Genomic DNA, 110,795 nt, shown 5'->3' with positions numbered 1-110,795 from the left:
TTGACCAGCGCTGCGCGGCCTGCATTGGTAAGCGTGAGGGTCAGGGCGGTCATGGTGCGGATCCATCGATGAAGCCGGTATCGCCGAACTCGAGCGGCTCGCCGTTCTGATCCTGCAGCAGGTCAGCCCAGGGCGTGCCGGCGTCGCCATCGGTCGCGGCAAGGTGCAGCCGGCGATAATTGGTGGCCTGCAGCGCGGCGATCGGCGCGGGCATCCCGGCGAGGCGGAGCTGCTGGACCAGCTGGAAGTGCGCGCGCGCAGGTTTGGTGCGCGATACTTCGGTAACGATCGCGCGAGCGACCGCGGCCGAGGTGCGACCGCCGCCGGCGACGCCGGCAGCATCGATCACCGGCAAGCGGACCTCGAAGGTGTAGGGCGCGGCGTTCGGCGTAACTTCGAACCATTCGACCAGCTCGAGCAGCGCATCGAACGATGCGAGAACACGCTCGATGCTGTAGCGCGTGCCCTTCAGCCGCTGATCCTCGATCGCGCTGGCGACCGCGGCGCGCTTTTCATCCTCGCTCCACTCGGGATCCCAGCGGTCGATCGACAGCCCCCAGGCCAGCCAGGGCAGCAACGCGATCGGGCAGGTCTCGGGGTTCCAGAGCGCGAGCAGATCCGGCACGTCGCTATCGCGCGCCGTGGCATCGACCAGCGCGCGCTCGAGCGGCGTGGCGTTGGGGGGCAGCAGGCTATTCGCCATAGCCGGCGATCGCGACATCGAGGCCGACGCAGTTGGACGCCTGCGTGTCGTCGCACAGGACGTCCGCCGGCGGCGCGGTGAGCACGACGTTCTGCACGCCCTCGACCATCAGCGCGCCGGTGATGCCGGCGCGCGTGACGTCGCGACCGAGCTTGCGGCAGGATAGCAGATAGGCCGCAAGGGAAGCCTGCGCGGCCGCGAGCATCAGCGTTTCGTCGGGGCCGTAAAACAGCACGAGCCGGGCCTGCACGAGATAGTCGACGATCGAGGCCGATGCGACGACGACGTTATCGGTCAGCGGGCGCTTGCGATTGCCGCGGACGGTCGCAAGCGCGTCATCGACCGCGTCGAGCTGGTCGGGCGTGGCCTGGCCATTGCCACTGCGCGACAGGATCGAGACAAGGACGGTGCCGGGTGCCGGGCTGGTCGCGCTGGCGTCGAGGATTGAGGCAGCGGCCGACAGCGCATGATAGATATAAGCCGCCTCGGGACCGGCAACGCTGTAACTTTCGGGCGCCAGCACGATGCGGCGACGATTGGAATCGTCATCCTCGTAGACCGCCGCGGTGCCGGCGACCGGATCGGCCGGCGCGACCTGCAGCCGTGCGACGCCGAACAGCGCGCCGAGCTGATCGAGATTACCGTCCGTCGCATAGGCAACGAACAGCTGCCGTGCGCGATCGTTGAAGTTCTGCCGATCGAGCAGCCGGAAATAGGCCGCGACCTGCAGCACTTTGACGGCCGGATCGCTGTCGACGGTCGCGTCGAAGCTGGGCAGGATCTGCTGCAGCTTGGTAACCATTTCATCGAACAGCTGCTCGTAAGACAGCGGCTCGACGACGTCGGGCGCCGGCAGGCGCGACAAGTCGACCGAGTTGGTGCTGGCGGGATTGACGGACATGGTGGCCATGTCGCCACGCGTTGGGCGGGATAGCTATCGTGCGGTCTTGTAGAGAAGCTCTCTACAAGACCGGGTAGACCTGACCGCATGCTTCTTGTCGCAAGCAGACCGGGATCAATTTACCAACTGCATATCCATCAGGCGCCCCAAGCTTCAATAATTTGGCCGAGCGGGAAGGCCGACGCCTCCTTGCGCCATTCGTGATATGGCGCAGCAGTCTGGCTGTAGGGGCCGGGGTCCGGCCGGTCGAATTGCACGCGCGCCGGGATGTGGAAAGCGCTACCGAATACAATTGCCTCACCCGATGCCAGGATCGTCACTTGATCGAGCAGCCGCCGCGCCTGCATCGGGATAATGCGTCTGAAATGGTCAATGTCATCCGGGTTCTGCAGCCGGTGGCTTATGAAATTAGCGCATTGGCTAATAATAGTCTGGCTAATCTCACTCGGCCTCTGGCTGGCGATGATCAGCGATAACCCGAACTTGCGACCTTCCTTGGCGATCCGCTCATAAGCTAGCCGCGCCAGACGATGGCCGCGGTCCTCATCGGAACGCGCCGGACGCGCATAATTGTGCGCTTCTTCGAGCACCAGAACCCAAGGGTGCTTGTAGCGCAAAGCTGCCGGTAATCGCTCGCGTGCCTCAAGTAAGATTCGGCCGATGACTGCGCAGGCGTAGGGCAATACTTCGTTGCTCAACATCGACAGGTCGAGCACCGATACCTTTGGCCCGGTATCGGCGCCTAGGCCAAACCGAGTGAACCATGACGATAGCGTCTCGACCTTGGTTGCTTCGTCCTCATAGTTGAGGAAAGCACGCCACCGCTTATCGTCGAGTCGGGTTTTCAGGCGCAGCTTCAGAGTTGTCAAATGCGCATCGACCCTGAACGTATCCTCCTTAGATACTGCGCGATTGATCAGTGAGGGGTCGGTCAATGTCGCGCGCGATATGGGTAACGGGGAATCGGCCGTGCGCGCGCCAGCCTCTGCAGCGCTACTACCGCCGACAATCTTCTCTCGGATCGCGTCCTTGAGCGCCTCTGCTTCAGCCGCGATCGCAGCCTGATTGTTCATCACTTCCGTGTTGTAGTCATTGGCCAAGCGGTGCGCGACGAACAGCGCAGCGAAAGCCGCTGTGTCGATGCCGCTACCAGAAAGGTGCCCGGTAATGGCGTCACAATAAGACCCCGCTGCCTTCTTCTTGATCTTGGTCAGTTCGGTTAAGAGTTGATCGAGCGCGCTCATCGAATTTTGAAACGCTCCCATGCTGGCGGCTACGGTAGCATTGCCGCCCTTGGCGATCGCCCACCAGTCCTTGAGAACCGGCTCCTGCGTCTGTTCCGAAGCACTCAACCAAGCGCAGATTTCCTCGGCGTTAAGAAACCAAAGCGGTAAGGAAAATTCCTTGCCGTTAAGATAGATGCGATCGGGCACGCGCTGTTCAGGTTCCTCGGCGGGAAAGGCATTCGCGTATTCGCCGTTGATATCAAGAATGAAGACGTGCGGCTCTTCGCGAGCGCCGTCGAGCGCCTTCATCGCCTTCTGAATCAGGCTTGAGACTGAAAAAGATTTGCCCGACCCCGTGTTGCCGACGATCGCTAGCGGTCGGGAGAAAAGATCGTTGTAGGAGGCGCGCACTACGTTCCGCGCTTGCCCAGTCGGGAAACCGATCTTGAGATTGTAATCAAAGTCTTTCTCGTCATACCCTTCGGGCTTATTGCGCCGCGGAGGGATCTCGAAGACAGCTTTCAGGATCTCTGGTGAACCAATCTCGGCCGGCGTGTCCAGGGTTGGCAAGACCGAGATGCCCGGGCTGAAGGCGGGCTCATCGTCATTATGTTCGATCGTGCCAAGCAGTTGCACGCTTGCGGTTCGGCGCGGCTTCATCAATTCAAGACTGAGTTCGTCGCCGCTACCCGGGTCGAAGGTCTCGCGCGCCTCAAGATCGGTAATAATACCGATCACGGTTTCCCCTGCGCCAAGTGCGAAAGTCAGATAGGCATTGATTGCGATTGCAGTCTGGACACCGTCGAGGGTGGCACGCATCGCCGAGCGAGTTTCTGGCAGCAGTTCGACTTTCACACGAAAGCCCTGGACCGAAACGATGTGACCGATAAGGCGCGGATTATCCATCCTTGTCATCCGTGTTGGTACCGGAATTTGCTGATGATGCGATCTGCTTTTCGAAGCGGCGAAGGCGCAGGAAATCGTCGAGCCACTGTACATCGGGCATCACCGTGCGCGCGAAATCATCGAACGTAGCGTAGGCGAATGGGTTGGCAGCGAAGCCGGCCTCTGTCGGGCAGAGCACAAAAGCGCGCTTGCCAAGATCCTTGTAGCGACGGATGCGGGCGATCACCGGGCTATTCGGATTTGGCTCGACTACTAGCATCACCAACGATGGGTTCATCAGCGCGCTTTCGATGATCCGCGAGACATGTTCGTCGCCGAACCCGTAGCCGAGGACGAGAAGGAACGTCTGGGGAACACCCAACCGAACCTGAAACGAGCGAAAGAGGTGTGCATAAGGCATGGCCAAAGTTTGCGCGAACTTGTTGGCGGTGGGCAGGATGCCGACCGAGCGCGCACTCTGCGCCAAGGGGACAAGAGCTTCGGCCTTCTCCGCCGCCGTCATACCGGCATACGTGCGATACGGCTCGAGGTCAGGATGGCGCGCGCGCATTTCGAGCCCCTGCTCAAACCAGTGGATTGAGCCGTGCAGCTTGTAGAAATGGAGAAACTTGTCGAAGCGGCGCACGCGCCCCTCAGCAACCTCGCCGGGATAATAGATGTCGAGGCCATAAACCGACGGGTCGAAGCGCGCGGCCGCGCGCCCTGTAAAGCCGTCGAAGTATTGTATACCGAGAAGCTCTAACGCCTGTTCGAACAGGGTGTCGTAGTTGAGCGTGAAAAGGTGCGTGCGCCCGAGGTTGCTATCACGCGCGACAAGCTTGGAGAGAAAGGCCATCTGCGGGGCCACCTTGTCAGCGGTCGTCGCTAGCGCACTATCAGGTAACGAAAGCGCGCATTCGGCAAAGATCGCCATGCGCAATCGATCAACGAACCATTTGAGTTCAACCTTGGTCGGCGCTGGTGTGCTTGGCCAAACGACGGCGTGGAAGGGGCCTCCTGCTTGGTCAGCAACAACTAAAGCGTTGGCGATGAACGACAACCAAGTCTCGAACCCTATCAGATCCCCTAAAATATTTGCATACTGGACGTTGAGGCTACGGCTTTCGAGGATCTGTGCGATCGACGGGGGCAGATCGGCCATCGCCCGAATCGCGTCGAATACTGCCGTCTCCAGGTTGGCCATGGTCTTGCCGCCAGCCGAAACCGAAGTGCCTGACCCCGTCAGAACGACCAAATTTTCCATTCGAAGCCACTCGGAAATCAGCGATTGAAGGCGAATGCGGCCCTGCTTTGGGTCGAGGCCCTCAAGCAGATCTCCTATCCCGCCATCTTCAGCCAAGCCGATAAGCTGATAAACAATGGCATCCGGCGTCGTTGCCGTCATAAGCCTCCCCCGTCCTTCCGGCATTTCTCGGGACGGTTAAGCCACCCGGTACCGGCTGTTGCCGCTTTCACTTGATTGCCGTGCGGAACGTCGGCCATCGACACCGTTAGAGGTGTTACAACGAACGACAGCTTTCCACTACCTTTTGCAAACAGCGACGCGAGCGTTGTTATTATACCAAGGGAAGTCGGAATTGCGGCAAGCCCAAAACTTCCCGAGTGACTATGCGTTCGTCAAATATGTTCCGCTATACGTCCGTCACGTGATCTAGCAGCATGTCCAGTGCGCGCGACCGTTCGCCTTGCGTAAGGCCGAGCAAGCCGCGTTTGGCATAGCGCACTGCCCGCCTCTTCGCGGACGGCTTATCGCCCAACCCGTCCTGGTGGACCCGGGCGATCTCCGCGGCGCGACCAGCAAAACCGATCCACGCTTCGATATCAGTAGCGCCGGCGCGAAGATTGCGAGCGTTTCGAAGCTTGCGAAACATGGCCTTCTGCCGCACCGCGCCCTTACGACGGAACCTGCCGGCGCAGGCATTCCGTTCGCTCGGCTCGACGGGCAGATACCGATCGACCTTGTCGTAGAAGAAGCTGCGGATGCCGCCCGCCTCGATATCGAAGCCGGTCATCATCGGGCCATCATGCACCCAGCTTTTCAGGAACACGGTGCGCGGTTCGACCGCCCCCTTTGGGTAGAGAAACTTGACCGCATAGGCGCCAGGCTTCAGCTCAGGCCGCTTACGGCGCGCGGCGAAGGCGCTGCCATCCGGTTGGCGTTGCCGCGCGATCCGTTCCGCCTGGCTCTTTTGGATCCCGCGCGCCATCTTGCGCAGCAGCGATCGGCGCTCCGCGCTGCCCAGTTGGCGCAGCAGCGCGCCGGCGAGCGCCTGGATATCGGCGAAGTCGTCTTTCACGCGTCGGGAGCGAGGAAAATCGTGCCGCCGGTGACGTCGTCGATGATCGCGGCCCAGAATCTGGCGCCATCAGCGTTGGCGAATTCGTCCTCACGACTGGGCTCGTCGAGATGCGTTACGACCAGGCCGCCGTCAGTGCGCGCGACCTTCACCCGTTCGGTCAGCTCGAGATCGACCGACACGTCGGCAAGATCGCCATCGAGGATCTCCGATTCAAAGCTGAAGGGCTCCTGCTGATCGCGCTCGAGCAGATCGGGCTGCCGTTCCGCCACCCAAGAGAGCAAGGGCACGAACAGCGCGTCGACGTCGCCGGCATAATCCTGCACGACGACGTTGACGGTGTAGCGATACTCGAAGCTCAGCGAGCCGGTGTTGCGCGCGGCGATCCGCCCCTTGTCGATAAACATCGACAGGTTCTCGGGCTTGTCCTTCAGCCCCGGTACCGACGCCAGCAGCAGCGCTTTCAGGCTCTCGGGCTTCTTCACTTGACCTTGCCCGGGCAGGATCCCGGTGCATTCCAGTTGATCAGGCGATCGAGCTGAGCGGCGTTGACCGCGAAGGCCTTGGCGATGCGAATGAAGCCCAGGCGGGCAGCCGTGGGGATCTGCGCGAGCAGCGCCGGATCCTCGGGCAGGCCGGCCGGGCGATCTGCGCACCGCGTCAGCTCGGCAGGTGGGGCATCTTTGATCTCGACCGCAACCGGGACTGGCTTAGGGATTTCCACTTCCGCCCGGTCCGCGCATCCCGGCAACGCCGTTGACAGCAGCAAACCACTCGTGATCGACAATGTTCGTGCGTTCAGCCTGGGCATCGGCCATCTCCATTCTAAGCGCAGCATCGCGCGCGCTTTCCGCTGCCAGTCGGGCAGCCGCGGTGTCGGTGTTGTTCTTGGCGTCGTGATCGCTCATGGCCTTGGCGAGCGCCTCGGCCGATGCCTGCACGGTCGCGGCTTTGAAGCCGGCGAGCTGCGCAACGTAGCGCTGGCAGATGGCGCCGCGGGCGTGCGCCACGGTGACCGGCTTGCCCTTCGCATCCTTCTCGACGGTGACCGAGGGCGCGAAGTCGGCGCCGGCGCCGGCACAGATCACCTCGGCCGAGTGCAGCGCGGCATCGCGATCGGCGCTGACCTGGGCGAACTGGACGTAGAGGAACGCGCCGACCGCGCCGACCGCGACCAGCACCAGCCAGCCGGTCTGTTCGCCGATCCAGCCTGCCGCCAGCGAGAAAAGCTTCCTGGTCATGCCGCCACCCCCGTCGCCATCATCGCCTCGAGGCGCACGGCGCGGTCGCCGACCTGGTTGTGCCAGCGCGACGCCTTCATGCCGCGCGCCGCGGCGACGTAATCGCCCCGCTGGATCATGCCGAGCGTGTTGCGGAAGCCGAGCATGCCCTTCAGCCCAAGGTTGAACGTCATGTTGAGCAGGACGCGCTGGCGAACGTCGTCCAGCTTGCGCCACCAGGGAAGATCGTGATCGAGATGCGCCTCGACGGTGTCGATGTCGCTGTCGAGCAGGAACATGGCCTGGGCGCGGGTCACCCCGCGCGCGATCACACCCGACTTCGTGATCCCCAGCGCGCGTGCCTCATGCGCCCGGATGCCGACATCGTCGAGGTTGCGGCCGACCGCGATGCTCAGCTTGCCGGCCGTGCAATGATAGACCTTCAGGCGCAGGGCTTCGTCCCGGATCAGCTCGCTACGGAGCCGGGCGCGATCATAGGTCATTGTCCGTCCTTCTTCTTGGGCAGCCAGGAGACGATGCGGTCACCGATTTCACGCGGCAGGGCGCCGACCGCGTCGACCGCGCTACCGATGAACTTGGGCGCCGCCTTGAAAGCGATCATGCCGAGGGTGAAGCTGATGCCCTGCAGCACGAAAGGATCGAGCGTCACCAGCGCGCCGATCGCGCGCGACACGAAGAAGCTGACACAGGTGCCGACCGCGAACTGGATGAAGCGCTCGCCCCAGGTGAGGCCCTTTTCGTAGGCAAGGCTGACCGCGGCGCCGAGCGCGGCTGGCGACAGGCCGGCGAGCAGCCCAAGGAAGGCGGCGAGAAGATCGGGGATCGTATGCTTGTCCATGATCAATCCCACAGCTGGATGATGTCGCGCACGACGGGCGCAGGCGGCGTTTCGGGCAGGACGACCCGCTTGCCGGCCGGCAGGATCGTGCCCAGCTCGGCCAAACCGGGATTGGCCTCGAGCACCGGGCCGAGATCGCTGGGCCCCAGACCGCGCGTTCGCCAGATCAGTGCGTCCAGCGTCTCGTCCTGTCGTGCGGCGACGGCGTCGGCCATCAGATCAACTCCACACGCACGCGACCGCGGCCGAGCATGTCACGCACGGCGTGCAGCGCATCGCGCCGCAGCTCGACGATCGAAGGTTCGAGCTCGTCCGCCTGGCGCTGCCCGGCCGTTGCAGTGTCGATATCGCGATAGGTCTCGACCAGCTCGGCCTTCGCATAGGCGCCGATCGCGCGGGCATAGAGCAGGACCAGCCGGCTCCTGCCGTCGAGGATCGTCGTTGGCACGCTGCCCAAGGTCGGGCGCCCGGCGAGCAGGTGGGCGGCCTGCCAGATGGCGAGCTGATTGCCGGCGGTCAGCATCGCGCCGAGGATCGCCTTGCGGAGCCGCTCGGGCGTGACGTTGTCGCGGATGCGATATGCCTCGCGCAGGCTTGTAGGATCGATATCCGGGAACCAGCCGTCATTGATCACGACCGCTTCGATCGCGGCCGGCGTGCCGGACACGACGGCGGTCTTCACGACAAGGCCGCTCACGCCATCAGCCTTGCGCTGCCCGCCGCGCCGGCCGCGAACACGACCAGGCCGACGAGGATCATGGTGATGGCGCAACGGATGAAGAGCGCTTCGCCGATCGCTTTGCGAAGTGGTTCGAACTCACCCATGGCGAGCGCGATCACGCCGGCGAACGTCAGCCAGGCGCCGAGCGCGAAGGCCGCAAGCGTCGCCGCAAGGTTGATGGTGGTGGCGAGTGTCACAAGCGAGCCTCAAAATTCCCGGGGGTGGGGATCAGGACGGTCGATGGCCCTCAGCGCCGAAGCGCCCTCCCATCCCGCGTGATCCGTCCCCGAGCGCCGGGGGCGAGCGTGTCAGCCGGCTGAGCCGGTATTCTTGTCGGCAGCTTTCGCGGCCTTGGTGTCCGCGGGCTTGGTGATGGCCTTTTCGAGCCGCTTGATCTGGCCGGCGACGCCGACGCGATCGTGCAGCCGCACCGCTTCCCGCAACGGGGCGAGCGCGCGGACTGCCGCCACGACGAATTCCGGCCTGGCCGGGTCGATCGTGTCGGCAGCGCGCGCCAGCTCGATCCCGATCGCTTTGTTGAGCTTGGCGCGGATCTGGTCGTGCATGTCCGCATCGGCCGTCAGCTCTTCGACATGCTCGAGCACGGAAAGCGGGAACGGCTGATTGGCGGTCTGCGCCTTGATCGCGGCGTCCGAGATCTCCTCGACGATCAGGGCGGGCGCGGTGCGCTCGTAGCGCGAAGGCAGCGGCACCTCGTACCGCACGACATGATCGGCCAGCTCGAGCGCGCGATCATAGTCGCCGGTATCGATCAGCCAGACCATGATGGTCGGCAGCACGTCCTCGGCAACACCGGCGCCGGCATCGCGACCGCCGGCGAGCAGGCCAGCCACCCAATCGGCATAGTTGGGCAGCATTTCGCGCTTGGCGTCGATCTTGCGCTGGATCGACTGGATTTCCTTCAGCCGGCGCAGATCGTGCTGGAGGCGCATGGCGACCTGCGCCGCGGCGCGCTCGGCCGGCGTGCCGGTATCGGAAGCGGGGGTGGCTAACCCGCTCTCCAGCGCAGGAGCGGATGCCATCTGGGATGCAAGGATACGATCCCGATGTTTGCGAGCGAGGCTCATGGCATGTCCTGTGGAGAGCGGGCTATCTGGTGGGTCGAGCGGCCGATCAGGCCGGCTTCCTCCCCATGACGATGTTCTCGACGAGCGCGGCCTTGCCCATGTCCTCGACGACATAGGCCTGGTTGACGCTCTCGTAATTTTCGATCTGGTCGCGCCTGGCGTTGTCCTCGATCTTCCGGCGCTCCGAGCTGATCTGCTCGTAGACAGACAGGTTCGCGAGCGTGGTGATGAGCATCGCGTTCTTCGGGAACTTCGGCACGCGCACGGCCGTCAGGCCGCCCAGCTTCTTGTCGGAGAGCAGGACATCGCGGGCGAGCTGCTCGGTCGCCTTGTCGCCGGCCGCGTTGACGATCGAGAAGTATTTGTCGTGGACCAGGTCGCGGCCGACGATCACGACGAGGTCGGTATCCTCGCGGTAATTCTCGTCGAGCAACTCGATCGCGTCATAGACCAGCGCATCGACGTTGACGAAATCCACCTCCGTCCCAACATCGCCAGCACCGATGTAGATCGCCTTCGTCGCGGTCTCGACGCCCTCAGTGGTGACGGTGAGCCCACCATCGCTAAGCACGCGCGCCGGCGCATCGTTGCGAAGGTGCTGCAGCCAGCCGATGTTGACGTCCTGCAGCAGCGGATAGGCGACCGGATCGGTTTCGACGGCGACGTGCGTGCCATTGAAGCCGATCGTGATGATGTCGAGCGCCTTCGCCTTCACGATCGCGTCACGGATCAAGACCTGGAAGTTCGGCTGGTGGGCCCAGGCGTCTAGCGTCTCATAGCGGATCAGCGTGTCGAAGTCGGTCTTCTCGCAGCGGTAGCGCGTCTCGTCCAGATCGCCGGGATAGCGCGGCTGGCGATCGTGGATGCGCGTGTCGGTGCGGCTGGCGATCGTTCCCTTCACACCGACGCCGACCTTGTCGCCTTCCTGCGCCACCACCGGAATGATGTTGATCCGGCTCAGGAAATCGCTGGTCGTCTGGATCTTGGCGCGCAGCGTCTGCGCGACGGCCGGGGCGACGGTGAACGAACGGCTGGGATCGCCGACGCCGTTCAACTTGCCGATCTGGACGGTGTATTTGTCGAACTTCAGGCGGGTGGTGTTGAGCATGGGACGCGGCTCCTGGAGGAAATCAGTGGGTGGCGCTGACGCGATCAGCAGTCGGTTTCGGGTTCGCCGTCGCCGCCCGATGCCGGGGCCCGGCTGAAGCCCGCTTGTTCGGTCGTGGCGAGCTTGCCTTCGAGCACAGCGAAACGTGCTTCGATCGCGGCCAGGCCGTCATTGGCCGGCTTTGTCGCCGTCGCGATCGCGGTTGCGACCTGCTCGCCGATCGCCGTGGCGAACGCGGCCATGTCATTATCGTTGGCGGCCTTGGGTTTCGGCTCTTCCTTCGGCTTTTCGGGCTCGCCGCGGCCGAACTTGGCGGCGACGATCGCAAACCCGCTGGCGATAGCCGCGGCGATGCCCGTGGCATCGGCTGGCTTCGGATCGAATTCCAGCGCGACGGCATCGGGCGACGCCGCGAAGACCGTGCCCGGCGCAGTACGCGAGAATTGCAGGCGTTGTGTGCCGATCGAGGCCGGCGTGTCGGTGAAGGCCAGGCCGATCAGGCCGATCTTGTCCGTGCCGGCATAGCTCGGCGTCAGCTCGACCGAGGGGAACGGCTTCTGATCGGCCTTGTACAGCGCGACCAACTGGTCATTTGCATCGACCTGGCAATAGAGCGCCTTGCGCTTCTCGACCTTGCCGTCGATCGTGAAGTCATCGGTCTGCGCCTTGACCGCGACGACGTCGCCATAGCCATTGAAGGGCGGTTCGGGGCTGAAGCCCGACAGATGCTCGATGTTGATGCGCGGGCTGTACGTCTCGGCATTGAAGGTGGTGACCACCTGATCGATCATCTCGTCGGTAATGACGCGCCCGTCGCTGATCGTGGCCCCGGCAACGAACGCGCGGAAGAACTTGCTTTTGGCCATGACGTGCGGTCCCTCGGTGTGGCGAAAGCACCGCTTCGGGCGATGCGTGATGCCGCTAAAGGGACCGAACCCGCCTCCATTCTCAAGCGAGCGGTCTTGTAGAGAGCGTCTCTACAAGACCGGGTACTGCGAGATGGTGCGCGCGCGTGGCTAGGTTCGCCGCGCGATGGACAAGCTTCCCCCAGATACCGGCATGCCGCTGCCTGCCGCGACGATGCCGATCGACATCGACGCGCAGCGCCAGGCGCGGAGCCTGTATTGGCGCGGCTGGGGCATCACGCAGATCGCCGGCGAACTGGGTCTCAACCGCGCAACCGTCGAGGCGTGGAAGCAGCGCAAGAAGTGGGACGAAGCGCCCTCGCTCTCGAAGATCGAGGACGCGCTTGAATGTCGGCTCAACACCCTGATCGCCAAGGATGGCAAGACCGGGGGCGACTTCAAGGAGATCGATCTGCTGATGCGCGCCGTCGTCGCCGGCGCGCGGGTGCGCCGTTATGAAGCGCCGGGCGGGCATGAAGGCGATCTGAGCGAGAAGATCGCCAACCGAAATGCCGGCGATCGCAAGGGCAAGAAGCCCAAGAACCACTTCACCACCGCGCAGGTCGAGCAGCTCGAGCAGATCTTTCGCGACGAGCTGTTCGGCTATCAGGAGGATTGGTGGGCGGCGAAGGACCAGCGCACCCGCATGATCCTCAAATCGCGCCAGATCGGCGCGACGTGGTATTTCGCGCGCGAGGCGTTGCTCGACGCGCTTCGCGGGGGCGGCAACCAGATCTTCCTCTCCGCCTCCAAGAACCAGGCGCATATCTTCCGCGGCTATATCATCCAGTTCGCCGAGCGCGTGGGGGTCAAGCTCACCGGCGACCCGATCGTCATCACCGCCGACACGATGCCGGAGGGCGAGCCCGCAGCCGAGCTGATCTTCCTCGGCACCAATGCGCGCACCGCGCAGGGCTATCACGGCAATTTCTACTTCGACGAGTTCTTCTGGACCTACGGTTTCGAGGAGCTGAACAAGGTCGCCAGCGCCATGGCGATGCACAAGCGCTGGCGCCGCACCTATTTTTCGACGCCGTCGACCATTGCGCACCAGGCACACCCCTATTGGACTGGCGAGCGCCGCAACCGGCGCGTCAAGAAGGCGGACCGGATCGAGATCGACGTCACGCACGCCCGGCTGCAGACCGGCGTGCTGTGCGAGGATAATATCTGGCGGCAGATCGTCACGATCGAGGATGCCGCGTCGCGCGGTTGCGACCTGTTCGACATCGACGAGCTGCGCATCGAATATGCGCCCGACGAATTCGCCAACCTGCTCATGTGCCAGTTCGTCGACGACAGCCTGTCGGCGTTCAAGTTCAATGAGCTGCAGCGCTGTACGGTCGACGCGATGGTTGATTGGCCCGACGTCGACATGCTGGCCAACCGGCCGGTCGGCAATCGCGAGATCTGGGCCGGCTTCGATCCGCAGGAGAGCGAGGACGGCGACAATGCCGGATTCGTGATCGCGCTGCCCCCGGCCGGACCGGGCGGCAAGTTTCGGTTGCTTGAGCGCCACCAGATCAAGGGCGACTTTCAGGCGCAGGCAGAATTCATTCTCGCCAGGCTTGCGCGGTACAACTGCACCTATCTCGGCATCGACAAGAAGGGCGTAGGCGCCGCGGTCTACCAGCTGCTGCGCGACAAGATGCGCGGCGTGGTGGCGATCGAATATTCGCTCGAGGTGAAGACCGGCCTGGTCATGAAGGCCCAGCACACCTTCGCGCGGCAACGCATCGAATACGATGCCGGATGGATCGATCTGCAATCCGCCTTCCTGTCGATCAAGAAAGCGCTGACGCAGAGCGGCAAGAGCGTGACGTTCAAGACGAGCCGCACCGAGGCCGTCGGGCACGGCGATCTTGCCTGGGCCGCGATGCACATCTTCATCAACGAACCCCTCGACGGCCAGGCGCGGCCGAAAACGCGCATGGAGATATTCTGATGGATCAATTGCCGCCCTTCGGCGCCACCAGCGCTCCTGCGCGTTCCGGCGAGGCGCTGGCCTTCTCGTTCGGGGATCCGGAACCGGTGCTCAATCGGCGCGAGATCATGGATCTGGTGGAATGCTACCGGACCGATCGCTGGTACGAGCCGCCGCTGTCGCTCGACGGGCTGGCCCGCGCGTTCCGCGTGTCGCCGCACCACAGCTCGGCGATCATGCTGAAGCGCAACCTACTGGTCGCGTCGTTCGATCCGGTGACGCGCGGCAGTTCGACGGTGCCGGTCCTGTCCCGCTCAGCGTTCGGCCGGGCGGTGCAAGACTATCTCGTTTTTGGCAACGCCTATGTCGAGCGCCGTGACAATGTCGTCGGGACAGCCATGCGTCTGGATCATTGTTTGGCGAAATACACCCGGCGCGGCCTGGTCATGGGCGAGTTCTTCTGGTCGCCGGGGATGGCCGCGGCGACGCCGTTCAAGCCGGGTAGCGTGATCCAGATCATGCAGCCCGACATCAACCAAGAAATCTACGGCGTGCCGGAATATCTAAGCGCGCTGCAGTCGGCGCTGCTCAACGAGGCGGCCACGCTATTCCGGCGCCGCTACTATCTCAACGGTAGTCACGCCGGGTATATCCTCTATGCGACCGGCGATATCGACGAGAACGACACCGACGCGCTGCGCGACGCGCTGAAGAACTCGAAGGGGCCGGGCAACTTCAAGAATTTGTTCGTGCACGCGCCCGGCGGCAAGGAAGGCAGCATCAAGATCCTGCCGATCGCCGAGGTGGGCGCCAAAGATGAGTTCCTTGGCATCAAGAATGCGACGCGCGATGACGTGCTGGCGGCGCATCGCACGCCGCCCTCGGTTCTTGGCATCGTGCCAGCGCAGGGATCGCAGCTCGGCAAGATCAGCGAGGCGGTCGACATGTTCTTCGAGCTCGAGATCCTGCCGCTGCAGATGGCGTTTCTCGAGATCAACGACCGGATCGGCTTCGAGGCCGTCCGCTTCAAGCCGCGCGTGATCGCGCCGGCCGGATAGTTTCGCGCCTGGCGCGCAGCCAGGCGGGGGATGCCAGGGGCCAGCCCGGCAAACCGACGAGGATGAATCTCGCCACGACCATCGGCCAACGGCCGTCCCGCACCCCGCATGCCGCGGGGCCTCGCGCCTGGTCGCGATGATCGAGCGCGTCGACCATGACGGCTATGCGGAGCCCTTCGTCGGCATGGGCGGCATCTTCCTGCGTCGCCGATCAAGGCCGAAGGTCGAAGTGATCAACGACGTGTCGGGCGACGTCGCGACCTTCTTCCGCGTGCTGCAGCGGCACTATCCCTACATGCTCGACATGATGCGCTTTCGCGTCGCCAGCCGGGCCGAGTTCGAGCGGCTGAAGGCGATGCCGCCCGAGAGCCTGACGGACCTCGAACGTGCGGTGAGATTCCTGTATCTTCAACGCCTGGCGTTTGGCGGGAAGGTCAGTGGCCGGCACTTTGGCGTCGACAAGACACAAGGTGCGCGGTTCTCGTGAGCAAGCTCGAGCCGATCCTGGCGGATATCCACGAACGCCTAGCCGGCGTCGTGATCGAGCAACTCGGCTATGCAGATTTCATTCGGCGCTATGATCGCGCCGGAATGCTGTTCTATCTTGATCCGCCCTATTGGGGCTGCGAGACGGACTATGGCCAAGCCGTGTTCGACCGCGACGACTTTGCGCGCCTGGCGGACCAGCTTGGTGCGATTAAAGGAAAATTCGTGCTTTCGATTAACGATACGCCCGGCGCCCGCGATACGTTTTCTCGATTTAACATCGCCGACGTCGAGCTGACTTACTAAATAGGCGCTGGTGCGCCGAAGAAAGCGCACGAGTTAATCGTCAGCAATTCTCAAATTGGATAAATTAGGCGGCGGCGGCGCCGGTAATCGAAGGATTGCCGGCGTCTTGTACATTGTGCGCTGCGATTGACTTCCTTAAAGTTAAATTTACGCAAAGTAAATTCCGTACTCATGATCCTCGAATTTAGGATCTGCTTTCTGAAGTTGATTTCTGGAATAAGAATCTAGCAATATATCGCGATATTTTTCCACCGCGGACAAAAATTCATCATCATATTTACCTGACATATCATCGCGTAGCGACAATTTCTCAAGGAGAACTTTTGCGGTATGGATAGACACATCCTCGTCACCGAACGTTTTTTCTATGGCGTCCCCGGCCTCAAAATCGCTTAGGGGTTCACTTTTTTGTGTATAAACTTGCAGGCGCGCTTCCCGTGCTTCCATACGTCGCATTTCAGCCTCTTTGTCTGCTAGATCAGCTAGGCGGTGAAGGCCTAAGGCCGCGTACATCGCCGGTATCAGCTTGCGAAGTTTTGGATCGCTGTGATCCCATCGTGCAGCTACCTTAGTGGCGAAAATCTCACGCCTATTTCTTTTTCTCCTGATAATTAAGTCCGTAACTGAGACCCATATAAAAATAACAGCAGCAATGATCGCCACCGCGATAAAAGGATAAGTTATTGTTCTCAGCATCTGCGGGACAAACCCTCCAGTCCACGCGACTGAAGCAGCATTTGATTCCTGCTTGGCTATATCCGAGCGTCCAACGTCGATCGACTTTAATCCCTCTACCTTACCTACTGTAGAGAATGACAAGCCCTTATTAACCGGCCTAACAATTAGGAGATTGAATTGGACGAAATCGCCGGGGTCAAAAATTATGCCCGGGGGAAGAATGAACGAGTTTCCAATCTTTTTAGGAATTGCCAATTTTCGAAGGTGTTCAGATGTGGCGCCCAGTTCATAAAGTCTAACAATCTGGCCACCTCTCACGTAAAACCCTAAAGGGTCTCGCGGTGTCGTATTCCTCGCGTTTATACTTACTTCCCCGTTATTTCTAAGGCGTAAGCGTACTGCGACTAAGTCACGTCGCGTTTGCGTGAGATCTTGAGAGTTCAACTGAACAGACAGGCCCGGAACAGGTTGGCGTACAGTAAACACCGGGATTTGATTAACAACTTCGAGTGTGAGCGATACGCGCTTTCCAAAAGCCATATCGGCCACGGGCGGCAGGCCGATAACAAACCCGATTATGCCGAGTATCACGCCTAAGGCTGAGGCCGCCTGGAACCATTTATTGCGGATGAGACCGCCTAGTGTGGAGCCATCCTCCTTCAAATCTGCCATAGAGCTTTTTTCACTTTCTGATCGGCAAGACCATGCGTTCTAAAGCCGTGCCCCGCTATAAGATAGTTAGCAATCGAGCAGCCTGACGGACTCCCCTGTCGGCGAAGGCGAACTTTTGCTGGAGGGGTGGGGTATAGGACAGACGGACGAGGATTGGATGCTTTAGGTACGTGCCCACGACGGCGGCCTAGCGGCGGTCTGGATTAAGCCATCAGAGAAAAGATCGGAGCTGACTTGAGCCACTTATATAGCGAGGCGCCCGATCAAAAGGCCGCAGCTACGCATTTGTGCATGCGGCCCGCATGCCCCGAATACACCGCAAGAACCCCCGCCTCGCCCGCGAGCTTTTTGTGTGGCTTTCGATGCAGTGCGCAAATTTGATGCGGCCCGGCGGAAAGCTCGGGTTCTATAGCCGTTAATGGCACCCCGCGGCGTTGCGGATTGATGCACCTGGGCGCCTTCCGCGAGCGCAATGGTGCATTGGCTGAATGGCACAGGATTTGCGCATCCCCCACGGATGCACCGGGCCGGCCATAGCCGGGCCGTCCCCCGCAGTCGCTGGGTGGCGATCCTGTTTCGGTCGGGGCCTCGAGGGCTTGGTGAAGCAGCAAATTTACGCACGCCGTAGGCGTTCCTCTTATTCTTAATCCCTACAGGGCCTCTGTCTGACCGCTCGGCGGATTTGCACTATCAACGCCTATGCGCAGGGCGTCGAGAAGAGCGCGCAGCTCAGGATCCTTCACCTCGGCGATCACTTCATCGACGGTCGACGTGGCCAGCTTGCGCTCACGTGCCAGCTTCTCCGCGACGGCGCGGACAAACTCGCTGGGACGACGAAGCATGCGCCGCACGCGCTCGGAAGCGCTGGCGGGCAGCGGCAAGATGTAGGCGTTCGCGATCTGCTCAGTCTGCTGCTCGTCGGGCTCCGCGCCTTCGATCGGCTGGCAGCGCCTGATCCAGTCCAAGAAGCCGTGATCCTTGAGCCGCTTTAGAGCTGTGGCAACGGCGCTGCGTGAATGATGGATCTGATCGGCAATCCACCGGATGGTCGGATCGAGCCGGCCGGTCTTCTTCCCACGCAGGCGCATGAGATAGCGGTAAACCTTGAGGCCGATCGCACCGAGCGCGCCGTTGCGGCGGCCGGCCAGCTTCGTCTCATGCTCGAATTCCTCGGCCGCCCGCATACGGGCGTTATGTTCCTCTCGCGGAAACATGTTGTGCGCGCGCCACAACGCCAGCTCGGCGCCGCCGGCATTGTGGCTATTGCGGCGTACGGGCTGACCAGTGCGCTCGCGCGCTGGCCTGCCGCTGAGGACCTGGTGGAGAGATGCCGCGGTCATGCGACGCCTCCCACGCGGATCAGCTGTGCCGTGGCCCCTTCAGCAGCTCTGCCGGCGGGACCAGGTCCTGCACCAACATGTCCGCCCATTCCTGCGCCAGCTCGCGCCGACGCGGCATGTAGCCAGATCGATTGTAAGCCGCTTCGACGCCGGCCGGAATGTGCGCCAGCGTCAGATCGATAATCGCGCGATCGCCCACACGGTTCTCCACCTGCGCCAGCTCGTTCATGATGGTGGAATATGTTGTACGCCAGCCATGCGGGACGTGGACGCCGGAGAAGCCGGCATCGCGATAGGCCTTGCCGATCGTATTGTCGCTGATCGGCTTCCGTGGGTGCCGGATGCTCCTGAAGATAAGCGGCGCCCCGCGCGAAAACTCGATCGCCACCTTCACCGTCTCCACCGCCTGCCGCGACAGCGTTACGATAAATTCGAAGGCGGCATCTTCCTTTCGCTCCTTGAGCAGCTTCATCTTGGCCGCCGGGATACGCCAAATTGGCGATGCGCCGTCCAGATCCTCGAACTCCGAGGCCTCCGCCCAACGCACCACGCCCGATCGCACCGCGGTCAGCGCCAGCAAGCGCGATGCGAGCTTCGTTAGCGGGTAACCCGGTTGTTGCTCCACCTTGCGCAAGATGGCTCGCGCCGCTTCGACGGATACCACGGCTGGAAACCGCCCCCTCTTTACGGGCGATAGAGCGCGGGCTGCAATCGCCGCGGGGTCCGACGTTGCAACCCCGCTGGCAATTGCCCTGGCGAACACTTCCGAGATGCGCTGTCGAACGCGATGCGCCGTCTCGATCGCTCCTCGCGATTCGATCACGCGCAGCACTGCAAGCACCTGCGGTGTCGTGATCGTATCGATCGGTAAGCTGCCCAGCTTCGGATACACGTCGTGCGTGAACCGGTACAAAACGAGCCGGGCGTACCGCGGCGACCAGGTTGGTTCCTGGCTGGCAATCCAATCGTCCGCGATCGCCTTGAACGTCAGGTCCGCCTGCGTGACACGCGCGGCCGCGCGCTGCTTCTTGTCTATCGCCGGATCGGTCCCGCCACGCAGTTGACGCAGCGCCGCGTCCCGCAACTCGCGGGCCTCGATCAGCGAGACCTCGGGAAACGTCCCGAACGTCAGCAGCTTTTCCTTGCCCCCGAAGCGGTACTTCAGGCGCCAGCCCTTGAAACCCTTGGCTGTGACGTACAGAAATAACCCATGCGCGTCGGAGAGCTTGTAAGGCCGTTCGGCGGGCTTCGCGTTCTTGCAGGCTGTAGCGGTCAGCATTCGATACCCCCGCCCCTGCGAATGGATACCCCGAAAATACCCCCGAATCGTCCGCGCTGCATTGAGGAACAATGAGCGAACATGAGACAAACGGCAACCCGCCCGCACGAGACAAAACCGCCCCTTGCGAGGCGGTCTGAGACAACATGAAATTGAAGGTTGGTGGACAGGGCTGGATTCGAACCAGCGTACGCTTGCACGGGCAGATTTACAGTCTGCTGCCTTTAACCACTCGGCCACCTGTCCAGTTGGGCCGCTAAAAAGCGAGGCGGTCCCCTGCCAAGCGCAGCCCCCCCTGTCAACGCCTGTGCGCCCGATCGACACGAATAGTGCACAATAGCGTGCTGCGGCCGGAAAGGCGGTGGCGACGATGGATTGCACCGGGGCGAGCGGCCGGGCGAGCCGGCGGGACACGCGAGGCTGGCGTCGGCGCGAGGCGCGCGCTAGGCCCCCGCGACAGAGACCGCAGCGCCACGCTGCGGTGACGAGATTGAGAACGCCCATGGCCCGTCGCGGACATCGCCCCTCCCAGGCCCCTGCCGGCCGCCCGCGTTTCTGGGGCCGCCACGCCGTGACTGCGGCGCTGGAAAATCCCGAGCGTGTCGTGCGCAAGGTCTGGGCGACGCGCGAAGCGCTGACCGGTTTCTCGATCCCCTCGACCATTCCCGTGGTGTTCGCCGACGTGACCGATCTGGCGCGGCTCGTGCCGGGCGACGCGCCGCATCAGGGGCTGGTGATCGAGGTCGATCCGCTCGAGGATATCTGGCTCGGCGATCTGCTGCAGCAGGGCGAGGGCGATCAGCGGCCGCTGGTGATTCTCGATCAGGTCACCGATCCGCACAATGTCGGCGCGATCATGCGCTCGGCGGCGGCGTTCAACGCGCTTGGCATCGTCACGCCCGATCGCCATGCGCCGCCCGAATCGGGCACGATCGCGCGCGCCGCCTCGGGCGCGCTCGAAGTCGTGCCGTGGGTGCGCGTGGTCAATCTCGCGCGCGCGCTGGAGGAAATCGCCGAGGCCGGCTTCTGGCGCGTCGGCATGACCGGCGAGGCGACGCAGACGCTGACCGAGGCGATGGGCCAGCAGCGCGTGGCGCTGGTGCTCGGCGCCGAGGGCGAAGGCATGCGGCAGAATACCGCAGCGCATTGCGACGAGCTCGCCAAGCTGCCGATCTCGGACCAGGTCGAGAGCCTCAACGTGTCGAACGCGGCGGCGATCGCGCTGTACGCGATCGCCACGCGCTCGGGCTGAGGCGGCAGAGCGCGGGGGAGCTCAGTCCTCCGCGGCGATCGTCACGCGCAGCCCGTCGAGCGCGTCGGTCATGTCGATCTGGCACGACAGGCGCGAATTGGCGTCGCGCTCGCTCGACGATTCGAGCAGGTCGTTCTCGTCCTCGCTCATCGCCGGCAGTTTGGCGGCAAATTCCGGGTCGACATGGACGTGGCAGGTGGCGCAGCTGCAGCAGCCGCCGCACAGCGCCAGGATCTCGTCGATCCCGGCGTCGCGGATCACTTCCATGACCGAAAGGCCCGCCTCGCCATTGATCTCGCGTTCTTCCCCTTCGCGCGTCACGACGATAAGCTTCGGCATCTCAGTCTCCTTCTGTGCGTTGCGTCGCCATGCCGCGACCGGCGGCCCGTATCAAGAGTATCCCGCATGGGCCTGAGCGCCGAACAGCTTCGTACCGCGATCGACGCCCTCATCGCGATCGAGCCGGCCTTCGCGGCGGCGATCGCCCGCGTCGGCCATCCCGCCCCGCGGATCAACCCGCGCGGCCACGGCACGCTGCTGCGCACGATCATCGGCCAGCAGGTCAGCACGCAGAGCGCGCAGGCGGTGTGGAACAAGCTGGAAGGGCTGATCGGCGACCTGAACGACCCCGACACGATCATGCGCGCTGACGACGAGCAGTTGCGCGCGGCCGGCCTGTCGCGCCAGAAGCTGAGCTATGCCCGCAGCCTGGCCGACGAGGTCAGTAGCGGGCGGCTCGATCTCGATCGCCTGCCGCAGGACGACGAGGCGGCGATCGCCGCCCTCATCGCGGTAAAGGGCATCGGGCGCTGGTCGGCGGAAGTCTATCTGCTGTTCGCCGAAGGGCGCGGCGATATCTGGCCGGCGGGCGATCTCGCGGTGCAGATCGAGATCGGGCGGATTCTCGGCCACGAAACGCGGCCGTCGGAAAAGCGCACGCGCGAACTGGCCGAGGCGTGGCGGCCGCATCGCGGCGCCGCGGCGATCTTCACCTGGCACCATTATGGCAGCGAGATGAAGGTGATCTGAGGCTTAGCGCAGCGCCGGCCATTTCTGCGTCTTGCAGATGAAGAAGAAGCAGCCGCGCACCTTCAGCGCGCCATCGGGATAGCGGCCAAGCGTCGCGGTATAGGTGTCGCCGGCCTGCGGATCGTACAATTTGCCGTGCCAATTATCGCCGCGCTCCTCGAAGTCGAGCAGGATCGGCAGCCCGACCAGCGGCCGGCCGCGCAGCGCCGCATCCTTGTTGCGCTCGTCCACCGTCTTGCCGACATCGGAGGCGGGCAGCAGCCGGACGATCCGGCCGCACATGCGACGCCCGCACGCTTCGATCGCCACGACCGCCTTCTTGTTCTGCGTGATCCAATGGCCGGCCACCGGCTCGGCGGCCTGGGCCGCGGCCGGCAGGAGGCACGACAGCGTCGCAACAAGGCAGGCAATCCGGTGCATCTCATCCCTCGCAAGTGACTGATCCGACTGCCCTGCCCGCCTTTCATGGCAGAAAAGCGACATCGCGAAACGCCGCCGCCGATGCGCGACTCGATTGACGGCGCGGGCGGCATGCGGAAAGGACGATGGCGATGTCGCCGCCGCCCTCCTCCGCCGCCATCGGCCTGTCGCCCGCCGAGGAGCGCAGCCCGTCGCTTGCCGAAAGCTACCGCACCATCCAGGTGCCGGTCGGCAAGGGACGGTTCTGGGGCAAGATCGGCGCGTTCGCCGGACCCGGCTACATGGTCGCAGTCGGCTATATGGATCCCGGCAATTGGGCGACCGATCTCGCCGGCGGATCGGCGTTCGGATACACCCTGCTGTCGGTCATCCTGATCTCGAACATCATGGCGATGGTGCTGCAATCGCTCTCGGCCAAGCTCGGCATCGTCACCGGGCTCGATCTCGCCCAGGCCTGCCGCGCCCATTACGGGCGCACGGTCAATTTCAGCCTGTGGGTGCTGTGCGAGCTGGCAATCATCGCCTGCGATCTGGCCGAGGTGCTGGGCACGGCGATCGCGCTGCAATTGCTGTTCGGCATGCCGCTGGTGGCCGGCGTGTGCCTCACCGCGTTCGACGTGATGCTGATCCTCGCGCTGCAGCGCTTCGGCTTCCGCAAGCTCGAGGCGTTCATCGTCGCATTGCTAGTGGTGATCGCCGGCTGCTTCGCGTTCGAGCTCGCCATCGCCCAGCCGAGCATCGCGGCGATCGCCGGCGGGCTCATCCCCCGCGCGGAGATCATCACCAATCCGGCGATGCTGTATATCGCGATCGGCATTCTCGGCGCGACGGTGATGCCGCACAACCTCTACCTGCACAGCTCGATCGTGCAGACCCGCGCGTTCGATCAGGACGAGGCGGGCAAGCGCGATGCGGTGCGCCACGCGACGATCGACAGCACGGTGGCGCTGTTCCTGGCTTTGTTCATCAACGCCTCGATCCTGATCCTCGCCGCCGCCGCCTTCCACGTCAACGGGCGCACCGATGTGGCGGAGATCGATCAGGCCTATCGCCTGCTCTCGCCGACCCTGGGCGCGGGCGCGGCGAGCGTGGTGTTCGCCGTGGCGCTGCTCGCCTCGGGGCAGAATTCGACGATCACCGGCACGCTCGCCGGCCAGATCGTGGCGGAGGGCTTCCTCAACCTGAAACTGCCCTTGTGGCTGCGCCGCAGCGTCACCCGGCTGCTGGCGATCGTGCCCGCGGTGATCGTCGTGGCGCTGTATGGCGGCCAGGGCGCAACGCAATTGCTGGTGCTGAGCCAGGTCGTACTGAGCCTGCAACTGCCGTTCGCGATCGTGCCGCTGGTGCGCTTTACCGGCGACAAGACGCAGATGGGCGTGTTCGCCAATCCGCTGTGGCTCAAGCTCGCCGCCTGGGCGATCGCCGCGGTGGTGATCGTGCTCAACGTAAAACTGCTGATCGGCTTCTTCTTCTCTTGATCCTCCCCGGAACGGGGAGGTGGCACGCGCAGCGTGACGGAGGGGGTGGGCCGGCCGCTCAGCGCTCGGGGAAGCCCCCCTCCACCATTCGCTGAAAAGCGAATGGTCCCCCTCCCCGTTCCGGGGAGGATCAGCCGAGCAGCCGCTCCGCTTCGGCGAGATGCAGCCGTTCGATCATCTCGCCATCGACGCGGATTGCGCCCTTGTCGGCGTTCTCGGGTCGCGCGAACGCCGCCACGACCGCCTTCGCCCAGGCGATCCGCGCGGCACCGGCATCGAACGCGCGGTTGGCGGCGGCGATCTGCGCAGGGTGGACCAGCGACTTGCCGTCGAACCCGAACATCGCGCCCTGCGCGCATTCCGCGGCCAGCAGCGGCCCGTCTTCCAGCACGTTGCACACGGCATCGAGCGCCGTGATGCCCGCCGCGCGCGCCGCCGTGACGATCTGCGCCAGCGCCGGCAGCAAGGGCGTGCGCGCCGCATCGGGGCGGCAGCGCATCTCCTTGGCAAGATCGTTGGTGCCCGCGATCAGGCAGGTCAGGCCGTGCGCGCCGGCCGCCGCGGACAAAGCGGGGAGGTTGAGGATCGCGGCGCAGGTTTCGATCATCGCCCAGAGCGGGACAGCGGTGCCGATCGCCGCACGCGCGGCGGCGAGATCGGCGGGGGTGGCGATCTTGGGGAGCAGGATCGCATCGGGCCGGGCAGCGGCGAGCGCGGCGCAATCGGCCGCGCGCCACGGCGTGTCCAGCCCATTGGCGCGGACCACCAGTTCGCGGGGGCCGAAGCCGCCCTGCCCGATCGCCGCGACGGCGGCGTCGCGCGCGGCCGCCTTGCGCTCGGGAGCGACCGAATCCTCGAGATCGAGGATCACCACGTCGCAATCGAGCGTCCGCGCCTTCTCGATCGCGCGCGCGTTGGCGGCGGGCATGAAGAGCGCGCTGCGGCGCTGGCGATGGGTCATCCTTGGCTCCTGCCCCCTTCGTCACCCCGGACTTGTTCCGGGGTCCACCGTGCGGCAAACGCCGCGCAGGAGCTTCCGCGTCATCCTTTGCGGCCTAGTGGAGCCCGGAACAAGTCCGGGGTGACGATTATGGGCTTACGGAGCGGTAGCTACCGGATCGCGCCGCGTCGGTGCCGGCGCCTCTTCCCAGCCGCCGCCCAGCGCCTTGAACAGGCTGACCTGCGCGTCCGCCACCGCAGCATCAGACTGTGCCAGCGCGGCGCGGGCGCTGGCGCGGTCGCGTTCGGCATCGATCAGCAGCAGGAAACTGTCCGCACCATAATCGAAGCGCAGCCGCGACAGCTTGGCGGCCGCATTGCTCGATCGCTCGGCGCGCACCAGGGCGGCATTGCGATCGAGCGCGCCGGCATAACGCGCCAGCGCCTGTTCGACTTCGCGCAGTGCGCCCAGCACGACACCGTCGAACCGCGCGAGGCTGCCATCCGCGCCGGCCTCGGCCTGACGCACGCGGGCGCGCGCCGCGGTCATGTTGGGGAAACTCCACGAAATGAGCGGGCCGACCGAGTAGGAAAAGCCTTTCGACGACAGGGCATCGCCGGGCGACGTGCCGCCGAAGCCGATGCTGCCGAGCAGGCGGATCGACGGATACAGCGCGGCGGTGGCGACGCCGACGCGCGCGGTGTCCGCCGCCAGCGTGCGTTCCGCCGCGCGCACATCGGGGCGGCGGGCGAGCAGGGCCGCGCCATCGCCGGTCGGAATGATCGTGCGGACGCGCGGCGGCGTCTTGCACAGATCGGCCTGTGCATCGATCTCCGCCGGCGCACGGCCGGTCATCGTCGCCAGCGCATAGAGCGAGGCGCGGCGCTCGGCCTCGAAGCCCGGGATCGTCGCCTGCGTCTGGGCGAGCAGCACGTCGGCGCGCTCGACATCGCGGCGCGTGCCGCGCCCGGCGTCGAACAGGGTGGTGGTCAGTTGCAGCGTGCGCTGCTGCAGGCCAACCGTCTCGGCCGCGACGGCGCGTTGCGCGGCGTTGCTGCATGCGGTTGCATAAGCGCGCGCGGTTTCCGCGGCGACCGACACGCGCGCGGCATCGAGCTGCGCCGCGGCGGCGGCGGTATCGCCCCGCGCCGCCTGGATCGCGCGCGTGATCCCGCCGAACAGATCGACTTCATAGCCGGCGTCGAAGCCGAGCGAATAGAAGTCGCTGGTCACCGCATCGGCGCCCGACGCCCCTGCCCCGCCGGCAGCGCCGCCCGCCGCGCCGAGCGACCCCAGGCCGGTGCGGCCATAGGTTCCCTGCGCGCTGAGATCGGTGGTCGGCAGGCGGGCGCCGCGCTGTTCGGACAAGACCGCCCGCGCCCGCGCCAGGTTGGCCGCGGCGACGCGGATATCGGTATTGTGTGCCAGCGCTTCCGTCACCAGCCGGTCGAGCACCGGATCCTGGTACAGCCGCCACCAATTGGCCGGCAGCGCCGCCGCGCTGACCGCGCTGGTCCGCGCCGCCTCGGCGAACGCCGCCGTATCCGGCGTGCTCGCCGGCGTCGTCGGCTTCACATAGTTCGGGCCGACGACGCAGGCGGACAGCGCGAGCGCCGAGGCCAGGGTCGGGATCAGGGAGAGGAGCTTGGTCATACCGGCACTACCTGGTGATCGGCCGCGATCGGCGGCGGCGCATGGGGATCGATCGGCGCATCCTGCTTCGTCCGGCGCAGCTTGCTGGCCGTCCAGTCGCCGAACCGGCGGCTGATGATGTAGAAGCTCGGCGTGAACAGCAGGCCGAAGGTGGTCACCCCGATCATGCCGAAGAACACCGCAACGCCCAGCGCCTTGCGCATTTCCGAGCCCGGCCCGCCACTGATGACCAGCGGCAGCACGCCCAGAATGAAGGCGATCGAGGTCATTACGATCGGGCGCAGGCGCTGTTCGGCGGCGTGTTCGGCCGCCTTGTACATGTCCATGCCGTTGAGCTCGTTCTGGCGGGCGAACTCCACGATCAGGATCGCGTTCTTCGCTGCGAGCGCAATCAGCACGATCAGCCCGATCTGCGTCAGGATATTGTTGTCCATCCCCATCAGGTTCACGCCGAGAATGGCAGCGAGCAGGCACATCGGCACGATCAGGATAACCGCCAGCGGCAGCACGAGGCTTTCATAGTTCGCCGCGAGCAGCAGGAAGACGAACAGGACGGCCAGCGCGAAGGCCACGGCCGCGGTGTTGCCCGCCTGCTCCTGCTGGAACGCCAGCTCGGTCCATTCGAAACTCATCCCCTTGGGCAGCACCTTGGTGGCCAGCGCGGCCATCGTCTTCAGGCTCTGCCCGGTCGAGAAGCCGGGCAGCGTATCGCCCTGCAGTTCGGCCGAGGGATAGAGATTGTAGCGCACCACGCGGTACGGCCCGCTATCGTTCTTCAGCGTCATCACCGCATCCAGCGGCACCATCGCGCCGGTGGCGGAGCGGGTGCGCAGATGGCCGACATCACTCGGCTGATCGCGATACGGCGCATCCGCCTGCGCGGTGACGCGGTACGTACGGCCGAGGAAGTTGAAGTCGTTGATATAGGACGAGCCGAGATAGGTGCCGAGCGTGGCGAACACGTTCGAGACGGGCACGCCGAGCTGTTCGGCGCGTTCGCGGTCGATATCGGCGAACAGCCGCGGCGTCTGCGTGTTGAAGGTGGTGAACACGCTGGTCAGGCCCGGTGCCTGGTTGGCCTGCATCATCATCGCGAACGCCGCGCCTTCCAGCGCCTTGTAGCCGAGATTCTGCCGGTCCTCGATCATCATCTTGAACCCGCCGCCGGTGCCGATGCCGGCCACCGGGGGTGGCGGGATGACCAGCAGGTTGCCGCCGGGCAGTGAGGCGAACGCCTCCCGCAGCTTGCCGGCAATCTCGACATCGGTGGCGCGGTCGCCATGCGGCTTCAATGTCACGAACATCGCGGCGGCGTTGGGCGCGGTCGAGAAGGTCGCGCCGTCCAGCCCGGCAAAGGCGACCGTGTTGAGCACGCCCTCCATCGGCAGCACCTTCTTGGTCGCTTCATCCATCAGCGCGGTGGTGCGCGCCAGCGACGAGCCCGGCGGCAGCTGCGCGACGACGATCAGATAGCCCTGATCCTGCGCCGGGATGAACCCGCTCGGCGTCTCGTTGAAGCGCCAGCCGGCCAGCGCGATCAGCGCGACATAGGCGATGCCGACGATCGCCAGCATGCGCATCGCACGCGCGGTGAACTTGCCGTAGCGATTGCCGACCCGGTCGAACCCACGATTGAAACTACGCGCAAAACGCGTCGGCCAACCCCGCACGCCACGCCGTGGTTCAGCATCGGCATGTTTCGGCTTAAGGATCATCGCCGACAAAGCCGGCGACAGCGTGAGCGACACGAAGGCCGAGATCGCCGAGGCGGCGACGATGGTCAGCGCGAACTGCTTGTAGAACTGGCCGGAAATGCCCGGGATGAACGCGGTCGGGATGAACACCCCGCACAGCACCAGCGCAATGGCGATGAGCGCGCCGGACACTTCGTCCATCGTCTCGTGCGCGGCATCGCGCGGGCTGAGCCCCTTCTCCTCCATCAGGCGCTCGATATTCTCGACCACGACGATCGCGTCATCGACGACGATGCCGACCGCGAGCACCAACCCGAACAGCGACAGGTTGTTGAGCGAGAAGCCGAACGCGGCGAGGAAGGCCATGCTGCCGACCAAAGCGACCGGAATGGCGACGATCGGCACCAGCGCCGCCCGCCAGCTCTGGATGAACAGCAGCACGACCAGCGCGACGAGGACGATCGCCTCGACCAGCGTATGCTCGACCGCGGAGATCGACGCATCGATATATTCGGTCGGGTTGTACGGGATTTCGAACTTCATCCCCGGGGGGAAGCTCTTCGACGCCTCGGCAATCTCCTTGCTGACGGCCTCGGCCGTGCTCAGCGCGTTCGAGCCGGGCAGCTGCGTGATGCCGAGCAACGTCGCCGGCTTGCCGTGCAGCCGCGCATTGATGCTGTAATCCTGCGCGCCGAGCTCGATCCGCGCGACGTCACGAAGGCGCGTCAGGCGTCCCTGATCGTCGCGCTTGATGATGATCTCGCCAAATTCGTCCGGGTTGGTCAGGCGGCCCTGTGTCTGCACGCCGAGCTGGAACGCGCTGCCCCCGGTGTTGAACGGCGGCTGGCCGACCGAGCCGGCGGCGACCTGCGCATTTTGCGCGCGGATCGCGGTAGTGATCTCGTCGACCGTCAGGTTGCGCGACGCGGCGAGATCGGGATCGATCCACACGCGCATGTTGTAATCGCGCCCGCCGAACGAGCGCACGCCGCCGACGCCGGGAATACGCGCGAGCCGATCGATGACCTGCGTCGTCGCGTAATTGGAGACATATTGCTCGCTCAGCGAGCCGTCCGGCGAGGTCAGTGCGATGACCAGCAGGATGTCGGGCGAGTTCTTGAGCACCGTCACGCCGATCTGGCGCGTCTGATCAGGCAGGCGCGGTTCGGCCTGGGCGACGCGGTTCTGCACCAGCACCTGCGCCTGATCGACATCGACGCCCTGGCGGAACGTGACGGTGATCTGCAGGCTGCCGTCGCCGGTCGCCGAGGACGACATGTAGATCATGTCCTCGACGCCGTTGATCGCGGATTCGAGCGGCGCGGCGACGGTTTCCGACAGCGTCTCGGCGGTCGCGCCGGGATAGCTGGCGGTGACCACCACGGTGGGCGGCGCGATCTCGGGATATTGTGCGACCGGCAGGGTCGGATAGGCGACGATCCCGAACACCACGATCAGGATCGACAGGACCGCCGCGAAGATCGGGCGCTCGATGAAGAAATGGGGAAATTTCATCGCTGTTAACGCACCGTTGCTTCGGAGGAGGGCGGCGCGCTGTCGGGCTGCGCGCTGGGCGAGACGGCACCGGGCCGTGCGGCGATCTTGGTCAGCTTGGGCGTCACGACGGCGCCCGGCTGCAGGTTGGTGATGCCGGCGATGATCACGCGCTCATTGGGCTTCACGCCCGATTTGATCACGCGCAGGCCATCGACCAACGGCCCGGTCTCGACCGGGCGCGGGGCGGCCTTGTTGTCCTTGCCCACGACATAGACGAGCTTGCGCGTCTGATCGGTGGTGATCGCTTCGTCCGGCACCAGCATCGCGCGGTAGGTGCCCGATCCGAGCAGGCGCGCCCGGCCGAACATGCCGGGCGTCAGGAACCCCTGCGGGTTGGGGATCAGCGCATGCGCGCGGATCGTGCCCGAATTCTGGTCGATCGCGTTATCCAGGAAATCCATCTTGCCGCGCCAGCGATAGGTCGGCTCGTCGGCCAGCTTGACCTCGACCGGATTGGCCGTGCCGCGCGATGAGCCGCGCTCGCCGGTGCGATCCTGACGCAGATATTTCAGGTAAAAGCTCTCGGCGCCTTCGAAGGCGAACCAGATCGGATCGGTCGAGACGACGCGGGTCAGCACCGTCGTGCCTTCGGTGGCGAAATTGCCCTTCGACACGCGGCGGTTGGATACCCGCCCGGCGACCGGCGCACGCACCGTGGTGAAGCTGAGATTGAGCTGGGCGGTGTTCACGCCCGCGCGGCCGGCGGCGAGATCGGCACTGGCGGTGCCGACCGCGGCCTGCTTCTGCTCGAATTCCTCGCGCGAAATTGCCTGCGCCTCGAGCAATTTACCGGCGCGCGCACTTTCGCTGCGCGCATTGACCAATGTCGCCTGCGCCTTGGCCTGCGTCGCCTGCGCCTGCAGCAGCGCGGCGCGATACGGGCGCGGGTCGATCACGAACAGCGGCTGGCCGCTGCGGACATACTGGCCGTCGGTAAACAGCACCCGATCGATCGTGCCCGAGACGCGCGGGCGGATTTCCGCATCCTGCAGCGCCTCGAACCGGCCGACATATTCGTCCCAATCGTTGATCTCGCGCTGCAATGGCAGCGCCACCGACACGCCCGGCGGCGGCGGCGCGGGCGGCGCTTCCTTGGCGCACGCCGCCAGCGTCATCAGCGCGACTCCGGCGCTCACGGTGCGCAACCAACCAGCCTGTTCGATCATGTTGTAAGTCCCCACGGAACGTATCCCCGCACTTGCGGGTCCGCCGCCACGCGCCTAGAAAGCCGTGTCGGGCGGGTCGTCCGCGCCACCAAGTGTTGATCCCCAACCGCCTTCGCAAGGGTCGGGAGCGATTAATATACCGACCGGTACCAATATTGTTGCTGCATTGCAACAGGCGTGATCGACTTGGCGTCGATTGCCGCGCATTTCATGGCGCCGCAGTGACGGGAACGGCGCCATGACCGGCAACGAGCGCCACGGGACGGCGCACGCCGCGGCCGAATTCCTCAGGACATTTGCCGATTATGCGGGCTGGCGGGGCGTCGGCGCGGCGGTGCTGGTCGGCGCCAGCGCGATCGTCGAGGGCATCAGTGTCGTGATGTTGATCCCGATCCTCGGCGTGGTCGTGCCGGGCGGCGCGGACGCAACGTGGCGTGGCTGGCTGAGCGCACCGCTCGTGCGGATTGGGGCGACCACGCCACTGCAACAGCTGGGCGTGCTGCTGGCCGCATTCCTGGGCGTCGCGCTGCTGCGCGCCGGCCTTCTCTATGCGCGCGACATCATGCTGGCCCGCCTGCAGGCCGGCTTTATCGAGACGCTGCGCAATCGCGCGCTCGGCACCTTGGCCGAGGCACCGTGGAGCCGCATCGTCGCACTACGCCACGCCCGCATCACCAACCTGCTCGGCACCGAGATGCAGCGCGTCGCCGGCAGCGCACAGTTCATGATCCAGGCCACCGTGTCTGCGGTGCTGCTGATCGTGCAGGCCGCGCTTGCCTTCAGCCTCGCGCCCGGCTTCGCGCTCGTGGCGATGCTGCCGCTGGCGATCGGCGCGGTCGCGATGGTGCGCGGCAGCGGCCGCTCGCGCGATCTCGGCGGCGATGTGGTGCGGCACAGCCAGGCGATGATGGGCAGCGCAAGCGGCTTGCTCGGCGGCCTTAAGGCCGCGGCCGCGCAGAACGGGCAAGGTCATTTCATCCGCGAATTCGCCGCGATCCAGACGGCGCTGCGCCTGCGGACGCTGCAATTCCAACGCCGCCAGGCGCGCACCCGCGGCGCGTTCGGCCTCGGATCGGCGATCGCCGGCGCGGCGGTGGTGTTCGGCGGTGTCGCCTATGGCATCGCGCCGCCGGTGCTGATCGCGCTGATCCTGATCTTCGCGCGGATGAGTGGCCCAGCGCAGCAGATCCAGGCGGCGCTGCAGAATTTCTACTTCGGCCTGCCGAGCTTCGAGGGCATCCAGCAGCTCGAGCACGAACTGCGCCGGGATACCGCGCCGGTCGCGGCCCCCGTGACGCCACCGCCCGGCGCGATCGAGCTGCGCGCGGTGCGCTATCTCCACCCCGGCGGCGGCGGCGTGAAACAAGCGACGCTGAGGATCGCGCCGGGCAGCTTCGTCGGCATCGCCGGTCCTTCAGGCGCCGGCAAGACGACGCTGATCGATCTGCTGATCGGCCTGCTCCAGCCGCAAGCGGGCGAGATGCGGATCGGCGGCGCGGCGCTCGATGCGGCGATGCTCGCCGGCTGGCGCGAGGGCATCGCCTATGTGCCGCAGGACGGCTTTCTGTTTCACGATAGCGTGCGTCGCAACCTTTCCTGGGACGGCAGCGCCGAACCGGCGGCGATCGAGCGTGCGCTGGCGCTGGCCGGGGCGGATGCGGTGGTCGCCAGGCTGCCACAGGGTCTCGACACGGTGATCGGCGAGCGCGGTGCGATGCTCTCGGGCGGCGAGCGCCAGCGCATCGCACTGGCGCGGGCGCTGGTCCGCCCGCTCAGGCTGCTGGTACTGGACGAGGCGACCAATGCGATCGACGCCGCCGGCGAAGCGGCACTCCTCGCGCGGCTCGCCGCACTGTCACCACGGCCGACGATCGTGATGGTATCGCATCGCGCCGAAAGCATGGCGCTGTGCGATCGCGTCATCCAGGTCCATTCAGGCGTGGTCGACGCTACGGGCTGAACGCCGCCGCTGCGCCAAATTGCGCGACGCCGGGCGGCACACACCTATACAGCAAGCGTCTATTTTCCTCTAGAACCGCACCACCGAGCGGATGCTTTCGCCGGCATGCATCAGATCGAAGCCCTTGTTGATCTCCTCGAGGCTCAGCACGTGCGTGATCATCGGATCGATCTCGATCTTGCCGTTCATGTACCAGTCGACGATCTTTGGCACATCGGTGCGGCCCTTGGCGCCGCCGAACGCCGTGCCACGCCAGCTGCGCCCGGTGACAAGTTGGAATGGACGCGTGGCGATCTCCTTGCCCGCTTCCGCCACGCCGATGATGATGCTCGTTCCCCAGCCGCGATGGCACGCCTCCAGCGCGGTGCGCATCACTTCGGTGTTGCCGGTGCAGTCGAACGTGAAGTCCGCACCGCCGTCGGTCAGCGCGAGAATCGCGGCGATCGTCTCGTCGCGCGACTGGCCGCGCGCGTCGATAAAGTCGGTCATGCCGAAGCGGCGGCCCCATTCCTCGCGGTCGGGGTTGATATCGACGCCGATGATCCTGTTCGCGCCGGCCATCCGCGCGCCCTGCAGCACGTTGAGGCCGATCCCGCCGAGGCCGAACACGACGATATTGTCGCCGACCTGGACCTTGGCGGTGTTGACGACGGCGCCGACGCCAGTGGTCACACCGCAGCCGATATAGCAGCTGGTCTTGAACGGCGCGTCCGCGCGGATCTTGGCGACGGCGATCTCGGGCAGCACGGTGAAGTTCGAGAACGTCGAACAGCCCATGTAATGGAAGATCGGCTGGCCGTCATACGAGAAGCGCGTCGTGCCGTCGGGCATCAGCCCCTTGCCTTGCGTCGCGCGGATCGCGGTGCACAGGTTGGTCTTGCCGCTGAGGCACGATTTACACTGGCGGCATTCCGGCGTGTAGAGCGGGATGACATGGTCGCCCGGCTTCACCGAGGCGACCCCGGCCCCGACCTCGCGCACGATCCCAGCGCCCTCATGCCCAAGCACGCTCGGGAAGATGCCCTCCGAATCGAGCCCGTCGAGCGTATAGGCGTCGGTATGGCAGATGCCGGTGGCCATGATCTCGACCAGCACTTCGCCGGCCTTGGGGCCTTCCAGATCGAGCTCGACGATCTCGAGCGGCTTCTTGGCTTCGAACGCAACGGCGGCGCGGGTCTTCATCGGGTATCTCCTTGTGCGCCGCCCGCTTACCGCCGATGCGGCCTGCGGGACAAGCTCAGTGCGCGGCGCTGGTATCGACCTTGCCCTTGGGCTTGGGCGCCAGCCAGACAATCGCGGCGGCGAACACGAAGATCACGAACGCCATTATGAACACATGCGTCGCGCCGACGGTCGAGGATTGCGCCTCGACCAGCCGATCGACCGCGCCGCGCGCCTGTTCGGTGCTCAGCCCGCCAGCCTCCATCTTCGCCATCGTCTCGCCCACGCCGTTGAGCGCGGGCACCATATCCGAACGGCTGACGCGGCTGGCGCTGTCCCATGCGGTGGTCGCCATCGCCGTGCCGATCGCACCGCACAGCGTGCGCACGAAGCTCATGATGCCCGCCGCCGAAGTCGTCTCGGACGGTTTGACCGCCGACAAGGCCAGCGCGGTCAGCCCGACGAAGAAGAACGGCATGCCGATCCCCTGGAGCAGTTGCGGCAAGGCGAGATGCCAGAAATCGGAATCGGTGCTCCAACCGGCGCGGAGCAGCGAGATGACGCCGAGCCACAGGATGCCGAGGCTGACGGTGACGCGCAGATCGACCTTGCCGACCAGACTGGCGGCGATCGGCGACATCAGCACCGCGAACACGCCGACGAACGCCGTCGTATAACCTGCCTCGGTCGCGGTATAGCCGACCACCGATTGCAGCCACAAAGGCGTCAGCACGACCGAGGCGAAGAAGGCGCCGAAGCCGAGCGCTACCGCCACCGTGCCGACCGAGAAGCCGCGATGGCGGAACACCTTGATGTCGACGATCGGATTCTTCTCGCCCAGTTCCCAGATCACGAACGCCGGGAAGCCGACTGCCGCGATCACCGCCATGGCGACGACAAACGGCGACGAGAACCAGTCATTCTCGCGTCCCGTATCGAGCATCAGCTGGAACGCGCCGACCCAGATGACCAGCAGCACCAGCCCGATCACGTCGATGCCGACCTTGGCCTTCTTCGTCTCGTACGGCGTGACGAAGCGCAGCGCCGAGAACACGCAGATGCCGACGACCGGCAGGTTGATGAAGAAGATCCACGGCCAGGTCCAATTGTCGCTGATCGTGCCGCCCAGGATCGGCCCGGCGATCGGCGCGCACACCGTGGTCATCGCCCACAGGCCCATCGCCGCGCCGGATCTCTTCTGGCCGAAGATGCGCAGCAGCAGGGTCTGGGTGAGCGGCATCAGCGGCCCCCCCGACAGTCCCTGGCAGATGCGGAAGAAGACCAGCATCGACAGGCTGTTGGACAGGCCGCACATCATCGAGAAGAAGCCGAAGCCGATCAGCGAGATGACGAACCAGCGCACCGTGCCGAAGCGCGCCGCCAGCCAGCCGGTCAGCGGCACGCTGATCGCATCCGCCACCGAATAAGAGGTGATCACCCAGGTGCCCTGTGTCGGCGAGATGGCCAGGCCCCCGGCGATATGCGGCACCGAGACGTTGGCGATCGTCGTATCGAGGACGACGACGAAATTGGCCAGCGCCAGCGCGATCCCGGCGGACAGCAATTTGCCGCCGGTCAGTGGCGCCGGGCCCGCTTCGGTGTCGCCCATGTTATTTGCCGCGCGTATCGATGACGGCGTCCATCGTCAGCCCGACGCGCAACGGATGGGCGCGCAATTCCCGGGGATCGAGCGTGACGCGCACCGGCAGGCGCTGCACCACCTTGACCCAATTGCCCGTCGCGTTCTGCGCCGGAATCAGCGAGAAGGCGGCCCCCGTGCCGCCGGCAAAGCCGGTGACGCGGCCATGGAACACCACGTCGTCGCCGTAGAAATCGGACGTCAGCTCGACCGGCTGGCCGATCTTCACGTGGCGCAGCTGGCTCTCCTTGAAGTTCGCATCGACATAGGCGTTGGCGATCGGCACGATCGTCATGATCGGCGCGCCGGCAGCGATGCGCTGGCCGATCTGCACCTGGCGGTTGGTGACGACGCCATCGACCGGCGCGCGGATCACCGTGCGGGCATAATCGAGCCGTGCCTTGTCGAGCCGCGCGCGCGCGGTGGCGACGTCGGGGGCGGTGTCGACGGTCGTGCCGCGCACCAAGGCCTCGCTCGCCACGGCATCCTCGCCGGCGGCATTCTGCGTGGCGATCGCCGCGGTGACGCCGGCCTGCGCCAGCCCGCGCGCCGCGACCGCACTGTCATAGGCAGCGCGCGCATTGCTCAGTTCCTCGGCCGAGGCGGCACCGCTGCCGACCAGCCTCTGGCGGCGATCGAGATCGATCCGCGTGCGCGCGACGGTGGCATTGGCATCGGTCAGCCGCGCCCGCGCCTGGGCGATCTCCGCCCCGCGAGACATGACCTTAGCGCGCGCCGAGCCCGCCTGCGCCGCGGTCTGGCCGAATTTCTGCTGTGCCTGCTTCAGCGCCGCTTCGGCGGTAGCGAGATCGATCCTGGCATCCGCGCCGTCGATCACTACCAGGATATCGCCCTTCTTGACCATCTGCGTGCCGCCGACGCGCACTTGCGTAACGGCGCCCGACACGAGCGAGGTGACCTGCGCCGAATCCGCGCCGACATAGGCATTGTCGGTGCTGACCCGCCCGGACTGGGTGATGAAATACCACGCCGCCCACAGCACGCCGATCACCATCACGACGATCGCCAGGATCAGGAACAGTTTCTTGCGCTTGCCCGCGGTGGGCGGCGCGGGATGGTCGTCCGCCGCGGCGGCCGTCGGTTCGGATTGCGGCGCGTCGGCCATCACTTGGTCTCCGTGTTCATGGCGTACCCGCCGCCGAGCGCGCGGATCAGCGCGATATCGAGCGCGATGCGGCGCGCTTCGAGATCGGCGACGGCGCGCCTGGCGGTGAGTTCGAAATCGTCCGCGGTGAGCACCGGCAATTGCGTCGACAGCCCGCCCTCATAGCGCAGCGCTGCGATGCGGCTGGCGTCCGCCGCGGTCGCGAGCGCTTCGCGCTGGTCGGCGAGGCGCGCATCCAGCGCGTGCTGGCTGGCGACCGCGTCGGCGACTTCGCGCAGCGCGGTGATCAGCACGCCGTTATAGCGTGCGACCGCCGCGTCATAATCCGCCCGCGCACCGACATAGCGACCACTGAGCGTGCCATTGTCAAAGATCGGCAAGCTGAACGCCGGCCCGGCATTGCCGTAGCTCGAACCGCCGTCGATCAGCTTGCCGAGCCCGAGCGATTGCAGCCCGACGATCGCGGCGAGATTGATATTGGGGTAGAAATCGGCGCGCGCCACCCTGATGCGCTTCGCCGCCGCCTCGGCGCGCAGCCGCGCGGCGACGATATCCGGGCGCCGCCCGACCAGATCGATGCCGACCGTGTCCGGCAGCCCGGCGGGCGGCGCGGCGAGCATCGGCCGGGTGATCGCCAGGCCACGATCAGGCCCTGCCCCGGCCAGCGCCGCCAGCCGGTTGCGGGTCAGCGCGATCGCCTCGTCGAGCGCGCCGATCTCGGCGCGGGCGGCGGGCACCCGCGATTCGGCCTGGCGCTGGCTGCCGCGTGCATCGACGCCGACCGCGACGCGCTCGGCAGTCAGTCGTGCGGTCGCGGTGCGCGAGTTCAGCGTCGCTACTGCGACATCGCGTTCGGCATGATATTGCGCGAGTTCGGCATAGGCCGCGGCGATGCTCGTGCTGAGCATCAGCACCGCCTGGTCAGCATCGACGCGCGCCGCGGCGGCCTCCGACGTCGCGGCGGCGAGCGCGGCACGGTTTTTCCCCCACAGATCGAGGTTGAACGACGCGGTCGCGGTAATCCGCCCCGTATCCTGGATGCCCTTGGGCACGAACGCCGGCGGAATGCCGAGATTCTCGCTCTGCTTGTTGCCGCCGACCTGACCGTCGAGCGTCAGGCTGGGGCGCAGCGCCGCGCCGCTCTGCTGCGCCAATGCCTCGGCCGAGGCGATCCGCGCGGTCGCCGCGGCGACATCGGGCGAGGCCGTGAGCGCTTCTGCGATCAGCCCGGTCAACTGCGGATCGCCGAACGCGGTCCACCAGTCCGCCGCCGGCCAGGCGCGCGTTGCGCCCGCGGGTGCGGCAAGCGAGCGGGTCGATTCGAGCGAGGCGGCATCGCGCAGTTCCGGCGCGGCGCCGAGCCGGGGCACAGTCGCGCACCCGGCGAGCAGCACCGCAATCGAACTCGCGAAGAGGGAAGGAGATCGCCGCATGGTCAGGCCTGATACTATCTGGTATCATGCGCCCCTGATCTTGTTGGCGGGGACTGTCAATCGCAAATGATACCGGTTGGTACGCAAACTGAACCGATGACCGCGCCGGAGCCTGCGGGCCGCGCGCAGCGCCGCCACGCGTTCGTCGATGCCGCGCGCGATGCCTTTTTCACGCGGGGTTATGGCACCACCACCATGTCGTCGATCGCGGCTACGGTCGGCGGTTCGAAGACGACCTTATGGGCGTATTTTCCGTCCAAGGAGGATCTGTTCGCCGCCGTGATCGACGACATCGTCGAACGCTACAGTCTGGCGCTGACGGTCGACATCGAAGAGGCGGAGCCGGTGGAGACGGTGCTGCGCCGCTTCGGGCGCGCGATGATGTCCACGATCCTGTCGGACCCGATCATCGCCTTGCACCGCTTGGTGATCGGCGAGGCGCTGCGCTTCCCCGAACTCGGCAAGATCTTCTACGAACGTGGGCCGAAACGCGGCAAGGCGCGGCTCGCGCAGTTCATTGCGGCGGCGATGGCCGACGGGCGGCTGCGCCACGGCGATGCCATGCTGGCGACGCGGCAATTTTCCAGCATGTGCCAATCGGGCCGCATGCAGGAAGTGCTGCTCGGCATCGAGGGGTTCCGCGATCTGACGCTGAGCGACCGCGACGTGGATACCGCAGTGGAAACGTTCATGCGCGCGTGGGGGGCGGACTGACCGCCCGCCTGGCCATCATCCCGGCTTCCGCCGGGATGATGGGGTGAGTGCGTTCAGAAAGCCGCGCTGACCGAGAACACCACCTGTGCGCCGGCGATCGTGCTGCCATCCTTGGTGGAGGAGAAGTTCGGCAACAGATAGGCCGACTCGCGCCGGCCGATATCGGTATCGGTATAGGCGACACCCACCGTCAGCGGCGTGCCCTTGATCGCCATGTCGGCGCCGAGCATCCAGTCACAATATTTGCCGGTCGGCGCGACGCTGGTGCCGTTGGGGCCCAGCCCGGGATTGCCGTCCGAATAGCCGATATGCGCCTTGAGCGTGAGCGGGGTGCCCGGCATCCCGGCATTGGCGTCGCCCCACAGGTACAGATTGTCTTCCTTGTCGCCGGCATTGTCATAGGCGCCGCCGGCCAGCACGGCCTGCGCGTTGGCGCCGGTGAACGACCAGTTACCCAGCGCTTCCTGCTTCGGCGCATAGGCCACGCCGGCGAGCAGCGAGACCGGGCCGATCGTGCCGCTCAGCTTGACATAAGGTTCGGCGAAATCGGTTTTATCCGAGCCGCCCGGGTACATGTACCAGGTCAGGCCGACGTCGATCGCGCCGCCGCCCACGGGCACCTTGTACCCGGCGTAAAGATCGAGCTCGGTGTTGGAGCCGCCGAACGTACCCCAGCCGGCTAGGTTGGACGCCCAGGTGCCGGCGTAGACGCCGCTGCTGTGCGTGACGGTCAGGCCGCCCTGCACCGCAATCTCCTCATCCGACTGGGAGACGCCGCGGAAGCGATAATCCGATACCAGCGCGACCGATCCGGTCACGGTGATTTCCTTGGGCGGATCCGTCTCGCCCTGAGCGAAGGCTGGCTGGGTAGCAAGAAGCAGGGCCGCACCTGCGACCGTGAACGACAATTTCATGGAAACCTCCGAAAACACTTGTGAGGTCCCAGCCCGCGTGCCGGGCCGCCACCGCCTCTTCCCAGCAACTGGGTGGGCCACGATCGGCACGACGTTTCCCAGATACGCCTGGAATATTGCCGGTAGGTCGACGGTTCGTAACGAAACATTTCTGGCGGTCGATCGCCGGCAGGGTGCGGCAAGAAGGCTACACCTTGCCCGGCGGCGGCACGGCGGCAAGCCTGATCGTCGCGCACAAGCCGCCGCCATCGCGCGTGGAGAGCGCGAGCGTGCCGCCCTGCGCCTCCACCGTGCGGGCGACGATCGCGAGCCCGAGCCCGAAGCCGACCGTATCGCGCTGCCGCGCGTCGTCGAGCCGGACGAACGGCTCGAGCACGCGGGCGAAATCCTCTTCTGGGATACCCGGCCCGTCATCCTCGACGACGATCTTCACCCCGTCGGCGTCCTGCGACAGCCGAAGCCAGACATGGTCGCCATAGCGCGCGGCATTGTCGGTGAGGTTGTTGATCGCCCGGCGCAGCGCCATCGGCCGCAGCACCAGATCGAGATGATCGGGGCCGACATAGGTGGCGTCGTGCCCGGCATCGCTGAGATGATCGACGATCGTCGCGCACAGCACGGCAAGGTCGCTGCGCACCGGCTGCTCCGGCTCCTCGTCGCCGCCCAGAAAGGCCAGCAGCGAGGCGATCATCGCTTCCATCTCGGCGACGTCCTGCGCCACCGACTGGCGCAGCTCCGGCTCCCGTATCGCATCGGAGCGCAGCTTGAGCCGGGCGAGCGGCGTGCGCATGTCGTGGCCCACCGCGGCAAGCGCCTGCGCCTGTTCGGCGATCAGCCGCGTGATCCGTTCCTGCATGCGATTGAACGCACCGGTCATCCGCCGCACTTCCCCCGGCCCCGATTCGGGCACTGCGCCACCGGCACCGCTATGGCCGAATTCTTCCGCCGCAGCGGCGAGACGGCGCAATGGAAACAGCATGCGCCGCACCAGCAGGATGCCGAGCCCCATCAGGCCCATCGCCGGGATCAGCGTGAGCAGAATGCGTTCGACGGCGAGATTGACGGTGACGAGCGGCTCGATCGTGCGAAAATAGAGCCAGCTGCCATCGGGCAGGCGCAGCCCGCCGGTGACGAACGGGTTGCGCCCCGGCGAGGTCAGCTGGAGCCGCAGATCGGCGGCAGCGAGCGAGGGCTCCCAGGCGACCACCTGCTCGCGCATCTCGTCCAGCGCCGGCGCGATCGGCGGTGGCGGCGGCAGCGCCTGCTGCCAACGCAACGCATACCGATCGGTGGTCAGTTCGGCCGCCATCTCGGCGCGGCCCCGCGGCTCCTCGTCCGCCACGAGTTTGCGGCTGATTACCAGATGTTCGGCCAGCCGGTGCGCCTCGTCCTCGCGCACGGCGAAGCGGCTCGCGCGTTCGTAAAGCAGGGTACTGACGCCGAATTCGAGCAGCAGCGTGATCAGCAGGATCGCGACGATACGGCCGACGATGCCGATCGACGGCGCGACCAGCCCCTTCAACTGCGCGTCACCGCCGCCGTCATCATATAGCCGATGCCGCGCACGGTCACGATCGGCGCGGGCTTGTCGTCATGGCTCAGCTTGCGGCGCAGGCGGCTGACCAGCACATCAACGCTGCGATCCGAACTGTCGCCCAGCCGGCTGCGCGAAAGCTCGATCAGCCGATCGCGCGCGATGACGCGGCCGGCATGATCGATCAGGCTGACCAGCAGGTCGAATTCCGCGCCGGTCAGATCGACCAGCGAGCCCGAGGGGGACAGCAGTTCGCGCCGCGACAGGTTCGCCTGCCAGCCGTCGAACGTCAGCAGTCCCTGTTCCGGGCGGCCATGGCGGCGATCGAGCGCGCCGCGCCGCAGCACGGCACGCACGCGGGCGACCAGTTCGGAGGTGCCGAACGGCTTGGCGATATAATCGTCCGCGCCGAGTTCCAGCCCGACGACGCGATCGGTTTCGCTGCCCTTGGCGCTGACGAAGATGATCGGCACGTCGCTCTTCTGGCGCAACGCGCGGCACAGATCGATTCCGCTGGTCCCGGGCAGCATTACGTCGAGCAGCACGAGATCGACCGGCCCTGCCTCCAGCGCGCGCCACATTTCGGGTGCCGATCCCGCGGGCCGTACGACATAGCCGTTCTGCTGCAAAGCGCGCGTGGTGAGCGTGCGGATCGCGGGATCGTCCTCGACCAGTACGATGGCCGGCGCGGGAGAGAGCAGCTCTGGTTCGGTTGTCATTGTTGCTGAGAAATAGGGACGACGCCCGACCGGGTCAACGCGAGCCCCTCCGCGGCGCCGCTACGGAAACACTTTGTCACAGCACCGGCAACGGTGAGCAACCACGGCTTCGTATATTTCTTCGACCTCCGATTCGACAGGAAATCAGCATGCGTCTCCTTGCCCTGGCGGCCATCAGTGTCGTCGTATCCCTCCCCGCCCCGGCCATGGCCGGTACCGAAAGCGCACAGTCGCTGAAAGCGCGTGGCTGCACCGTGCAGCCGATGAACCTGCCGATCGGCAAGTTGCAGACCTATGGCCCGATCGTCCGCTGCCCGTCGGGCCAGGCGCTTGCCCGCAACGATTGCAACACCCAGCGCTATCACACCCCGAGCGGCAAGATCTCGACCGTGCGGCGTTGCGCGGCGATCGCGCCGGGCGGCTCGGCGACCAACTGACCGCGTCGTAAAGACTGACCTGAGATAGGCATTTAACCCCCGCCCGGCGTCTTCGCGCTGGCGGGACGGCGCCCGGCCGCATATCACGCCGGGGTGAGTCTGTTCCCCGGCCCTGCCCCGATGCGTTGCGTATGGCTGGCCGCCGCCCTCGCGCTGACCGGATGCGCCGGCGGCGTGCTGGATCCGCAGGGACCGGTCGGCGCCGGCGAACGACAGGTGCTGCTCAACGCTTTGGTGATCATGCTGGGCATCGTCGTGCCGACGATCCTCGCCACTTTTGCCTTCGCTTGGTGGTTCCGCGCCGGCAACGCCCGCGCCGAGCACAAGCCGGACTGGTCCTATTCCGGGCGGCTCGAGTTGCTCGTCTGGTCGGTGCCGGCCCTGGTCGTGATCTTCCTCGGCGGGATCGCCTGGATCGGCAGCCACGACCTCGATCCCTACAAGCCCTTGCCCGCCAGCACCGCACCGCTCCGCGTACAGGTAGTCGCGCTCGACTGGAAATGGCTGTTTATCTATCCCGATCAGGGCGTCGCCAGCGTCAATCGGCTGGTCGTTCCGGCCGGAACGCCCGTCGCATTCAGCATCACCTCGGCGACGGTCATGAACTCCTTCTTCGTCCCGCAACTCGGGGGGCAGATCTATGCCATGGCCGGGATGGAAACCAGGTTGCACCTGCAGGCCGACCGGCCGGGGCGCTATCGCGGCCTATCGGCGCACTATAGCGGCAAAGGCTTTCCGGGAATGCGCTTCATGGTCGATGCGGTGCCGCCGCGGCAATTCGCCGGCTGGCTTGCCGCCACCAGGCAGCAGGGCATGGCGCTCGATCGCAGCGCCTATCTCGCGCTGACGCGCGACAGCGAGAATGTCGCGCCATACGGCTACCGCGCGGTCGCGCCGGGCCTGTTCGCCGCCGTGGTCAGGGATAGCGGCACGACCACCGCCAAGCGCGCGATCCAAGGACGGGGGCCGTGAGCATGCTGTTCGGTAAACTGGGCTGGGAGTCGATCCCGCTGAACGAGCCGATTCCGATCATCGCCTCGGGCGTGGTGGCGTTGGCGATCCTCGGCCTGCTCGGCTGGGTGTGGCGCGCCGGGCACTTCCCCTATCTGTGGCGCGAATGGATCACCAGCGTCGACCACAAGCGGATCGGCGTGATGTATTGCCTGCTCGCCGCGGTGATGCTGCTGCGCGGTTTTTCCGACGCGATCCTGATGCGCTCGCAACAGGCGATCGCTTACGGCAATCCCGGCTACCTGCCGCCCGACCATTACGATCAGGTATTCAGCGCGCACGGCACGATCATGATCTTCTTCGTGGCCATGCCGTTCATGATCGGGCTGATGAATTTCGCCGTGCCGCTGCAGCTCGGCATCCGCGACGTCGCCTTCCCGACGCTCAACTCGGTGAGCTTCTGGCTGACCGCGAGCGGCGCGCTGCTGATCAATATCAGCCTGCTGGTCGGCGAATTCGCGAAGACCGGCTGGGTCGTCTATCCGCCGCTCAGCGAACTGCGCTTCTCCCCCGGCGTGGGTGTCGATTACTATCTCTGGGCGATCCAGATTTCCGGGGCGGGCACGCTGCTGACCGGGGTCAATTTCGTCACCACGATCCTGAAGATACGTGCGGCCGGCATGGGCTATTCGCGCATGCCGATGTTCTGCTGGACTGCGCTTGCCACCAACCTGCTGATCGTCGCCGCCTTCCCGATCCTCACCGCGACGCTCGGCATGCTGACGCTCGATCGCTATCTCGGCTTCCATTTCTTCACCAACGAACTCGGCGGCAACGCGATGATGTTCGTCAACATGTTCTGGGCCTGGGGCCATCCGGAGGTCTATATCCTGATCCTGCCGGCGTTCGGCATCTTCAGCGAAGTGGCCTCGACCTTTTCGGGCAAGCCGCTGTTCGGCTATCGCTCGATGATCATCGCGACGATGGCGATCTGCCTGCTCAGCTTCATCGTCTGGCTGCACCACTTCTTCACGATGGGCGCGGGCGCCGACGTCAACGGCTTTTTCGGCGTGACGACGATGATCATCGCCGTGCCAACGGGCGTGAAGGTCTTCAACTGGCTGTTCACCATCTATGGCGGGCGGGTCCGCTTCGCCACGCCGATGCTATGGGCGATCGGCTTCATGGTGACGTTCGTGATCGGCGGGATGACCGGGGTGCTGCTGGCCGTGCCGCCGGCCGATTTCCTGCTGCACAATTCCTTGTTCCTGGTTGCGCATTTCCACAATGTGATCATCGGCGGCGTGCTGTTCGGCGCCTTTGCCGGCCTGACCTATTGGTGGCCGAAGGCGTTCGGCTTCACGCTCGACGAGACCTGGGGCAAGCGCGCCTTCTGGCTGTGGATCAGCGGCTTCTACGTCGCGTTCATGCCGCTCTACATCCTCGGGCTGATGGGCATGACGCGGCGGCTGTCGCACTATGACGTGCCGGGCTGGCAGCCATGGCTGATCGCCGCGGCGGTGGGCGTGGTGCTGATCGCCGGCGGGATCGCCTGCCAGATCGTCATGATCACGGTCAGCATCCGCCGGCGGCACGATCTGCGCGATGCGGGCGGCGATCCGTGGGACGGGCGCACGCTGGAATGGATCACCACGTCGCCGCCCCCGCCGTACAATTTCGCGGTGCTGCCCGATGTCACCGGGCAGGAGGCCTATTGGGGCGTCAAGGCGGCGGCGCGCGACGATCAGAAATTGAGCGCTCTGCCCGATTATGCCGCGATCGCGATGCCGCGGAACACGCCGACCGGGGTGGTCAGCGCCTTCTTCGCCAGCCTGATGGGCTTTGCCCTGATCTGGCATATCTGGTGGCTGGTGCTGCTCGGCTTCGTCGGTGCCTGGGCGACGTTCGTCCTGTTCGCGTGGCGCGACGACGACGCCTACGAGGTCGCGGCCGACGATCTGGCGGCGCACGATCGCGACCGTCGCGCCGGAAAGGCGGCATTGCTCGGGCTCGATGACGGGGTGCCGGCATGAGCGCCACGGCCGGCGAGCGCGGCGGCGATCCGCACGAGCTTGGCCATGACGACACGGTGCCGATCAGCGAGCGCGGGCCGGCGCCGAAGCGGATCGTGGTGGCCTACGGCTTCTGGATCTTCCTGCTGTCCGATTTCATCCTCTTTTCCGGCTTCTTCGCTGCCTATTTCGTCCTGTCGGGTGCGACCGCCGGGGGGCCGGGCGGGCGCGACCTGTTCGACCTGCCGCTGGTCGCCACCGAGACCATATTCCTGCTGCTGTCGAGCTTCGCCTGCGGCATGGCCGGTATCGCGACGATGGCGCGCAACAAATTATGGTTCCAGGTCGCGATGGGGGCGACCGGCCTGCTCGGTGCCGGGTTCCTGGCGCTGGAACTGTCGGAGTTCGCCCAGCTGATCAGCGCGGGCCACGGGCCACAGCGCAGTGCATTCCTCTCCGCCTTCTTCGCCCTGGTCGGCTGCCACGGGCTACACGTCTTGCTCGGCTTGGTGTGGCTGACCACGATGATGGCGCAGGTCTGGGCCAAGGGATTTCGCGACGACATCCTGCGGCGCATCACCTGTTTCGCCTTGTTCTGGCATGCGCTGGACATCATCTGGGTGGCGCTGTTCACCAGCGTCTATCTGCTGGGGACGGTGCGATGAGCGAAGCGCCCAAGGATAATGGCGATCTCGCGCCGGGCGAGGACGACAGCGCCGACCCGCGGGCGTTATGGCGCGGCGTGCGCGGCTATGTCGTGGGGCTGGTGCTCGCCGGCCTGCTCACCATCGCGTCATTCTCGGCAGTGCATAGCGGGCTGATCTACGGGCCGGCGATCCCGGTGGCGCTGATCGCGCTGGCCGTGGCGCAGATGGGCGTGCACCTGGTATTCTTCCTGCACATCACGACCGGGCCGGACGATGCCAACAACATGCTGGCGCTGGCCTTCGGCGTGCTGATCGTGGCGCTGGTACTGGTCGGATCGCTGTTGATCATGGCCAATCTGAACCATCAGATGATGCCGCCGGACATGATGCGGCAGATGCAGCGCTAGCCGCAGTGTCACCCCGGACTTGTTCCGGGGTCCTCGCTGCCGGTAGGGCGATGCGCGCCGACGGTCCGGGGCGATGGTCGAGGGCGCAGGACGCCGAAGCAGAGGATAGGATGACGGTACAGGACGACAAACGCGCCGCGGCCTGGGCCGCTGCGGAAGAAGTCACCGACGGCATGGTCGTCGGGCTCGGTACCGGATCGACTGCGGCCTTCCTGATCGCGCGACTCGCGGACCGCGTGAGTGGCGGCTTGCGGATCACCGCGGTGGCGACGTCGCTGGCGACCGAGCGCGCCGCGCGCGACGCCGGCATCATGGTGGTCGCGTTCGACGATCTCGCCGAGATCGACCTGGCGATCGACGGGGTGGACGAGATCGACCCGCAACTACGCGCGGTCAAGGGCGCGGGCGGCGCGATGCTTCGCGAGAAGATCATCGCGGCAGCGGCACGACGGATGATCGCGATCGCCGACGGCTCGAAACGCGTCGCGGTGCTGGGCGCCGCGCCCGTGCCGATCGAGGTGTTGCCGCTGGCCCGCGCCTTCGTCGCGGCGCAGCTGGAGTCGCTCGGCGGATCGGCGCGGCTGCGCGTGATCGAGGGGCGATCCTATCGTACCGATCAGGACAATGCGGTGCTCGACTGCGTTTTTCCCGACCGCCCCGATCTCGCCGCGCTGGCCACGCAACTCTCTCAGATTCCGGGCGTTCTTGGTCACGGACTGTTTCTCAGCGAGATCGATTGCGCCTATATCTCGGCTGCCGGGGTTGTAACCCGGCTTGACCGGACCAGTTAAGCTTGCAGAAGCAATCGCGCCGCGCTCCTCACGTCGAGGGTGCCTTAAGCCCCAAGGAACTAGATCATGAGCGACGCCCCAGCGACCGACACGCCAGCCGGCCTGCATGAGGATGGCTCGCTCGATCGGCTGACGATCGACACGATCCGCACGCTCTCGATGGACGCGGTGGCGAAGGCCAAGTCCGGCCATATCGGCACCCCGATGGCGCTCGCGCCGGTCGGCCACACACTCTGGTCGCAATTCCTGCGCACCGATCCCGATCGCCCGGACTGGCCCAACCGCGACCGTTTCGTGCTGTCGGTCGGCCATGCCTCGATGCTGCTCTATTCGCTGATCCACCTCGCCGGGATCAAGGAGATCGACAAGGACGGCAAGCCGAGCGGTCAGCCGGCGGTGAGCCTGGAAGACATCCGCCAGTTCCGCCAGCTTTCGTCCAAGACGCCGGGCCATCCCGAATATCGTCACACGACGGGCGTCGAGACGACCACCGGGCCGCTGGGCGCCGGTTGCGGCAATTCGGTCGGCATGGCGATCGCCGAGCGCTGGCTCGCGGCGCGCTACAACAAGCCGGGCTACACGCTGTTCGATCACAATATCTACACGCTGGCCGGTGACGGCGACATGATGGAAGGCGTGGCCAGCGAAGCGGCCAGCCTGGCCGGCCATCTCAAGCTGTCCAACCTGTGCTGGGTGTACGATTCGAACCATGTGTCGATCGAGGGCGGCACCGATCTGGCGTTCGACGAGGATGTCGGCAAGCGCTTCGAGGCGTATGGATGGCACGTGATCCATGTCGACGACGCCAACGACACCAAGGCATTCGCCGCGGCGATCCAGGAGTTCCAGGCGACCGACGACAAGCCGACCTTCATCGTGGTGAAGAGCATCATCGGCTATGGCAGCTCGATCCAGGGCACCGCCAAGGCGCATGGCGAGGCGATGACCGCCGACGACATCCGCGGCACCAAGAAGGTGTACGGCTGGCCGGAAGACGCACAGTTCCTGGTGCCCGAGGGCGTCGCCGAGGCATTCAACAAGGCGATCGCGACACGCGGGCACAAGCTGCGCGTGGAATGGGAAGCGACGCTGGCGCGCTATCGCGATGCCGAACCGGAGCTCGCCAAGGAGCTCGATGCGTTGCTCTCCGACCAGCTGCCCGAGGGCTGGGATGCCGACATCCCGACCTTCGACGCGGACGAAAAGGGCATGGCGTCGCGCGATGCCGGCGGCAAGGTTTTGAACGCGATCGCGCCGAAGCTGCCGTGGCTGATCGGTGGTTCCGCGGATCTCGGGCCATCGACCAAGACGATGATCGACGATGGCAACTCGTTCCAGGCGGCGAGCTATGACGGGCGCAACCTGCATTTCGGTGTGCGCGAACACGGCATGGGCGCGGTGGTCAACGGCATGGCACTGTCGCACCTGCGCTCGTACGGCGCGACCTTCCTGGTCTTTTCCGATTACATGCGCCCGCCGGTGCGTCTGGCGGCGATCATGGAGCTGGGCGCGATCTTTGTCTTCACGCACGATTCGATCGGCGTTGGCGAAGATGGGCCGACGCACCAGCCGATCGAGCATCTCGCGACGCTGCGTGCGATCCCGGGGCTCGACACGATCCGGCCGTGCGACGCCAATGAAACGGCCTGGGCATGGAAGGCCGCGCTGAGCGAAGGCAATCGTCCGGCCGCGCTGATCTTCTCGCGCCAGGCGCTGCCGACGCTCGATCGCACTAAATACGCCTCGGCCGAAGGTCTGCTGAAGGGCGGTTACGTGCTGGCCGACAGCGAGCAACCCGAAGTGATCCTGATCGCCACGGGCAGCGAAGTCTCGCTCGCGGTGAAGGCCTACGAGCAGCTCAAGGCGGACGGCGTGCAGGCACGGGTCGTCTCGCTGCCGAGCTGGAGCCGCTACGAGATGCAGGATGCGGCCTATAAGGAATCGGTCTTGCCCAAGGGTATCACCGCGCGGCTCGCGATCGAGCAGGGCGGCGAGATCGGCTGGGATCGCTATGTCGGGCTCGAGGGCCGCACGATCACCATGTCGACCTTCGGTGCCTCCGCGCCGATCGCCAAGCTGCAGGACAAGTTCGGCTTCACCGTGGCGAATATAGTCGAAACGGCAAAGAGCCTCATTGCCTGATATTCCGTCACCCCGGCCTTGAGCCGGGGTCCCGCTTCTTCTCGCGGCGGGTCATAAAAGCGGGACCCCGGCTCAAGGCCGGGGTGACGAAGGAGCAGTAGAATGGGTAGACTCAACGATCTCGCCGGCGCGGGCCAGGCACTCTGGCTCGACTTTGTCGATCGCAAGTTCCTCGCTGCGGGCGGCCTGCAGAAGATGGTCGACGAGGACGGGCTGACCGGCGTCACCTCCAACCCGTCGATCTTCGAGAAGGCGATGGGACATGGCGACGCCTATGACGAAGAGCTCGCCGCCTATGACAAGACCCATCCCGGCGCGGCGACGATCGACCGCTACGAGCATCTCGCGATCCTCGACATCCAGGCGGCGGCGGATACGCTGCGCCCGGTCTACGACCGGCTCGACGGCAAGGACGGCTATGTCAGCCTGGAAGTCTCCCCCTATCTCGCCAACGATACCGATGCGACGATCGCCGAGGCGCAGAAATTGTGGGCGGCGGTCGATCGCCCCAATCTGATGGTCAAGATCCCCGGCACCCCGGCGGGCGTGCCGGCGATCGCCGCGACGATCGCCGCCGGGATCAACGTCAACGTGACGTTGCTGTTCTCGATCGACGCCTACAAGGCCGTCGCCGAGGCCTATGCCACGGGGCTCGAGGAGCGCTTGCGGCAGGGCCAGCCGATCGACCGGATCGCCAGCGTGGCGAGCTTCTTCGTCAGCCGGATCGATTCCAAGATCGACGACAAGATCGATGCCGGTGTCGGCGGCGACGAGGCCAAGGCGCTCAAGGGCAAGGTGGCGATCGCCAATGCCAAGCTGGCCTATGCCTGGTACGAGGAATTCATCGCGACCGAGCGCTGGCAGGCGCTCGCCGCCAAGGGCGCGCAGGTGCAGCGCCTGCTCTGGGCGTCGACCGGCACCAAGAACCCGGACTATCCGGACACGCTGTATCTCGACACGCTGATCGGCAAGGATACGGTCAACACCGTACCGCCCAAGACGATCGACGCGTTCCGCGAGCGCGGCACGGTGGGCCAGACGCTTGGCGCGGATGTGGATGATGCGCGTCAGGTTATGGAAGCGCAGGAACGGCTCGGACTGGACCTGAAGGGCGTGACGGACACGCTGGTCGAGGAAGGCGTGGCGAGCTTTTCCAAGGCGTTCGACGATCTGCTCGGCGCGATCGCCGCGAAACATCCGGCCAACGCGGACGCCTGATCCGCTGGGCGCGATTTCCGTTCGTGTTGCAGCGCAATACGAACGGAATGGTCGGTCGTGCGTTGACCGGCAAATCCCTGCACGGAGACGAACATGAAGATCGGTATCATCGGCCTCGGCCGCATGGGCGGTAATATCGCGCGCAGACTGATGCGTGCGGGGCACGAGACGGTGGTGTTCGATCGCAACCAGCCGGCGATCGACGCGCTCGCCGCCGATGGCGCTATTTCGGCATCCTCACTGGAGGACATGAAAAGCAAGCTCGATAGCCCGGCGATCTTCTGGGTGATGCTGCCGGCCGGCGCGCCGACCGAGCAGACCGTCTCCACGATCGGCGATCTATGCGACGCGGGCGACATCGTCATCGATGGCGGCAACAGCTTCTACAAGGACGATGTGCGCCGCGCCAAGACGCTGGCCGAAGAGGGCATCCGCTATGTCGATGTCGGCACGTCGGGCGGCGTGTGGGGGCTGGAGCGCGGCTATTGCATGATGATCGGCGGCGAGAAGGACGCGGTCGATCATATCGATCCGATGCTCGCGGCGCTCGCACCGGGCCTCGGCACGATCCCGCGCACGCCGGGCCGCATGACCAACGAAGGCGAGGACAATCGCGCCGAGCAGGGCTATATCCATGCCGGACCGCCGGGTGCCGGCCACTTCGTCAAGATGGTGCATAACGGCATCGAATACGGCCTGATGCAGGCCTATGCCGAGGGCTTCGACATCCTCAAGGGCAAGGCCTCCGAGCATCTCGCCGAGGATCAGCGCTTCGATCTCAACCTCACCGATATCGCCGAAGTATGGCGTCGCGGCAGCGTGATCTCGTCCTGGCTGCTTGATCTGTCAGCGATCGCGCTGGCCAAGGACATGAAGCTCGAGGAGTTCACCGGCAGCGTGGCGGATTCGGGTGAAGGCCAGTGGACGATCGACGCGGCGATGGAGGAGAAGGTGCCGGCTAACGTGCTGACCGCCGCCTTGTTCGCGCGCTATCGCAGCCGGGTGGACCATACGTTCGGCGACAAATTGCTCTCGGCGATGCGCTTCGGCTTTGGCGGCCATGTCGAGATGCCACAATGAGCAAGGCCATCCGGCTGGTCGTATCGGATGTCGACGGGACGCTGGTCGACAAGCAGAAGCAGGTGACCGACAGCACGGCAGCGGCAGTGGCACGGCTTGCAGCAGCCGGTGTCGGCTTCACGATCATCAGCGCGCGGCCACGCTCGGGCATGATGCCGATCGCCGAAAAGCTCGGCATCGATGCACCCATGGGTGCGTTCAATGGCGGCACGGTGTTCAAGCGCGACGGCACGATCCTGTGCCAGCACCGCGTCGATCCCGCGGTGGTACGCGCCATGCTTGATCTCGCCCGGGGCACGACGGCGGATATCTGGGTGTTCGCCGACGACCTTTGGTATGCCAGCACCGACCAGGGGCCGCATGTCGGCAGCGAACGCAAGGCATCCAATCAGGCGCCGGTGATCACGCAGGCGTTCGACGATTTCGTCGAGCGCACCGACAAGATCACGGTCGTCAGCGACGATCCCCAGTTGCTGAAAGACCTGCACGCCCGCGCCGAGCATCTGAGCGACCGCGCGACGATCATGCAGAGCCAGACCTATTATCTCGACGTCACTGCTTTGCCCGCCAACAAGGGCGATGGCATCACGCTGCTCGCCGACGCGATGGGCACACCGCTCTCGGCCGTCGCGGCGATCGGCGATCAGGCCAACGATCTGCCGATGTTCGCCCGCGCCGGCCTGTCGATCGCGATGGGCCAGGGGCCGGCCGAGGTGCGCGAAAAAGCGGATCTGGTGACGGCGGGCAATGATGATGACGGCGTGGCGCAGGCGATCGACGGGATGATCCTGCAGCGCAGATAGCGCTCCCCTTCCCCGGCTCCCGGGGAAGGACGTCAGGGTTTAGGCGTTTTCTCGATCAGCCCACGCACCAGATCGAGGTCGCTCGGCTTGTCGACATCGACCGCCGCCAGCCCGAACGGGCTTCCCACCATGCGCGCCGTCACCCCGGCCAGCTTGCCGACATGGCCAAGCCCCTCCGCCAGCGTCAGACGGCCGATCAGATAGCGCCACAGCAATTTCGGCCCCAACCGCCCGACGATCCGCCATGGCCGCTTGCGATCGGCCTCGACCCGCTGCCATAGGTCGATCGCCGCCGCCGCCTTTGGCGTGGCGAGATGAAAGAGATTGCAGCCCGACCAGGCACCGTCGGCGAAGCGCAGATAGGTCCGTTTGGTCTCCGGCACCGCCTGCTCGATCACATCGCGCCGCGCCAGCAGCACCGCGACATCCGCGTCGGCGGGCACGTCGGCCAGGAAGCGGGTGATCCAGTCGGGTTCGAGCAACGCGTGATCCGCCGTCGTCACCAGCAACGGCGCCCCCAGTTGAGCAAAACCGCGCGCGGCGCTGGCGCTGGGCCCCGCCGCGGCAGCGATCACTTCGGCGCCGAGCGCTTCGGCATGCGCGCGCACCGTATCCGAGGAAAAGACGACCGCAATCCGCCCTGCCCCCGCCGCGCGCAATGCCGCGATCACGCGCGCGAGCATCGTATGGCCGCCAATCTCGATCATCGCCTTGTCGGTCACGCCGGCATAGGCGGTGAGCGGATCCGCGCCACCGCGCGATCCGGCCAGCACCAGCGCGTTGAACGTCACGAGGCGCGCGCGCGCATCACCCGCCACAACACCGCCGGCGCAGCCATCACCGGGTGCGCCTCGCGCCACGGCGTCAGTTCGACGCTGATCCCGGTATGGCGCTGCACCTTCCACAGCCCGTAGCGCGCGGCGCCATCGAACGTGAAGGCAGCCTTGATCAGCCGGGCGATGTTGAGCGCCTTGCCGGCGCGGACGCGCACCAGCCAGGCCTGGCTGAGCGCGCGATACGTCGCGAAGGGCAATTGCGGCGCGACGATGCCCGCCTCGGCGCTGTGCGCGACCTCGCCTGCGTCCCAGGCGATCGGCAGCAGCGTCTCGTAGCGCGCCGGATCGTAGACCAGGATCTGCTGCTCGCGGCCCGGCGCTTCGACGCGCATCTCGGCACGATAGGTTTCGCGGAACAGTGCCTGCCAATATTCCCGAGGCGCGCCGCGCTCGGGCCCGAGCACCGCGGCAAAGCGCGCCGCGGTGATCGCGGCATCGCCGATCGCGCCGACCACGCGCGACTCCGTCGCCTCGTCCGCGCACCATACGAGTGCCGACGGCTGCACGAACCGGGTCCAGATCGTCGTATCGATGAAAGAGCCGCGCGTGGCCTTTTCGAATGTCGCCAGCGGCATCGTCGCGACCTTGGCGCGCAGCGTCACTCCATCGATGATCACTTCGTGGAAGCTGACGTCAGGCCACAGCCAGCGCATGCCGAGCCGGCGCAGCGGCGAGCCGCGCGCGCGATCGGTCAGCACGTAGAAATCCAGCACGCCGTCCATGTCGCCGGTGCGCAACGCAGAACCGTAGAACAACACGGCGCGGCCGCCGAGCGTGGCGGCAAGCTGTGCGGCCATGCCCGCGATCGGCGCGCTCACCGGCGTCGCCAGTTCGCGTTCGACAAACGATCGCAGCCGCGCGTTCACGGCACGACAAAGCGCATCGGCATGCCCTGCCGCAGCGTCATGGTGCCGCCCGGGAAGGTCTCGCCATCGAGAATGAAATCGCCCGCCAGTGTAAGCTCGACCTGCTCGGCATCCAGGCGGTGATAGCCGTTTTGCGCCAGGAACGGCTCGTCACGGCCGCTCAGCAACGCCGGCAAGGCCGACAATATGTGGCGCGGCTGGGCATCGATGCGCAGCAGCTTCAGGCCGCCCCGCGATCGCCCGAACGGCTTGATGCGCAGCGGCATCCGCGTCAGCGTCGAGCCGAGCAGCAGATATTGCGCGGCATCGATCGCGCCCTCGCCGAGCGGTGCGATGCGCATGCGCTCGCCCTGCCGCCAGGAATTATCGCGCCCGCCGAACACGGTCTGCGCCACCGCGCCGAAGATCGACAGGCCGACGGCAAGACCGTTGAACGCACCGAAGCGGTGCGTCGTCTGGGCAAGGCCGGTGGCGCGGACGAAGGCACCGGCGCCGAAGATGAAACCGCGCAGTCCCGTCTCCGTGTCGCCGGGCCGCCACACTTCCAGCGGTGCCCGCTCCTTGATTCCGCCAAGCCGGATCGCCTCGACCGCTTCACCGACCGTCCAGTTGAGCGGCAGGCCGAGATCGACGGCAAGCGCGTTGGTCTTGCCTGAAGGGATCACCGCGACGCGGGGGAACACACCGGTGAAGTGGCGCAACGCCGCGGACATCACATCGCGAATCGTGCCGTCGCCGCCGTCGATGACCAGTGCATTGACGCCGTTTGCGGCAAACGTCTCCAGCGCACGATCGAGTTCCGCGTGCGAGCCCGGCATGGCATGCTCGCAGCCGTCGATCCCTGCCGGTAGGGGGCGCAGGACGTTCAGGCGCGCGCGTGCATTGTGGATGATGCCGATGCGCACGTCGCCATCGGCGGGCGTGGCGATACGCAGCGGCGCCGGGCGGTGGCGCGACGGGGCATGGTGCGGCGCCTCCGCGGTCGGCACATACCGAGCGTAGGCGCCGATCAGGCCGGACGCCTCAAGCGGCAAACTACTCTTAATCAAGGACTTCGCCCTTCCCGGCTGCAACAACGATATAACGGGCCAGCTTGGCAACTGGTTGCATAAGCGACGACGGGAGTCGGCCGTTACGTGAAAGTTATGCGACACATTCGTGTCAGTATTTGGGCAGCCGAACGGACTTTCGCAAGGCGATGCAATCCCGCTAAGGACGGCGCATGAGATATGAGGCGTCCGACCTTTCCGGCCAACCGGCGCGCGCCGGCGCGTGGCAGAGACGAATCTGGCTGGTGGCGGCGGCGCTGATCGTCGCGCTGGCTGCCGGGCGGCTGGCCTGGCTGCCGGTGCACGCGCCGCTCAGTGTGAACGAGGGATGGAACGCGGCGCATGTGGTGCGCACGTTCAACCCGGACACGCTGTATCCCGATCCCGAGGCGCTGATCGCCAACAATTATCCGCCGCTTTCCTTCCTGATCGTCGGGCTGCTCAGCAAGCTGACGGGCGACGCGATCATCGCCGGCCGGCTCGTCGCGTTGTTGGCGCAGATCGCCTGCGGCCTCGGCGTTGCCGCGATCGTCGGGCGGCTGGCGCCGGGCCGGCAATGGAAAGTGGCCGGATGCTGCCTGTTCGGAGCGTATTGCGTCACGCTGCTGCGGTCCTATGTCGCGATCAACGATCCGCAATGGCTTGGCGATGCGGCGATGGTATGGGGCGTGTTCTTCCTAGTGCCGCGCCGCGCCGGGCAACCGCCGAGTCTGCGCAGCATTGCCATCGCCGCCGCGCTGATGGTCGCCGGCGAACTGATCAAGCACAACCTCGTCGCCTTTCCGATTGCGGTTACCGTATGGCTGGCGCTGTTCGAGCGCCGCGCGCTCGTTGCATGGATCGCGTTCGGCGCGGCCTTTGCGGCGATCGCCTGCGCCGGCGTGTTCGCGATCTGGGGCGCGATCGCCTTCATCGACGTGCTGGCCCCGGCACGTAGCTATTCGCTGGCGCGCATGCTAGCCAAGGGCGGCCCGCTGCTGCTGGCTATGCTGCCAGTGCTGATCGCCAGCCGCCCGCTGCTGGCGCAGTGGCGCGGCGACCGTCGCCTCGCATTACCGATCGTGCTGCTGGCAGTGGCGATCCCGCTCGGCGTGGTTCAGCGCGCCGGTAGCGGCGTCGACGTCAACGCCTTTTTCGAAACGGTGATCGCGCTATCGATCGCGGTGCCGGTGGCGACCGCACTGCGCCCGCAGCCGTCCTGGCGGTGGATCGCGATCAGCCTGCTGCCCGCTCTGTGTCTGGTGCCGCGCGCCGCCGCCGCCAATTGGCGCGAGCTGCGCCAGCGCGACGCCGCGGTGCGCCACGCCGCGCCGTTGATTGCCTCGCTGCGCCAGGCCCGGGGCCCGGTGGCATGCGACGACCAGGCCTATTGCTACTGGGCCGGGCGGGAGAGCGGGCTCGATTTCTTCTCGGTCAAGCAGCGTCTGCTGGAAGATCGCGCCCAGGCGCTGACCCCGGCGCTGGCCGAGGGCCGCTTCGCGCTGATCGTGATGCGCGGGCATAATCCCGGCTGGCAGGAAAATCGGCTGATCCCGGCGATCCGCGCGCATTATCGAACGGTCCACGCCAGGAATGGGATCGAAATGCTGGTGCCGAAGCAGGGCAGCGATCCCCGCTCCGTGCAGCCGAACTAAATCGGGTAGCGCTCGACCAGGCTGGTGAGCCGCTGACGGATATCGGCCGGAAAGGCGAAGGTCTCGCGCGCATAATCGAGGTCGCCGCTGGCCTTGCGCAGCACCAGGCCGTCGTGAAACTGCCCCATCAGCCCGTTGATCGCGCTCAGATAGCGCGACATCGTGACATGCTCGTCCGCCGGATGGATGGTGCGCATGTCGTCGTGAAACGACACCTGCCGGCTGATGATTTTCCGCGCCACGTGGAATGTGTGGCCGGTAACCGTATCGGTGCCGAGCATGGTGCGCAGCTCGGCAATCTGCCCCAGTGTGAAACGGCGGAAATCGCCGCTGTCGCTGGGCTTCATCCGGACGATCTCGCGGCCGAGCACGGCCAGCGGCACGCGCGCCAGCAACAGCCGCAGCACCGCCGCCTGCCGCGCCACCGCGCCGCGCCGGCCACCGCGAAACGCATCCTGCAAATGGCCCATCGCGGTGGTCACCGCCTTGAACGTGGCCGGGCAGCGATGCTCGGCACCGTAGAGCACGAAGGCGAAGCGCAGATGCTTGAACTTGGCGCGGACGTGCTTGAACCACAATTGCTCGGTGGCATCGATCGTGCCCTCGCGGCCGAGCTTGGTCGCCATGGCGATCAGCGCCGCGCGATCGAATCCCTCCTCCCACAATTGCCGCGACAGCGCGAACCCGTCCGCCAGATGCCCGCTGGGATAATCGACGCGGATCGCAGGCGGCAAATCGACCGACGGATCGACCACGTCGTTGACCAGGATCGCCGCGAACAGCCGGTCGAGCTGCGCGTCGGAAAAGCCGCTCATGCTGCCGCCACCTTGACCGGCGGCCAGGGCAGGCGTCCGCGCTGCCGGTAGGCGATCAGCGTCGGCACCAGCATGCACAGCGCCACCGCGACGCTGCCGAGCAGATAGGCGATCCCTGCCCCGGTCAGCCCGAAGCGGTGAGTGAGCAGCGCGAGCAGGGTGAGATAGGCGGCGACCGCGACGAGCTGCGCGACCAACGCGGCGCCCTGCCGCCCGGCCATGTAGAGCAACGATTCGAGCGGGAAGGTCGCCATCTGGATGGCGAGCGAGAAGACCATCAGCTTGAGCAGATCGAACGCCGGCAGGTATTTCTGCCCGAAGGCGAGCGCGATCAGCGGCTTGCCCCCGAGCAGCACGACCGCGACGACGAGCAGCCCGAGCCCGCCCGCGAGCAGCCCGGTGCGGATGCCGAGCAACCACGGGCGCGGCTCGCGCGGATCGAGCCGCATGATCTCGGGGTAATAGCCTTTGCGCAGCAGATCGGCGGGCTTGGTCGCCGAATCGAGCAAGGTGCTGGCGATCTTGTAGAGCCCGGCGGCGACCGGCCCCAGGATCGTCGCGACGACCAGGTTGGAGAGCGGCCCCCAGGCGGCATAGACCGAATGCGCGGCATTGGTGGTCCACACGAACTTCCACGCCTCGGGCAGCCGCCGCGCGACGCCGAACATGCCGGGGCGCAGCGCCGCCAGCATGTTGCGGCGCTTGAGCTCGCGCACCGCAAAGCCCCACAGCGCCAGATCGCCGAGCAGATCGGCGACATACCAGGCGAGCACGAAGCCCGGCAGGCCGAAGCCGCAAAAATAGGCGATCGCCGCGCCGCCGCCGCGCAGGAACGGCGTGACGACCTGCTGCTGCGCGATCAGATCGAAGCGATCGAGCACCCGCAGCGATCCCGTGGCGGTCGCCTCGGTCATCGTCGGGATCAGCGTGCAATAAGCGATGGCGATCCACAGATAGTCGCCGCCGATGCCGAAATAGCCGGCGAGCCAGGGCAGCAGCGCCATCGCCCCGATCATGCCGACCAGGCCGCTGGCCAGATCGAGCCCGAAGGCAAAGCGGATCACGTCGCGCGCCTGGCGCTCGTCGCCGTGGTGTAGCGCCGGCGTCGCGTAGCGTACGATATATTGCCAGGTCTGAAACTTGACCAGGCCGCCTGCGCCGCTGGCGTACGTGTGGATGATCATCAGCACGCCGAACTGCGTGAGCGACAGGCCGCGCCCGGCGCACGCCAGCGCGACCAGCCCAAGCAAGGCACCGACCAATTTGCCCGACGCCAGATAGCCCGCGTTGCGCAGCACCGTGCGGAACACGCCATCGGCAAACCAGTGCTTCACCAGCCAAGCGCCTTGCTGATCGCCGCCTTGGCCTGCTCGATCACCCGGTCGAGCGGCTGGGTCGAATCAAGGTCGACGATCGGCGCGCCGTTGAAGGTCAGCCGCGGCACGTCGGCGATCTTGGTGGCGAGCGACGACGGGCGGTGATCGGGCTTGCGCGCCAGCGCCGTCGGCAGATCGACGTTGAGCCGGATGACGAGATCGGGGCGGTACTGCTCCATCCATTCATATTGCGCGCGTTCGCGCCGGGCGAGCCGGCCGGGAAAGCCGGCAGCGGCCTTGGCCAGGCCCAGCCCGTCCATCGGGCCCGGTACGCCCGTCTGCGGGAAGCGATCCGCGAGGATTGCGATGCCGCGCGCCCGCGCCGCGAGCATCTTCTTGAACCGGCGCACGCGGCGCATCGAGAAGGTGTAGATGATCGCCGCGGTGAACGCGCTCGGCGCCCCGCTTTGCTTGGCGCCCGCCGACTGCTTGACGATGGTCTTGTCGAGCCGGCCGCCGATCAGCGGCCAGCGCGCGATGGCGCGGCCGATATTGCCGGTCTGCTTGCCGAGATGATGCAATTCGGTCGGCTGGCGTTCATTCATCCAGGCGAGCAACGCTTCGCCGACGGTCGACTTGCCCGATCCGTCCGAGCCCACGATCGCGATGAGCGGCGCCATGCTTATTCTTCCGTATCGCGGGTGAGGCCGCGGGTCAGCCGATGGCGGCGCGAATTGCATCCAGCGCGCGCTGCCGGACCTGCGCATAGGGCGCGCGCGAGTCGAGATCAACGATCGCAGCACCGTTGAAGCGGAGCAACGGCGTCGCCGCGACCTTCTGGCGCAGCAGCGCGAGATCGTGTTCGGGCTTGCGCGCGTGCGCGGTCTCCGCGTCGATGTTGAGGCGCAGCACGAGCGTTGGCGTGTGGCTGGCCATCCAGTCGTATAGCCGGCGTTCGCGCGCGGCGAGCCAGGCGACGGGGGCGCTGCTGGCGGCGGCGGCGGACAGGCCGGGGCCGTCGTAGAAACCGGGCACGTCGGTCTGCGGATAGCGATCCGTGACCACGGTCACGCCCTGCCGGCGCAAAGCGAGCACCTGGCGAAAGCGGCGGCGGCGCAGCAGCGAGAAGCCGTAGATCACCAAAGCGGTGGCGAGGCCGGGAATGCGCGCCCCCGTGGTGCGCGTCTGCTTGCCCTTGCGCGCCAGACGGGCTTCGACCGCGGGGCCGATCAGCGGCCAGCGCTTGATCCGTTCGCCGATCGCGCCCGAGCCGAGCCCGAGATAGCGTGTCGCGACCGGACGTTCGCCGGCCAGCGCCGCGACCATATCCGCCGTCAGCGTGGACTTGCCCGAGCCATCACAGCCGATGATCGCGATCAGGGGCGCCATGCCGCCGGCCCTGCCGCCTCGCTGCGCAACCGTCAATCAGCGCTGACCGGCTTGAACGAACCGCCCTGCAGATATTTGAGCTGGATCGGCACGATCGTCGGGCCATTGCCGACGCGGACCTGCGTGATCGACGGGCTCGGCTTGCGTTTGAAGATCACGTCCATCAGCCCGATATCCGGATTGCCCGAGGTGCCGCCGCCATCGGCACGATCGGTCTTGCCGTTGCCGTTGACGTCATGGCGCACATCGACGGCATAGACGCCGGCCCGCGGCGCCGCGACGCACATCGTCACTGCGCCGCCCCGCGGCGTGGCGATCTCGGTGCGCACCAGCACCTGCTTCTTGTCGAAATAGGTCGAGGTCGCGCCACCGAACAGGCGCACGCGCACCTGGCCGGCGCGATTCTTGAAGCCGGTGATCTTGACCAGCACGGGGTGCTGGGTGCCGGGAGCGCATTGTGCAGTGGCAGGTCCGGACTGGACGGCGAGCAGGGCCAATAAAGTATAGATCATCCGCTATTCCCTACCAGATCGCAGGTTGCGCCAGCCTTAACCGACCGGTTTGCGAAACAGAAGCGCGCTGCGCAGGCACTGGCAGACGATCTGGTCGCACTGGTTGATCAGCCGGTGCGTGAAGGTGACGATGCCGGCATTGGGGCGCGACTTGCTGTCCTTGAGATCGGTCACTTCGGTTTCGGCGCGCATCGTATCGCCGATGAACACCGGGTTCGGATGGACGAGCTTGTCATAGCCGAGATTGGCGACGAGCGTGCCCAGGGTGGTGTCGCCGACCGACAGGCCGACCATCAGCGCGAAGGTGAAGGTACCGTTGACGAGGATCCGGCCGAACTCACTGGCCTTGGCGGCTTCCGCGTCGAGGTGCAGCGGCTGCGGATTGTGCGTCATGGTCGAGAAGAGCAGATTGTCGGTCTCGGTGACGGTGCGGCGGATCTCGTGCGTGAGCGTGTCGCCGATGGTCCATTGGTCGTAAAAGCGGCCGGCCATGGTCTTCTCCTCTTGCCCGGGCGGAGCCGGGTTTTGCGGGGCTGCCCCTCCCCATTCGTCACCCCGGACTTGTTCCGGGGTCCACCGCGCCACCCACGCACACATCGTTTGCGGCACAGTGGCCCCCGGAACAAGTCCGGGGTGACGGGTGGGATGTTAGGTCCGCTTCCAACAAAGCTACGCGCTGGCGTCGATCTTCACCAGCATCGCCCCTTCGGACACCTGCCCGCCGATCTCCGCCGCCAGCGTCTCGACCATGCCGTCAAACGGCGCGACGAGGCTATGCTCCATCTTCATCGCTTCCAGCGTGACGAGCTTCTGGCCCTTGGTGACGGCATCGCCGGCGGCGACATCGACCGCGATGATGCGGCCGGGCATGGGGGAGAGAATCGCGCCGTCGGCGGCAGACCCTAACGCAGTCGCGCCTGGCCTTGCCTTGTTGATAACAAAGGAACTGCCGATGTCGTTGACGAGCCACCCCTCCGCAACGCGCTCGATCCATCGCGAAGCGAACACGGGCTCCTCGTGAGCAACTATCGAGGCAGTGTGTTCTCCGTCAGTGAGGCGAACTACCGGCACCGCGGGATCCGTATTGAGCCGAAGGCCAACCATCGCACGCCATGGATCTCGAGGCGGCGAAACACCGAGATCGTAGCGATCGCCAATGCTCTCGCCGCGACTCTCGGCGAGCATCATGGAAGCCACCCATTCCCAAGCGGCTTGGCTTGGCTCACCGCTTGGCACTAGCGACTCTGCTTCCCGCGCGATAAAACCGGTGTCGATTGCGCCTTCGACAAAAGCTGGATGTCCAAGCGCGTTGACCAAAAACTCAGCATTGGTGCGGACTGGCCAGCAAATCACCTCGGCACATTTATGCGACAACGACAGCGCCGCTTCTTGCCGGCTGGGACGATGGACGATCAGCTTCGCCAGCATGGGATCGTAGAACGGCGTCACCGCATCGTCTTGCTGGTAGCCGGTCTCAACCCGCACAGGATGGCGCTTGGAGCGTGACGGCAAACAGAAATGGGTGAGTTGCCCGGTCGACGGCAAGAACCCTTTCGCTGGGTTTTCGGCATACAGCCGCGCCTCGATCGCCCAGCCGTCGATCGCGAGTTCGTCCTGCCGCTTGGGTAACACCTCCCCGCTCGCCACGCGGAGCTGCCATTCGACCAGATCCTGCCCGGTGATCTCCTCGGTCACCGGGTGCTCGACCTGCAGCCGCGTGTTCATTTCCATGAACCAGATGCGATCGGCGCGCAGGCCTTCGCTCGCGTCGGCGATGAACTCGATCGTGCCGGCGCCGACATAGTCGACCGCGCGTGCCGCCTTGACCGCGGCGTCGCAGATCGCCGCGCGCGTGATCTCGTCCATGCCGGGCGCGGGGGCTTCCTCGATCACCTTCTGGTGGCGGCGCTGCAGGCTGCAATCGCGCTCGAACAGATGGACGACGTTGCCGTGCGTGTCGCCGAACACCTGCACTTCGATGTGGCGCGGCGAGAGGATGTATTTCTCGATCAGCACATCCGTATTGCCGAAGCTCGACGCGGCCTCGCGCTGGCACGAGACGAGCGCGTCGGCGAAATCGGCGGAATCGTCGACGCGGCGCATGCCCTTGCCGCCGCCGCCGGCGACCGCCTTGATCAGCACCGGATACCCGATCGCGTCCGCTTCCGCGGCAAGCCGCTCGGGCGACTGGTCGGCCCCCAGATAGCCCGGCGTAACGGGCACGCCGGCCGCGATCATCCGCGCCTTCGCCGCATCCTTCAGGCCCATGGCGCGGATGCTGTCGGGACTGGGGCCGACCCAGATCAGCCCGGCATCGATCACCGCCTGCGCGAAATCGGCGTTTTCGGAGAGGAAGCCGTAGCCCGGGTGGATCGCCTCGGCCCCGGTCTGCAGCGCGACGGCAATGATCTTCTCGCCGACCAGATAGCTTTCGCGCGCCGGGCTCGGGCCGATATGCACCGCCTCATCCGCCTGGCGCACGTGCAGCGCCTTGGCGTCAGCGTCCGAATAGACCGCGATCGTGCGGATGCCCATCGACCGGGCAGTGCGGATGATGCGGCAGGCGATCTCGCCGCGATTGGCGATCAGCAGGGACTGGATCATCGTCACATCCGGAACACGCCGAACGCGGGGCGTTCGGGGATGGGGGCGTTGAGGGTCGCGGCGAAGGCCAGGCCGAGCACGTCGCGGGTCTGCGCGGGATCGATGATGCCGTCGTCCCACAGGCGCGCGGTCGCGTACCAGGGATTGCCTTCGTCCTCGTATTTCTGGCGGACGGGGGCCTTGAACGCTTCTGCCTCCTGATCCGACCAGTTGTCCGCATCGCGATGCACCGTGGCGAGCACGCTGGCCGCCTGCTCGCCGCCCATCACGCTGATCCGGCTGTTGGGCCAGCTGAACAGGAAGCGCGGCGAATATGCCCGCCCGCACATGCCGTAATTGCCCGCCCCGAAGCTGCCGCCGATCAGCACGGTGATCTTGGGCACGGTGGCGGTGGCAACTGCGGTGACCAGCTTGGCGCCATGCTTGGCGATACCCTCCGCCTCGTATTTGCCGCCGACCATGAAGCCCGAGATGTTCTGCAGGAACAGCAAGGGGATCCGCCGCTGGCAGGCCAGCTCGATGAAATGCGCCCCCTTCTGCGCGCTCTCGCTGAACAACACGCCGTTATTGGCCAGGATCGCGACCGGGATGCCCCAGATATGCGCGAAGCCGCAGACCAGGCTGGTGCCGTACAATGCCTTGAACTCGTGGAACTCGGAGCCGTCGACGAGGCGCGCGATGATCTCGTGCACGTCGTACGGCGCACGGACGTCCTGCGGCACGATGCCGTACAAATCCTCGGCGTCGAACTTCGGCGGGCGCGGGTCCTTCAGATTGAGGTCACCGCCCTTTTGCGGCTGCAGCGTCGAGACGATGTCGCGGACAATGGTCAGCGCGTGTTCGTCATTCTCGGCGACATGATCGACCACGCCCGAGCGACGCCCGTGCGTGTCCGCGCCGCCCAGTTCCTCGGCCGAGATCACTTCGCCGGTCGCGGCCTTCACCAGCGGCGGGCCGGCGAGAAAGATCGTTCCCTGGCCGCGGACGATGATCGTCTCGTCGGACATCGCGGGCACGTACGCGCCACCGGCGGTACAGCTGCCCATCACGCAGGCGATTTGCGGGATGCCCTTGGCCGACATATTGGCCTGGTTGAAGAAGATGCGGCCGAAATGATCGCGATCGGGGAACACCTCGGCCTGGTGCGGCAGGTTCGCGCCGCCCGAATCGACCAGGTAGATGCATGGCAGCATGTTCTGCTCGGCGATCTCCTGCGCGCGCAAATGCTTCTTGACCGTCAGCGGGTAATAGGTGCCGCCCTTCACCGTCGCGTCGTTGCACAGGATCATGACCTGGCGGCCGGAGACGCGACCGATCCCGGCGATCACGCCGGCGCCGGGCACCTCGTCATCATACAGGCCATTGGCGGCGAGCTGGCCGATTTCGAGGAACGGGCTGCCGGGATCGAGCAGGCGTTCGACACGGTCGCGCGGGAGCAGCTTGCCGCGCGCCGTGTGGCGCTCGCGGGCTTTTTCCGTGCCGCCGAGCGCGGCCTGGGCGACGTCGGAGCGGAGGCGTTCGGCGAGCGCGCGATTGTGCCGCGCGTTGGCATGGAACTGCTCGCTGTCGGGGGATAGGGTTGTCGTGAGCGTCGGGGCAGTCACGACGCATATCCTCCCCGGCACGGGGAGGTGGCATGCGCAGCATGACGGAGGGGGTGGGCCGGCGTCGGTGCGCTTGGGGAGGTCCCCCTCCACCATTCGCGTGAAGAACGCGAACGGTCCCCCTCCCCGTGCCGGGGAGGATGTGCGATGATCATCACTGCGCCACCTTTTCGCTCGCGCCGATCAGCTCCCGCCCGATCAGCATGCGCCGGATCTCGTTCGTCCCCGCGCCGATATCGAGCAGCTTGGCGTCGCGGAAATAGCGTTCGACCGGCCAGTCCTTGGTATAGCCCGCCCCGCCCAGCGCCTGCACCGCCTCGTTGGCGACCTTCACCGCATTCTCGCTCGCCAGCAGGATCGCGCCGGCCGCGTCGAAGCGCGTCGTCTTGCCCGCATCGCACGATTTGGCGACGGCATAGACATAGGCGCGCGCGGAATTGAGCGCGACATACATATCGGCGATCTTGCCCTGCATCAGCTGGAAGCTGCCGATCGGCTGGCCGAACTGGCGGCGCTCGCGCACATAGGGCACGACCACGTCGAGGCATGCCTGCATGATGCCGAGCTGGATCCCGGCCAGCACCGTGCGCTCGTAATCGAGCCCGCTCATCAGCACGCCGACGCCGCCGTTCATCGGCCCCATGACGTTCTCGTCGGGCACCTCGCAATCGTCGAACACCAGTTCGGCGGTGGGGCTCCCACGCATGCCCATCTTGTCGATCTTCTGCCCGATCGAGAAGCCGGGCATATCCTTCTCGATCAGGAAGGTCGTGATGCCGCGCGATCCCTCACCGGTCTTGGCATAGACGACCAAAGTGTCGGCATAGGCGGCGTTGGTGATCCAGAACTTGGTCCCGTTGAGCACATAGCCCGTATCGGTCTTCTCGGCCTTGAGCTTCATCGACACGACGTCGGATCCCGCCCCGGCCTCGGACATCGCCAGGCTGCCGACATGCTCGCCCGAGATCAGCTTGGGGAGATATTTCGCCTTCTGCTCGGCGTTGGCCCAGCGCGCGATCTGGTTGACGCACAGATTGCTGTGCGCGCCGTAACTGAGACCGACCGAGGCCGAGGCGCGGCTCACTTCCTCGCACGCGATGACATGTTCGAGATAGCCCAGGCCCAGCCCGCCATCCTCTTCCGCCACGGTAATCCCGTGCAGCCCGAGGTCGCCCATCGCCGGCCACAGTTCGTCGCGCGGGAACCAGTCCTCCGCATCGATGCGCTGGGCAAGCGGCATGATCCGGTCGGTGGCAAAGCGCTGCGTGGTGTCGCGGATCATGTCCGCGGTCTCGCCGAGCGCAAAATCGAAATCGGGCGTCATCGTCTCTCCAGCCGCATCGATCGTGCGGTCGCCCCGCCCTACCGCGCGCGGGCAGGGAAATGAAGTGGTTGCGTGCGTTACCAGTCGGCGGGGCGCGGAACCTATTGTCGGGCGCAACATTAAGTGTTTCACATCACACAGGAATGGAGCGCGGCATGGCCGGCGGTTGGGCCCCCGACGGGGCGGTGCAGGATCAGATCGACGACACGATCGCCGATGCCGTGCTCAGCGCGCGGTTGCGCATGCCGGCGGGCGAGAGCGAAACGCATTGCGAGGAATGCGGCGAGCCGATTCCCGAACGGCGGCGCGCAGCCGTGCCCGGCGTGCGGACCTGCGTCGCGTGCCAATCGGGGCGCGATGCCAAGCCGGTCAATGCCGGCTTCAACCGGCGCGGCAGCAAGGACAGCCAGTTGCGCTAAGGCGCGCCGCGTCGTCGATCGCCCCGCCCACCGATGCGATTTGCCCGCCGGCGATGAACTATCGCCTCGGTGCGGCATTAAACGATCCTAGGGCGATACCGCCAAACGATCGGAATGGTCGCGTGCAACGGTTGCAATCGGGGGGTGACGATACAGGATGGCCGTGCAGCTAACCCCAATAACGGTGGCGATCTGCGTGCCAGTGCGCAACGAAGCGCTCCTGCTCCCGCGTCTGCTCGAGGCGATCGCCGCGCAGGCGCAGGCCGATGCCCTCACCCTGCGCCTGTTCTTCGACGATTGCCGTGACGACAGCGCGGACATCGTCGCCCAACACGCAGCGTCGATGCCGTTTCGCATCGTCAGCAAAACCGGCGGCGCAACGGCCGAGCCGAATGCCGGCCGGGCGCGGGCGCAGGCGATGACGATCGGCTTGGACGCGTGCGGCGACGCGGCAGTGCTGCTCTCCACCGACGCGGATTCCATCCCGGCGCCGGACTGGGTGGCGCGCAATCTCGCCGCGCTCGATTTGGCCGACCTGGTATGCGGCCGGATCGTGCGCGGGGGGGAATTGCCCAGCGCGATCCAGGACCGCGTCGAGGCCTATTATGACGGCCTGTTCGCGCTGCGCCGGGCGATCGACCCGGTGCCGTGGGAAGCGCCGCACACGCATCATTATACCAGCGGCGCCAGCCTCGCCGTGCGCGCCGGCACCTATCGCGCGCTTGGCGGGTTCGAGCCGCGCGCGTCTGCGGAAGATGCACGGTTCGTCGATGCCGCCCACGCCGCGGGACTGCGCGTGCGTCGCGATGCCGCGGTATGCGTCGAAACCTCGTCGCGCCGACATGGCCGGGCGGCGGCGGGGCTGGCGGATCATCTGCGCGGCCTGGACGGCGGCGCAACCGGGCCGACCATGGCGCATCCGGCCGACGAAGCATGGCGCTATCGCGGGCAGGCCCGCGCGCGGGCGGCCTGGGGCGATGCGGCGGCAGTCGACCGGCTGGCGGTGGCATTGGGTCGTGATGCTGCACACATCCGCGCGGTGGCACGCACCTCGGCCAATGCCGAGGCGTTCGCAATGCGCGTGATTGGCGAGGTACCGGGTGGCGCGCGTCTTGCGACGCTGGATGAGGCGGAACGCGCCTTGGCCAATCTGACCTTCGAGCGGAGTGCTGCGGCATGAGCGATCCGCTCGACAGGATCCTGGCGCGCCCCAAGCCGGATCAGGACGGCATGCGCGGCACGATCGCCGCGCTGCACGCGCTGTTGCCGGTGCGCGGCGATCCGACGACGGCGGACGAGATGCTGGCGCTGCTGCGTATGCTGTACGGCGTCGCGCGGCACGATCTGCCGCTCGCGCGCCTGTTCGAGGGGCATGTCGATGCGCTGCAGATCGTCGCGCGCTATGCCGATCCCGACATCGCCGCCACGGCGGCGGCAGCGGCCGACCGGGGCGCCGCGTTCGGGGTGTGGAACGCGGCGCTGCCGGACGAGCCGTTGCGGGTCAAAAAGGGCCTGTTGCACGGTGGCAAGAGTTTCGCCTCGGGTGCCGGCATTCTCGGCCACGCGCTGGTCGGCGCGGATACCGAGGACGGGCAGCGGCTGTTGCTAGTCGATCTCGCCGCCTCGGCACCGGTGATCGATCGCGACTGGTGGCGCGTGGTCGGCATGCAGCGCTCGCAGACGCATGTCGTGCGCTGGAAGGGCGCGCCGGCCGCCAGCTTCGCGGTCGTCGGCGCGCCCGGCGATTATCCGCGCGAGCCGTGGTTCAGCGGCGGTGCGCTGCGCTTCGTTGCCTGCCATGCCGGCGGCGTGGCGGCGCTGTTCGATCAGGTGCGCGATCATCTCGTGCGCTCGGGCAGGGCGGACGATCCGCATCAGGCGGGGCGACTGGCGGACCTGTACGTCGCCGCCGATGCCGCGGCGGGCGCGGTGCGGCACGCGGCGCGCGCCTGGTTCGACAGCGAGACGCCCGAGAAGATCGCGCATGTCGCCGCGGCGCGCGTCGCGGTGGCCGCGATCGCCGATCGCGCGATCACGATCGCCGAACAGGCGGTCGGCGCGCAGGGCATGTTCGTCGCGCATCCGCTGTCGGCAATGCTCACCGATCTGATGGTCTATCTGCGCCAGCCCGCGCCCGATGCGCAGCGCATGCGCGTCGGCAAGGCAGCGGCAGAGGCCGTGCTGGTGCCGCGGCTGTGATGCCGCTCGGGCTGGATCGGGTGCGCGATGCACTGGTCATCGCGCCGCATCCCGACGACGAGACGATCGGCGCCTACGGGCTGATCCGCCGGCTGGTGCGGCAGAGCGCGCGCGTGCGCGTGGTGATCGTCACCGATGGCGCGGGATCGCACCGGAACAGCGCGCTTTGGCCGGCCGCGCGGCTGATCGCCGAGCGGCAGCGCGAGACGCGCCGCGCGATGGCCCGGATCGGTGTACCGGCGGGTGCCGTGCAATTTGTCGGCTTGCCCGATGGCAGGACGAGCGCCCTGCCCGATCGTGCCCTGCGGCCATTGCGGAGGGCGATCGCGCAAGCCCGCGGCGTGGATCTGCTGCTCAGCCCGGCGCGCGACGACGATCATCCCGATCACCGCATCACGGCGCAGGCGGCGCAGGCGTTCGGCCGGTCGACGCGGCATCTCGAATATCTCGTCTGGCCCAACCGGCACAGCCGCTCGCGCCCCGCGACCCATGCGCTCCGGCTCGGCGTGACGACCGCGGCGAAGCGCGGCACGATCCGCCGCTACTTCACGCAGATGGGCCGGATTCACGACGATCCGGCGGGCTTCACCATTTCCCGGTCCGAGCTCGCCGCCTTCTCGCACCCGGTCGAACGCTATCGACAGGTGTCGCGATGAGGCCGATCACGATGCAGGGCTTCGAAGGCAAGTTCGCCGGCGATGCAGATCCGTGGAAGACGTTCAGCGACCGGGACGAGGCGCACAAAAGGAACGCGATCCTGCACGGGCTGGGCGCGGGTCCGATCGGGCGCGTGCTGGAACTGGCCGCCGGCAATGGCTCGAACAGCGTGAAGCTCGCCGAGCGTGCACTGTGGCTCGATGCGACGGAGGGGACGGAAAGCGGTACGGCACTGGTGCGCAAGGCGGTCGGCGAGCGGCGCGGGGTGCGCGTTGCGCAGGTTCTGCTGCCGGCGCGCTTCCCGTCCACAACCTATGATGCGGCGGTGGTGGCGGAAATCCTCTATTATCTGACGCCGCGCGCCATGGCGCAGGTCGCGCGCGACACGGCCGCGGCGCTGCGCCCGGGCGGGCGGCTGGTGCTCGCGCACCACCGCGTCGATTATCCCGATTTCGCGCAACATGCCGCGCACATCCATGCGCGTTTCCTGAGCGATTCGGGCGTCCGCTGGAGCCCGGCCGGCGACGTGCGCACCGGGCGCTGGCGCGTGCAATCCTATGTGCGGGGCGCAGCATGAGCCGTCCGTTGCGCATCGCGATGCTCGCGCCGATCGCCTGGCGCACCCCGCCGCGTCATTACGGGCCGTGGGAACTGGCCACCAGCCTGCTGACCGAGGCGCTGGTTGCGCGCGGCATCGACGTTACCTTGTTCGCCACGCAGGACAGCGTAACCGGCGCTACGCTCGCCGGCGTGGTGCCCAGCCCGTACAATGACGGGCCCGGCATCGACGCCAAGGTGTGGGAGATGCGCCACGTCGCGCATGTCATGGAGCAAGCCGGCGCGTTCGACCTCATCCACAACCAGGCCGATTTCGTGCCGCTCGCGTTCAGCCGGCTGATCGCCACGCCGATCGTCACCACGCTGCACGGCATGCCCTCCGACCGTATCCTGCCGATGCTCGCGGAATATCAGCACGACGTGCATTATGTCGCGATCAGCGAGACTGATCGCAGCCCCGACCTGCGCTACGCCGCGACGATCCCGCACGGCATCGTTGTCGAGGACTTCGCGTTCGTGGCGGATGGCGGCGCGGACCTGCTCTATTTCGGGCGGATCCATCCCGACAAGGGCACGGCGACGGCGATCCAGGTGGCGCGTGCCGCCGGGCGCCGGCTGCTGATCGCCGGGATCGTGCAGGATCAGGACTATTTCGACCGCGAGGTTGCGCCGTGGATCGACGGCGATCGGGTGCGGTATGCCGGGCCGCTCGGCGGGGTCGATCGGCTGCAGGCGCTTGGCCACGCCGCCGCGCTGCTCCACCTGATCGATTTCGAGGAGCCGTTCGGCCTGTCGGTGGTTGAGGCGCTCGCCTGCGGCACGCCGGTGATCGCGTTCCGCCGCGGATCGATGCCCGATCTCGTGCGCGACGGCGAAACCGGGTTCGTCGTCGATACCGCGGAACAGGCAGTGGCGGCGATCGGTCGGCTCGGTGAGGTCGACCGCGTCGCCTGCCGCACGGATGTCGCGGCGCGCTTTTCAGCCGATCGGATGGCCGCGCGCTATCACGATCTGTACCTGTCTCTGCTGGCCGCGCGTGCGGCGCCGCGCTTAGCCGCCGCGCGCCATTAGCAGCACCGCGCCGTGCCCCGGCACGGCGAAGTCGGTCGTCTCGGGGGCAAGCGTGCGTCCCTGCCACACGTCGCGCAGCGCCGTGATCGGCATGCCGGCATCCGCCGCGGACAGCGTGACGCGCGCGGCGCCCGTGCCGCGGTTGAACAACGCCAGCGCGACCGAGCCGTCGGCGAGCGTCTTGCGCCAGATCTCGATCTCGCCCTGCTTGCGCACCGCCTTGCCCTGCTGCCCCAATTTCTCCTGATCGATCGCGATCACCGCGCGATTCTTGAGCAAAGCCAGCGCATGGTCGGAGGTGCGGCGCAGATCGTGCCCCATCACCAGCGGCGCGGCGGACATCGCCCACAGCGTCATGTGCGACCGATATTCGTCGTCGCTCATGCCGCCATTGCCGATTTCCAGCATATCGGGATCGTTCCAGCCGCCCGGCCCGGCATGGTCGGCATTGCCGTTTTTATCGAAGCCGATCTTCGCCATGGTGGGATAATCGTCGGTGATGTCGCCCGTCGTGCGCCACAGATGCCCGCCGACCGAGCGGCCCCAGGCGCCGACGTCGAAGCGGCCATATTCGCACAGCGAGAAGACGATCCGCCGCCCCGTCGCGCGCAGCGCAGCGCCCATTTCGTAATAGCTGCGCTTCACCGTGTCGGCATCGGCATAGAACCACTCGCCCGAGCACAGATCGTATTTGAGGTAATCCATGCCCCAGCCGGCGAAGGTCTTGGCATCCTGCGCGACATGGCCGTAGCTCCCCTCATAGCCGGCGCAGGTCTTTGGCCCTTGCGAGCTGTAAATGCCGAGCTTGAGCCCCCGCGCGTGGACATAATCGGCCAGCGCCTTCATGTCGGGGAACTTGGCATTGGGGCGCAGCACGCCATCGGCCCCGCGCGTACCCTGCCAGCCGTCGTCGATGTTGACATAGGTATAGCCCGCGTCGCGCAGCCCGGTGGAGACGAGCGCGTCGGCCATCGCGCGGATCGTCTTGTCGTCGATATGTTCGGCGAACTTGTTCCAGCTGCTCCAGCCCATCGGCGGGGTGGCGGCGAGGCCATCGGGCGCAAGCGTGCCGAGCGGCGGCAGCGTCGCGACCTTGAACGCCCGCTTCGCGGCATCGGCAGCGGTCCCGCGGCGGCCGTTCTGCACGACGTGCGAGCTCCAGATATCGCCTTCGAGCACCACCGCACCGTTCACCAATCTGGCCGTCCAGCGGCGGGTGGCGTGGGCCTTGTCGTTGAGGTTGCGCAGGTCGAACGAAACCGTGTCGCCGTCGCGTTGGACGTTCTGCATCTCCATCTTGCCGTACCAGGCCGTGGTCACCGCGCCCGTAGCGCGATCACCATCGCCCGACAGTTCGACCATCGTCACGCCGGGATAGGACGGCGCCTTGTCGAACAGCCAGACGCCGTCGAGCGGGGTCTTGCCCGCGGCGGGGGTGGCGATCGCGGCCGCGGCGGCGAGCAACATCGTCGAAAAAAGGCGCACGAACGGTCTCCCGGGTGGACGGACTGAGGGAATGCAGCGCGCCGATCCTCCCCCAAGCGGGGAGGATCGGGCGTCGATCACGAGGCGGGCGCGGCCTTGCCGACCAGGCTGCGGCTGCGGCCATAGGCGAAATAGGCGGCAAGCCCGATCGCGTTCCAGATCACGAAGCGCACCAGCGTCGCCGTGGGCAGGCTGAACAGCAGGTACAGGCAGCCCAGGATCGCCAGCGTGCCGACGATATAGGGCTGCGGGCAGCGGAACAGCCGCTTCATGTCCGGCGCGGTGCGGCGCAGCACCATCAGGCAGGCGCCGACCGCGATGAACGCGATCAGCGTACCGGCATTGGCCAGTTCGGCGATCTCATCGAGCCGGAAGATGCCGGCGACGACGGCGATCGAGATGCCGGTGAGCAGCGTGATCAGCGTCGGCGCGCCGGTACGCGGCGATACCTGCGCCAGGCGCCGTGGCAGCAGCCCGTCGCGCGCCATGACGAAGAAGATGCGGCTCTGCCCGTACATCATCACCAGGATCACCGACGGCAGCGCGATCACCGCGGCCAGCGCGATCAAATATGCCGCGGCCGGCTTGCCCAGGCTGCGCAGCACGAGCGCCAGCGGCTCGGGCGAATTGGCCAGCTGCTGGAACGGCAGCGCGCCGATCGCGGCGACGGCCACCGCCATGTAGATCAGGGTGCACACCGCCATCGAACCGATGATGCCGATGGTCAGATCGCGGCCGGGATTTTTCGCTTCTTCCGCCGACGTCGCCACCGCATCGAAGCCGTAAAAGGCGAAGAACACGATCGCCGCCGCCGCCATCACGCCGCGCTTATGACCGTCCACTTCGGTGCTGGCGAAGCCGTAGGGCATGAACGGCTCGAGGTTGCTCGATTGGAACGCCGGCAGCGCAAAGGCGATGAACATGCCGAGCGCCACGAGTTTGATCACAACCAGCACGATATTGAGCGTAGCGCTCTCGCGCGTGCCCGCAATCAGCATCCCCATCACCGCCAAAGCCACAAACACCGCCGGCAAATTGACGATGCCGCCGCCATGCGGGCCGACCAGGATCTCCTGGGGCAGGTGAATTCCCGCCGCCTCGATCCAGCCGACCAGATAGCCGGACCAGCCAACCGCGACGGTCGAGCAGGCGAGCGAATATTCGAGGATCAGGCTCCAGCCGACCACCCAGGCGATCTTCTCGCCGAGCGCCGCATAACTGAACGTATAGGCACTGCCCGCGGCGGGAATCATCGTTGCCAGTTCGGCGTAGCAGAGCGCCGCGCAGGCGCAGACCGCGCCGGCGATCGCAAAGGCCAGGATCACCGCCGGGCCGGCGCGCTCGGCGCCGACGCCGGTCAGGGTATAAATGCCGGTGCCGACGATCGCGCCGACACCGAGCGCAATCAAATGCGGCCAGCTCAGTGTCTTGGCGAGCCGTTGCCCGGCCTCGTGCTGCGTGACGTTACTGAGCGACTTGCGTGGTCCGAACATTCTATCCCCCTTGTGAGCGACCGTATCAGGTCGTCATCGTCGTTCTGAACTGCGCGTGCAGATCGTCCAGCGTGCCCTGGATGTGCGCGGTGAGCCGCTCGGTGAGCAGCGGCACGTCGCGCGCCAGCCAGGCGTCGATCAGCCCGCGATGTTCGAGATGCGCGCGCGCATCGCGGCCCGCCGGCTTCAATTGCGCGACGACATAGCGTTCGGCAAGCACCGCAAGCCGCTCGACCAATTGCGTGGTGAGCAATTTGCCGCCCGGCCGCACGAGTGCCGTGTGGAACGCGCGATTGCGGATCGCGACCTCGGCGAGATTGTTGTTCGCCGCGCTGTCCAGCGCCTCGAACGCGGCATAAGCGGCGGCCTGATCCGCCTCATTGGCCAGCGTCGAGGCGAAGGCGGCAGAGCGCGGTTCGAGCGCGAGGCGCAGCTCGAAGATTTCGTCGGCCTGCGCCGCCGACATCGGCTGGACGAAATAGCCGCGATTGGGCTGGCTGGTCAGCAGCCCTTCCTGCTCGAGCCGTGCCAGCGCCTCGCGCAACGGAATCTTGCTGACGCCGAGATCACTGGCCAGCGCATCCTGCCGGATCGGCAGCAGATCGGGCAGCGCACCGGTGACAATCTGTTCGCGGACGATCTCGAACACGCGTTCGGAAAGGGTGCGTACGACGATGCTCATCGCTCTGTCACTCCGTTCAGGGGTGTCACCGCAACCGAGGAAATCGGCCGGTTGATCACTTGACCTGAAAACCATCCCAGAAGCGGTCCGCGCGATCAATCCAGATCGTGTTGAAACCGGTCGCGATGGCCGATCCTTCGATCGACGGGACGATCGCCTCCTGATCGCCGAGCGTGGTCGCGCGCTCGACGCGACCGATGAAACGGCTGCCGATATAGCTTTCGTGCACGAAGCGCTCGCCGACCACGAGGCGACCGGTGGCAGCGAGATGCGCCAATCGCGCCGACGTGCCGGTGCCGCACGGGCTGCGGTCGATCGCCTTGTCGCCGTAGAAAACGGCGTTGCGGCCGTCGGCACCTTCACCCTTCGGCCCGTCGGCCCACAGGATATGGCTGACGCCGCGGATCGTGGGGTCGAGCGGGTGGATCGGTTCGTATTTCGCACGGATCGCGTCGCGGATGCGGCCGCTGAGATCGATCAGACGGCTGGCGCCGAGATCGTCCAATGACGTGTACGCGCCCTGCGGCTCGATGATCGCGTAATAATTGCCGCCATAGGCGACATCGACGGTCAGCGGACCGAAGCCTTCAATGTCGATCGGGATGCCGCGCATCGCGACATAGGACGGGACGTTGGTGATGCGCACCGCGGTGACCTTGTCGCCTTCCGTCGTATAGGCGATGTCGATGACCCCGGCCGGCACCTCGACGCGCAACTCGCCCGGCGTGCGCGGCTCGATCAGGCCGTGTTCGAGCCCGAACGTGATGATGCCGATCGTGCCGTGGCCGCACATCGGCAAGCAGCCGGATGTCTCGATGAACAGGATACCGATATCGGTGTCGCGCCGCGTTGGCGGATACAGGAAGCCGCCGGACATCATGTCGTGCCCGCGCGGCTCGAAGCACAGGCCGGTACGGATCCAGTCGAAGCGCGTCATGAAATCCTGGCGCCGCTCCGACATGGTCGCCCCCTTCAGCAGCGGCGCGCCCCCCGCGACGAGCCGCACCGGGTTCCCCGCGGTATGGCCGTCGATGCAGAAGAAGGTGTTGCGCATCCCGATCAGGCGGCCTTGGCCTGATCGGGATTGGCCCGGTCGAGATTGGGGCGCGTTGCAGCAGCCTGTTCGACCATCGCGATCACCTCGGCACGGCGCGCGCCGATCAGCGGGTAGCGCGGCGGCAGCACGCGTTCGGAGCCGCGGCCCATGACCTGCTCGGCGAGCTTGATCGACTGGACCAGATCATGCTCGGCATCGAGATGCAGCAGTGGCATGAACCAGCGATAGATCTCGATTGCCTTGGCGTGATCGCCGCGCTCGAACGCCGCGACCAGCTCAACCGATTCCCGGGGGAAAGCGTTGGTCAGGCCCGAGACCCAGCCCTGCGCGCCGAGATACAGGCCCTCGAGCGCGACATCGTCGAGCCCGGCAAACAGCACGTAGCGCGAGCCGAATTCGTTGCGGAAATCGGTGAAGCGGCGCGTATCCGGCGCGGATTCCTTGACCGCCACGATATTCTTGATCTCGACCAACGCCGACAGCACGGCCTTGTTGATCACCGTGCGATAGGCCGGCGGATTGTTGTACAGCATGATTGGCAGCGCCGTACTTTCGGCCACGCCCTTGAAGTGCGCGACGAGCTCATGCTCCTGCGGCACATAGACCATCGGCGGCAGCAGCATCAGACCATCTGCCCCGACCTTCTCGGCCGCCTGTGCATAACGGACGGCACGACGGGTATCGTATTCCGACACACCGGTGAGCACGGGCACACGACCGGCGACGACCTCAACGATCGCGGTCAGCACGGTGACCTTTTCGTCGTAATCAAGCGAATTGTTCTCGCCCACGGTGCCAAGCGCGATCACGCCGGTGACCCCGTCGCGGATCAGATCGTCGACGACACGCTGCGTATCCGCGAGATCGATCGACAGATCCTCGCGTAACTGAGTCGTTACCGCCGGGAAGACACCCTTCCAACCGATCGCCATGTATAATGCCCCTTATTGAGTTCTTATACTGTATACGATATAGCGTTTTGCGGCGCAACAAGGGATTTCTCGGGTGCAGCGAATAACGGTCGTCGGCGGCGGCATTGTCGGATTGAGCAGCGCCGTTGCGCTGGCGCACGCAGGCTATGTCGTGAGTGTGTTCGAAGTGGACGCAACGCGCAATGCCGCATCGTGGGGCAATGCCGGGCACATCGCGACCGAGCAGGTCGCGCCGCTTTCCTCGCCGGCTTCGCTGCGCTCCGCGCCCGGGCGCCTGTTCTCGCGCGGCGGGGCACTCGATCTGCCGCTGGCGATGATTCGCCACTGGCTGCCATTCGCGCTTCGGATGCTGTGCGCGTCGACGCCGGCGCGCTTCGCGCAGGGGCGCGCGGCGCTGGCGCCGTTGCTGGCCAGCGCGTTGCCCGCATGGCAGCGGCTCGCAGCGGCGATCGGCGCGCCCGAGTTGATCAGTACCGAAGGGCATTTCGTGCTGTGGGAATCGGCAGACAGCGCGCGACGTGGGCGTGCCGCCTGGCATGCGGCGGACACGGGCACGGCAACGTTCCGCGATGCCACCATGGCCGAGCTGGACGCGATCGATGCGATTAACGGCACACCGTATCTCGACGGGATCCGCTTCGCTGGCAGCGGGCAGATTACCGATCTCGGCGAACTTGCCACCGCGCTGGAGCGCGCATTGCTCGCGGCGGGCGGGCGGATCGTGCGCGAGACGGCGCTGATTACCGTAATCGACGGTATGGCCAGCGTCGTCGGGATCGACAGCGATCTGGTGCTGATCGCCGCCGGCGCGCGATCCGGCGCGCTCATCCGAGCAGCCGGGCACAAGGTGCCGCTGATTGCCGAGCGCGGCTATCATATCCGCGCCGCCGCCGACGCCTGGCCCGCGGAGCTCCCGCCGATCGTGTTCGAGGACCGGTCAATGATCGTGACGCGCTATCGCGATCAGGTGCAGGCGGCGAGCTTCGTCGAGTTCGGCGCGGCCGATGCGGCGCCGGATGCAGCCAAATGGCGGCGGCTCGAACAGCATGTCGCCGCGCTTGGCTTGCCGCTGACCGGCCCGTTCACGCGCTGGATCGGCGCACGCCCCACGCTGCCCGATTATCTCCCAGCGATCGGCCGCTCGCTTCGCGCGGGCAATTTGCTGTATGCGTTCGGCCATCAGCATCTCGGCCTGACGCTCGCGCCGATCACCGCCGAACTGGTCGTGGCACTGGCGCAAGGGGTGGCGCCGGCGATCGATCTTGCCGCGTTCGATGTCGAGCGCTTTTGAAGTTGAGGATTGTACGATGACGATTGGCGGATCCGACAGTGCCGGCGAACTGGCCGGGCTCACTCCCTGGACCGCTAGGGCCGCGCCGATCGCGCGTGCGGAATATGATGCGAGGCTCGACCGCGCCCGCGCGCTGACCGAGCAGGCGGGCGCGACGGCGTTGCTGGTCAATGCTGGCGCCAGCCTGCGCTATTTCACCGGCGTGCCCTGGGGGCCAAGCGAGCGCATGGTTGCGCTGCTGCTGCCGGTCGGCGGCCGGCCGGTGGTGATCTGCCCCGCCTTCGAGCAGGGCACGCTGGCGGCCGACCTCAGGATCGATGCCGATCTCGCCTTGTGGCAGGAGGACGAACAACCGGCCGATCTCGTTGCGCGGTTGCTCGCGCCGGGCGCGGTGCTGGCGGTCGATCCGTTGCTGCCGTTCGCCTGGGGCCAGAAACTGCGCGATCGCCGCCTGTCATTGGTCGACGGCACCGCGCCGATCGACGACTGCCGGAAGATCAAGTCGCCGGCCGAACTGGCCTTGCTGTCACAGGCTAAGGCGATGACGCTGGAGGTGCACCGTCGCGCTGCCGCGATCCTCCACCCAGGCATCGCCGCGTCCGAAGTGGTGCGCTTCATCGATGCCGCGCACCGCGCGCTGGGCGCGGCGGGATCGAGCTTCTGCATCGTTCAGTTCGGTCGCGCCACAGCCTTCCCGCACGGCCTGCCCGGCGAACAATATCTCGCTGAGGGCGAACTGGTGCTGGTCGATACCGGCTGCCTGGTCGAAGGCTATCATTCGGACATCACGCGTACCTATGCGTTCGGCGCGGTCGGCGGCGACGAGCGCGCGATCTGGGCGATCGAGCAAGAGGCGCAGGCCGCCGCCTTCGCCGCGGTGCGCCCGGGCGAGACATGCGAGGCGATCGACGCCGCCGCGCGCCGCATATTGGTCGCGCATGGCCTTGGGCCGGACTATAAGCTACCGGGCCTGCCGCATCGCACGGGCCACGGCATCGGCCTGTCGATCCACGAGCCGGCCTATCTGGTGCGCGGCGATCACACCGTGCTGGCGCCCGGCATGTGCTTTTCCAACGAGCCGATGATCGTCGTGCCGGATCGCTTCGGCGTGCGGCTGGAGGATCATTTCCATGTGACGGAGACGGGCGCGGCATGGTTCACCACACCGCAGCCGTCGATCGATCGGCCGTTCGGTTAGGCCGGCGCCGCTTTGGTCAGCCGATCGCCGGCCACCAGTGGCGCAATCGGACCGCACAACTTTGCCAGCGAGGCCGCAGGCGGCTAACGGTGGCGGCGTGACGCGTTCCCCCATCCCCTCATGGTAGCCCTGTCGGTCGCGGTCGGGCGCTTTTTCGAGGCATTGTTCTGGGCGATGATGCAGGCCGCCGGGCAGATTGCGCTCGGCGCAGGCGCCGGGCTGCTCGTGCTGATCGTCGCCTGGCGGCTGATGCGGGGGCATTGGCCGTGGCGCAAGCGCGGGCGCTAGCCTGCCGCGCACGAAGTGACTGGCCGGTGCGGGTACTGCTCTTTAGGGTTGCGCGATGATCGCCACCCCTGCCTGGCCGCCGCAATCGACGCCGCGCCTGTTCATTGACTCACCCCTCGCCCCCGGCGCGCTGCGCATCGACGGGCCGCAGGGCCATTATCTCGCCGCGGTAATGCGGCTGAAGATCGGCGATCCGGTCAAGCTGTTCGACGACATCAGCGGCGAATGGCTGGGCGTGGCCAGTGCGGTCGGCCGCCGCGACGTGATGCTAGACGTGACCGAGCGATTGCGCGCGCGGGAAGCGGTGCCCGATCTGTGGCTCTGCGCCGCGCCGCTCAAAAAGGGCCGGATCGACTGGATGGTCGAGAAAGCGTGCGAACTGGGTGTCGCGTGCGTCGTGCCCGTGGTGACGCGACGCGCGGTGGTCGACAGGCCAAAGAGCGAGCGGTTGCGTGCGCATATGATCGAAGCCGCCGAGCAATGCGGACGCACTGCGATTCCAGGGCTTGCCGAGACGGTCAAGCTGCCGGCGCTGTTGCGTGACTGGCCGGCGGGCCGCACCCTGTTCTTCGCGGACGAAACCGGCGGCGTTCCGGGTTTTGCGGCGATGCGCGAGGGCAGCGCCACGGCAGCGATCCTGATCGGCCCGGAGGGCGGCTTCGACGATGAGGAGCGCGCCGCGATCCGCGCGCATCCGGACGCGGTGGGCATAAGCCTGGGGCCGCGGATCCTGCGCGCCGATACTGCGGCGGCGGCGGCGGTATCACTCTGGATGGCGGCCCAGGGGGATTGGTGAAGCACGCCCGCCTCGTATCCGCCGCCGCCGCCGGGAAAAGATTGGGAACGGATTTCGAGTACCACACATGGGGTGAACCACCACTAGCGCCTTTCCATACCGGTCGTTAAAGCGCGGCAATGACGAGCCCCACGCCCCCCAAGAAGATTTCGCCGACCATCGAGTCGCGCGACCAGCTGATCGCCAGCTTTGCCGCGGGCGAGAAGCCAATCGACGCCTGGCGGATCGGCACCGAGCACGAGAAGTTCGTCTATGCGCTGAGCGACCATCATGCGCCGAGCTACGAGGAAACGGGCGGGATTCGCGATCTGCTCAAGGCGCTCGAAACCTATGGCTGGCGACCCGTCGTCGAGGGCGGCAACGTCATCGCGCTCAACGGCGCCGACGGCAGCGTCAGCCTCGAGCCTGCAGGGCAGTTCGAACTGTCGGGCGCCCCGCTCGAAAATCTGCACGAGACCTGCGCCGAAACCGGACGCCACCTCGAGCAGGTCAAGTCGATCGGTGAAAAATTCGGCATCGGCTTTCTCGGGCTCGGCATGTGGCCGGACAAGACGCGCGACGAACTGCCGCGCATGCCCAAGGGGCGCTACGGTATCATGCTGCGGCATATGCCGCGTGTTGGCTCGATGGGGCTCGACATGATGCTGCGTACCTGCACGATCCAGGTCAATCTCGATTACGAGACCGAGGCCGACATGGCCAAGAAGTTTCGCGTCGGCCTGGCGCTGCAGCCGCTGGCCACTGCCCTGTTCGCCAATTCGCCGTTCACCGAGGGCAAGCCCAACGGCATGCTGAGCTACCGCAGCCATATCTGGTCGGACACCGATCCCGCGCGCACCGGCATGCTGCCGTTCGTCTTCGAAGACGGCTTCGGCTACGAACGCTATGCCGACTATGCGCTCGATGTGCCGATGTACTTCGTCTATCGCGACGGCAAATATATCGACGCCGCCGGCCTCAGCTTCCGCGATTTCCTCGCCGGCAACCTGTCCGTCCTGCCAGGCGAAAAGCCGACACTCGACGACTGGACCGATCATCTGTCGACCGCGTTCCCCGAAGTGCGCCTGAAGACCTTCCTCGAGATGCGCGGTGCCGATGGCGGCCCGTGGAACCGGATCTGCGCCTTGCCCGCTTTCTGGGTCGGATTGCTCTATGACGGTGTCGCGCTGGATGCGGCTTGGGATCTGGTCAAGGACTGGACGATCGAGGAACGCCAAGCGTTGCGCGATGCGGTTCCCAAGCTCGGGCTCGACGCGCCGATCGCCGGGGGGCGCACGTTGCGTGATATCGCCGGCCGCGTGCTGGATATCGCCAATGCCGGGCTCAGTGCGCGCAACCGGCTGAATGCCGGCGGCAGCAACGAGACCGGGTTTCTCGATCCGCTGCGCGAGGTCGTGCGCAGCGGCAAGGTTCCGGCCCAACTGTTGCTCGAAAAATACCATGGCGCATGGGGCGGCGACGTCTCGAAGGTCTACGACGAATTGCGGTTCTGATCGCTCGACGTCCGGCGCGTCGCGACGGGACGTGGCGGACAGGCTGCGCGGGAATGACGGCGGCAGATTGGGGCTAGCGGGAGCCGCCCGCCCTCCCCACATGCTGATCATGACAGCCTATTCCCTGCTCGATCTGGTGCCCGTCCTCGAAGGCGGCACCGTCTCCCAATCGCTCGCCAACGCCGCCGATCTCGCGCAGCACGCCGAGCGGCTCGGCTTCCGCCGCTACTGGACGGCAGAGCATCACGGGATGGCGGGGATCGCCAGTGCGGCGACCTCGGTGGTGCTCGGCCATATCGCCGCCGCCACCTCCACGATCCGCGTCGGTGCCGGCGGCATCATGCTGCCCAACCATGCCCCGCTCGCGATCGCCGAACAGTTCGGCACGTTGGACGCGCTGTTTCCCGGCCGGATCGATCTCGGTCTCGGCCGCGCGCCGGGCTCCGACCAGCGCGTTGCGCACGCCATGCGCCGCAATTTGCAGAGCGACTCCAATGCCTTCCCGCGCGACGTGCTCGAACTGCAGAGCTATTTCGCGGATGACGGCCAGACCGGCATCACTGCGACGCCGGGTGCGGGCGCGAACGTCGATCTGTGGATCCTGGGATCGAGCACGTTCGGAGCGCAACTCGCCGCTGCGCTGGGCCTACCCTATGCCTTCGCCTCGCATTTCGCGCCGGATTCGCTGATGAGCGCGCTGGCGATCTATCGTCGCGACTTCCAGCCATCGGCCGCTCTCGATCGCCCGCACGTCATGGCCGGCTTCAACATCTTCGCCGCCAATACCGATGCCGAGGCGGAGTTGCTGGCAAGTTCGCAGCAGCAATCGTTCGTCGCGCTGCGCACCGGCAATCCGGGCAAGCTCAAGCCGCCGGTCGAGGGCTATCGACAGAGCCTGGGCGCGCAGGGGCAGCAGATCCTAGATCACGTGCTGCAATGCTCGGCGGTCGGCTCCCCGGTCACGGTCGCGCGCGGCATCGCTGCGTTCGTCGAGCGCACCGGGGTCGACGAGATCATGGTGACGAGCGCGATCTACGATCATGAAGCGCGCAAGCGCAGCCTGGAGATCACCGCAGACGTGATGGCGGAATTCAAGGTCGCCGCCTGACCTGGGCTCAACCGTCACCCCGCTTTCGCGGGGGATGACGGCTGGAACGGCAGATCAATTCGCCGCCGGCAGCCTCAACCGTACCAGCAGCCCGCCGAGATCCTCGCTCTCTTCGAGCGACACCGTCCCTTCGTAAATCTCCGCCACGTCGCGCACGATCGCCATGCCTAAGCCCGTCCCGGGTTTGCCGCTGTCCAGCCGCACGCCGCGATCGAAAATGCGCACGCGCTGTTCCTCCGGAATCCCCGCCCCGTCATCCTCGATCAGGAATTCGACGAAGCCGGAATGCTGCCCGACCGTGACGAACACGCTGCCGCCGCCATATTTGGCGGCATTCTCGATCAGATTGCCAAGCATCTCATCGAGATCCTGCCGCTCGACATGCACCTGCAGTGTCTTCGGCCCGTCAATATCGATCCGCACATGGCGATACAGTCGCGCGACTGCGCGCTCGACCGATTCGAGGCTCGGCCACACATCTGCGCGACTATGCGCCGAACCGCGTCGTCCGACGGCGCGCGCGCGCGCGAGATGATGGTCGACCTGACGGCGCATCGTCCGTGCCTCGCGCACCACCGTCTCGCCGAGATCGTCGGCATCGGCGGTTGCCGCGTTCATGATCACGGTGAGCGGTGTCTTGAGCGCATGCGCGAGATTGCCGGCGTGGCGGCGCGCTTCCTCGGCCTGGCGTTCGTTATGCGCGATCAGCCCGTTGAGTTCCTCGACCATCGGCGCGACTTCGATCGGCATCGGGCGCTCGATCTGCCGCGACTTGCCAGACCGCATGCGGGCGATCTCCTCACGCACCTTGCGTAAAGGCCACAGCCCGTAAAAGGTCTGCAACGCGGCCATGACGAGCAGGCCAAGGCCCAGCAGCAGAAAGCTGCGCACCAGCGTCTTGCGCAGTGCACCGATCTGGGCATCGAGCCCTTCCCGGTTTTGCGCGACCATGAAGCGCCAATTGACGTCCGACCCGGGCAGTTTGACGTCCCGTTCGAGCAGCCGGAGCTTTTCGCTGGGAAATTGCGCGCTGTCATAGACATGCACATCCCGATCGGCGTGCCGCCCGGCATAAGCCAGTTTACGATCCCACAGCGAGCGCGACGGAAACGCTTCACGGCCCTTGGCCGAGACCTGCCAATACAGGCCGGAACCGGGCTCGAGGAAACGCTGGTCGGCGGGTTCGCGGTTGAACATCACCTCGCCGTCCGGGCCGATCTCGGCCGAGACGATGAGCGCGGTCAGGACATATTCGAGCTGGTCGTCGAAATTGCGCGTCACTGCCTGGGTCAAAACGCGATCGAGCCCGTACCCCCCGCCGCTAAGCAACACGAGGATCCATACCGCCGCGATCAAGATCATGCGGCGCGACAGCGATCCGGTGGTGCGCACGTAACCACGGCTGAGCGGGACTTCGGCGTCGGTGGAGGCAACCGATACCCCCGTATTATCCGTCATGCCGAACCCGCTTCAGCATCCATCATGCCATTCGGACGATCCACTCCAGGGCATGATGGGCCCTGAACCAGGATCAGGGCGACGAATCGTGGCTCAGGCATCCGGATCCTCGAGGCTATATCCCAGCCCCCGGATCGTCGTAATCACGTCCTGCCCCAGCTTCTTGCGGATCCGCGTCACGAACACCTCGATCGTGTTCGAATCGCGATCGAAATCCTGATCGTAGATATGTTCGATCAACTCGGTCCGGCTGACCACCTTGCCCTTGTGATGCAGCAGATAGCTGAGCAATTTGTATTCCTGCGCGGTCAGCTTGACCGGTTCGCCGGCCCTCGTGACCTTGCCCGAACGCGTGTCGAGCCGCACGTCGCCTGCCGTCAATTCCGACGAGGCGTTGCCCGAGGCGCGGCGGATCAGCGCGCGCAGCCGAGCGATGAGTTCCTCCGACTGAAACGGCTTGGCGACGTAATCGTCCGCCCCGGCATCGAGCCCGGCGACCTTGTCCGACCAGCTGTCGCGCGCGGTCAGCACCAGCACCGGCGCGGTGCGACCTTCCTTGCGCCAGCGGTCGAGCACGGTCAGCCCGTCGATCTCGGGCAGGCCCAGATCGAGCACGATCGCGTCGTAATTCTCGGTCGAGCCCATGAAATGTCCCTCCTCGCCATCGACCGCGAGATCGATCGCATAGCCCGCGCCTTCCAGCGTGTTCTTGAGCTGCTGGCCGAGATTGGGTTCGTCTTCGACGATCAGGACGCGCATTCTATTCCCCTTTGGTCCGCTATTGGCGCTTATTGGCCGGTCTGACGCAGGATCTGGCCCGATCGGCCATCGACATGCACCCAGATCACGGTCCCATCGCGCAGGAATTTCAGCGTGTAAATGCTGCTATAGGCATCGAAATCAACACCGAGATATTGTGCGCCGCGCAGTTGCGGCACGATGCGGCGCTCGATTTCGCGCAGCGGCATGAGCTTTCCCTGGCGCCGCGCTTCGAACGCCTCGGCCTGATCGCCGCGGCGCTGCGCGGGGACTGCGGGCTCGGCGACGACGGGCGCTGCGATCAGGCACAAAGCGAGGGGGGCAATCATCTTCATCGGGATGTCGCATAGGCATGCGGCGTTGAACAGCCTGTGAATAGGCGCGGGAAACTTGCGCCGCTTGGCTTGCATCGGTAGCGCAGCACAAACCCCAAGCCGCTCGCGTTCATCGGAGGTGGTGCGTGCCCGAATCGCCCGATTCGTGCAGCGCCGCTGCAGCGCGACCGGCCAGCAAGAAATACCGCATTCATGGCCGCTCCCGCACCAATTCTCGCGTTCGAAAATCTCGGTATCGTCCAGGGCTCGGGCTGGCTGTTCCGCAATCTCGACATCCATGTCGGTCCGCGGGACAGGCTCGCGCTGATCGGCCGCAACGGCGCTGGCAAGACCACGCTGATGAAGCTGATCGCCGGCTCGATCGAGGCCGACGAGGGCCGGCGCACGATCCAGCCCGGCACGCGGGTCATCCTGCTCGAACAGGAGCCGGACCTGCGCGCCTACAAGACGCTGCTCGACTACGTTCTGGCGGGCGACGACGCGCCGATGGAATATGAGGCGGATGCGATCGCCGACCAGCTCGGCATCGATCTCTCGCGCGATGCGGCCTCGGCGAGCGGCGGCGAACGGCGCCGTGCGGCGATCGTCCGCGCGCTGGCGATGGAACCCGACGTGCTGCTGCTCGACGAGCCGACCAACCATCTCGATATCGCCGCGATCGAGTGGATCGAGCAATGGCTGAGCCGCTTCAACGGCGCGTTCGTCGTGATCAGCCACGATCGCACCTTCCTGACCCGGCTGACCAAGCAGACGCTGTGGCTGGATCGCGGCGCGGTGCGGCGCGCAGAAATCGGCTTCGGCGGGTTCGATGCCTGGACCGAGCAGGTCTATGCCGACGAGGCGCGCAATGCCGAGAAGCTCGACGCCAAACTGAAGCTGGAGGAACATTGGCTGCTGCGCGGCGTCACCGGGCGGCGCAAGCGCAACCAGGGGCGGCTGACCAAGCTGGTCGAGATGCGCGCCGAGCGCGCCTCGATGATCGGGCCGCAGGGTTCGGCCAACCTGACGATCGGCACCGACGACGCCAAGACCAAGGTCGTGATCGACGCCAAGCATATCTCCAAGAGCTTCGGCGAACGCCCGATCATCACCGATCTGAGCCTGCGCATCACGCGGAAAGATCGCATCGGCATCGTCGGCGCGAACGGCGCGGGCAAGTCGACCTTGCTCAAGCTGCTGACCGGCGAACTCGAGCCGGACGCCGGGCAGATCCGCTTCGCCAAGACGATGGAACGCATCGTCATCGATCAGCAGCGCAGCAAGATGGCGCCGGAAAAGACCGTGCGCGACGTGCTCGCCGATGGTGGCGACTGGATCGACGTGCAGGGCAGCCGCAAGCATGTCGTCGGCTATCTCAAGGAATTCCTGTTCGATCCCAACGTCCTCGATGCCAAGGTCGGCACGCTGTCGGGTGGCGAGCGCTCGCGCCTTTTGCTCGCGCGCGAATTCGCCAAGCCCAGCAACCTGCTGGTGCTCGACGAGCCGACCAACGATCTCGATCTCGAAACGCTCGATCTGCTGCAGGACGTGATCGGCGATTATGAGGGCACCGTGCTGATCGTCAGCCACGATCGCGACTTCCTCGATCGCACAGTGACGATCACGCTGGGGCTCGACGGCTCGGGCACGGTGGATGTCGTGGCCGGCGGCTATGAGGATTGGGAGCGCAAGCGCAAGGCGGCGGCGCCCAAGCGCGGCGGCGGCAACCGCAAGGTCCAGGCGACGGCGCCCCCGCCCCCGCCTGCCCCCAAGGTGAAGCTGACGTTCAAGGACCAGCGCGATTACGAGATCCTGCCCAAGCGGATCGAAGAGATCGAAGCCGGCATCGTGCGTGACGAAAAGATCCTCGCTGATCCCGCGCTGTATTCGAAGGATTTTGCCAAGTTCGAACGGCTGACCAAGGAAATTGCAGCGGCACGCGCTGAGAAGGAAGCGGCCGAACTGCGCTGGCTGGAGTTGGCGGAGAAGGTTGGCGGCTAAGCGTTAGTTCAGCGGCTTGCCGTGCCGGCCCGCAAGATCGACGATATAGTGCCAGGCGACGCGGCCCGAGCGACTGCCGCGGCGCGTCGCCCAGCCGATCGCATCGGCAGGATCGAACGGTAGCCGGTGCGCTAGGGTATAGCCTTCGACGATCGCGAGATAGCCGCTCTGGTCCATCACGTGGAAACCGAGGCTGAGGCCGAAGCGATCGGCCAAGGCCAGTTGATCGTCGATCGCGTCGCGCGGGTTTATGGCGCTGTCCTGTTCCGCGATATCGCGGGGAATCAAGTGACGGCGGTTGGACGTGACGAGCAGGCGGGCATTGGCAGGGCGGGCCTCGGCGCCCCCCTCCAGCATCGAGCGAAGCGCGCGGCCGTCGGCGGCGGCGTCAAACCCGAGATCGTCGATGAACAGCGCAAAGGCGCGCGGCACCATCGCGATCTCGGCAAATAGCCGAGGCAAGGTTTCCAGATCATGTGTGGCGATCTCGATCAGCGCGATGTCGCCGCCCGCCGCTTGGAGGTGCGCGACCGCCGCCTTGACCAGCGCCGATTTACCCGTGCCGCGGGCGCCCCACAACAACACGTCATGCGCGGCATGGCCATGGGCCAGGCGGTCGAGATTGGCGACCAGCGCCGCCTTCTGCGCCTCAATGCCGTGAAGTTGTTCCAGCGGCAGCGCAGCGAAGGCGCGTGCCGGCGTCAGCGCCGCGCCGCGCCAGATATAAGCCGGGTGCGCCCGCACATCGGCGGAGACGGGCCCCCCGGGGGCCAGGCGTTCGAGGGCGGCGGCGATCCGGGCAAGGGGGTCGGTCATGCGGCGCCTATAGCGCTGCCCTCGCTATCCGTCATGCCGGACTTGGTCCGGCATCCAACGCGCCTCGTCGGCGATCGCGCGTGGGGCATGTTGGATCCCGGACCAAGTCCGGGATGACGGCAATAGGGAAATTCACCCCAGCGTCTTCAGCACCGCTGCCGCCGCGTCGCGATCCTCGAACGTGGGATCGCCGAGCGCCGCCGCGATCTGCGTCCTGGCGTCCGACGCGCGGCCGAGATCGGTATAGATTTGCCCCAGATGCCAGCGCAGCATGGCATGCTCGGGTGCGATGCTCACGGCTTTCTCAAGCAATTGCGCCGCCTGCCCATTGGCGCCGGTTTGATACAATGCCCAGCCATAGGCGTCGGTCGTCGCGGGGTTGAGCGGGGCAATGCGATAGGCCGCCTTGGCGTAAGCCAGTCCTGTTGCCGCATCGTTATCGCCAAGATAGGCAAAGGCGAGTTCGGTGAGCAACGCGGCATCGCGATTTCCAACGCGACCACGCAACCCCTCCAGCGTTTCGATCGCCGCATCAAATTCGCCCGCGGCGATTTGCCAGTGCGCGGCAAGCCGCTGCGCAGCGATGCTTTGCGGGTTCTGCGACAGGAACAGCGCGAGGACATTGGCTGCCGCCGGGCGCTGGCCGGAGCGATCGAGCGCATCGACCGCGCGCAGCATCGTCGGCTCGTCGAAGCGGATATCGGCGGCGCGGCGATAGGCCTCGGCCGCCTCGGCATAACGCGCCGTCGCCGCGAACGTGTCGCCGAGCGCAAGATAGGCGGCCGGCGCCCCTGGCGCCAACCGGACCAGCGCCTGCGCCGCCACGAGCGCCTCGCCGGTATTCCCGGCGTCGACCAGCCCGCGCAGATATCCCACGCGGCGCGTGGGATCCGCGGGATCCTCATTGGCGAGATTGCCCAGCACCGCAGCGCTGTCGTCGATCCCGAACGGCGCCGATTTGTCCCGCGCAGGGAAGGCCGCGCGATCCAGGAACTTGCCGGCCCAGTCACGCTGGTTGGTGCGTTCGAAGGCGCGCGCGACCAGGGTCAGCGTATAGCTGTCGGCATCGCCGCGCAGCGCGATCGGCCGCAGCATGTCGAGCGCACCCGGTGCATCGCCCGACCGCAGCAACGCCGCGCCGAGCAAGCGCCGGGCGGTGATGTTCATCGGCTGGCGCCCGACCAGCTCACGCCACTTGGCGATCGCCTGTTCGTAACCGCCGGCCTGATAATCGAGCGTGCCCCCCAGCAGCAGCGCGCCGGGCAGACTGTCAAGCGCGCCGTTGGTCCGCTGCATCAACGTGCGCGACAGATCATATTGGCCGGCGCGGGCGGCGAGCACCGCCTGTAGATATAACGCCTGTGCGCTGTCCGGCCGCGTGGCGAGCGCGCGGCGCGTGGCCCCCAGCATGTCCGCATACCGCCCGACATCGCCAAGCGTGGCGGCATATTCGATCAGCGCCGGATGATAGTAATAATCCTTCTTCAACGCCGCCTCGAACCACGGCAATGCGGCAATCAGGCCATATTGCCCCCGCACCAGTTCACCGCGCAGCGTGAGCGCCTCGAGATTGGCGGGATCCAGCGCGATCGCCTTGACCGCGGCCTGGATCGCCCCGGCGATGTCGCCGGTCTGGTAGCGCACGCGGCCGAGATCGGACCAGGCGAAGCTATTGTCGGGTGAGGCGGCGAGCACCGCGGCGAGCGCCTTTTGCGCGGCGGGCAGATCGCCGTCCGCCGCCAGCGCGCGCGCGCCGACGCGCACCGCATAGCCGGCAAATTTCGGCGGCGCCTTGGCGGCTTCGCTCAGCGCGCGCTTGGTATCGCCCTGCAACAGGAAGGCGTGGGCATAGAGCTGATGCGCGCGCGCCACATCGAAGCCGGCGGCCCGGGCACGATCGAGCTCCGCCTCGGCAGGCACACCATCGCCAAGCGCGAGATAGGTCCGCGCGAGCACCGCGTGTGCCAGCCCCCAGCCGTTGTCAGCCTTTACCGCGTCCAGGGCATTGTTGCGCGCGGCGCTGATGTTGCCGATCTCGAACGCAGCGAGGCTTTTGGCGAGCGACAGCTTGGCACCATTGGCATCGGCACGCGCCGGCGTTCCGCTCAACGATGCCAGCGCGATCGCCATGCCGATAGCAATGCTCGCGGCACCGATGAGGAAAGGCTTACGCATGGAGATCATAGCTCTTCAAAAGGTCGTACAGCGTCGGTCGGCTTACCCCTAACAGCTTAGCAGTATTGGAAATGTTACCATCGGCGCGGGCAAGAGCGTGGCGGATCGCCTTGCGATCCGCCGTCTCGCGGATCGCGCGCAGGTTGAGCGGGATCTCCTCCCCCTCGGCAAGATCGAGATCGGCCGCGGTGACCAATTTGCCCTCCGCCATGATTACTGCGCGCTTCATGCGATTTTCGAGCTCGCGGACGTTACCAGGCCAAGCCCAAGCATCGATCGCGGCGCGGGCATCGGGCGACAGGCCGGTGACCGCCGACTGCATCGTCTTGGCGTATTTTTTGAGGAAGTGTTGCGCGAGCAGCCCGGCGTCGCCGGAGCGCTCGGCCAGCGAAGGAATGCGCACGACGATCTCGGCCAGACGGTAATAAAGATCCTCGCGAAACGTGCCGGCCACGACCATCGCATCGACGTCCTGATGCGTCGCGCAGACGATACGCGTATCGACCGCAATCGCCTTGCGCCCGCCGATCCGCTCGATCGTCCGCTCCTGCAGGAACCGGAGCAGCTTGACCTGCAGCGGCAGCGGGATGTCGCCGACTTCATCGAGAAACAGCGTGCCGCCATGCGCCTGCTCGATCTTGCCTTCTGTGGTCTTGACCGCACCGGTGAACGCGCCCTTTTCATGGCCGAACAACTCGCTTTCGAGCAAGGTTTCGGGGATCGCGGCGCAATTGATCGCGACGAACGCGCCTTTCGCACGAGGGCTCGAATCGTGCACCCCGCGGGCAAGCAACTCCTTGCCCGTGCCGCTCGCGCCGAGCAGCATCACCGAGACGTCGGCATGTGCGACGCGCTCGATCGTGCGCGTCACCTTGAGCATCTCCGGCGCGGCGGTGATCATGCCGCCCAGCGCCGGCCCGGCCTGCGCGGCGGACAGGCGGCGGTTCTCCGCCTCCAGCGCATGGACATGGAACGCGCGCGCGACGATCAGGCCGAGCTGATCGATATCGATGGGCTTGGCGTAGAAATCCCAGGCGCCATCGGCGATCGCTTTGAGCGCGCTATCTCGCGCCCCGTGTCCAGACGCGACGATCACCTTGGTATCGGGCTTCAGCCGCAAGATTTCGTGCAGCGTGGCGAAACCCTCGCTGGTGCCGTCCGGATCCGGCGGAAGGCCGAGATCGAGCGTGACGACAGCGGGCTCTTCGGCACGGATGGCCGCGAGTGCGGTCGCACGGTCGGACGCAACAACGACGTCATAGCCCTCATACGCCCAGCGCAACTGGCGTTGCAGGCCGAGATCGTCCTCGACGATGAGCAATTTGGGTTTGGCGGTCATGCGGCCTGTTCCAGTTGATGCGGGCGGGCCGGCGCGAGATCGACGCGGAAGGTGCTGCCCTCGCCCTCGCGGCTGGTGACCGACACCGCGCCGCCCATTGCCTCGGCGAGCTGACGGGCCTCGAACGCGCCGATTCCGAAGCCGCCCGGCTTGGACGAGACGAACGGCTTGAACAGCCGATCGCGGACGAAGGCGGGCGACATGCCACTGCCGGTATCGATGACCGCGATGCTCGGGCGCCCGGCCTGATCGGACAGCAGCAAGGTGACCGGCGCGTCTTGGGGGCTGGCGTCGATGGCGTTCTGCAGCAGATGGACGAGCAGTTGTTCGAGCCGAGCGGGATCGACCAATGCGGGCGGCGCGGCGCCGCGCACCAGCACCGGATGCGTCACGCGCCGCGCAACGCCCGCGGCGAGCGGCAGCAGGTCGGTGGCGCGCATCTCCTCGGCGCGGCCGCTGTGATGCTGCGACAGGCGCGCGAGCAGAGCGTTCATCCGCCCCGCCGACTCCTGCAGCGTGGCGATCATGTCGGCGCGATAATCGGGATTGTCGGCGTGCCGCTCGGCGTTGCGTGCCGTGAGCGTCAGCTGACTGACCAGATTCTTGATATCGTGCAGGATGAAGGCGAAGCGGCGGTTGAATTCGTCGAAACGGGCGCTTTCGGCGAGCGCTTCCTGCGCGTGTGCCTCGGCAAGGTAGCTCGCCGCCTGGCGGCCGACGATGCGCAGCAGATCGAAATCCTCCCAGTCGAGCGCACGATCGACCGGCGGCCGGGCCAGCAGGATCGCCCCCTGCAGCCGATCGAGATGGATCAGCGGGACGATCGCCCAAGCGGTGGGATCGTCGAGCATCCAGCGCGGCACGCCAATGCCGGCACCGGGCTCGCTTGCCGTACGAAGCGCATCGAGCTCGACGATCCGGCCGCTCGCGCCAAGCTGGTGAAGCTGCGCTTCGTCCGCCGCATCGAGCGGCAGGCCTGCGCGATCCCAGTTCCACGCCGCGCCGATCGCCAGCGATGCGCCTTCCGGTACCAGCAGCAGCCCGCCCGGCGAATCAGTTAGATCGGCCACAGCCTTGACGACGCGTTCGTCGAGCGCGACCGCGCCCTCGGCCTTGCCCAGCGTGTCGGTGAAGCGGATCCACTCCCCGCGATAATCGTAACGATGGCTGAACAGGTGCTTGGCGAGCTTCACCTTGGTCCAGGCCTTGAGCCAGGGGGAGGAAACAAGCGTGAAGATCGCTGCCGTCGATCCAAACACGACGGCGGTCTGCGCGATGCGGGCATGTTCGCCGATCCCGGCGATTGCGCTGGTCGCCAGCACCATCGTCAGCAGGTACATCACCACCGCGGCGAGCGACAGCGACTGCCAGGCCACCGAGCGCGACAGGCGCAAGGTCCAATCGCCGTTGCGCAACACCGCCACCGCAAAAAGCGGCGCGAGCAGCGCCATGGCAATGCCGCGTACCGCGATCAGATGGATCACCCATCCCTGGCTGGCATAGCTGATCGCATAGACGATCAGATCCATCCCCCACATCGCGGCGAGCGCGATGACGAGCAGGCGAATGCCGCCCCGCGCTACGGGCGCTACCGCGGTATAGAGATGCTGAACAAGGACGAGCGCGCTGACGGCAACCATCATGCGCAGCACGATTCGCGCGTTGACGAATACCGGCGCGTCTTCCGGCCGCAACGCGCCGAGCACGATCACGCCGATCCCGGCGAGCAGGATCAGCACGACCACGGCATAGACCGCCGCGATCACGCCGGCATAGGGCACGACCCGTTCGCGGCGCAGCAGCGCATACATGAAGGCGAGCCAGCCGAGATTGCGGATGCTCTCGGCAACGCGCGCGGTGACATCGCGCGCATCGATCCCCGCCACCGCCAGGGCCCATAAGGCCGTGGCGACCAGCGCGACGACGAAGGTCAGGCGCGGCAGCGCGGTGCTCGCGTCGCGCAACTGCGACAAGGCGATCATGCAGAACAGCAAGGCGGCAAGCGCATGGCCCCAGAGCGTGACGGTCAGCGCCATGCGATCACCGCGCCCCTTCCGGCCACAGCACGACGCGGATCGTCTGCAGCAGGATCAGCAGGTCGAGAAACGGCGAATAGTTCTTGGCATAATACAGATCATATTCGAGCTTCTGGCGGCTATCCTCGATCGACGCGCCATAGGGATAGTTGATCTGCGCCCAGCCGGTGATGCCGGGCTTCACCATATGCCGTTCGGCGTAATAATTGAGCTGCTGCTCGAGATCCTCGACGAATTGCGGCCGTTCCGGGCGGGGACCGACGAAACTCATCTCGCCTTTCAGCACGCTCCACGTCTGCGGCAGTTCGTCGATCCGGCATTTGCGGATGATGCGGCCGATGCGCGTGATGCGCGGATCGTTCTTTTCCGCCCAGATCGCCTGGCCGCCGCTCTCGGCATCGGTGCGCATCGAGCGAAGCTTGATACAATCGAAGCCGACGCCGTACAGCCCGACGCGGCGCTGACGATAGAAAGCCGGCCCCCGACTTTCCAGCTTGATGGCGATCGCGGTGAGCAGGATCACGGGCAACGTCACGGTAAGCAAGGCGGCGCTGACGACGATATCGAACAGGCGCTTGAACACGCTCGACAGCATGCGGCCGCTGGAGAAACCGTCGGAGAAGATCAGCCAGCTCGGATTGACGCTCTGCAGATCGACACGGCCGGTTTCGCGTTCGAGGAAGCTGGAAATCTCGTTCACATGCACGCCGGTGGTCTTGATGCGCAGCAGATCCTTGAGCGGCAAGGCGTTGCGGCGTTCCTCCAGCGCGAGCACCACTTCGCTGGCGTTGAGCAATACGACGTGGTCGGCCAGATTGTAGATCGCGTCGCGCGCGATCGCCTCGGGCAGGACGCGCGCCGGCTCGCTCATCGAAACATAGCCGACCACCACGAACCCCGCGCCCGGCGTCTGCGCCAGCGCCTTCAGCCGCGCGGCACGCGCCCCCGCACCGAGCACGACGACGCGGCGCTTGAACGCCTGGCCGCCAAGCATCTTGCCGAGCAGCAACCGCAGCGCCAGCAGCAGAACGGCGGCCGTGCCCATCGAATAGAGCAGGTTGGAGCGCCAGAACGTGATCGCCGGGAACAGGAAATACACGACGCTGAGGAAGATCACGCCCAGCGACACCGCGACCAGGATACGCGCGGTGGCATAGCGCACCGATTGCAGCGAATTGGCGCCATAGACGCCGACCGCGACCATCGCCAGTTCGAGCGCGAGCGCGAACGACGCCAGCTGCGGAATGCGCGTGTGCATCGGCTCGACCTGCATGTCGATCTGATGCGCGCGATAGACCCAGCCGAACTCCGCCGCGGCGATCAGCAGGACGACATCGAACAGGCCGAGCAGCAGCACGGCATGTGGCACATAATGCTTGAACAGCCTGATCATCGACACGGTCCCGGGCGTGCCGGTGTAAACTTTTCCGACACGCGCAACCGGCTGTCGCAGAAATTGACGAACAAACATTAAACGCTTGGGATCGCGTTTGACCACGGGCAGTTTCGTAACGGCGCGCTCCCGCCTACAGGGGGTGCCATAGGAGTTTGTATATGCCGCTTTCCCGACCGATCGTTCCCGTCATTCTTTCCGGTGGATCGGGCACGCGGTTGTGGCCGATGTCGCGGCCCGAGCGGCCCAAGCAGATGCTGGCGCTGACCGCCGAGGAGACGATGCTGCAGTTGACCGCGACGCGTGCGGTGGGCGAGCATTTCGCCGCGCCCATCGTCGTCGCCAACGCGGCGCACGCCGACATGATCGATACGCAGCTGGGCGCGGTCGAGGCGAGCGCGGCGGCGATCATCCTCGAGCCGGCCGGGCGCAACACCGCGCCGGCGATCGCGCTCGCGGCGATCGCCGCCGGCGGCGGCGCCAAAGCGCTGCTGGTGATGCCGTCGGATCACGTGATCGGCGACGTAGCCGCCTTCCATGCCGCGATCCACGCCGCCTTGCCGCTGGTCGCCGACGGCTGGCTGGTGACGTTCGGTATCGCGCCGGACGGGCCCGAAACCGGCTATGGCTATATCCAAGTCGGTGAGGAAATCGCCCCGGGTGTCAACCGCGTCGCCCGCTTCGTCGAAAAGCCACCGCTCGACAAGGCGAAAGCCATGCTGGCGTCGGGCGATCATGCCTGGAACGGCGGCATCTTCTTGTTCCGCGCCGACGCCTATCTCGACGCACTGGCGGCTTTCGCGCCCGACATGCTGGCCGCGTGCCGCAAGGCGATGGATGGCGCGCGCTACGACGGCCGCCGCGTGTTTCCGGATGCCGACGCCTTCGCCGCCTCGCCATCGGATTCGATCGACTATGCGGTGATGGAAAAGGCCGATCGCGTCGCAGTGGTGCCGGTCAGCATGGGCTGGAGCGATCTCGGCAGCTGGGACGCGCTCTACACGCTCGGCGCGGACGCGGACGGCAATGCGCATAAGGGCGACGTGGTGGCGATCGACACGGTCAATTGCCTGGTGCGCAGCGACGGCGTGCGCATCGCGATGCTTGGCGTCGAGGACCTGATCGTGGTGGCGAGCGGCAACGACGTGCTGATCCTGCCGCGCGGCCGCAGCCAGGAAGTGAAGCGATTGCTGGCGGCGATGCAGGATGGCTGACCCCGCCGTCCGGCGCGGCTAGGATCGCGATCGTGCAGCAGCGCGCCCTTCCGGACCGCGTAAAGCTGCCGTTCGCGTTCGATCCCGCGTCGCTGGTGCGGGACCTGCAGACGCTGCAGGGCGGCGACTGGACGCCGCATTTCGTGCCGCAGAATTTCGCCGGCGACTGGAGCGTGATCCCGTTGCGCGCCTGTGCCGGCGAAACGCATCCGATCCGCCTGATCTACAGCGATCCCGCCGCGACCGCGTGGGTCGATACGCCGCAACTCGCCCGTGCGCCGTACCTCCGCCAGGTATTGGCGGCGTTCCGGTGCCCGTTGCGCACCGCACGGCTGATGCGGCTGACGCCCGGATCGGTGATCCACGCCCATCGCGACGACGACCTGCAGGCCGAAAGCGGGGTGGCGCGGATCCATGTGCCGGTGACGACCAATCCCGACGTGACCTTCCTGCTCAACGACCGGCGGGTCGAGATGGCGCCGGGCGAGGCCTGGTATCTGCGGCTGGCGGACAGCCATGCGGTGCGCAACGACGGGGCGAGCGACCGCGTGCATCTCGTGCTGGATGCGACGGTGAACGACTGGCTGGCGGGCATGCTGCGGGCATGAAAAGACCGGCCGGGATTGCGCCCGGCCGGCCTGTTCTTGCTCCAGCGCTGGTGGCTGGTCGGCGTGGATCCCTGGCCGGGCCTTAGCAAAGCCGCGGCTCTGCGTCGGACGGGACTGACGGCGTTGCCGCCAGCCCGCCGGCCGGATCGGAACGAGGCCTGCGCCAAGCGGGCTCAGCGCAGGCCGTTCTCGATCAGAAGTCCATGCCGCCCATGCCGCCCATGCCGCCGCCGCCGCCCATCGGCATTGCCGGCTTGTCTTCCGGCAGCTCCGAGATCGCCGCTTCGGTGGTGATCAGCAGGCCGGCGACCGAGGCCGCATCCTGCAGCGCCGTGCGGACGACCTTGGTCGGATCGATCACGCCGGCTTCGACCAGGTTCTCGTAGACGTCGGTCTGCGCGTTGAAGCCCAGGTTCGCGTCGCCGCCCTCGAGCAGCTTGCCCGAAATCACCGCACCGTCATGACCGGCATTCTGCGCGATCTGGCGGACCGGCGCATAGAGCGCCTTGCGGACGATATCGATGCCGCGGGTCTGGTCGTCGTTCGCGCCCTTCATGCCTTCGAGGCACTTGGTTGCGTACAGCAGCGCGGTACCGCCGCCGGGGACGATGCCTTCTTCGACCGCTGCGCGGGTTGCGTGCAGCGCGTCGTCGACGCGATCCTTGCGCTCCTTGACTTCCACTTCGGTCGACCCGCCGACCTTGATCACTGCGACACCGCCGGCGAGCTTGGCCAGACGCTCCTGCAGCTTTTCCTTGTCGTAGTCGCTCGTCGTGTTCTCGATCTGCTGACGGATCGCATCGGTGCGGCCCTTGATCGACTCGTGATCACCAGCACCATCGACGATGGTGGTGTTGTCCTTGTCGATCGTGACGCGCTTGGCGGTGCCGAGCATGCCGAGCGTGACCGACTCGAGCTTGATGCCGAGGTCTTCCGAGATCATCTCGCCCTTGGTCAGGATCGCGATGTCTTCCAGCATCGCCTTGCGACGATCGCCGAAGCCCGGTGCCTTGACCGCTGCGACCTTGAGGCCGCCGCGCAGCTTGTTGACGACGAGCGTGGCGAGTGCCTCACCCTCGATGTCCTCGGCGATGATCAGCAGCGGGCGACCCGACTGGACGACGGCTTCCAGGATCGGGAGCATCGCCTGCAGGTTGCTGAGCTTCTTCTCGTGGATCAGGATGTACGGATCCTGCAGCTCGACCGACATCTTCTCGGGGTTGGTGACGAAATACGGCGAGAGATAGCCGCGATCGAACTGCATGCCTTCGACGACGTCGAGCTCGAATTCGAGACCCTTGGCTTCCTCGACGGTGATCACGCCTTCCTTGCCGACGCGCTCCATCGCCTCAGCGATCTTCTCGCCGACGACGGTGTCGCCATTGGCCGAGATGATGCCGACCTGGGCAACTTCCTTGGAGCCGGCAACCGGCTTCGAGCGCGCCTTGATGTCCTCGACGACCTTGACCACGGCGAGATCGATGCCGCGCTTCAGATCCATCGGGTTCATGCCGGCCGAGACCGACTTCATGCCTTCGCGGACGATCGCCTGCGCCAGAACGGTCGCGGTGGTCGTGCCGTCGCCGGCAATGTCGTTGGTCTTCGAGGCGACTTCGCGCAGCATCTGCGCGCCCATGTTCTCGAACTTGTCCTTAAGCTCGATTTCCTTGGCGACGGTGACGCCGTCCTTGGTGATGCGCGGGGCACCATAGCTCTTGTCGATCACGACGTTGCGGCCCTTCGGCCCCAGCGTGACCTTCACCGCGTCGGCGAGGATATCCACGCCGCGCAGAATGCGCTCGCGTGCGTCACGCGAAAATTTTACGTCCTTGGCTGCCATGTGGCTGAACCTTTCTTATGTCAAAAGTCACGAAAGTCGCACGCTCCACGCGCGTGTGCGCGGAAGAATGCGGGACGGGAAATCAGCCGACGATCCCGAGGATGTCGGATTCCTTCATGATCAGCAGGTCTTCACCGTCGATCTTGACCTCGGTGCCCGACCATTTGCCGAACAGGATCTTGTCGCCGGCCTTGACCTCGAGCGGGTGAATCTCACCGGCTTCGTTGCGGGCGCCGGTGCCGACGGAGACGACTTCGCCTTCCTGCGGCTTTTCCTTGGCGGTCTCGGGAATGATGATCCCGCCGGCGGTCTTCTCTTCTGCCTCTACGCGGCGGACGAGGACGCGGTCATGCAACGGACGAAAGCTCATGCGTGCCAATCCTTCTTTGGTTGAATACGTGAATGCTTGTTAGCACTCACCCGGGGTGAGTGCCAGCACGACGCATATGTGCTTTGGACCCGCAAACGTCAACCTCTCGGCGGCCCAATCACCCACCCTGCTTTCCCAAATGCGCGCTAAAAGCAGGGACGCTGACGAACCGTCACGACCATGGTTCGGGGTCAAGAATGTGACGCCGATATGCAAAGACGGCGACAAGTGCTTGTCATCAGTTGAAATACGCTTGCGCGACACATGACCGCATGGAACTAAGACCATTCGGGGGAGAAATCATGGTGAGCGTCGCGACGATCCGGAGGACCAGTGCCTCGCCACTGGCAATCGGTGTTCTCCTGTTTACAGCATCCTGTGGTGGTGGTGACGGCTCGACGCCGACGCCGACCCCGACCAATCGCGCGCCGGTTTTCACGTCGGCCACCACCGCCTCCGTCATCGAGAATAGCACCGGCACGGCCTACACGCCTGCGGCTACCGATGCCGACAACGATACCGTGACGATCACCATCTCTGGCGGCGCTGACGCGGCCGCCTTCACGATGACAGGCGGCACGCTGGCATTTGCTTCGCCGCCCAATTTCGATCGTCCCACGGACATGAATACCGACAATAGCTACGACGTGACGCTGGCCGCGACCGATGGCAAAGGCGGTACGGCCGCGCTGAACTTGAGCATCAAGATCAGCAACGATCACGAAGGCGTGAACCTGACGCGCGTCGCCAGTGGGTTCGGGACCGATGCAGTGATCGCGCCGCGCACCCGAACAAGCGGGCTTCTGATCGTATCGCAGGACGGCACCGTGCGTACGGTCGAGGCCGTTACCGGCGCGATAGGCAATGCCGGCAACGTGTTTTCAAGCGGCGAAACCGGCCGCGTCCTCGCGGTCACCTACAGCAATGGCTATGGCGTCGCGATGCTCGACATTGCCGGCCGCGGTGTCATCGTCCGATCGGTTCTCCTGCCCGATTCACCCCAACAATATACGGTCGAGCAAACGCTCGCAGCGCCGTCCACCTCATCGCCACGCGGCGCTTTTTTTGTCGGCGGAGACGGTTTCGTGTTCGCTGCGCTTGGCGATCCGGCCGGCGACCTCGCGCAAGAAGCGGGTTCGGGCTATGGCAAATTCTTCCGCATTCAGGTCGATCCCTACTGCGGCGCCTCCCTGTTCACCTATTGCGTCGGCGCGGAACGCTTCGGCGACGGAGTACATGCCCCTGCAGGCGGCGGCGGCTTTCAGGGCCTCAGCTTCTTGCTGGATCGAGGAACCGACCAACAGGAAGAGATCAGTTATTTCAATCAGAATGCCCGACCGATCGATTTCGGCTGGCCGTATCGCGAAGGCACGTACGAACGCGTCGCCAATCCGCCGCCCGCCATCATCGGACCATCGCTCACTTACAGCCATGGCGACGGCTTTTTCGCCGGCAAAGGCCTGACAGGCGGCGCACTTTATACGGGCTCGATCGCGAGCCTCGCAAACAAGGTCCTGGTGACGGACGAGGGAGGCAAAATCTTCGCCTTTCCCGCGTCGTTCCTGTCCGACGGCGTCCTTCATCGCGCCAATGAGATGGAAAACCGCACCGCCGATTTCGCCCCGACCACAGGCGCCATCGGGCGGCCAATAGCCGTGATCCGCGATTATGCCGGGCGGTTGTTCATACTCGACGGGGATGGCGAACTTTACGGCGCCTCGTAAGCACGACCTAGCGCCTTCATCGTCCGTATTTCAGCGAGACCGCCCTTAGCGGGAGAGGGTTGGCAGCAGGCCGAGCCGCGCGCGCATTGCCCAGCGCCACACCAGCAGCGCCGAGACGACCGCCAGCCCGGCCGCCAGACCGAGCCAGATGCCCACGCCCTGCCAGTCGAGCCCGAAGCCGAGCCAGATCGCGGTGCCGAAGCCGACCACCCAATAGCCGAACGCGGCGATGACCATCGGCATGCGCGTGTCCTGCAGCCCGCGCAGCACGCCGGCGGCGACCGTCTGCCCGCCGTCGAACAGCTGGAACAGAGCGGCGATGACGAGATATTGCAGCGCCAGCGCGACCATGGCGGCGTTCTTCGGCGCATCGACATCGACATACAGGCTGATGAACAACCGCGGGAAGGCCCAGAGCAGCGACGCGGTGAGCACCATGAAGCCGATCCCGACGCCGAGCGCGACCCAGCCGGCGCGGGCGATCCAGCGCACGTCGCCCGCGCCATAGGCCATGCCGACGCGGATCGTGGCCGCCTGCGCGACGCCGAACGGCACCTGGAAGGCGATCGCCGCAATCTGCAAAGCGATGGCGTGCGCGCCGACCTCGCCCACGCCGATCAGCCCCATCAGCAGCCCGGCGGCGCTGAACAACGCGCCTTCCAGCGTGAAGATCAGCGCGATCGGCACGCCCAATTTGACGATCTCGCGGAAGCGGCTCCATTCGGTGCGCCACCAATTGCCGAACAGGCGGTAGCGGCGAATCTTCGGATCGAACACCAGGATCGCGGCATAAGCGAGCAGCATCGCGACGCTGGTTATCACGCTGGAGATCGCCGAGCCGGTGAGCCCCAAAGCGGGGAAGCCGAGATTGCCGAACACCAGCAGCCAATTGCCGACGAGATTGACCGCCAGCGCGAACGCGGTGATCGCCGTCGCCCAGCCCGGCCGGCCCAGCGCCGCGGCGGTGACGCGCATCGCGCTGCTCGCCACCGCGGGGATCATCGCCAGCAGCAGGATGCGCAGGAAATGCCCGGCCTGCGCCGCGACGACCGGATCCTGTTCGGCCAGCAACAACAGCCGTTCGCCCTGCGACAGCAACAGGATGAACGGCAGGCAGGCGACCACCGACAACCACATCGCCATGCGGAACGAGCGCCGCACCTGCCGCACGGCATGACGCCTGGCGCCGAGCTCCGCGGCGATCACCGGCGCGCACGCGCCGACCAGCCCGACCAGCGCCCACATCGTGACGGAATAGAGATAGACGCCAAGCGTCGCCGCGGCGAGCTCGACCGCACCCAGCCGCGCGACGAAGATCACGTCGATCGCATAGACCGCCATCTGCAGCAGATTGGCGGCGGCGAGCGGCGTGGCGAGGAGCAGCAGCGCACGCAATTCCCCCCGCGCGGTGGCGGGCGGCGGGCCGGTCAGGGCGGGCGTGGCGAGCGGGTGATCCATGGGTGGCGGGTGTCTAGCGGGGGATGCGGGATTCGTCACGTGCGGCGACGCGCCCTCCCCCCACTTCCGTCATCCTGAACTTGATTCAGGATCCATCGCGCAACAGGCTCCGGCGCTGACGGTGCGCGCCCCCCTGGGGCCTATGGCACGGTGGCCGCGCACCACGGCCGTTCGGGCATGCGGCACGATGGATCCTGAAACGAGTTCAGGATGACGGCGGGTGTGAGGGAGTGCGTTCAGGATGACGGCGGGTGTGAGCCACAAGCCCCTACAAGGCGTATTGCCCGAACCACACACGGCACGGTAAGGCTCGCAGCGACAAGCAGCCCCCCGCGGCGGCTGCGGAGGAGACTGTCTGTGAAACTCGTTCGGGGCGCGTGGAAGATTCTCGTCGGCATCAAGGACGCGCTCGTCCTCGCCGCCATGCTGCTGTTCTTCGGGATGCTGTTTGCCGTCCTCGCCGCGCGGCCGAGCCCGACGACGATCAAGGACGGCGCGCTGGTGCTCGATCTCAAGGGCCAGATCGTCGAGCAGCCGAGCGAGGTCGATCCGTTCGCGTCGCTGGGCGGCCGCGCGCCGGTGCGCGAATACCGGCTGCGCGACGTGGTGCGCCTGCTGGACAAGGCGCGCACCGATGATCGCGTCAAGGTGGTGGTGCTCGATCTCGGCAGCTTCGCCGGCGGCTATCCCGCCGCGCTGACCGAAGTGGCCGACGCGATCCGCGCGGTGCGCGACGGCGCCGATGGCAAGGGCGGCAAGCCGGTGCTGGCCTATGCCACCGCCTATACCGACAGCGGCTATCGCCTCGCCGCCAATGCCAGCGAGATCTGGATGAACCCGATGGGCGGCACGCTGTTCACCGGGCCGGGCGGGTCGCAACTCTATTACAAGGGCCTGATCGACCGGCTGGGCGTCAACGCGCACATCTACCGCGTCGGCAAGTACAAGTCGTTCGTCGAACCCTATACCCGCGCCGACCAGTCGCCCGAGGCAAAGCAGGCGGCCGGCGCACTGCAAAGCGTGATCTTCGACCAGTGGAAGGCGCAGATCGCCAAGGCACGGCCGAAAGCCCAGTTCCAGCCGATGCTCGATGCGCCCGACGCGGTGATCGCGGGTGCCGGGGGCGACATCGCCAAGGCCAATCTGCAGGCAGGCATCGTCGACAAGCTCGCCGAGCGGATCGATTTCGACAAGCGCGTCGGCCAGCTGGCGGGCACCGATGCCAAGAAACCGGCGGGCAATTTCAACACGATCAACTATGACGCCTATCTTGCCGCCAACCCGCTGCGCAGCAGCGGCGACCAGATCGGCGTGCTGACCGTCGCGGGCGACATCACGGACGGCAAGGCCGGGCCGGGCAGCGCGGGCGGCGACACGATCTCCAAGGCGTTGCTCGACGGGCTGGCCAAGAAGAACCTGAAGGCACTGGTCGTGCGGATCGATTCGCCGGGCGGCTCGGCGCTTGCCTCGGAGAAGATCCGCACCGCGATCCTCGAGGCCAAGGCGCGGAAACTGCCGGTGGTCATCTCGATGGGCTCGCTGGCCGCTTCCGGTGGCTATTGGGTGGCGACGGCGGGCGACACGATCTTCGCCGAGCCGACCACGATCACCGGATCGATCGGCATTTTCGGGATCATCCCGACGTTCGAGAACACGCTGGCCAAGATCGGCGTGACCAGCGACGGCGTGAAATCCACCCCGCTGTCGGGCCAGCCCGACGTGCTCGGCGGCACCAATGCCGAGACCGACCGGCTGCTGCAATCGGCGATCGAACATGGCTATGCGCAGTTCATCGGCCGCGTCGCCAAGGCGCGCAAGATGACGCCCGAGCGCGTCAACGAGATCGCGCAGGGCCGGGTCTGGGATGGCGGCACGGCACGGCAGCTGGGGCTGGTCGACCGGTTCGGCACGCTCGACGACGCGATCGCCGAGGCGGCCAAGCGCGCCGGGCTGAAGGCCGATGCGGTGCAGGCCGTGTATCTCGAAAAGGAGCCGGGCTGGCTGGGCAAGCTCGCCACGCAGTTCCGCGGCGGCGGCGACGACGAGGACGATGCCGACGGCGACGTATTCGCGCGGATCGGCGCCGACCACAAGGCGATCCTGGCGCGTGCGCTGGGCGACATGCAGCGGCTGACGCGGTCGTCGTCGATCCAGGCCAAGTGCCTCGAATGCGTCGGAATGGGCCCGGTGGCGGCGCCTGCGGCGAGCGACCTGCGGCTGATCGACCTGCTGTTCGCGAAGTTCGCCTCGTGATCGCGATCCGCCCCGCCCGCCCCGAGGACGCCGCCGCGATCGCCGCCATCTATGCGCCGTTCGTGCTCACCGGCACCGTCTCGTTCGAGACCGAGGCGCCCGATGCGCGGCAGATGCGCGCGCGGATGGCGGCATCCGACGGCCTGTATCCGTGGATCGTCGCGACCAATGGCGATGAAGACGGTGGCGTGCTGGCCTATGCCTATGCCGGCAAGTTCCGCGACCGGCCGGCGTACAAATATGTCGTCGAAACCTCGATCTACGTCACCGGCACGGTCGAGCGGCAGGGCGTCGGGCGGCTGCTGTACGAGGCGCTGATCGACACGCTACGCGCGCAAGGCTTCACCCAGGCGATCGGCGTGCTGGCACTGCCCAACGAGGCCTCGATCGGGCTGCACGAGGCGACCGGCTTCCGGCGCCAGGGCGTGTACCGCGAGGTCGGCTACAAGAACGGGCGCTGGATCGATGTCGGCTTCTGGCAGTGCCAGCTCAACCGTTCGACCACGCCGCCGACCGAGCCCAAGCCGTTCAGCGAAGTGGGGCTGGTGCGGGTCTAGCCGCCGACGCACGCGGCGGGCGGTCCGCTGATCGTCTCCGCGGACCTGGCCCCGGGTGACGGCCGGGCGGATGGACCAGCCGCGACGGACCCAAGCTGCCGCCGCGGGGTTATAGCCGCAACTATAGCGGAGAAGTTCATGCTTGCGTCTATCCTGATGGGGCTGGTCGGTGGCCAGCGCGCGATGACGCCGCTGGCGGCGGTGGCGATCGCCGCGGCGCGGGACGAATTGCCCGCGGACAACAGCGCGCCCAAGCTGCTCGGCCATCCGATCGTGGCGGCCGGCGCGCTGACGCTGGCGGTGGCCGAGATGGCCGGCGACAAGCAGAAGACGGCGCCGGACCGGATCGTGCTGGTCGGGCTGGCGGCGCGGTTCGTGACCTCGGCGATCGCCGGGGCGGCATTGGTGCCGCGGCGGCAGCGCTGGCTGGGCGCGGCGGCGGGCGGCGTGACCGCGGTGATCGCCTCCTATCCCGGCTGGCGCGCGCGGATGGCGGCGATCCCCGATTACGGACAGACGCCGACCGGGTTCGTCGAGGATGCGGCAGTGATCGCCGGCGCGGCCGCGATCGTGCGCGGACAGCGGCCGGCGACCGCCTAACGCCGACCGCGATAGGCCGGGAGACCGAGCCGGTAGTGAATCGCCGCGGCGCGGAGCGCGAAGCCGCTCGCCGCTGAGATGACCGCGGCGGGCGCGGGCGGCAGGCCGAGCAAGGTCAGCGCGACGTAGAGCAAAGAGGCGAGCGCGGCGGCCGTGACGTACAGTTCCGGGCGCATCAGGATCGAGGGTTCGCCGGCCAGCACGTCGCGGATGATGCCGCCGACACAGCCCGTGACCACGCCCATCACGAACGCCGGGACTGGCGGCACGCCGTAGTTGAGCGCCTTGGCCGCGCCGAACACGGCATAGGCGGCAAGGCCGATCGCATCGAACCAATCGAGCGCGGCGCCCTTCCACCAGCGCTCCGGCGTTGCCCAGATCGTGAAGGCGACGATCAGGCAGACCGCCGCCGGGCGGCTGTCATGGATCCAGAAGACCGGCGCGCCGATCAGCAGATCGCGCATCGTGCCGCCGCCGACGCCGGTGACCAGCGCGAAGAAAGCGAGCGTCACCATCGTCTGCGCGCGCTTCGCCGCGGCGAGCGCGCCCGAGGCGGCGAACACGGCGAGCCCGGCGAGATCGAACCAGGGGGCGAAGTCAGGGATGACCTGGGGGACGGGCAGCATGGCGGGGGCTTAGCGCAGGATCGCGCGGGGGCGAAGGATGCTCACCACCAACCTTCACTTTAGCGCTTCCCCGGCCAAGGCTGGGGTGCAGGCGAGGAACAGCGGTTGGCGAGCGTTGCGCTCCGTTCCATCTACCTTCGCTACCGGGCCCCGGCCTTCGCCGGGGACAGCGCTACCACAAGCGTACCTATTGCGCGGCCACCCAAACAGAAAAGGGGCCGGCATTGCTGCCGACCCCTCTGTCGCCGCGGCTGCGGGCCATCGCCTGGGCCTTCCCGGAGGAACGCCGTCCACGTCGGCCGCATGGTGGCGGCACGCCTGGTGGCTGCCGCGAACGGCCGACACCAAGTGTTCGGTCATCGCGGGCGGATCGATGCGCCTTGCGGCGTTCGGCACCCGTCCCGTGATGGCCAGCCCGCCCGGCCGGTTTCCCGACGCGTGCGTGCGTCCGGCCGCCTGCCCGCCCGATCCGTCCGGCGATCCCGGGGGATCCCCTGCGTCATCCGGCAATGCTGCGACCGCGCCCCTCCCGCCCGAAGGCGTGAAAGACGTCTGGACTGCCTGCCCCCTGCTTCCGGTCGCGCAGCGCTGTCGCGTGGCGCCCGGCGCACCGGCCTGGCCGTCCGCCGCCCCGTCGACCGGCATCCCTTGCGGGCGCCGCGTGTCAGGTTCGGCATAAGTCGCTGATGTTCCACCCGTTTCCGGCTTTCTCACCTGCTTCCTACAGGTGTGAAGGTGTCACCGAACGGCGCGCACGCCAATGGCAAAATGCATCGCCCGACCTGTGAATAACGTGGAAAGCGTGGAGAAATACCGGCGCTTGCGGGACCTGAACGTGGCGCAACGACAAGTTGTATTACGTTCATGCAACGAAACCTAGAAAGCCCGCGTTCTGCAATCACCAGTTTCAAGACAAGGGAATTTATCATGCGTTCTTTCGTACTCGCCCTCACCGCCGTGTCGCTTGCCATCCCGGCGACGATGGCGTTCCCGACCAGCCAGGCCGAGGCGCGCGCAAAGTATCGCGAATGGCGCGGCAAGGACGGCCGGACCTATTGCAAGAAAAGCAATGGCACGACCGGCCTGATCGTCGGCGGCGTCGGCGGGGCACTGCTCGGCCGCACGATCGACACGCGCGGCGACCGTACGGTCGGCACGCTCGGTGGCGCGGCATTGGGCGCGCTGGCCGGTCGCGAGATCGATCGCACCAACAGCAACAACAAGCGGCGTTGCCGCTAAGCGGTCGCAACACCATCTAAACGGGGCGTGGGCGCAAGCCTGCGCCCCTTTTACCATCTGGAGACTTCGCGATGACGACACGCACCGCTTCGGCGACCTATCAAGGCCTGGGCAAGGACGGCAAGGGCAGCGTCTCGACCCAGTCGGGCGTGCTGTCCGACACGCCCTACGCGTTCAACACGCGCTTCGGTGACGAGCCGGGCACCAACCCGGAAGAGCTGATCGCGGCGGCGCATGCCAGCTGCTTCACGATGGCGCTGAGCTTCGCGCTGGCGGCCAAGGGGTTCACTGACGGCACGCTGGAGACCAGCGCCAAGGTGACGCTCGACAAGGATGGCGATGGCTTCAAGATCACCAAATCGGCGCTCGACCTGAAGGCGACGGTGGCCGGGATCGATGTGGCGCAGTTCGAAGAGATCGCCGCCGACGCCAAGGCCAATTGCCCGGTGTCCAAGCTGTTCAACGCGGAAGTCACGCTGACCCACACGCTCAACGCCTGAGCGCGCGGGCCCGGCGCCCGACCGCGATCGCAGACGAAGCCCGGCGCGCAATCGCCGGGCTTTTTCGTGCCCGGCCGTTCAGAGGATCAGAGCAGGCCGCCGCCGAGCGACAGGCGCAGCGCGCAGATGATGATCAGCAGGATGTTCAGGTTGCGCCCCGACTTGCTCGACGACAGCGCGCCGAGCGCGGCACCGACGATGCCGAGCGGGATGATGAACCAGTTGAGCCAGCCGAGCAGCGGCACGAAGCCGACCACGGCGAAGAGCAGGACGACGAGGCCGATCAGGATCGAGAGGATGTTCAACATGCCGCCAACATGGCGGCACAAGGCGTTTTATGCAAGTAGCACGCTTGGCAGCGTGATTGCCGCCGGCGGGCCCCGCACCCGGCAAACGCGATCTTAACCGGTTTCGGGCATCGTCGGCGGCGTGATGATGGAGTTGTCGATGGTTCGTTATGCGCCTTGGGGTCTTGCCCTTATCCTGCCGATTGCGCTGACGGCGTGCGGGCCGCAGCCGGATGCGCGCAATCTCGATACGCTCGACAATGAGCTGATCGACGGCAATGCCACCGGCAACGTGCGCGATCCGGCGCTGATGAGCGCGCTGCAGGACCAGATCATGGTCGATCCGACGCTCGCCGCGCAGGCCAATCGCGACGCCATCCGCCCGCCGGCGCAACCTTATTCCGGCGCGGTGCCGCCGGACGGCATCGCCGCGGGCCGCAACGGCGGCGCGATCGGCGGCGCGACCACCTCCGAGACGCTCAAGCCGACGCCGGCGCCGGGCGCAAACTGCCCCGGCTGCACGGCGGCGCGCGAATCGCTGACGCTGGGCGCGCTGGCGGCACGGCAGAAGGATGGTGCCGCCTGCGCGGCCAAGGTGCGCTATTCGTCGCGCTGGGCGCAGCGCCTGCCGGCCGACCTGCCGCTCTATCCCGATGCGCGCGTCTCGGAAGCCGCCGGCAATGACGAGGGCGGCTGTTCGCTGCGCGCGGTGAGCTTCGCCACGTCCGCGCCGCTGCAGAAGGTGCTCGATTATTATTATACCAGGACGACCAACGCCGGCTATGCGGCCGAGCATCAGGCGGATGGCGGCGAGCATGTGCTGGGCGGCACGCGCAAGCGCGACGATGCGGCGTTCGCGGTGTTCCTGACCAGCCGCGGCGATGGCGGGACGGACGTGGATATCGTGGCGAACAAGGGGTCGTAAGCGGCTTCGCTACCTCTTGGTTACCACCCCGGCGGACGCCGGGGCCCAGTCGCGATGGCCGCGCTAACGTCTCGCAGCGCCCGCCAACTTCTGTTTCCCGACTGGGCCCCGGCGTTCGCCGGGGTGGTGGTAGGGAAGGTAGTGCCAATGAGGCAGTTCTATTTCGGCGCCATTCGCGCTAGTGCGGCGCGCATGTATTCCCTGTTTCTCGTTATGGCCGGCGGCGCAGTCGGTGCCGGCGCGCGTTTTCTGACCGGGCGGGCGACCACCGCCGCGTTCGGGCCGGGCTTTCCCTGGGGCACGCTGGCGGTGAACCTGCTCGGCGGGCTGCTGATGGGCGTGCTGGTCGGCATGCTCGCGCGCGCGACTGCGTCGCAGGAAAACTGGCGGCTGCTGCTCGGCGTCGGCGTGCTCGGCGGGTTCACCACCTTCTCCGCCTTCTCGCTCGACACGGTAACGATGCTGCAGCGTGGCGATCTGGGCCTTGCGGCCCTCTATATTCTGGTTTCGGTGATCGGGTCGGTCGCCGCTCTGTTCGCCGGCCTGCAACTGACAAGGGCTGTCGCATGAGCGATTCCGATTTCCGCACCTTCAATGTCGGCTTCGACGATGACGGGATCCGGCTGGATCGCTGGTTCAAGCGTCATCTGCCGGATACCAGCTTCACCACCGTCGCGATGTGGGCGCGCAGCGGGCAGCTGCGCGTCGATGGCGCGCGCAGCACGCCGGGCGACCGGATCGTCGCCGGCCAGCAGATCCGCGTGCCGCCGGAGGAAGCTGCCCGCCCCGACATGCCCGGCGCGCCCAAGAAGCGCGACCGGCCCGAGCTGAGCCCGGAGCAGACCAAGTTCATCCAGGAACTGGTGATCCACCGCGACAAGCAGGGCATCGTGCTCAACAAGCCGCCGGGCCTGGCAACGCAGGGCGGGACCAAGACGATCGAGCATGTCGATGCCTTGCTCGACGGCATCCAGTTCGACGGCGAAAGCCGGCCGAAGCTGGTCCACCGGCTCGACAAGGACACGTCGGGCGTGCTGCTGATCGCGCGCACGACGCGCGCGGCGGGCTATTTC

104 protein-coding genes, 1 tRNA gene and 1 pseudogene (1 of these 106 running past the window's edge) are annotated in these 110,795 nt (G+C 66.3%); 43 read left to right on the top strand and 63 right to left on the bottom strand.

Translation table 11 applies throughout. The features are described from left to right. Positions 1 to 49: 49 nt before the first annotated feature. The 16 genes from NV401_RS06460 to NV401_RS06385 all read right to left on the bottom strand — a co-directional run bounded on the left by NV401_RS06460 (position 50) and on the right by NV401_RS06385 (position 11,895). Positions 50 to 703, bottom strand: a complete 654-nt coding sequence (locus tag NV401_RS06460) for a phage tail protein I (protein WP_261293568.1) — start codon at positions 701 to 703, stop codon at positions 50 to 52. Continuing rightward, entirely contained in the window at positions 693 to 1,604 is a 912-nt protein-coding gene (locus NV401_RS06455) for a baseplate assembly protein (protein ID WP_380816349.1), read from the bottom strand. The genes NV401_RS06460 and NV401_RS06455 overlap by 11 nt, the downstream gene beginning before the upstream one ends. Before the next feature lie 137 nt (positions 1,605 to 1,741). Next, the gene (locus NV401_RS06450; protein ID WP_261293566.1) at positions 1,742 to 3,736 is read right to left on the bottom strand and encodes an ATP-binding protein; all 1,995 of its coding nucleotides are present in this window, start codon (positions 3,734 to 3,736) and stop codon (positions 1,742 to 1,744) included. Beyond that, complete coding sequence (locus NV401_RS06445) at positions 3,729 to 5,120, bottom strand: SIR2 family protein (protein ID WP_261293565.1); 1,392 nt, start codon at positions 5,118 to 5,120, stop codon at positions 3,729 to 3,731. The genes NV401_RS06450 and NV401_RS06445 overlap by 8 nt, the downstream gene beginning before the upstream one ends. 247 nt (positions 5,121 to 5,367) lie before the next feature. Beyond that, entirely contained in the window at positions 5,368 to 6,033 is a 666-nt protein-coding gene (locus NV401_RS06440; RefSeq protein WP_261293564.1) for a phage virion morphogenesis protein, read from the bottom strand. Next, positions 6,030 to 6,518, bottom strand: coding sequence for a phage tail protein (locus NV401_RS06435; protein ID WP_261293563.1), 489 nt, complete (start codon positions 6,516 to 6,518; stop codon positions 6,030 to 6,032). The genes NV401_RS06440 and NV401_RS06435 overlap by 4 nt, the downstream gene beginning before the upstream one ends. Then, the gene (locus NV401_RS06430) at positions 6,515 to 6,757 is read right to left on the bottom strand and encodes a hypothetical protein (RefSeq protein WP_261293562.1); all 243 of its coding nucleotides are present in this window, start codon (positions 6,755 to 6,757) and stop codon (positions 6,515 to 6,517) included. Before NV401_RS06430 ends, NV401_RS06435 begins: the two co-directional genes overlap by 4 nt. Then, the gene (locus NV401_RS06425; protein WP_261293561.1) at positions 6,744 to 7,274 is read right to left on the bottom strand and encodes a hypothetical protein; all 531 of its coding nucleotides are present in this window, start codon (positions 7,272 to 7,274) and stop codon (positions 6,744 to 6,746) included. The genes NV401_RS06430 and NV401_RS06425 overlap by 14 nt, the downstream gene beginning before the upstream one ends. Continuing rightward, a complete protein-coding gene (locus NV401_RS06420) occupies positions 7,271 to 7,756 on the bottom strand; it encodes a glycoside hydrolase family protein (RefSeq protein WP_261293560.1) in 486 nt (161 codons plus the stop codon). Before NV401_RS06420 ends, NV401_RS06425 begins: the two co-directional genes overlap by 4 nt. Further along, positions 7,753 to 8,112, bottom strand: a complete 360-nt coding sequence (locus NV401_RS06415) for a hypothetical protein (RefSeq protein WP_261293559.1) — start codon at positions 8,110 to 8,112, stop codon at positions 7,753 to 7,755. The genes NV401_RS06420 and NV401_RS06415 overlap by 4 nt, the downstream gene beginning before the upstream one ends. Positions 8,113 to 8,114: 2 nt before the next feature. Continuing rightward, positions 8,115 to 8,327, bottom strand: a complete 213-nt coding sequence (locus NV401_RS06410; RefSeq protein WP_261293558.1) for a tail protein X — start codon at positions 8,325 to 8,327, stop codon at positions 8,115 to 8,117. Further along, complete coding sequence (locus NV401_RS06405) at positions 8,327 to 8,809, bottom strand: head completion/stabilization protein (RefSeq protein ID WP_261293557.1); 483 nt, start codon at positions 8,807 to 8,809, stop codon at positions 8,327 to 8,329. The genes NV401_RS06410 and NV401_RS06405 overlap by 1 nt, the downstream gene beginning before the upstream one ends. Further along, complete coding sequence (locus tag NV401_RS06400) at positions 8,806 to 9,030, bottom strand: hypothetical protein (protein WP_261293556.1); 225 nt, start codon at positions 9,028 to 9,030, stop codon at positions 8,806 to 8,808. The genes NV401_RS06405 and NV401_RS06400 overlap by 4 nt, the downstream gene beginning before the upstream one ends. Positions 9,031 to 9,141: 111 nt before the next feature. After that, positions 9,142 to 9,876 carry a phage terminase small subunit gene (gene gpM, locus NV401_RS06395; RefSeq protein ID WP_261293555.1) on the bottom strand — a complete coding sequence of 245 codons (735 nt, stop codon included), beginning with the start codon at positions 9,874 to 9,876 and terminating at the stop codon, positions 9,142 to 9,144. Between the two features lie 91 nt (positions 9,877 to 9,967). Further along, positions 9,968 to 11,029: a phage major capsid protein, P2 family gene (locus NV401_RS06390; protein ID WP_261293554.1), complete on the bottom strand. Its 1,062-nt coding sequence runs from the start codon at positions 11,027 to 11,029 to the stop codon at positions 9,968 to 9,970. A 44-nt stretch (positions 11,030 to 11,073) separates the two neighbouring features. After that, positions 11,074 to 11,895 carry a GPO family capsid scaffolding protein gene (locus tag NV401_RS06385; RefSeq protein WP_261293553.1) on the bottom strand — a complete coding sequence of 274 codons (822 nt, stop codon included), beginning with the start codon at positions 11,893 to 11,895 and terminating at the stop codon, positions 11,074 to 11,076. Positions 11,896 to 12,061: 166 nt separating this feature from the next. On the opposite strand from NV401_RS06385, the gene NV401_RS06380 reads away from it, so the two are divergent. From NV401_RS06380 to NV401_RS06370, 3 genes and pseudogenes are all read left to right on the top strand, one after another. After that, positions 12,062 to 13,879: a terminase large subunit domain-containing protein gene (locus NV401_RS06380; protein WP_261293552.1), complete on the top strand. Its 1,818-nt coding sequence runs from the start codon at positions 12,062 to 12,064 to the stop codon at positions 13,877 to 13,879. Continuing rightward, positions 13,879 to 14,916 carry a phage portal protein gene (locus tag NV401_RS06375; protein ID WP_261293551.1) on the top strand — a complete coding sequence of 346 codons (1,038 nt, stop codon included), beginning with the start codon at positions 13,879 to 13,881 and terminating at the stop codon, positions 14,914 to 14,916. Before NV401_RS06380 ends, NV401_RS06375 begins: the two co-directional genes overlap by 1 nt. Positions 14,917 to 15,052: 136 nt before the next feature. After that, a pseudogene (locus NV401_RS06370) lies at positions 15,053 to 15,708 on the top strand (DNA adenine methylase). A gap of 147 nt (positions 15,709 to 15,855) precedes the next feature. Here the strand turns inward: NV401_RS06370 and NV401_RS06365 are convergent. The 4 genes from NV401_RS06365 to NV401_RS06350 all read right to left on the bottom strand — a co-directional run bounded on the left by NV401_RS06365 (position 15,856) and on the right by NV401_RS06350 (position 19,923). Continuing rightward, positions 15,856 to 17,058, bottom strand: a complete 1,203-nt coding sequence (locus NV401_RS06365; protein WP_261293550.1) for a hypothetical protein — start codon at positions 17,056 to 17,058, stop codon at positions 15,856 to 15,858. A gap of 650 nt (positions 17,059 to 17,708) precedes the next feature. Next, on the bottom strand, positions 17,709 to 18,398 hold the full coding sequence (locus tag NV401_RS06360; RefSeq protein WP_261293549.1) for a replication protein A: 690 nt from the start codon (positions 18,396 to 18,398) through the stop codon (positions 17,709 to 17,711). Positions 18,399 to 18,417: 19 nt separating this feature from the next. After that, positions 18,418 to 19,677 carry a tyrosine-type recombinase/integrase gene (locus NV401_RS06355; protein WP_261293548.1) on the bottom strand — a complete coding sequence of 420 codons (1,260 nt, stop codon included), beginning with the start codon at positions 19,675 to 19,677 and terminating at the stop codon, positions 18,418 to 18,420. Positions 19,678 to 19,837: 160 nt separating this feature from the next. Next, positions 19,838 to 19,923, bottom strand: a tRNA-Tyr gene (locus tag NV401_RS06350). 256 nt (positions 19,924 to 20,179) lie between these two features. Between NV401_RS06350 and rlmB the strand changes: the two genes are divergently transcribed. Continuing rightward, positions 20,180 to 20,929 carry a 23S rRNA (guanosine(2251)-2'-O)-methyltransferase RlmB gene (rlmB, locus tag NV401_RS06345; protein ID WP_261293547.1) on the top strand — a complete coding sequence of 250 codons (750 nt, stop codon included), beginning with the start codon at positions 20,180 to 20,182 and terminating at the stop codon, positions 20,927 to 20,929. Between the two features lie 21 nt (positions 20,930 to 20,950). Here rlmB and NV401_RS06340 read toward each other — a convergent pair whose 3' ends face one another. Further along, positions 20,951 to 21,268: a 2Fe-2S iron-sulfur cluster-binding protein gene (locus tag NV401_RS06340; RefSeq protein WP_261293546.1), complete on the bottom strand. Its 318-nt coding sequence runs from the start codon at positions 21,266 to 21,268 to the stop codon at positions 20,951 to 20,953. 66 nt (positions 21,269 to 21,334) lie between these two features. Between NV401_RS06340 and NV401_RS06335 the strand changes: the two genes are divergently transcribed. Then, entirely contained in the window at positions 21,335 to 21,958 is a 624-nt protein-coding gene (locus NV401_RS06335; RefSeq protein WP_261293545.1) for a DNA-3-methyladenine glycosylase family protein, read from the top strand. Positions 21,959 to 21,961: 3 nt separating this feature from the next. Here NV401_RS06335 and NV401_RS06330 read toward each other — a convergent pair whose 3' ends face one another. Further along, positions 21,962 to 22,378 (bottom strand): DUF2147 domain-containing protein, encoded by a 417-nt coding sequence (locus NV401_RS06330; RefSeq protein ID WP_261293544.1) that lies wholly within the window; start codon positions 22,376 to 22,378, stop codon positions 21,962 to 21,964. 131 nt (positions 22,379 to 22,509) lie between these two features. On the opposite strand from NV401_RS06330, the gene NV401_RS06325 reads away from it, so the two are divergent. Next, entirely contained in the window at positions 22,510 to 23,856 is a 1,347-nt protein-coding gene (locus NV401_RS06325) for an Nramp family divalent metal transporter (protein ID WP_261293590.1), read from the top strand. A gap of 130 nt (positions 23,857 to 23,986) precedes the next feature. On the opposite strand, the gene NV401_RS06320 is transcribed toward NV401_RS06325, so the two are convergent. From NV401_RS06320 to NV401_RS06305, 4 genes are all read right to left on the bottom strand, one after another. Beyond that, positions 23,987 to 24,817, bottom strand: a complete 831-nt coding sequence (locus tag NV401_RS06320) for an HpcH/HpaI aldolase/citrate lyase family protein (protein WP_261293543.1) — start codon at positions 24,815 to 24,817, stop codon at positions 23,987 to 23,989. Between the two features lie 135 nt (positions 24,818 to 24,952). Further along, positions 24,953 to 26,449 carry an efflux transporter outer membrane subunit gene (locus tag NV401_RS06315; RefSeq protein WP_261293542.1) on the bottom strand — a complete coding sequence of 499 codons (1,497 nt, stop codon included), beginning with the start codon at positions 26,447 to 26,449 and terminating at the stop codon, positions 24,953 to 24,955. Then, positions 26,446 to 29,658 carry an efflux RND transporter permease subunit gene (locus NV401_RS06310; RefSeq protein WP_261293541.1) on the bottom strand — a complete coding sequence of 1,071 codons (3,213 nt, stop codon included), beginning with the start codon at positions 29,656 to 29,658 and terminating at the stop codon, positions 26,446 to 26,448. The genes NV401_RS06315 and NV401_RS06310 overlap by 4 nt, the downstream gene beginning before the upstream one ends. A 5-nt stretch (positions 29,659 to 29,663) precedes the next feature. After that, positions 29,664 to 30,866 carry an efflux RND transporter periplasmic adaptor subunit gene (locus NV401_RS06305; RefSeq protein ID WP_261293540.1) on the bottom strand — a complete coding sequence of 401 codons (1,203 nt, stop codon included), beginning with the start codon at positions 30,864 to 30,866 and terminating at the stop codon, positions 29,664 to 29,666. Between the two features lie 238 nt (positions 30,867 to 31,104). On the opposite strand from NV401_RS06305, the gene NV401_RS06300 reads away from it, so the two are divergent. Continuing rightward, positions 31,105 to 32,826 carry an ATP-binding cassette domain-containing protein gene (locus NV401_RS06300; RefSeq protein WP_261293539.1) on the top strand — a complete coding sequence of 574 codons (1,722 nt, stop codon included), beginning with the start codon at positions 31,105 to 31,107 and terminating at the stop codon, positions 32,824 to 32,826. Positions 32,827 to 32,895: 69 nt separating this feature from the next. Here the strand turns inward: NV401_RS06300 and NV401_RS06295 are convergent, their stop codons facing one another. From NV401_RS06295 to NV401_RS06280, 4 genes are read right to left on the bottom strand one after another with little or no spacing between them, the layout of a single operon-like run. Then, entirely contained in the window at positions 32,896 to 34,008 is a 1,113-nt protein-coding gene (locus NV401_RS06295; protein WP_261293538.1) for an S-(hydroxymethyl)glutathione dehydrogenase/class III alcohol dehydrogenase, read from the bottom strand. A 55-nt stretch (positions 34,009 to 34,063) separates the two neighbouring features. Then, positions 34,064 to 35,596, bottom strand: coding sequence for a DHA2 family efflux MFS transporter permease subunit (locus NV401_RS06290; RefSeq protein WP_261293537.1), 1,533 nt, complete (start codon positions 35,594 to 35,596; stop codon positions 34,064 to 34,066). A gap of 1 nt (position 35,597) precedes the next feature. Then, positions 35,598 to 36,752, bottom strand: a complete 1,155-nt coding sequence (locus NV401_RS06285; protein WP_261293536.1) for an HlyD family secretion protein — start codon at positions 36,750 to 36,752, stop codon at positions 35,598 to 35,600. Then, positions 36,752 to 38,185: an efflux transporter outer membrane subunit gene (locus tag NV401_RS06280; protein WP_261293535.1), complete on the bottom strand. Its 1,434-nt coding sequence runs from the start codon at positions 38,183 to 38,185 to the stop codon at positions 36,752 to 36,754. The genes NV401_RS06285 and NV401_RS06280 overlap by 1 nt, the downstream gene beginning before the upstream one ends. A 96-nt stretch (positions 38,186 to 38,281) precedes the next feature. Between NV401_RS06280 and NV401_RS06275 the strand changes: the two genes are divergently transcribed. After that, on the top strand, positions 38,282 to 38,899 hold the full coding sequence (locus NV401_RS06275) for a TetR/AcrR family transcriptional regulator (protein ID WP_261293534.1): 618 nt from the start codon (positions 38,282 to 38,284) through the stop codon (positions 38,897 to 38,899). 53 nt (positions 38,900 to 38,952) lie between these two features. On the opposite strand, the gene NV401_RS06270 is transcribed toward NV401_RS06275, so the two are convergent. From NV401_RS06270 to NV401_RS06260, 3 genes are all read right to left on the bottom strand, one after another. Then, positions 38,953 to 39,813, bottom strand: coding sequence for a TorF family putative porin (locus NV401_RS06270; protein ID WP_261293533.1), 861 nt, complete (start codon positions 39,811 to 39,813; stop codon positions 38,953 to 38,955). Between the two features lie 187 nt (positions 39,814 to 40,000). Then, a complete protein-coding gene (locus NV401_RS06265) occupies positions 40,001 to 41,335 on the bottom strand; it encodes an ATP-binding protein (RefSeq protein ID WP_261293532.1) in 1,335 nt (444 codons plus the stop codon). Then, positions 41,332 to 42,066: a response regulator transcription factor gene (locus tag NV401_RS06260; protein ID WP_261293531.1), complete on the bottom strand. Its 735-nt coding sequence runs from the start codon at positions 42,064 to 42,066 to the stop codon at positions 41,332 to 41,334. Before NV401_RS06260 ends, NV401_RS06265 begins: the two co-directional genes overlap by 4 nt. Positions 42,067 to 42,215: 149 nt before the next feature. Between NV401_RS06260 and NV401_RS06255 the strand changes: the two genes are divergently transcribed. The 10 genes from NV401_RS06255 to NV401_RS06210 all read left to right on the top strand — a co-directional run bounded on the left by NV401_RS06255 (position 42,216) and on the right by NV401_RS06210 (position 52,554). After that, positions 42,216 to 42,503, top strand: coding sequence for a hypothetical protein (locus tag NV401_RS06255; RefSeq protein ID WP_261293530.1), 288 nt, complete (start codon positions 42,216 to 42,218; stop codon positions 42,501 to 42,503). Between the two features lie 93 nt (positions 42,504 to 42,596). Beyond that, on the top strand, positions 42,597 to 43,475 hold the full coding sequence (cyoA, locus tag NV401_RS06250) for a ubiquinol oxidase subunit II (RefSeq protein WP_261293529.1): 879 nt from the start codon (positions 42,597 to 42,599) through the stop codon (positions 43,473 to 43,475). 2 nt (positions 43,476 to 43,477) lie between these two features. Continuing rightward, entirely contained in the window at positions 43,478 to 45,487 is a 2,010-nt protein-coding gene (gene cyoB, locus NV401_RS06245; protein ID WP_315369058.1) for a cytochrome o ubiquinol oxidase subunit I, read from the top strand. After that, on the top strand, positions 45,484 to 46,131 hold the full coding sequence (locus NV401_RS06240) for a cytochrome (ubi)quinol oxidase subunit III (RefSeq protein WP_261293527.1): 648 nt from the start codon (positions 45,484 to 45,486) through the stop codon (positions 46,129 to 46,131). The genes cyoB and NV401_RS06240 overlap by 4 nt, the downstream gene beginning before the upstream one ends. Continuing rightward, positions 46,128 to 46,520, top strand: coding sequence for a cytochrome o ubiquinol oxidase subunit IV (gene cyoD, locus NV401_RS06235; RefSeq protein WP_261293526.1), 393 nt, complete (start codon positions 46,128 to 46,130; stop codon positions 46,518 to 46,520). Before NV401_RS06240 ends, cyoD begins: the two co-directional genes overlap by 4 nt. A gap of 110 nt (positions 46,521 to 46,630) precedes the next feature. Continuing rightward, entirely contained in the window at positions 46,631 to 47,311 is a 681-nt protein-coding gene (gene rpiA / locus NV401_RS06230) for a ribose-5-phosphate isomerase RpiA (RefSeq protein WP_261293525.1), read from the top strand. Between the two features lie 66 nt (positions 47,312 to 47,377). Continuing rightward, the gene (tkt, locus tag NV401_RS06225) at positions 47,378 to 49,453 is read left to right on the top strand and encodes a transketolase (RefSeq protein WP_261293524.1); all 2,076 of its coding nucleotides are present in this window, start codon (positions 47,378 to 47,380) and stop codon (positions 49,451 to 49,453) included. 102 nt (positions 49,454 to 49,555) lie between these two features. Further along, positions 49,556 to 50,671: a transaldolase gene (gene tal, locus NV401_RS06220; protein WP_261293523.1), complete on the top strand. Its 1,116-nt coding sequence runs from the start codon at positions 49,556 to 49,558 to the stop codon at positions 50,669 to 50,671. 93 nt (positions 50,672 to 50,764) lie between these two features. Beyond that, a complete protein-coding gene (gene gnd / locus NV401_RS06215) occupies positions 50,765 to 51,751 on the top strand; it encodes a phosphogluconate dehydrogenase (NAD(+)-dependent, decarboxylating) (RefSeq protein WP_261293522.1) in 987 nt (328 codons plus the stop codon). Beyond that, positions 51,748 to 52,554 (top strand): Cof-type HAD-IIB family hydrolase, encoded by an 807-nt coding sequence (locus NV401_RS06210; protein ID WP_261293521.1) that lies wholly within the window; start codon positions 51,748 to 51,750, stop codon positions 52,552 to 52,554. Before gnd ends, NV401_RS06210 begins: the two co-directional genes overlap by 4 nt. 32 nt (positions 52,555 to 52,586) lie before the next feature. On the opposite strand, the gene NV401_RS06205 is transcribed toward NV401_RS06210, so the two are convergent. The 3 genes from NV401_RS06205 to NV401_RS06195 are packed head-to-tail and all read right to left on the bottom strand — an operon-like array spanning position 52,587 to position 55,305. Continuing rightward, the gene (locus NV401_RS06205) at positions 52,587 to 53,372 is read right to left on the bottom strand and encodes an NTP transferase domain-containing protein (RefSeq protein ID WP_261293520.1); all 786 of its coding nucleotides are present in this window, start codon (positions 53,370 to 53,372) and stop codon (positions 52,587 to 52,589) included. Then, positions 53,342 to 54,256: a hypothetical protein gene (locus tag NV401_RS06200; protein WP_261293519.1), complete on the bottom strand. Its 915-nt coding sequence runs from the start codon at positions 54,254 to 54,256 to the stop codon at positions 53,342 to 53,344. The genes NV401_RS06205 and NV401_RS06200 overlap by 31 nt, the downstream gene beginning before the upstream one ends. After that, positions 54,253 to 55,305, bottom strand: coding sequence for a diacylglycerol/lipid kinase family protein (locus tag NV401_RS06195; protein ID WP_261293518.1), 1,053 nt, complete (start codon positions 55,303 to 55,305; stop codon positions 54,253 to 54,255). Before NV401_RS06195 ends, NV401_RS06200 begins: the two co-directional genes overlap by 4 nt. A 173-nt stretch (positions 55,306 to 55,478) precedes the next feature. Here NV401_RS06195 and NV401_RS06190 point away from each other — a divergent pair, with 173 nt between their 5' ends. Continuing rightward, positions 55,479 to 56,939 (top strand): glycosyltransferase family 39 protein, encoded by a 1,461-nt coding sequence (locus NV401_RS06190; RefSeq protein ID WP_261293517.1) that lies wholly within the window; start codon positions 55,479 to 55,481, stop codon positions 56,937 to 56,939. On the opposite strand, the gene NV401_RS06185 is transcribed toward NV401_RS06190, so the two are convergent. The 9 genes from NV401_RS06185 to NV401_RS06145 form a co-directional block, all read right to left on the bottom strand. Further along, positions 56,936 to 57,754, bottom strand: coding sequence for a hypothetical protein (locus tag NV401_RS06185; RefSeq protein ID WP_261293516.1), 819 nt, complete (start codon positions 57,752 to 57,754; stop codon positions 56,936 to 56,938). The genes NV401_RS06190 and NV401_RS06185 overlap by 4 nt on opposite strands. Continuing rightward, positions 57,751 to 59,088 carry a lipopolysaccharide biosynthesis protein gene (locus tag NV401_RS06180; protein ID WP_261293515.1) on the bottom strand — a complete coding sequence of 446 codons (1,338 nt, stop codon included), beginning with the start codon at positions 59,086 to 59,088 and terminating at the stop codon, positions 57,751 to 57,753. Before NV401_RS06180 ends, NV401_RS06185 begins: the two co-directional genes overlap by 4 nt. After that, complete coding sequence (locus NV401_RS06175) at positions 59,085 to 59,750, bottom strand: nucleoside/nucleotide kinase family protein (RefSeq protein WP_261293514.1); 666 nt, start codon at positions 59,748 to 59,750, stop codon at positions 59,085 to 59,087. Before NV401_RS06175 ends, NV401_RS06180 begins: the two co-directional genes overlap by 4 nt. Before the next feature lie 34 nt (positions 59,751 to 59,784). Next, positions 59,785 to 60,459, bottom strand: a complete 675-nt coding sequence (locus tag NV401_RS06170; RefSeq protein WP_261293513.1) for a nucleoside/nucleotide kinase family protein — start codon at positions 60,457 to 60,459, stop codon at positions 59,785 to 59,787. Positions 60,460 to 60,491: 32 nt separating this feature from the next. Continuing rightward, positions 60,492 to 60,971: a DUF2141 domain-containing protein gene (locus NV401_RS06165; protein ID WP_261293512.1), complete on the bottom strand. Its 480-nt coding sequence runs from the start codon at positions 60,969 to 60,971 to the stop codon at positions 60,492 to 60,494. A 36-nt stretch (positions 60,972 to 61,007) separates the two neighbouring features. Continuing rightward, positions 61,008 to 61,463 (bottom strand): MaoC family dehydratase, encoded by a 456-nt coding sequence (locus tag NV401_RS06160; protein WP_261293511.1) that lies wholly within the window; start codon positions 61,461 to 61,463, stop codon positions 61,008 to 61,010. 177 nt (positions 61,464 to 61,640) lie between these two features. Further along, the gene (locus NV401_RS06155) at positions 61,641 to 63,575 is read right to left on the bottom strand and encodes an acetyl/propionyl/methylcrotonyl-CoA carboxylase subunit alpha (RefSeq protein WP_261293510.1); all 1,935 of its coding nucleotides are present in this window, start codon (positions 63,573 to 63,575) and stop codon (positions 61,641 to 61,643) included. Between the two features lie 2 nt (positions 63,576 to 63,577). Beyond that, positions 63,578 to 65,179: a carboxyl transferase domain-containing protein gene (locus tag NV401_RS06150; protein WP_261293509.1), complete on the bottom strand. Its 1,602-nt coding sequence runs from the start codon at positions 65,177 to 65,179 to the stop codon at positions 63,578 to 63,580. Positions 65,180 to 65,333: 154 nt separating this feature from the next. Next, positions 65,334 to 66,503: an isovaleryl-CoA dehydrogenase gene (locus tag NV401_RS06145; protein ID WP_261293508.1), complete on the bottom strand. Its 1,170-nt coding sequence runs from the start codon at positions 66,501 to 66,503 to the stop codon at positions 65,334 to 65,336. 155 nt (positions 66,504 to 66,658) lie between these two features. Between NV401_RS06145 and NV401_RS06140 the strand changes: the two genes are divergently transcribed. From NV401_RS06140 to NV401_RS06115, 6 genes are all read left to right on the top strand, one after another. Next, positions 66,659 to 66,922 (top strand): DksA/TraR family C4-type zinc finger protein, encoded by a 264-nt coding sequence (locus NV401_RS06140; protein WP_261293507.1) that lies wholly within the window; start codon positions 66,659 to 66,661, stop codon positions 66,920 to 66,922. A 163-nt stretch (positions 66,923 to 67,085) separates the two neighbouring features. After that, entirely contained in the window at positions 67,086 to 68,102 is a 1,017-nt protein-coding gene (locus NV401_RS06135) for a glycosyltransferase (RefSeq protein WP_261293506.1), read from the top strand. After that, positions 68,099 to 69,121, top strand: a complete 1,023-nt coding sequence (locus tag NV401_RS06130; RefSeq protein ID WP_261293505.1) for an acyl-CoA dehydrogenase family protein — start codon at positions 68,099 to 68,101, stop codon at positions 69,119 to 69,121. The genes NV401_RS06135 and NV401_RS06130 overlap by 4 nt, the downstream gene beginning before the upstream one ends. Further along, positions 69,121 to 69,777 (top strand): PIG-L deacetylase family protein, encoded by a 657-nt coding sequence (locus NV401_RS06125; RefSeq protein ID WP_261293504.1) that lies wholly within the window; start codon positions 69,121 to 69,123, stop codon positions 69,775 to 69,777. The genes NV401_RS06130 and NV401_RS06125 overlap by 1 nt, the downstream gene beginning before the upstream one ends. Beyond that, positions 69,774 to 70,355 (top strand): class I SAM-dependent methyltransferase, encoded by a 582-nt coding sequence (locus NV401_RS06120; protein ID WP_261293503.1) that lies wholly within the window; start codon positions 69,774 to 69,776, stop codon positions 70,353 to 70,355. Before NV401_RS06125 ends, NV401_RS06120 begins: the two co-directional genes overlap by 4 nt. Then, positions 70,352 to 71,407, top strand: coding sequence for a glycosyltransferase family 4 protein (locus tag NV401_RS06115; protein ID WP_261293502.1), 1,056 nt, complete (start codon positions 70,352 to 70,354; stop codon positions 71,405 to 71,407). The genes NV401_RS06120 and NV401_RS06115 overlap by 4 nt, the downstream gene beginning before the upstream one ends. Here NV401_RS06115 and NV401_RS06110 read toward each other — a convergent pair. From NV401_RS06110 to NV401_RS06090, 5 genes are all read right to left on the bottom strand, one after another. Then, positions 71,387 to 72,892 carry a glycoside hydrolase family 27 protein gene (locus NV401_RS06110; protein ID WP_261293501.1) on the bottom strand — a complete coding sequence of 502 codons (1,506 nt, stop codon included), beginning with the start codon at positions 72,890 to 72,892 and terminating at the stop codon, positions 71,387 to 71,389. The genes NV401_RS06115 and NV401_RS06110 overlap by 21 nt on opposite strands. 77 nt (positions 72,893 to 72,969) lie before the next feature. Further along, positions 72,970 to 74,385 carry an amino acid permease gene (locus NV401_RS06105; protein ID WP_261293500.1) on the bottom strand — a complete coding sequence of 472 codons (1,416 nt, stop codon included), beginning with the start codon at positions 74,383 to 74,385 and terminating at the stop codon, positions 72,970 to 72,972. A 25-nt stretch (positions 74,386 to 74,410) separates the two neighbouring features. After that, complete coding sequence (locus NV401_RS06100) at positions 74,411 to 75,067, bottom strand: GntR family transcriptional regulator (protein WP_261293499.1); 657 nt, start codon at positions 75,065 to 75,067, stop codon at positions 74,411 to 74,413. Between the two features lie 55 nt (positions 75,068 to 75,122). Continuing rightward, positions 75,123 to 76,121, bottom strand: a complete 999-nt coding sequence (locus tag NV401_RS06095; protein WP_261293498.1) for a 4-hydroxyproline epimerase — start codon at positions 76,119 to 76,121, stop codon at positions 75,123 to 75,125. 5 nt (positions 76,122 to 76,126) lie between these two features. Next, on the bottom strand, positions 76,127 to 77,056 hold the full coding sequence (locus tag NV401_RS06090) for a dihydrodipicolinate synthase family protein (RefSeq protein WP_261293497.1): 930 nt from the start codon (positions 77,054 to 77,056) through the stop codon (positions 76,127 to 76,129). Between the two features lie 73 nt (positions 77,057 to 77,129). On the opposite strand from NV401_RS06090, the gene NV401_RS06085 reads away from it, so the two are divergent. From NV401_RS06085 to NV401_RS06060, 6 genes are all read left to right on the top strand, one after another. After that, on the top strand, positions 77,130 to 78,347 hold the full coding sequence (locus tag NV401_RS06085; RefSeq protein ID WP_261293496.1) for an NAD(P)/FAD-dependent oxidoreductase: 1,218 nt from the start codon (positions 77,130 to 77,132) through the stop codon (positions 78,345 to 78,347). A gap of 16 nt (positions 78,348 to 78,363) precedes the next feature. Beyond that, positions 78,364 to 79,545: a M24 family metallopeptidase gene (locus tag NV401_RS06080; protein WP_261293495.1), complete on the top strand. Its 1,182-nt coding sequence runs from the start codon at positions 78,364 to 78,366 to the stop codon at positions 79,543 to 79,545. Between the two features lie 120 nt (positions 79,546 to 79,665). Continuing rightward, positions 79,666 to 79,833: a hypothetical protein gene (locus NV401_RS06075; protein WP_261293494.1), complete on the top strand. Its 168-nt coding sequence runs from the start codon at positions 79,666 to 79,668 to the stop codon at positions 79,831 to 79,833. Positions 79,834 to 79,888: 55 nt separating this feature from the next. Further along, positions 79,889 to 80,629 carry a 16S rRNA (uracil(1498)-N(3))-methyltransferase gene (locus NV401_RS06070; protein ID WP_261293493.1) on the top strand — a complete coding sequence of 247 codons (741 nt, stop codon included), beginning with the start codon at positions 79,889 to 79,891 and terminating at the stop codon, positions 80,627 to 80,629. 119 nt (positions 80,630 to 80,748) lie between these two features. Continuing rightward, complete coding sequence (locus tag NV401_RS06065) at positions 80,749 to 82,122, top strand: glutamate--cysteine ligase (RefSeq protein ID WP_261293492.1); 1,374 nt, start codon at positions 80,749 to 80,751, stop codon at positions 82,120 to 82,122. 109 nt (positions 82,123 to 82,231) lie between these two features. Beyond that, a complete protein-coding gene (locus NV401_RS06060; protein WP_261293491.1) occupies positions 82,232 to 83,230 on the top strand; it encodes an LLM class flavin-dependent oxidoreductase in 999 nt (332 codons plus the stop codon). A 54-nt stretch (positions 83,231 to 83,284) separates the two neighbouring features. On the opposite strand, the gene NV401_RS06055 is transcribed toward NV401_RS06060, so the two are convergent. The 3 genes from NV401_RS06055 to NV401_RS06045 all read right to left on the bottom strand — a co-directional run bounded on the left by NV401_RS06055 (position 83,285) and on the right by NV401_RS06045 (position 85,782). Beyond that, positions 83,285 to 84,592, bottom strand: a complete 1,308-nt coding sequence (locus tag NV401_RS06055; protein ID WP_261293589.1) for a sensor histidine kinase — start codon at positions 84,590 to 84,592, stop codon at positions 83,285 to 83,287. A gap of 189 nt (positions 84,593 to 84,781) precedes the next feature. After that, positions 84,782 to 85,447: a response regulator transcription factor gene (locus NV401_RS06050; RefSeq protein WP_261293490.1), complete on the bottom strand. Its 666-nt coding sequence runs from the start codon at positions 85,445 to 85,447 to the stop codon at positions 84,782 to 84,784. Positions 85,448 to 85,476: 29 nt separating this feature from the next. After that, a complete protein-coding gene (locus NV401_RS06045) occupies positions 85,477 to 85,782 on the bottom strand; it encodes a hypothetical protein (RefSeq protein WP_261293489.1) in 306 nt (101 codons plus the stop codon). A gap of 192 nt (positions 85,783 to 85,974) precedes the next feature. On the opposite strand from NV401_RS06045, the gene NV401_RS06040 reads away from it, so the two are divergent. Continuing rightward, a complete protein-coding gene (locus NV401_RS06040) occupies positions 85,975 to 87,762 on the top strand; it encodes an ABC-F family ATP-binding cassette domain-containing protein (RefSeq protein WP_261293488.1) in 1,788 nt (595 codons plus the stop codon). A 3-nt stretch (positions 87,763 to 87,765) separates the two neighbouring features. On the opposite strand, the gene NV401_RS06035 is transcribed toward NV401_RS06040, so the two are convergent. From NV401_RS06035 to NV401_RS06015, 5 genes are all read right to left on the bottom strand, one after another. After that, complete coding sequence (locus NV401_RS06035) at positions 87,766 to 88,578, bottom strand: ATP-binding protein (RefSeq protein ID WP_261293487.1); 813 nt, start codon at positions 88,576 to 88,578, stop codon at positions 87,766 to 87,768. A gap of 132 nt (positions 88,579 to 88,710) precedes the next feature. Then, complete coding sequence (locus tag NV401_RS06030; protein WP_261293486.1) at positions 88,711 to 90,753, bottom strand: tetratricopeptide repeat protein; 2,043 nt, start codon at positions 90,751 to 90,753, stop codon at positions 88,711 to 88,713. After that, positions 90,746 to 92,092: a PEP-CTERM-box response regulator transcription factor gene (gene prsR, locus NV401_RS06025; protein WP_261293485.1), complete on the bottom strand. Its 1,347-nt coding sequence runs from the start codon at positions 92,090 to 92,092 to the stop codon at positions 90,746 to 90,748. The genes NV401_RS06030 and prsR overlap by 8 nt, the downstream gene beginning before the upstream one ends. Next, the gene (gene prsK / locus NV401_RS06020; RefSeq protein WP_261293484.1) at positions 92,089 to 94,128 is read right to left on the bottom strand and encodes an XrtA/PEP-CTERM system histidine kinase PrsK; all 2,040 of its coding nucleotides are present in this window, start codon (positions 94,126 to 94,128) and stop codon (positions 92,089 to 92,091) included. The genes prsR and prsK overlap by 4 nt, the downstream gene beginning before the upstream one ends. 4 nt (positions 94,129 to 94,132) lie before the next feature. Beyond that, the gene (locus NV401_RS06015) at positions 94,133 to 95,521 is read right to left on the bottom strand and encodes a TIGR03013 family XrtA/PEP-CTERM system glycosyltransferase (RefSeq protein WP_261293483.1); all 1,389 of its coding nucleotides are present in this window, start codon (positions 95,519 to 95,521) and stop codon (positions 94,133 to 94,135) included. A 161-nt stretch (positions 95,522 to 95,682) separates the two neighbouring features. Here NV401_RS06015 and NV401_RS06010 point away from each other — a divergent pair, with 161 nt between their 5' ends. After that, positions 95,683 to 96,735 (top strand): mannose-1-phosphate guanylyltransferase/mannose-6-phosphate isomerase, encoded by a 1,053-nt coding sequence (locus NV401_RS06010; RefSeq protein WP_261293482.1) that lies wholly within the window; start codon positions 95,683 to 95,685, stop codon positions 96,733 to 96,735. Positions 96,736 to 96,767: 32 nt separating this feature from the next. Continuing rightward, on the top strand, positions 96,768 to 97,343 hold the full coding sequence (locus NV401_RS06005) for an aspartyl/asparaginyl beta-hydroxylase domain-containing protein (RefSeq protein ID WP_261293481.1): 576 nt from the start codon (positions 96,768 to 96,770) through the stop codon (positions 97,341 to 97,343). 193 nt (positions 97,344 to 97,536) lie between these two features. On the opposite strand, the gene groL is transcribed toward NV401_RS06005, so the two are convergent. Next, positions 97,537 to 99,183: a chaperonin GroEL gene (gene groL, locus NV401_RS06000; protein ID WP_261293480.1), complete on the bottom strand. Its 1,647-nt coding sequence runs from the start codon at positions 99,181 to 99,183 to the stop codon at positions 97,537 to 97,539. 82 nt (positions 99,184 to 99,265) lie between these two features. Next, complete coding sequence (groES, locus tag NV401_RS05995) at positions 99,266 to 99,553, bottom strand: co-chaperone GroES (RefSeq protein WP_261293479.1); 288 nt, start codon at positions 99,551 to 99,553, stop codon at positions 99,266 to 99,268. Between the two features lie 302 nt (positions 99,554 to 99,855). Here groES and NV401_RS05990 point away from each other — a divergent pair, with 302 nt between their 5' ends. Continuing rightward, positions 99,856 to 101,277 (top strand): hypothetical protein, encoded by a 1,422-nt coding sequence (locus NV401_RS05990; RefSeq protein WP_261293478.1) that lies wholly within the window; start codon positions 99,856 to 99,858, stop codon positions 101,275 to 101,277. A gap of 45 nt (positions 101,278 to 101,322) precedes the next feature. Here the strand turns inward: NV401_RS05990 and NV401_RS05985 are convergent, their stop codons facing one another. Beyond that, positions 101,323 to 102,735, bottom strand: coding sequence for an MATE family efflux transporter (locus NV401_RS05985; RefSeq protein ID WP_261293477.1), 1,413 nt, complete (start codon positions 102,733 to 102,735; stop codon positions 101,323 to 101,325). 357 nt (positions 102,736 to 103,092) lie between these two features. Between NV401_RS05985 and sppA the strand changes: the two genes are divergently transcribed. The 3 genes from sppA to NV401_RS05970 all read left to right on the top strand — a co-directional run bounded on the left by sppA (position 103,093) and on the right by NV401_RS05970 (position 106,145). After that, positions 103,093 to 104,988 (top strand): signal peptide peptidase SppA, encoded by a 1,896-nt coding sequence (gene sppA / locus NV401_RS05980; RefSeq protein WP_261293476.1) that lies wholly within the window; start codon positions 103,093 to 103,095, stop codon positions 104,986 to 104,988. Beyond that, on the top strand, positions 104,985 to 105,545 hold the full coding sequence (locus tag NV401_RS05975; protein WP_261293475.1) for a GNAT family N-acetyltransferase: 561 nt from the start codon (positions 104,985 to 104,987) through the stop codon (positions 105,543 to 105,545). The genes sppA and NV401_RS05975 overlap by 4 nt, the downstream gene beginning before the upstream one ends. 138 nt (positions 105,546 to 105,683) lie before the next feature. Continuing rightward, entirely contained in the window at positions 105,684 to 106,145 is a 462-nt protein-coding gene (locus NV401_RS05970; protein ID WP_261293474.1) for a DUF4126 family protein, read from the top strand. On the opposite strand, the gene NV401_RS05965 is transcribed toward NV401_RS05970, so the two are convergent. Then, positions 106,142 to 106,771, bottom strand: coding sequence for a trimeric intracellular cation channel family protein (locus NV401_RS05965; RefSeq protein WP_261293473.1), 630 nt, complete (start codon positions 106,769 to 106,771; stop codon positions 106,142 to 106,144). The genes NV401_RS05970 and NV401_RS05965 overlap by 4 nt on opposite strands. Positions 106,772 to 107,698: 927 nt before the next feature. Between NV401_RS05965 and NV401_RS05960 the strand changes: the two genes are divergently transcribed. Both NV401_RS05960 and NV401_RS05955 read left to right on the top strand, forming a co-directional pair. Beyond that, positions 107,699 to 108,010: a glycine zipper 2TM domain-containing protein gene (locus NV401_RS05960; RefSeq protein WP_261293472.1), complete on the top strand. Its 312-nt coding sequence runs from the start codon at positions 107,699 to 107,701 to the stop codon at positions 108,008 to 108,010. Positions 108,011 to 108,081: 71 nt separating this feature from the next. Beyond that, complete coding sequence (locus NV401_RS05955) at positions 108,082 to 108,510, top strand: OsmC family protein (protein WP_261293471.1); 429 nt, start codon at positions 108,082 to 108,084, stop codon at positions 108,508 to 108,510. Between the two features lie 86 nt (positions 108,511 to 108,596). On the opposite strand, the gene NV401_RS05950 is transcribed toward NV401_RS05955, so the two are convergent. After that, positions 108,597 to 108,818 (bottom strand): hypothetical protein, encoded by a 222-nt coding sequence (locus NV401_RS05950; RefSeq protein ID WP_261293470.1) that lies wholly within the window; start codon positions 108,816 to 108,818, stop codon positions 108,597 to 108,599. A 139-nt stretch (positions 108,819 to 108,957) separates the two neighbouring features. Here NV401_RS05950 and NV401_RS05945 point away from each other — a divergent pair, with 139 nt between their 5' ends. The 3 genes from NV401_RS05945 to NV401_RS05935 all read left to right on the top strand — a co-directional run. Continuing rightward, positions 108,958 to 109,722: a hypothetical protein gene (locus NV401_RS05945; RefSeq protein WP_261293469.1), complete on the top strand. Its 765-nt coding sequence runs from the start codon at positions 108,958 to 108,960 to the stop codon at positions 109,720 to 109,722. Positions 109,723 to 109,914: 192 nt separating this feature from the next. Next, positions 109,915 to 110,292 (top strand): fluoride efflux transporter CrcB, encoded by a 378-nt coding sequence (gene crcB / locus NV401_RS05940; RefSeq protein WP_261293588.1) that lies wholly within the window; start codon positions 109,915 to 109,917, stop codon positions 110,290 to 110,292. Further along, positions 110,289 to 110,795, top strand: the beginning of a protein-coding gene (locus NV401_RS05935; RefSeq protein ID WP_261293468.1) for an RluA family pseudouridine synthase. Its footprint extends 699 nt past the window's final position; the window shows 507 of its 1,206 coding nt (coding positions 1-507); it begins with the start codon at positions 110,289 to 110,291; its stop codon lies beyond the right edge, outside the window. Before crcB ends, NV401_RS05935 begins: the two co-directional genes overlap by 4 nt.

The sequence above is a fragment of the Sphingomonas hylomeconis genome (assembly GCF_025370105.1).
In the GTDB taxonomy this organism is placed as follows: domain Bacteria; phylum Pseudomonadota; class Alphaproteobacteria; order Sphingomonadales; family Sphingomonadaceae; genus Sphingomonas; species Sphingomonas hylomeconis.
This window is presented reverse-complemented; position numbering and strand designations above follow the sequence as displayed.

Excerpts from the sequence above, each read along its gene's own strand:
- NV401_RS06390 (WP_261293554.1), bottom strand. The coding sequence starts at position 11,029 with ATGCTCAACACCACCCGCCTGAAGTTCGACAAATACACCGTCCAGATC.
- NV401_RS06325 (WP_261293590.1), top strand. The coding sequence starts at position 22,510 with ATGTCGCCGCCGCCCTCCTCCGCCGCCATCGGCCTGTCGCCCGCCGAG.
- NV401_RS06420 (WP_261293560.1), bottom strand. The coding sequence starts at position 7,756 with ATGACCTATGATCGCGCCCGGCTCCGTAGCGAGCTGATCCGGGACGAA.
- NV401_RS06095 (WP_261293498.1), bottom strand. The coding sequence starts at position 76,121 with ATGCGCAACACCTTCTTCTGCATCGACGGCCATACCGCGGGGAACCCG.
- groL (WP_261293480.1), bottom strand. The coding sequence starts at position 99,183 with ATGGCAGCCAAGGACGTAAAATTTTCGCGTGACGCACGCGAGCGCATT.
- gpM (WP_261293555.1), bottom strand. The coding sequence starts at position 9,876 with ATGGCATCCGCTCCTGCGCTGGAGAGCGGGTTAGCCACCCCCGCTTCC.
- NV401_RS06255 (WP_261293530.1), top strand. The coding sequence starts at position 42,216 with ATGCGTCTCCTTGCCCTGGCGGCCATCAGTGTCGTCGTATCCCTCCCC.
- NV401_RS06365 (WP_261293550.1), bottom strand. The coding sequence starts at position 17,058 with ATGGCAGATTTGAAGGAGGATGGCTCCACACTAGGCGGTCTCATCCGC.
- NV401_RS06410 (WP_261293558.1), bottom strand. The coding sequence starts at position 8,327 with ATGGCCGACGCCGTCGCCGCACGACAGGACGAGACGCTGGACGCACTG.
- NV401_RS05965 (WP_261293473.1), bottom strand. The coding sequence starts at position 106,771 with ATGCTGCCCGTCCCCCAGGTCATCCCTGACTTCGCCCCCTGGTTCGAT.
- NV401_RS06125 (WP_261293504.1), top strand. The coding sequence starts at position 69,121 with ATGCCGCTCGGGCTGGATCGGGTGCGCGATGCACTGGTCATCGCGCCG.
- NV401_RS06190 (WP_261293517.1), top strand. The coding sequence starts at position 55,479 with ATGAGATATGAGGCGTCCGACCTTTCCGGCCAACCGGCGCGCGCCGGC.
- NV401_RS06260 (WP_261293531.1), bottom strand. The coding sequence starts at position 42,066 with ATGACAACCGAACCAGAGCTGCTCTCTCCCGCGCCGGCCATCGTACTG.
- NV401_RS06145 (WP_261293508.1), bottom strand. The coding sequence starts at position 66,503 with ATGACGCCCGATTTCGATTTTGCGCTCGGCGAGACCGCGGACATGATC.
- NV401_RS06035 (WP_261293487.1), bottom strand. The coding sequence starts at position 88,578 with ATGACCGACCCCCTTGCCCGGATCGCCGCCGCCCTCGAACGCCTGGCC.
- NV401_RS06050 (WP_261293490.1), bottom strand. The coding sequence starts at position 85,447 with ATGCGCGTCCTGATCGTCGAAGACGAACCCAATCTCGGCCAGCAGCTC.
- NV401_RS06270 (WP_261293533.1), bottom strand. The coding sequence starts at position 39,813 with ATGAAATTGTCGTTCACGGTCGCAGGTGCGGCCCTGCTTCTTGCTACC.
- NV401_RS06310 (WP_261293541.1), bottom strand. The coding sequence starts at position 29,658 with ATGAAATTTCCCCATTTCTTCATCGAGCGCCCGATCTTCGCGGCGGTC.
- NV401_RS06170 (WP_261293513.1), bottom strand. The coding sequence starts at position 60,459 with ATGGCGCCCCTGATCGCGATCATCGGCTGTGATGGCTCGGGCAAGTCC.
- NV401_RS05955 (WP_261293471.1), top strand. The coding sequence starts at position 108,082 with ATGACGACACGCACCGCTTCGGCGACCTATCAAGGCCTGGGCAAGGAC.
- NV401_RS06460 (WP_261293568.1), bottom strand. The coding sequence starts at position 703 with ATGGCGAATAGCCTGCTGCCCCCCAACGCCACGCCGCTCGAGCGCGCG.
- NV401_RS06175 (WP_261293514.1), bottom strand. The coding sequence starts at position 59,750 with ATGGCGCCGCTCATCGCGATCGTGGGCTCGGACGGATCGGGCAAGTCG.
- cyoB (WP_315369058.1), top strand. The coding sequence starts at position 43,478 with ATGCTGTTCGGTAAACTGGGCTGGGAGTCGATCCCGCTGAACGAGCCG.
- NV401_RS05985 (WP_261293477.1), bottom strand. The coding sequence starts at position 102,735 with ATGGATCACCCGCTCGCCACGCCCGCCCTGACCGGCCCGCCGCCCGCC.
- NV401_RS06100 (WP_261293499.1), bottom strand. The coding sequence starts at position 75,067 with ATGAGCATCGTCGTACGCACCCTTTCCGAACGCGTGTTCGAGATCGTC.
- NV401_RS06290 (WP_261293537.1), bottom strand. The coding sequence starts at position 35,596 with ATGGGCGACACCGAAGCGGGCCCGGCGCCACTGACCGGCGGCAAATTG.
- tkt (WP_261293524.1), top strand. The coding sequence starts at position 47,378 with ATGAGCGACGCCCCAGCGACCGACACGCCAGCCGGCCTGCATGAGGAT.
- NV401_RS06090 (WP_261293497.1), bottom strand. The coding sequence starts at position 77,056 with ATGGCGATCGGTTGGAAGGGTGTCTTCCCGGCGGTAACGACTCAGTTA.
- NV401_RS06075 (WP_261293494.1), top strand. The coding sequence starts at position 79,666 with ATGGTAGCCCTGTCGGTCGCGGTCGGGCGCTTTTTCGAGGCATTGTTC.
- NV401_RS06320 (WP_261293543.1), bottom strand. The coding sequence starts at position 24,817 with ATGACCCATCGCCAGCGCCGCAGCGCGCTCTTCATGCCCGCCGCCAAC.
- NV401_RS06315 (WP_261293542.1), bottom strand. The coding sequence starts at position 26,449 with ATGACCAAGCTCCTCTCCCTGATCCCGACCCTGGCCTCGGCGCTCGCG.
- NV401_RS06155 (WP_261293510.1), bottom strand. The coding sequence starts at position 63,575 with ATGATCCAGTCCCTGCTGATCGCCAATCGCGGCGAGATCGCCTGCCGC.
- NV401_RS05990 (WP_261293478.1), top strand. The coding sequence starts at position 99,856 with ATGGTGAGCGTCGCGACGATCCGGAGGACCAGTGCCTCGCCACTGGCA.
- NV401_RS06300 (WP_261293539.1), top strand. The coding sequence starts at position 31,105 with ATGACCGGCAACGAGCGCCACGGGACGGCGCACGCCGCGGCCGAATTC.
- prsK (WP_261293484.1), bottom strand. The coding sequence starts at position 94,128 with ATGGCGCTGACCGTCACGCTCTGGGGCCATGCGCTTGCCGCCTTGCTG.
- NV401_RS06305 (WP_261293540.1), bottom strand. The coding sequence starts at position 30,866 with ATGATCGAACAGGCTGGTTGGTTGCGCACCGTGAGCGCCGGAGTCGCG.
- NV401_RS06045 (WP_261293489.1), bottom strand. The coding sequence starts at position 85,782 with ATGAAGATGATTGCCCCCCTCGCTTTGTGCCTGATCGCAGCGCCCGTC.
- NV401_RS06455 (WP_380816349.1), bottom strand. The coding sequence starts at position 1,604 with ATGTCCGTCAATCCCGCCAGCACCAACTCGGTCGACTTGTCGCGCCTG.
- NV401_RS06030 (WP_261293486.1), bottom strand. The coding sequence starts at position 90,753 with ATGCGTAAGCCTTTCCTCATCGGTGCCGCGAGCATTGCTATCGGCATG.
- NV401_RS05945 (WP_261293469.1), top strand. The coding sequence starts at position 108,958 with ATGGTTCGTTATGCGCCTTGGGGTCTTGCCCTTATCCTGCCGATTGCG.
- rpiA (WP_261293525.1), top strand. The coding sequence starts at position 46,631 with ATGACGGTACAGGACGACAAACGCGCCGCGGCCTGGGCCGCTGCGGAA.
- gnd (WP_261293522.1), top strand. The coding sequence starts at position 50,765 with ATGAAGATCGGTATCATCGGCCTCGGCCGCATGGGCGGTAATATCGCG.
- NV401_RS06010 (WP_261293482.1), top strand. The coding sequence starts at position 95,683 with ATGCCGCTTTCCCGACCGATCGTTCCCGTCATTCTTTCCGGTGGATCG.
- NV401_RS06055 (WP_261293589.1), bottom strand. The coding sequence starts at position 84,592 with ATGATCTTGATCGCGGCGGTATGGATCCTCGTGTTGCTTAGCGGCGGG.
- NV401_RS06210 (WP_261293521.1), top strand. The coding sequence starts at position 51,748 with ATGAGCAAGGCCATCCGGCTGGTCGTATCGGATGTCGACGGGACGCTG.
- NV401_RS06160 (WP_261293511.1), bottom strand. The coding sequence starts at position 61,463 with ATGGCCGGCCGCTTTTACGACCAATGGACCATCGGCGACACGCTCACG.
- NV401_RS06425 (WP_261293561.1), bottom strand. The coding sequence starts at position 7,274 with ATGACCAGGAAGCTTTTCTCGCTGGCGGCAGGCTGGATCGGCGAACAG.
- prsR (WP_261293485.1), bottom strand. The coding sequence starts at position 92,092 with ATGACCGCCAAACCCAAATTGCTCATCGTCGAGGACGATCTCGGCCTG.
- groES (WP_261293479.1), bottom strand. The coding sequence starts at position 99,553 with ATGAGCTTTCGTCCGTTGCATGACCGCGTCCTCGTCCGCCGCGTAGAG.
- NV401_RS06080 (WP_261293495.1), top strand. The coding sequence starts at position 78,364 with ATGACGATTGGCGGATCCGACAGTGCCGGCGAACTGGCCGGGCTCACT.
- NV401_RS06040 (WP_261293488.1), top strand. The coding sequence starts at position 85,975 with ATGGCCGCTCCCGCACCAATTCTCGCGTTCGAAAATCTCGGTATCGTC.
- NV401_RS06380 (WP_261293552.1), top strand. The coding sequence starts at position 12,062 with ATGGACAAGCTTCCCCCAGATACCGGCATGCCGCTGCCTGCCGCGACG.
- NV401_RS06065 (WP_261293492.1), top strand. The coding sequence starts at position 80,749 with ATGACGAGCCCCACGCCCCCCAAGAAGATTTCGCCGACCATCGAGTCG.
- NV401_RS06445 (WP_261293565.1), bottom strand. The coding sequence starts at position 5,120 with ATGACGGCAACGACGCCGGATGCCATTGTTTATCAGCTTATCGGCTTG.
- NV401_RS06185 (WP_261293516.1), bottom strand. The coding sequence starts at position 57,754 with ATGAGCGGCTTTTCCGACGCGCAGCTCGACCGGCTGTTCGCGGCGATC.
- NV401_RS06295 (WP_261293538.1), bottom strand. The coding sequence starts at position 34,008 with ATGAAGACCCGCGCCGCCGTTGCGTTCGAAGCCAAGAAGCCGCTCGAG.
- NV401_RS06385 (WP_261293553.1), bottom strand. The coding sequence starts at position 11,895 with ATGGCCAAAAGCAAGTTCTTCCGCGCGTTCGTTGCCGGGGCCACGATC.
- crcB (WP_261293588.1), top strand. The coding sequence starts at position 109,915 with ATGTATTCCCTGTTTCTCGTTATGGCCGGCGGCGCAGTCGGTGCCGGC.
- NV401_RS06070 (WP_261293493.1), top strand. The coding sequence starts at position 79,889 with ATGATCGCCACCCCTGCCTGGCCGCCGCAATCGACGCCGCGCCTGTTC.
- NV401_RS06450 (WP_261293566.1), bottom strand. The coding sequence starts at position 3,736 with ATGGATAATCCGCGCCTTATCGGTCACATCGTTTCGGTCCAGGGCTTT.
- NV401_RS06275 (WP_261293534.1), top strand. The coding sequence starts at position 38,282 with ATGACCGCGCCGGAGCCTGCGGGCCGCGCGCAGCGCCGCCACGCGTTC.
- NV401_RS06375 (WP_261293551.1), top strand. The coding sequence starts at position 13,879 with ATGGATCAATTGCCGCCCTTCGGCGCCACCAGCGCTCCTGCGCGTTCC.
- NV401_RS06285 (WP_261293536.1), bottom strand. The coding sequence starts at position 36,752 with ATGGCCGACGCGCCGCAATCCGAACCGACGGCCGCCGCGGCGGACGAC.
- NV401_RS06335 (WP_261293545.1), top strand. The coding sequence starts at position 21,335 with ATGGGCCTGAGCGCCGAACAGCTTCGTACCGCGATCGACGCCCTCATC.
- NV401_RS05950 (WP_261293470.1), bottom strand. The coding sequence starts at position 108,818 with ATGTTGAACATCCTCTCGATCCTGATCGGCCTCGTCGTCCTGCTCTTC.
- NV401_RS06140 (WP_261293507.1), top strand. The coding sequence starts at position 66,659 with ATGGCCGGCGGTTGGGCCCCCGACGGGGCGGTGCAGGATCAGATCGAC.
- NV401_RS06360 (WP_261293549.1), bottom strand. The coding sequence starts at position 18,398 with ATGACCGCGGCATCTCTCCACCAGGTCCTCAGCGGCAGGCCAGCGCGC.
- NV401_RS06415 (WP_261293559.1), bottom strand. The coding sequence starts at position 8,112 with ATGGACAAGCATACGATCCCCGATCTTCTCGCCGCCTTCCTTGGGCTG.
- NV401_RS06355 (WP_261293548.1), bottom strand. The coding sequence starts at position 19,677 with ATGCTGACCGCTACAGCCTGCAAGAACGCGAAGCCCGCCGAACGGCCT.
- cyoD (WP_261293526.1), top strand. The coding sequence starts at position 46,128 with ATGAGCGAAGCGCCCAAGGATAATGGCGATCTCGCGCCGGGCGAGGAC.
- NV401_RS06330 (WP_261293544.1), bottom strand. The coding sequence starts at position 22,378 with ATGCACCGGATTGCCTGCCTTGTTGCGACGCTGTCGTGCCTCCTGCCG.
- NV401_RS05970 (WP_261293474.1), top strand. The coding sequence starts at position 105,684 with ATGCTTGCGTCTATCCTGATGGGGCTGGTCGGTGGCCAGCGCGCGATG.
- NV401_RS06115 (WP_261293502.1), top strand. The coding sequence starts at position 70,352 with ATGAGCCGTCCGTTGCGCATCGCGATGCTCGCGCCGATCGCCTGGCGC.
- rlmB (WP_261293547.1), top strand. The coding sequence starts at position 20,180 with ATGGCCCGTCGCGGACATCGCCCCTCCCAGGCCCCTGCCGGCCGCCCG.
- NV401_RS06015 (WP_261293483.1), bottom strand. The coding sequence starts at position 95,521 with ATGATCAGGCTGTTCAAGCATTATGTGCCACATGCCGTGCTGCTGCTC.
- NV401_RS06060 (WP_261293491.1), top strand. The coding sequence starts at position 82,232 with ATGACAGCCTATTCCCTGCTCGATCTGGTGCCCGTCCTCGAAGGCGGC.
- NV401_RS06105 (WP_261293500.1), bottom strand. The coding sequence starts at position 74,385 with ATGTTCGGACCACGCAAGTCGCTCAGTAACGTCACGCAGCACGAGGCC.
- tal (WP_261293523.1), top strand. The coding sequence starts at position 49,556 with ATGGGTAGACTCAACGATCTCGCCGGCGCGGGCCAGGCACTCTGGCTC.
- NV401_RS06340 (WP_261293546.1), bottom strand. The coding sequence starts at position 21,268 with ATGCCGAAGCTTATCGTCGTGACGCGCGAAGGGGAAGAACGCGAGATC.
- NV401_RS06240 (WP_261293527.1), top strand. The coding sequence starts at position 45,484 with ATGAGCGCCACGGCCGGCGAGCGCGGCGGCGATCCGCACGAGCTTGGC.
- NV401_RS05960 (WP_261293472.1), top strand. The coding sequence starts at position 107,699 with ATGCGTTCTTTCGTACTCGCCCTCACCGCCGTGTCGCTTGCCATCCCG.
- NV401_RS06120 (WP_261293503.1), top strand. The coding sequence starts at position 69,774 with ATGAGGCCGATCACGATGCAGGGCTTCGAAGGCAAGTTCGCCGGCGAT.
- NV401_RS06280 (WP_261293535.1), bottom strand. The coding sequence starts at position 38,185 with ATGCGGCGATCTCCTTCCCTCTTCGCGAGTTCGATTGCGGTGCTGCTC.
- NV401_RS06165 (WP_261293512.1), bottom strand. The coding sequence starts at position 60,971 with ATGATCTATACTTTATTGGCCCTGCTCGCCGTCCAGTCCGGACCTGCC.
- NV401_RS06130 (WP_261293505.1), top strand. The coding sequence starts at position 68,099 with ATGAGCGATCCGCTCGACAGGATCCTGGCGCGCCCCAAGCCGGATCAG.